This is a genomic window from Gordonia terrae, assembly GCF_051789125.1.
Lineage (GTDB): Bacteria > Actinomycetota > Actinomycetes > Mycobacteriales > Mycobacteriaceae > Gordonia > Gordonia terrae_A.
Window position 1 is genome coordinate 3,893,342 of the sequence record NZ_CP196526.1, and the last position, 115,343, is coordinate 4,008,684.

The window sequence follows — 115,343 nt, forward strand, 5'->3', positions numbered from 1 at the left end:
TCAGCACCGCGGCGTGCGACAACGTCACGCCCTTGGGGCGGCCCGTCGAGCCCGAGGTGAACAGCGTGTACGCGGCGTCGTCGGGGCGCAGCGGCGAGAGTCGCTCCGCATCGGACACCGGCGCGGCGGCCGACGAGTCGACATCCACCAGAGCCGAGGCGTCGACCACGACGACCCGCACGCCGGTGTCGTCCGCGGCGGCCACGGCGTCACGGACACCCTCGGCGTCGGCGACGAGCAGCACCCGCACACTGGCGGTCTCGTACATGTAGCGGACGCGGTCCGCGGGCGCGGCCACGTCGACCGGCACGTACTGTCCACCCGCGGCGATGACGGCGTGGATCGCGACCATCATCTCGACCGAGCGTGGGATACACAGGGCGACAGCCACATCCGGTCCGACGCCGCCCTCGATGAGATCGCGGGCCAGCGTGTTGACCCGCGCGACGAACTCGGCGTAGGACACCTCGCGGTCGCCGAAGACGAGTGCGGTGGCGTCCGGGGTGCGCTGAGCCTGAGCCGAGACGGCGTCGCTGACGGTCTGCACGGCGGGCAGTTCTCTGCGCTCGCCCCACTCGGCCGACTCGATGGCGGCCGTCGTCTCCGCGGCGACGAACGGCGCATCCCCCACCGCCCGGTCCGGAACCGAGGTCAGGGCATCGAGGAGACGGATGAAGCGCTGGCCGAACTCGAGCACGGTCGGCTCGTCGAACAGGTCGGTCGAGTAGTCGAGGTTGACCGGCCAGGTCTGCCCGGCGGGCCGGGAGGACACCGTGATCCAGAGATCTATCTGCGACGAGACCATCACGTCCGCGTACGGCGTCACCGTGATACCCGCGGCATCGCCGAGTGCCTCCGCGGCCGTCGCCGACGGACTGAACGAGAACATGACCTGGGCCAGCGGCGCGAAAGCCTCCGAGCGTACGGGACTCAGCCTGTCGACCACCGTCTCGAACGGGACGTCGGCGTGGGCGAACGCGTTCAGATCGACGTCGCGAACCGCCGACAGGAGCTGTTCGAACGACTGCGCGCCGTCGACCAGCGTCCGCAGCACCAGCGTGTTGACGAACATGCCGACGAGCGGATCGAGCTCTGCCTGACCCCGGCCGGCGATCGGCGTGCTGACGACGATGTCGTCGGTGGCCGACAGCCGTGCCAGCAGGACCGCGACGGCGCCGTGCAGCACCATGAACGGCGTCACGTCGGCTCCGCGCGCGACCTCGGTGACGCGCTCGCCGATCTCGGCCGGGATCTCGACCCGGGCGCGGGCGCCTCGCCCGGAGGCGACCGGCGGACGCGGACGGTCCGACGGCAGTTCGAGTACGTCGGGTACACCGGCGAGTTGACCGGCCCAGTAGGCCAATTGACGCCCGACGACCGAATCCGGGTCGTCGACCGAGCCGAGGACGGTGTGCTGCCAGATCGCATAATCAGCGAATTGCACTGCGAACGGCGGGAACTGCGGTTCGTTCCCGGCGACGCGGGCGCTGTAGGCGGAGACCAGGTCGGAGACGAGCGGGGCCATGGACTCGCCGTCGGCACCGATGTGGTGGAACACGACGGCGAGCACGAACTCACCGGGTTCGACCGCCCACAGGCGCGTCCGGAACGGCCACTCCTCGGTGACGTCGAATCCCCGTGTCACCGCGGCGAAGATCTCGTCCTCCGAGCCGACGATCTCCCAGTCGAGGCGGTCGGCAACCGATTCCGGCGGATGCACGAGCTGGAAGGGCACGCCTTCGGCATCCGGGAACGTCGTGCGCAGGACCTCGTGCCTGCGGACGACGTCGCCCAGAGCGGTGTGCAGTGCCTCGACGTCGAGGTCACCCGACAGTCGCAGCACGATCGTCATGTTGTGCGTGGGCGCAGCGGGGTGGAGTCGGTTGAGGAACCACATCCGGGTCTGCGCGAACGACAGCGGAATCCGTTCCGGCCGCGGCGACACCGCCACCACGGGCGCGATCCGGGAGCCGCGACCGGTCAGCGCCGCAACCAGCTCGCGCACCGACGGTGCCTCGAAGACGTCGCGGACCGAGACCTCGACGCCGAGGGCGTCACCGACGCGGGCACTGACCCGCATCGCCGACAGCGAGTTGCCGCCCAGCTCGAAGAAGCTGTCGGTGGCACCCACTCGTTCCACCTGGAGGAGCTCCGCGAAGACCTCGGCGACCGCGGTCTCCTCCGGCGTCTCGGGGGCCACGTAGTCGCCCGTGGCGAACTCGGGCCGCGGCAGCGCCCGTCGGTCCACCTTGCCCGACGTGGTCCGGGGCATCTCGGGAAGCGCCATCCAGACCGTCGGACGCATGAACTCCGGCAGACCGCGCACCGCTGCGCCGCGCACCAGGTCGAGATCGACGTCCTCGCCGGGCCGGCCCGCGACGTAGGCGACGAGTTGCTCGCCCCCGCTCGGGGCGGTGGCAACGACGACGGCCACATGCACGACACCGGGCGCCGAGGACAGCACGGACTCGATCTCGCCGAGCTCGATGCGTTGTCCCCGCAGCTTTACCTGGAAGTCGGCACGGCCCAGGTATTCCAGCACGCCGTCGGTGTTCCACCGGGCGCGGTCGCCGGTGCGGTACAACCGGCCGCCGCGCGGGTCGAAGGGATCGGCGACGAAGGTCTCGGCGGTGAGCCCCGGCCGCGAGGCGTAGCCCCGGGCCAGCTGTGGCCCGCCGAGGTACATCTCGCCCGGGACGCCCGGCGGGACCGGGCGCAGCCGGTCATCGAGGACGCGGACCGTCGAGTTCCACACCGGTGCCCCGATGGGGATGTTCGGCGTCGGCCGGTCCACGCGTCCGTAGGTGATGTCGACGGTCGCCTCGGTGGGACCGTACTGGTTGTAGAGCCCGAGTTCGGGGAGCAGCCGGAGCAGACCACCGGCGAGGGCGGGACTCAGAGCCTCACCGCCGGAGAAGATCCGGCGCATCGACCCGAGATCGGCATCCCCGGCACCGGTGGCGCCGTCGAGGAACGCCGCGAGCATCGAGGGCACGAACTTGGCGGTCGTGATCCGATGACGCTCGATGAGGCGTGCGAGGTAGACCGGGTCCCGATGTCCGCCGGGTTCGGCGACGACGACCGGCGACGCGGCGAAGATGCCGCCGAAGTAGTCCCACACGGATGCGTCGAATGTGTAGGGCGTCTTCAGGAAGAAGACGTGCTCGCCCGGGCCGTTCGACTCGGTGAACCATTCGAGGGTGTTGCGCAGCGCGCCGTGGGTGACGGTCACGCCCTTGGGGCGTCCCGTCGATCCGGACGTGAAGATCGTGTAGACGGCATGATCCGGCAGCACGCGGACGGGTCGGTCGGCGTCGGAGACCGATGCGACCGCGGTGTCGACCGGCGCGGAGGCGTCGACGACGACCACCGGGAGATCCACGCCGGCAAGCGCTTCCGGACGCTCGGCACCGGTGAGCACCATGGCGACGTCCGCGGTGTCGATCATGTATTGCGTGCGCTCGACCGGGGATTCGGTGTCGATCGGCACGTACTGACCGCCGGCCGCCACGATGGCGTGCACGGCGACCATCACCTCGACCGAACGGTCGATGCAGACACCCACGGCGACATCGGGTCCCACACCCAGCGCGATCAGTTCTCGCGCAAGAATGCTCACCCGGGCCGCGAACTCGTCGTAGTTCACGACGCGGTCGTCGAAGAGAACGGCGGGGCGATCGGCCGCACGTGCCCGCGCATCGGCGACGAGGTCGACGACGGTGTGCTCGCCGGCGATCCGGACCTCGTGTCCGTGAGACCACGCGGAGACGTCGAGACCGTCCACTGCGGACACCAGCGGGATGTCGGACGTCCGCTCGTGGGGACGGCGGGCAACCGTCTCCAGGATGTGTACCAGGATCTCCCCGAAGACCCGGATCTGGTCGTCGCCGAAGGCTGCGGGCAGGTACTTCAGCTGCAACGAGACCCGTCCACCCGCGGCCGCGGTGATCAGGTTGATCGGGTAGTGGGTGGTGCTCCTCGAGTCGACGTCGGCGACGACGAGACCGTCGGCCATCCCTTCGGTGTCCTGCGACGACAGCGCATCGGTGTCGATCGGGAACGACTCGTGGACCGTCAGCGTGTCGAACAGCTGGGCCGACCCGGCCAGGGCCGTCAGCTCGGACAGACCCAGGTGCTGGTGGTCCATGACCGTGACCTTCGCGGCCTGTAGCTTGCGGAGCACCTCGACGATGGTCGCGGCCGGGTCGACGTCGACGACGCTGGGCAGCGTGTTGATGAAGAGCCCGACCATCGTCTCCACGCCCGGCAGATCCGCGGGCCGGCCCGAGACGGTCTCGCCGAACACGACGACCCGGTTACCGGTCATCCGCGACAGGAGGACCGACCACGCGAACTGCATGACCGTGGCGACGGTGACGCCCTCGGTTCGGGTGAGCTCCTCCAGACCGGCTGTCGTCTCCTCGTCGAGCATGACCCGGTGCTGCCGGGGCAGTTCGTCGTCGGTCGCCTCGAGTCCGGGCGCCACGAGAGTCGGCCCCTCGATCGGCGCGAGCACCTTGCGCCACGCCTGGAGACCGGCGGCGCGGTCGGAGGCGGCGAGCCGCTGTACGTGATCCGCGAAATCCAGGGTGGTCCCAGACCTCAGACCTCCAGACCCCAGACCTCCAGAACCCAGCCGCCCGGAACCCTGACCCCCGGCGCTCTGGCCGGTGTAGGTCTCGCCGGTGGCGTACAGGGCGAGCAGGTCGGCCAGGACCAGTGGACCGGACCAGCCGTCCATCAGGATGTGGTGGTTGGTCACCACGAGGTGCGCCTGTTCGTCGTGCCACACGAGCACGAAACGCACCAGGGGCGGCCGTCCGAGATCGAACCGGGCGAGCCGCTCGCCCTCGACGATCCGCCGGATCTCGGCGTCCGCGTCGTCGGCGGTCACACCGGAGTCCAGATGAACCACGCGCCATGGGATCTCGACGCGCTCGGGGATCACCGCGACGACCGCGCCGCTGGCGGTTCGCAGATAGGCCGACCGCATCACACGGTGTCGGGCGAACAACTGTTCGGCCGACGAGCGCAGCCGGTCGCCGTCGACACGTCCGCCCAGCGTGAGGACCACCTGGGTGACGTAGACGTCCACGGCGCCGGACGCCTCACCGGACGCCGCGAGCTGTGCCTGGAAGTACAGGCCCTGCTGCAGCGGCGTCAGCGGCCACACCGCCGCGCCCGGATACGTGCGGGCCAGATCGTCCAGGTCGCGCTGGGTGACGCCCGTACCCGGGACGTCCGACGGAGACAGACCGACGCGGGTCCCGGAGCCGATCTCCTGGGTCAACGCGGAGAGTTCGGCCGCCCACATGTCGAGGAGATCGGTGACCTCGTCGTCGGCGAACAGTGCACCCGGGAAGCTGGCACCCGCGACGAGCTTGCGGTTGCCCTTCTCGTCGTGGGACGTCGTCACGCTGACGCCCAGGATGCTCAGTGCCACCATCCGGCCCGATGCGGACGATCCCAGGATCGGCGCGTCCGGCGCGTGGGTGAACGGGAGGACCTCGGCGTCCGGCGCGCCTGCGCCGCCTCCGGCACCGAAGTAGTTGAAGGAGATGCTCGGCAGCGGCCGCGCGGCCAGTTCCCCGGTGCCCACGTCGGCGGACCCGGAGCCGTAGCGCAGCCACCCGAACCCGATGCCGTTGTCCGGCTGGGCGAGACGAGCTTCCTTCGCAGCCTTCACCGCGTGCACCACGTCGGTGCCGGGATCGAGGCGCACCGGGACGATGGTGGTGAACCAGCCCACCGACCGGGACAGGTCCGCCCGACGCGGCGACTCGCCTGCGGCGAGAACCTCCTCGTACCGGCCGTGACCCTCGGTGAGGACGGTGACGGGTGCGCTGTCGGTGATCTCGCGACGCGACTGCCAGGACCGGACCGCACGGGCGAACGCGCCGAGCAGGACGTCGTTGACGTTGCCGCCGAAGGCCTCGGGCACCGCGGTCAGCACGGACCGGGTCACCGAGGTGTCGATCTCGAGGGAGACGTGACGCTCGGTGGACATCAGGTCGTGGGTGCGGTCGAGCGTGACACCGAGCGGGGTGGGTCGCGGCGGCAACTGACCGAGCCAGTAGTCGCGCTGCTCGTTCCACGAATCAGTCCGTGCCGCAAGGGCATCCGTCCACGCTCGGGCGCTCGTCTGTTCGGCACGAAGCTCGATGTCCCGGCCGTCGGACAGCTGCGCCCATCCGGTGATCAGGTCTTCGATGAGGATCGGCCAGGACACGGCATCCACGCCGAGGTGGTGGATGACCAGGAGCACCCGTCCCGCGCCGTCGCGGTCGCGGATCAGCGCCGCCCGCACCAGCTGCCCGGATTCGGGGGCCAGGGTCGCCGACACCGCACCGAACGCGGCACGGATGTCGGAGTCGAACTCGTCGGTCCCGACCGCGGCGGAACTCGCCACCTCGATGACCGCGGACGCGCCGTCGAATCCGTTTCCGACGGTCGACCGCCAGCCGTCCGCGGTCTGCGCGAGGGTCGCACTCAGCATGGGATGGGCGTCGACGACGGCCGCGAGGAGTTCGATCAGACGCTCGACGTCGAGTCCATCCGGCGCCCGGAGCACCGCGGCTTGCACGAAGTCGGCGAAATCCGATGCCGCTGCGGCGTGTTCGATCATCCAGTGCACGACCGGCGACACCGCGACCGGCCCGGTGCCGGCCGAGGGCTCCTCGAGCATCGGCAGGCGGGCGGCGTCGTCATCGGCCGCGGCAGCCATGCCGCGAATCGTGCGGTGCTCGAAGATCTCGCGCGGCGACAGGTCGACGCCCGCGGCGCGCGCCGCGGAGGCGAGCTGGATCGACATGATCGAGTCTCCGCCGAGGGCGAAGAACGACTCGGTGACCGACACCCGCGGGATGCCGATGAGGTGCGCGACGATCGAGGCGAGTATCTCCTCGGTGGTCGTGGCCGGCGCCACGAACATCTCGGTGTGTACCCCGAACTCCGGCTCCGGCAGGGCCTTTCGATCGATCTTGCCGGCGCTGTTGAGGGTGATGAACGGCAGCGTCACCCACACGGTCGGACGCATGTACTCCGGCAGCTCGGCGGCCACCGTCGATTTCACGAGGTCGAGATCGACCCCTTCGGGTGCGACGTAGCCGACGAGGTGGTCGGCTCCCGTCGGCGCCTTGGCCACCGTGACGGCGGTGTGCACGACACCCTCGACGGTCGCGATCACGGACTCGATCTCGCCGAGCTCGATGCGCTGCCCACGCAGCTTCACCTGGAAGTCGGTGCGGCCCAGGTACTCCAGGGTCCCATCCGCCTGCCAGCGCACCAGGTCGCCGGTGCGGTAGAGACGCGAACCGGGCGCGCCGTACGGATCGGCGACGAACCGCTCCGCGGACAGGTCGGCACGTGCGGCATAGCCGCGTGCGAGCTGGACGCCCCCGAGATACAGCTCACCCGGCACACCGACCGGCACCGGTCGCAGACGCGCGTCGAGAACCCATGTGGAGGTGTTGGCGACGGGTACACCGATCGGGATGATCGCCGGGGCGGCGGACACGTCGGCGACGGCGACCTCCACGGCCGCCTCCGTGGGTCCGAAGAGGTTGACGATCGAGACCTGTGGCAGCAGGGCGTGCAGCTTGGCCACGACGGCCGGCGGCAACGCCTCGCCGGAGGCGAAGACCCAGCGCAGCTCGGACAGCTCCGCGAATCGACCGGCTGGGACGAGGTCGAGGAAGATCGACATCATCGACGGGACGAAGTGCACGGACGTGGCCCGTGTCGCCGAGATCAGGTCCACCAGATAGTCCGGGTCGGTGTGACCACCGGGGCGGGCGACGATCATCGTCGCCCCGGAGATCAACGGACCGAACAACTCCGGCACGGAGACGTCGAAGGTGTAGGGCGTCTTCTGCACGATGCGGTCGCCGACGGACCACGGGAACTCCCCGAGTCCCCACCACAACCGGTTCATCACGGCCGCGTGCGACACCGTCACACCCTTGGGGCGGCCGGTGGAGCCGGAGGTGAACAGCGTGTATGCGGCGTGATCGCCCCGCAGCGGAGCCAGTCGGTCCGCGTCGGTGACGGGCGCGGAGTCGGCGACGGCGCTCGTCGCGTCCACCTGGACCACCGTGATCCGGTCGTCGAGTCCGTCGATCGCCTCCGGGCGTGCGTCCCTGGCCGACAGCACGACGTCCACCCGGGCGGTCTCGATCATGTACTGGACACGGTCGGCCGGGGCGGCGGTGTCGATCGGTACGTACTGACCACCCGCGGCGAGCACGGCGTGCACGGCGACGACCATCTCGACCGAACGGTCGATGCAGATGCCGACGGCGACCTCGGGACCGACCCCCAGCCCGATCAGCGTGCGAGCGAGATCTGCCACGCGCGAACCGAATTCACCGTAGGTCAGCTGGCGGCCCTCGAAGTCGATCGCCACCTGCGTCGGATCCTGGGCGATACGGGCGGCGACCGCGTCGGCGATCACCGCACTTCCGAAGACCCGGGTCTCACCGACCGACCAGCCGTTGACGCGGGCACGGTCGTCGGCCGAGACGAGCGCGAGATCGCCCACCGCGACAGCGTCGCGGCCGGTACCGGTCATGTCCCGCAGGAGCGAGACCAGACGATCGGCGAACCCGGCCACGGTGTCGGCCTCGAACAGGTCGTGTGCGTAGATCATGCTGCCCGACCACGCCTGTCCGGCCTCCCCGACCGAGACGGCCACGGCGAGGTCGAGTTGAGCAGAGACCTCCGGCGGTTCGACGGGCGTGATCGCCAGTCCGGGCAGCTCAGCCGCGTCGGCGTCGGCGTCCTCGCCGAGCACGCCGGGACCGGCGGGCAGCGCCTCACCCAGGGTGAGCAGGACCTGCGCAAGGGGTGCGAACGCTTCGGAGCGGATGGGATCGAGGTGTTCGACGAGCGTCTCGAACGGGATGTCGGCGTTGGTGAACGCGTCGAGGTCGGTACCGCGAACCTGTGCGAGCAGCTCGCCCACGCTCATCTCGGGCGCGATACGCGACCGCAGGACGAGGGTGTTCACGAACATGCCGACCAACGGATCGAGGACGCGTGAACCACGTCCGGCGACCGGGGTCGCGATCGCGATGTCGTCGGTGGCCGACAACCGCGCGAGCAGCACCGCGAGCGCGGCGTGGACGACCATGAAGGGGGTGACACCGTGCGTGCGCGCGGTGGCGGCCACGGAATCGGCGACCTCGGCCGGGATCTCGAAAGCGAGTCGTCCGCCACGGGCGGAGGCGACCGCGGGCCGGGCGTGATCGGTCGGCAGCTCGAGGACGTCGGGCAGTCCGGCCAGACGTTCGGTCCAGTGCGCGAGCTGACCGCCGAGGACCGACTCGGGATCGTCGGCGGAACCGAGCACGTCGTGCTGCCAGATCGCGAAGTCGGCGAACTGGACGTCGAGCGGGGCGAGCGACGGGACCTCGCCGGCGCTGCGTGCGACGTACGCCGCCACCAGGTCGGCGACAAGCGGCTTGCGCGACTCACCGTCGAAGGCGATGTGGTGGGCGATCAGACCCAGGATGTGGGTGTCGTCCTCGGCCCGCCACAGGCAGGCTCGCACCGGCCATTCCGTGGACACGTCGAAGCCGCGGGTGACCGTCCGCTCGAAGTCCTCGGCCGTCGAGACGATCGAGAAGTCGAGGCGGGACCCGACCTCCGCCGCGTCCGAGATCAGTTGGTACGGGCCGTGTTCGTCCTGCGGGAACGTCGTGTGCAGCACGTCGTGCCGCGCCACCACGTCGGCGATCGCCGCCTGCAGCGCCGCCACGTCGAGGTCCCCGGCCAACCGCACGACAGTCGGGATGTTGTAGGTCGGCAGCGTCGGGTCGAACTGGTTGATGAACCACATCCGCTGTTGCGCGAACGACAACGGGATACGTTGCGGGCGTGGCGACACCGCGACGACCGGCGGCAACGCCCGGCCGCGTTCGGTGGTGCCGGCCACGAGGTCCCGAACCGTCGGGGAGTCGAAGATGTCGCGGACCGACACCTCGACCCCGAGGACGTCGGAGACGCGGGCCGCGAGGCGCATCGCCGAAAGAGACGTTCCTCCGATGTCGAAGAAGCTCTCGGTGACACCGATGTCGTCTACGCCGAGCAGGCCCGAGAACGCCTCGGCCACCGCGGCTTCGGCGTCGTTCGCGGGTGCGACCACCTCGCGCTGGCTGACATCGGGTGCGGGCAGCGCGCGACGATCGACCTTCCCCGACGTGGTCAGCGGCATCTGGTCGAGGACCATCCAGGTCGTCGGCACCATGAACTGCGGAAGGCCGCGACGCGCGAGGTCCTTGACCGCGTCGAGGTCGGGCGTCACGCCCGGACCGCCGGCGAGGTAGGCGACCAGCTGTTCGCCTCCGCCCGCCGGGGCGGAGACGACGACGGCGGTGTGCACGACGCCGGGCGCCGAGCCCAGGATCGACTCGATCTCGCCGAGTTCGATGCGCTGGCCACGCAGCTTCACCTGGAAGTCGTTGCGCCCCAAGTATTCCAGTTCACCGTTGGCGTTCCATCGGCCCCGGTCACCGGTGCGGTACAACCGGGCACCGGCCGGTCCGAACGGATCGGCCACGAAGGTCTCGGCGGTCAGCCCGGAACGCGAGGCGTAACCGCGGGCCAACTGCACGCCGCCCAGATACAGCTCTCCCGCGACACCCACGGGCACCGGCCGCAGGCGGGCGTCGAGGACATGCACGGACGAGTTCCAGACCGGCGTGCCGATCGGGATGTTCTGCGCCGACGGGTCGGTGACCGCGCCGTAGGTGATGTCGACCACGGCCTCGGTGGGACCGTACTGGTTCACCAGAAGCGCGTCGGGCAGTTCGGCGGCCAGGCCGGTGGCCAGACCGGGCAGCAGGGCCTCGCCGCCGGAGAAGATGCGGCGCAGGGTCGCGAGCTTCTCGATGCCCGCCCCGGTCGCACCGTCCAGGAAGGCGGCCAGCATCGAGGGGACGAACTTGACCGACGTCACGCCGTGACGCTCGATGAGTCCCGCCAGGTAGCGGGGATCGCGGTGTCCGCCGGGCTCGGCCACGACGACCGCGCTCCGGTTGAAGACCGGTCCGAAGAATTCCCAGACCGAGGCGTCGAAGGTGTACGGCGTCTTCATCAGGAAGCGATGTGCGCCTTCGCCGTTGGAGTCACTGAACCAGGCCAGCGTGTTCCGCAGGGCGCCGTGGGTGACGGTCACGCCCTTGGGACGGCCCGTGGAGCCGGACGTGAAGATCGTGTACACGGCGTTGTCCGGATGGACGACCCCGAGACGTTCCGCGGCGGTCACCGGCGGCACCGGTGCGTCGGGCAGCGGCGCCGAGCTGTCGGCGCGCACGAGAAGGCCCGCGAATCCGGCGAGGGCCGCCGGCGGTGCACCCGGTCCGGTCACGACGGTCGAGACCCGCGCCGTCTCCAGGATGTAGCGGCTCCGCTCGACGGGACTCTCCGGGTCGATCGGCACGTACTGACCGCCGGCCGCGACGATCGCGTGCACCGCGACCATGATCTCGACCGACCGGTCGAGGCAGACCCCGACCGCCGCATCCGGTCCGACGCCGGCATCGATGAGTTCGCGCGCGAGCAGCGACACGCGCGCGGCGAACTCCGCCGCGTCGACGACCCGGTCGTCGTAGATGACCGCGGGTACATCGGGTGTGGCGGCGGCCCACGTCGACACCAGGTCGGCGACCGTGTCCGGCGCACCCACCTCGGCTCGGGGCCCCACCTCGAAGTTCTGCAGGCGGGTCGCCTCGGCGGGCAGCACGAGATCGGCATCGCCGACCGGCCGCGCCGGTGCCGCCAGGACGGACTGCAGCACGGCGACCAGCCGCTGCGTCAGCGCGTCGATCGTCGACTCGTCGAAGAGATCGGTCGCGTAGATGACCGAACCGGCCCATCGCCGACCGTCGTCTCCCCTGTCGATGGCGAAGTTCAGGTCGACCTTGGCGCCCGGGGCCGCCGGCGGAAGAGGCTCGAACCCGAGATCACCGATCGACCCGCTCTGTTCGGCGTCGATGGCGAAGTCCGCGGACGCGGACTGGTCGAAGGTGAGGTTGACCTGTGCCAGTGGAGCGAAGGATTCCGTCCGCACCGGATTGAGGGTCTCCACGAGCGTCTCGAACGGGACGTCGGAGTTGGCGAACGCATCCAGATCGGTGGTGCGCACCCGGTCCAGCAGCGCCTCGAAGGTCTCGTCACCTGCCACCGGCACGCGCAGCACGAGAGTGTTCACGAACATGCCGACCAGCGCGTCGAGTGCGGCCTTTCCACGCCCCGCGATGGGGGTGCCGACGACGATGTCGTCGGTTGCCGAGAGACGCGCGAGCAGCACTGTGAGCGCGGCGTGCACGACCATGAACGGGGTCACCCCGCGTTCGGATGCGACCCGTTCGATCGCATCGCCGACCGGGGCCGGGATGTCGAAGTCGAATCGGGCGCCGCGCTGCGACGCCACCGGCGGGCGCGGGCGATCGGTGGGCAGTTCGAGAACGTCCGGCGTGCCGGCGAGCTGGCTCGTCCAGTAGTCCAGCTGGGCGGCGATGAGCGAGTCCGGGTCGCCGGCCGAGCCGAAGACGTCATGCTGCCACAGTGCGTAGTCGGCGAACTCGACCTCGAGCTCGGTGTACGCGGGCGCCTGACCCGACACGCGCGCACCGTAGGCGGTGATCAGGTCCGCGAGCATGGGTTTCATCGACTCGCCGTCGGCGGCGATGTGGTGCACGACCACGACGAAGACGAATTCGTCGGCGGCGACCGGCCACAGCCGCGCACGGATGGGCCAGTCGGTCGTGACGTCGAAGCCCGAGGTGATGGCGGCTTCGAGCTGCTCCTGTGAGTCCACGATCGCCCAGTCGAGGCGGTCGATCTCGTCGCGGCCGTGGATCCGCTGATACGGGACACCGTCGACGTCGGGGAACGTCGTCCGCAGAACGGCCTGGCGCACGACGAGGTCCTCGACCGCGGCGTGCAGGGCGTCGGCGTCGACCGGCCCGCGCAGGCGCAATCCGATCGGGATGTTGTAGGTCGACGATGCGGGTTCGAACCGGTTGATGAACCAGAGGCGTTGCTGCGCGAAGGACAGCGGGATCCGGTCCGGACGCGGCGTGACCGCGACCACGGGTGGCAGGTTCGCGCCCCGCGTCGTGTTCCCGGCGGACTGCGCGTCGTCGCCGGACACCGCGGCGACGAGGTCGCGCACCGACGGCGCCTCGAAGACGTCGCGGACCGAGACGTCGACGCCGAGCGCATCGGCGACCCGGGAGGCCAGACGCGTTGCCGACAGCGAGTTTCCGCCGAGGTCGAAGAAGCTCGTCGTCACGCCGAGCTCGTCGAGACCGAGAACGTCGGCGAACACCTCGGCGACCGCCGTCTCCGCGGCGGTCGCCGGGGCGACCACCTCGTCGGAGGTCACACCGGAATCGGGCACCGGCAGCGCGTCGCGGTCGAGTTTGCCGTTGGCGGTCAGCGGCAGGGTGTCGAGGACCGCGATCTGGTCGGGCACCATGTACGCGGGTACCGCGCGCGCGGCGATCCGCCGCACCTGCGCGGCATCGACGTCGGCACCACCGCTGTCGATCACCAGGTAACCGACGAGTTGCTCACCGCGACCGGGGATCTCGACGACCCGGGCGGCCGCGGCGGTCACTCCGGGCACCGCGAGCAGCGCGGCCTCGATCTCACCGAACTCGATGCGGTAGCCGCGCAACTGCACCTGTGCGTCGCCGCGGCCGAGGTACTCGATGTCGTCGGCCACCCGGCGGGCCAGGTCGCCGGTGCGGTACATCCGGGAGCCGGGCTCGCCGTAGGGAGAGGCCACGAAACGTGTCGCGGACAGGCCGGCGCGTTCGAGATAGCCCTGCGCCAGTTGCCCACCGGTGACATACATCTCGCCGACGACACCCTCGGGAACCGGGCGGAGCCGGTCGTCGAGCACGTGGATGGCCAGCGACGACAGCGGACGCCCGATGAAGCTCGCGTCGTCGGCTGCCACCGACGCCGGATCGAGCGGACGGAAGCTGACGTGCACGGTCGTCTCGGTGATGCCGTACATGTTGACCAGCACCGTGCTCTCGCCGGGATGGTCGTCGAACCAGCGGCGGACCTGCTCGAAGCTGAGGGCCTCGCCACCGAACACGATGTAGCGCAACGAGAGCGCGGCGTCGTTGCGTCGCCGGGCCTCGGCGAGCTGATAGAACGCCGATGGTGTCTGGCTGAGGACCGTGACCCCCTCACGCGCGAGGAGGTCGACGAATTCCTCCGGCGCGCGGGCCAGGTCGCGGTCGACCAGGACCAGGCGGGCACCGGTGAGCAGCGGACCCCAGAGCTCCCAGACCGAGAAGTCGAAGGCGTAGGAGTGGAACATGGTCCACACGTCCGTCGCGTCGAACTCGAAATCGCCTGCGGCGGTGTCCATCAGCGTGATGACGTCGCGATGGGTCACCTCGACGCCCTTGGGGCGGCCGGTGGAACCCGACGTGTAGATGACGTAGGCGCGCGAGTCCGGGTGGATCGAGACCGGTTCCGTCGCGGCGTCGGCACCCTCGCCGGCCAGCTCGTCGACCGTCACCACCGGAACCGAACCGAGCTGCGACCACAGGTCGAAGCCGGCGGTGGTCTCGTCGATGATCACCGCGCTCGGTGCGGCGTCACCGACGATGAAGGCGAGTCGCTCGACCGGGTTGGTCGTGTCGAGAGGGAGATATCCGGCACCGGAACGCAACACGCCCAGGATGGAGGCGACGAGGTCGACGGTGCGTGATGGCGCGACCGCCACCAGGTCGCCCGCCCGGACACCCCGGGCCCGCAGAGCCGCGGCGATCGCGGCCGACCGCTCGTCGAGATCGCGATAGGTCACCGTCGTGGCGGTGTCGGTGACCGCGGGACGGTCCGCATGCGCCGAGACCGCACGGTCGAACAGTGCCACCAGCGACGAATCGGTGTTGGGGGTGCGGGTGACCGGTGCGACGAGCCCACGGCGGTAGTCGGCGTCGTCGAGCAACGAGATCGCGCCGACCTCGATGGCCGGATCGGTCACCAGAGTCGTCAGGATGCGTACCAGCGCATCCGAGTACACCTGCACCTGACGCTCGTCGAACGCCGCGGGCAGGTACTTCAGCTTCAACTCGATACGGTCGCCGATCACGCCGGTGACCATGTTGAGCGGATAGTGGGTCGAGTCGGACGCCTCGAGGTCGGCGATGCCGATACCGCCCGCGTCGGCGCCCTGCTTCAGCGACTGTGCATCGACCGGGTACGACTCGTGCACGGTCAGGGTGTCGAACAACTGGCCGCGGCCCACCAGCGCGGTGAGTTCGGGCAGGCCGAGGTGCTGGTGATCGAGGACGGCCACCTTCGACGCCTGCAGGGCGTCGAGGACGTCGGCGGCGCTGCTGTTCGGGTCGACGTCGGCGACCGCGGGCAACGTGTTGATGAACAGGCCCACCATCGTCTCGACGCCGTCGAGGTCGGCGGGCCGGCCGGAGACGGTCTCGCCGAAGACGACCACCCGCTGACCGGTGATCCGGGACAGCAACACCGACCACGCGAACTGCATCACCGTCGAGACGGTGACACCCCGTGTACGCGTGAGATCTTCGATGGCCGAGGTGATCTCGGGCGGCAACAGCACGCTGTGGTCCCGGGGCAACTGGTCGCTGGTGGCCTCACGGCCGGCGCCCACCAGGGTCGGCTCGTCCACGATCGACAGCACCGAACGCCAGGCGGCGATGCCCGCCTCGGTGTCGGAATCGGCGATGTAGCGCAGGTAGTCGTGGTAGTCACCGGGAGCGTTCGAGCCGGGGGCACCGGAGCCGGACGCGGCGTCGGCCACGGTGCCGGTGTAGGTCTGTCCGGTTGCGTACAGCGCGAACAGGTCCGCCATGATCAGCGGGCTCGACCAACCGTCGATCAGGATGTGGTGGCTGGTGACCACGAGGGTCGACGACGCGCCGCTGCGCACCAGGACGAACCGCATCAGCGGCCCGGACTCGAGATCGAACGAGGTGGCCCGCTCGAGCGCCGCAACGTCTGCCACGCCTCCCGAGGCGTCGCGCCCGGAATCCGGGTCGGTGTCGAGATCGACGACCCGCCAGGGGATGTCGACGGTGTCCGGTACCACCGCGACGACCTCGCCGCTCGGTACGCGGATGAAGCTGGAGCGCAGTACCCGATGCTTGTCGAACACCTCGCGCACCGCTTCGGCGAGGCGGTCGGCGTCGATCTCTCCCTTGAGGGTCAGCACCGCCTGCGCCGTGTACACGTCGACGGCGCCCTGATCCCGGCGGGCCGCGGCGAGCTCGGCCTGGAACTGCAGGCCGCGCTGGAGCGGCGAGAGCGGCCACACGTCGGCGCCCGGATGGGTGTGCGCCAGGTGGTCGAGGTCGTCCTGGGTGATGCGGGCGCCCACGACGTCCGAGGGCGACAGGCCCGGATCGCCGACCCGGCCGATCTCGTCGACGACGAGCGCGAGTTCGGTATCCCAGCGCCGCGCGAGATCCTCGACGTCTGCGGGATCGAGGACCCCGCGGGGGAAGGTGAACCCGGCGACGAATTCGCGGCCGTCGTCGCCGATGGCGGTTCCGGCGTTGATGCTCAACAGATTCGGTACCACCATGGCACCGGTGACCGTGCCCGGGAGGCGGGGCGCCGACGGATCGGGCAGGAACGCCATCGCGGCGTCGGTCTCGGTCGCGGCGGCACCGCCGGCCCCGGTCACGTTGCCGAGATAGTTGAATCCGATGTTCGGCAGCGGGCGACGCGAGAGTTCGGTGCCGGCGTAGCGGAGCAGGCCGTATCCGATCCCGTTGTCCGGCTGGCCCGCCCGTTCTTCCTTGGCCGCCTTGACGGTCCGGATGGCGTCCCCGCGGACGTCGACGGCCATCGGAGCGATGGTCGTGAACCACCCCACGGTGCGCGACAGGTCGACGGTCCGCGGATCGTCGCCGCGCAGCAACGCCTCTTCGTACCGGCCGTGGCCCTCGAGCAGCAGGGTGACGGGGGCGTCGTCGGCGATGCCGCGGGATTGCTGCCACGAGCGGACCGCGCGCGCGAGCGCCGCGACGAGGGCGTCGTTCACATTGCCCCGGAACGCGGTGGGCACGGTCGTGAGCAACGCCTCGGTGACCGCCGAGCCGACGGTGTGCACCACGGTCTCGGTGGTGGACATGCGGTCGCGCCCGCGATCGAGGCGTCCCCCGAGATCGGTGACCTGTTCCGGCGATCGATCGAGCCAGTAGCGCAGCTCGTGGTCGCGGTCGGGACGCCGGGCGTCGAGCGCCGCGGCGAAACCGCGCGCAGAGGTGACCTCCGGGCGCAGCGAGTACGGCCGGCCCGCTTCGTGTTGCGCCCACGCGGTCAGCAGGTCCTCGATGATCACGCGCCACGACACGGCATCGACGCCGAGGTGGTGGATGACGACGACCAGCCGCGCGTCACCGGCGGGATCGGTCAGGAGGACAGCCGCGACGAGCTGTCCGGTGGTCGGGTCGAGGCGCCGTGACGCCTCTTCGAAGGCGGCGACGACGGCATCGTCGAAGCCCTGCTCGCCGGCGGGTGCGGTACTCGTCAGCGTGGTCACCGCTCCGGGTTGCAACGGCGCGACCCCGGTGCGCATCCGCCATTCACCCGGGTTCTCGCCGGGTTCGACAGCGGCACCGAGCATCGGGTGGACGTCGACCACCTGCGCGAGGAGTGCCTGCGCGACCTCGACGGTGAGCCCGGTCGGTGCGGTGAGCACCATCGACTGAGAGAAGTCGGCGAAGTCCGAGATGTCGTCGGTCTGTTCCAGGACCCAGGACACCACCGGCGGAACGGTCATCGGACCGACCCCACCTCCGGCGAGCTCCTCGAGCGCCGGGACCCGTTCGCCACGGGAGCCGATCGCACGAGCGATCCCGCGCACGGTCTTGTGCTCGAAGATGTCGCGCGGCGAGACGTCGATACCGGCGGCCCGCGAGGCCGACGCGACCTGGATGGACATGATCGAATCGCCGCCGAGGGCGAAGAACGAGTCGGTGACGCTGACCCGTTCGAGCCCCAGCAGGCCGGCGATGATCGAGGCGAGCTGCTGCTCGACCGCGTTCTCGGGTTCCACGTGGTCGGATTCGACCTCGATCGTGGGTGCGGGCAGCGCGCGGCGATCCAGCTTGCCCACCGGGGTCAGCGGGAGCGCGTCGAGGACGGTGATACTCGCCGGCACCATGAACAGGGGCAGCCGATCCGCGAGATGATCGCGCAGCGAAGCGATCTCGACGGTGTCGCGTGGAACCACGTACGCGGCGAGTGCGGTCACCACCGACTGCCCGCTCGCTGCGAGTCCGCCATCGGCGTCGACCCCGACGACAACCGCGGAGGCGACGGACGGGTGATCGGTCAGCGCGTTCTCGATCTCGCCGAGTTCGATGCGCAGACCGCGGAGCTTGATCTGGTCGTCGGAGCGACCGACGTAGTCGACCGTCAACGCGCCGTTGCGGTCGCGAGCCCACCGGACGACGTCTCCCGTCCGATAGATCCGCGTGCCGGGTGCACCGTACGGATCGGCGACGAAACGTTCGGCGGTCAGACCGGGCCGGTCCAGATAGCCGCGCGCGAGAGCCGGTCCGCTGACATAGAGTTCGCCCGCCACCCCGACCGGCACCGGACGGAGTCGGCCGTCGAGCACCAGCAGGTCGATGCCGTCGATGGGCGGCCCGATGTACAGCGGTTCGCCCGCATGCGTCGGCGGGGCGACGGTGATGACGATGGTGGTCTCGGTGGGACCGTAGACGTTCCGGAAGGCCACGAACCGGCTCCAGCGGTCGCGCAGTCCCTCGGGCACGGCCTCTCCGCCCGCCCAGACGGTTTCCAGCGAGGGCAGCTCGGCCGGATCCAGCGACGCCAGCACGGTCGGGGTGAGGAACGTGTGGGTGATCCGCTGCTCGCGCATGAAGTCGGCGAGCGGCGCGCCCGCGACCGCGTCGCGGTGCCGGTAGACGACTGCGGCGCCCGCGGTGAACGCGAGCAGGTACTCGAGTACGAAGGCGTCGAAACTCGGTGAGGCGAACCCGAGTACGCGGGAGTCCCCGGTGATCCCGGACCGCTCGACCGCTTCGATGCCGAAGTTCCGGAGTCCGCCGTGGGTGACGGCGACACCCTTGGGGAGTCCCGTCGAACCCGACGTGTAGATCACGTAGGCGGTGTCGTCGGTGCGCACCGGGACGCCACGATCCAGGTCGGTGACCGGGGCGTCGTGGTGTGCCGACACCGCGGCGGTCACGGCGTCGGAGTCGAGGGCGATCCATCGTCCGCCGAAGGCATCGACGTCGGCGACCCCGGCCAGCGTGAGACCGATGGCCGCGCCGGAGTCGGTGATCATGTGTGCGACGCGGTCGGCCGGGTAGTCGGGGTCGATCGGCACATATCCGGCGCCGGTCTTCGCGACCGCCCAGATCGCGACCATGAGGTCGACCGAGCGCGGGATGACCAGCGCCACCAGTGTTCCGCGGCCGATGCCCTGCGCGAGCAGATGGCGCGCGAGTCGGTTCGACTGCGCGTCGAGTTCCCGATACGTCAGGGACCGACCGGGGTCGGCGACCGCGACGCGATCGGCGCCGCGGGTGGCCGCGTCGGCGAACAGATCTGCCAGTGGCTCAGCGGGTTTCGCCGGCTTCCGGCCCACGGGGGTGAGTTCCGCACGTTCTGCGGGGTCGAGCAGTTCGGCGTCACCGACCACCGCGTCGGCATCGGCGGCGAGGTCGTGCAACAACCGGGCGAAGCGGCGCATCATGCCCGCCACGGTCGCCTCGTCGAACAGATCGGTGGCGTAGTTGACGCGGCCGATCCAGGACCCGCCGCGGCCGCCGCGGAGCCCCACGGTCAGGTCGACCTTGGCCGAGTTCTCTTCGGTCTCCACCACTTCGACCGCGAGATCGTCGATGTCGGCGACGAGCGTCGAGGGGTCCGCGGGCGTCGGATCCACGGTGAGCAGGATCTGCGTGAGCGGTGCGAACGCCTCGGAACGGGACGGTGAGAGCGCATCGACGACCGCTTCGAACGGGGCGTCGGCGTGTGCGAACGCGTCGAGGTCGGTGACCCGCACCGAGTCGAGGAGGTCGGCGAACCGCTGTCCCGGGTCGACGACGGTACGGAGCACCAGGGTGTTGACGAACATGCCGACGAGCGGATCGAGGGCGGCGTCGCCACGGCCGGCGATCGGGGTGCCGATCGCGATGTCGTCGGTGGCCGACAGACGTGACAGGAGCACCGCGAGCGCGGCGTGGATGACCATGAACTCGGTGACGCCGCGTTCGGCGGCCAACCTGCGGACGACATCTGCTGTCGCCGAGTCGATCTCGAAGTCCACCTCCGCACCCTGCATCGAGGCGACGCGGGGGCGGGGACGGTCGGCGGGCAGCTCGAGCACCTCGGGCAGCCCACCCAGCCGCGACCGCCAGTAGTCGACCTGCGCGGACACGCGCGACGTCGGATCGTCGATCGAGCCCAGCTCACGCCGCTGCCACAGCGCGACATCGGCGAACTGCACCTCGAGGTCGGCGAATTCCGGTGCCCGACCCTGCGACCGTGCGACATACGCGGTCACCACATCGGTGACCAGCGGGCGCATCGACTCACCATCGCCCGCGATGTGGTGGATCACGATGAGGACGATGTGTTCGAGGTCGTCGACACGGTGGACGCGGATCCGGATGGGACGCTGCGTGGTCACGTCGAACCCGGCACCGGCCGCGGCGTAGAGATCGGACTCGTCGTCGACGACGTCCCAGTCGAGTTCGGCTCCCACACCCGCGGCGTCGCCGATGATCTGGCGCGGGGCCCCGTCGATCGACGGGAAGACGGTGCGAAGGACTTCCTGGCGTTCCACCACGTCGACCATCGCGGCGCGCAGGGCGGCGATGTCGAGTTTGCCGCGCAGCCGCAGCGCGATCGGGATGTTGTAGGCGGCCGACGCGGTGTCGAACTGGTTGATGAACCAGATCCGTTGCTGCGCATAGGACAGCGGGATCTCGTCGGGACGCGGGGAGACCGCGGTCACCGGCGGCAGGCCGGGTACGCGGTCGGCGACACGGAGGGCCAGTTCGCGCACACTCGGGGCGTCGAAGAGGTCGCGCACGCTCACCTCGACGCCGAGTGCCGCACCGGCGCGGGCGGCCACGCGCATGGCGGCCAGCGAGTTGCCGCCGAGGTCGAAGAAGGAGTCCACGACCGACACCCGCTCCACGCCGAGTACCTCGGCAACCACATCGGCGAGCGCCTGCTCGGCCGGGGTCGCCGGCTCGACGATCTCCGACTCGGTCAGCGTGGGGGCCGGCAATGCGCGCCGGTCCACCTTGCCCGATGCGTTGCGGGGCATCTCGTCGAGCACGACCCACAGTGTCGGACGCAGGTGTGCGAGCAACCGATCGGCCGCGAAGGCACGGACCGCGTCGACGTCGATCGTGTCGCCCGGATGTCCGGTGAGGTAGGCGACGAGGGCGTCACCCGCCGCGGTCCTGGTGACCGCCGCCGCGACCGAGACCACTCCCGGTGCCGCCGCCAAGACCGCTTCGGTCTCGCCGAGTTCGATGCGCTGACCGTGGATCTTGACCTGGAAGTCGCTGCGGCCGAGGTATTCGATCTCTCCGTCGGCACGCCACCGCGCCAGGTCGCCCGTCCGGTACAGGCGGGCACCGGGATCGCCTGCGGGATCGGCGATGAAGGACGCGGCGGTGAGCGCCGGGGCGGCGGCGTAACCGCGCGCCATCTGCGCACCACCCAGATACAACTCACCCGGCACGCCGGGTGCGACCGGACGTAGTCGCGCGTCGAGAATGCGTGCGGTCAGACCCGGGGCGGGACGACCGACCGGGACGACGTCGACCGGCTCGGCCAGTGTCGCGATCGTCGCGTCGACGGTCATCTCGGTCGGACCGTACTGGTTGACGATGACCGTGTGCGGGGCCGCCGCGAGGGTCTGCTGGGTCACCGCGGGAGTGAGTGCCTCACCGCCGGTGAAGATCTGGCGCACCGACGACAGACCGGTGGCGGGATCGAAGGTCTCGTCGAGGAACACGGCGAGCAGCGACGGGACGAACTGCACCGAGGTGACCTGTTCGTCGGCGATCATCCGGGCGAGGTGCGCGGGGTCGCGATGACCGTCGGGCGCGGCCACTACCGCGGTCGCGCCACTGACGAACGGCCAGAACAGTTCCCACACCGAGGCATCGAAGGTGTACGGCGTCTTGACCAGTACGCGCTCGTCGGCCGGGTCACCGGTGTAGGCGCCGAACCAGGCCAGCATGTCGCGCAGTCCGCGGTGGGTGACCGTCACACCCTTGGGTTGTCCGGTCGAGCCGGAGGTGAACAGCGTGTACGCCGGGTGCTCGACGCGCAGCGGTGCGCGGCGGGCGGCGGCGGTGAGCGGCTCCGACGGCGCCGTCGAGAGCTCTGGCAGATCCACGTACAGCACGGTGATCGTGTCCCCGGCATCCCGCGCCCAGGCCGGGGTGTCACCGGCGACCACGAGCACGGCTGTCCCGGACATGGCCAGTTGCCTGCGCACGACGTCCTCGGGCGCCGCCGGATCCAGTGGTACGTAATGCCCGCCCGCGAGGACGACGCCGTGCACGGCGACGAGCATCTCCACCGAGCGCGGGACGGCGACGGCCACCGCGACCTCGGGTCCGACGCCCGCGTCGACGAGACGGCGAGCGAACGCATTGACGAGTGCGCCGTATCCGGCGTAGTCCAGCGCACCTCCATCGGCGCGGACGGCGGTCCGGGATGCGTTGCGCGCGAACGACTCCGACAACGCGTCGGCGACCGTTCCCGGTGGTGTGGGCGCGCCTGCGCGGGCACCCCTCCCCCACCGGTCGATCAGTTCGAGCTCGGCCTCGGTCACCAGGTCGGTGTCACCGATGACCGCATCGGGGTCAGCGGTGAGGGCGTCGAGAACGCGGACGAACCGATCGGCGAGGACACGCACGGTGTCGGCGTCGTACAGATCGGTCGCGTAGACCACCGACCCCTGCCAGTTGTCGCCGTTGTCGGCGATTCCCAGCGTCAGGTCCACCTTCGCGGACATGTCCTGCGGTTCGACCGGGGTGACCGCGAGGCCTCCCGCGTCGCGGTCCTCGGTGGCGATGGTCAGCGTCTGCGACGCCAGGTCGGCGATCGCCGACTGATCGAAGGCGAGCCACACCTGAGCCAGCGGCGCATAGGCCTCCGAACGCAGGGGATTGACCCGTTCGACAACCGCCTCGAAGGGGATGTCCGCATTCGCGAAGGCCTCGAGGTCGGTGCGCCGGACGTCGTCGAGCAGTTCGCCGAACGTGCGATGGGCGTCGACACCGGTCCGCAGGACGAGCGTGTTGACGAACATGCCCACCATCGGATCGAGGATCGACTGCCCGCGGCCGGCGATGGGCGTGCCGACGGCGATGTCCTCGGTGGCCGAGAGACGGGACAGCAGTACCGACAGCGCGGCGTGCGCGACCATGAACGGGGTCAGCCCACGTTCCCGGGCGATCCCGGCGACTCGTTCGGAGATCTCCTGCGGCACAGCGAACTCCACGCGTGCGCCACGCTGTGAGGCGACGGCGGGCCGTGGACGGTCGGTGGGGAGCTCCAGGACATCGGGGACGCCGTCGAGTTGCCGCGCCCAGTACTGCAGCTGCGCACCGATGAGCGATGACTCGTCGGTCGCCGCACCGAGCACCCGGCGCTGCCACAGCGCGACGTCGGCCATCTGCACCGGCAGTGGGTCGAAGGACGGCGCGTCACCGGCCACCCGGGCGGTGTACGCCGTGATCAGGTCGCCGACCAGCGGCGCGAGCGACTCTCCGTCGCAGGAGATGTGGTGCACGACCAGGCCGAGCACGGCCTCTGTCTCCGAGGTGCGGGAGACGCCCACGCGCACAGGGAGTTCGGTGGTGACATCGAAACCGCGCAACAGCAGGGCCGGGAGCTCGGATTCGGCGACCGTATGCCAGTCGAGCATCTCCGCGGCGGCGGACGGAGCGTGCACCATCTGGTAGGGCTCGCCGTCGGCTTCGGGATAGGTGGTGCGCAGGACCTCGTGCCGCTCCATCACGTCGAGCAGTGCGGTCCGCAGGGCATCGGCGTCGAGCGCTCCCGACAGTCGCAGCACCATCGGGATGTTGTAGGCCGGCGACGCGGGGTCGAACCGGTTGATGAACCACATCCGCTGCTGCGCGAGGGACAGCGGGATCCGCTCGGGACGGGCGGCGGCGGGTTCGATCGGGGGCAGGCCGGGGCGCTTCGAGGCGGCGGCGAGGGCGAGATCGCGCACCGTCGGCGCGTCGAACAGATCGCGGACGGTGAGATCGACGCCCAGCGTCTCGGCGGCGCGGCCGACGATCCGCGCGGCGAGCAACGAGTTGCCGCCGACGTCGAACACCGACTCGACCACACTGATGTCCTCGAGACCGAGGACCTCGGCGAAGATGTCGCGCAGAGCGGTCTCGGTGTCGTTCTGCGGGGCGACGAACTCGGTCGTCGTCGCGAGTACCGGCCGCGGCAGCGCACCGCGGTCGAGTTTGCCGTTCTGCGTCAGCGGGAGGCGCTCGACCGACATGACCACGTCGGGGACCATGTACTCCGGCACCTCGGTCGCGACGCGGCGGCGGACGAGTTGCTCGTCGACGACGGCACCGGGCTCGGAAACGACGTAGGCGGCGAGGATCTCGCCGCGGTCCGGGAGCTCGACCACGTTCGCGGCGCCGGCGGCGATTCCCTCGACACCGATCAGGGCGGCCTCGATCTCGCCGTATTCGATGCGGAATCCGCGGAGCTGCACCTGCGCATCGCCGCGACCGAGGTACTCGATGTCGTCGCCGACCCGACGCGCAAGATCTCCGGTGCGGTACATGCGGTCGCCCGCGGCGAGTCCGCCGCCGAACGGATTGGCGACGAACCGGGTCGCGCTCAGCCCGGCGCGCCTGCGGTAACCCTGCGCGAGCTGGGTTCCCGTCACGTACATCTCGCCGATCACGCCCTCGGGCACCGGCCGCAGGCGCGAGTCCAGGATGTGGATGTTCAGCGACGACAGCGGCCGGCCGATGAACGACGCGTCGCCCGCGGACACCGAATCCCGCTCCAGCGCACGGTGACTGACGTGCACGGTCGTCTCGGTGATGCCGTACATGTTGACCAGCTGCGCGCGATCGTCCGGGTTGTCGTCGAACCAGCGCCGTACCTGCTCGAAGCTCAGTGCCTCACCGCCGAAGACGATGTAGCGCAACGCCAGTGCGGCCTTGCGACGGCGCTGTGCGGCGACGAGCTGGTAGAAGGCCGACGGCGTCTGGCTGAGCACGGTGACGCGCTCGGCGGCCAGGAGTTCGACGAACGCGTCCGGGTCGCGGGTCGTGTCCTGGTCGACGACGACCACACGACCGCCCGTCACCAGCGGACCCCAGATCTCCCAGACGGAGAAGTCGAAGGCATAGGAGTGGAACAGCGTCCACACGTCGTCGGCGCCGAAGGAGAACTCCTCGGCTGCCGACTTCATCAGCGCGACGACCTCGCGATGGGAGACGACGACGCCCTTGGGCTTGCCGGTCGAGCCCGAGGTGTAGATCAGATAGGCGGGCAGCCGGTCGTCGAGAGCAGGCATCTCGTCGGTACCGGCAGCCGGGACGTCCGCATCGTCGGGAGCGACGAACCTGACGTCGATCTCGGCCCAGTCGGCCGCGAGTTCGGCATCGGCGAGGACGAGCAGCGGCTCGGCGTCCTCGACGATCGACCGGGCACGGGCCACCGGTTGCGAGCGGTCGAGCGGCAGGTACGCCGCGCCGGTCTTCATCACGGCGAGCAGCGCCACGATCAGGTCGGTGCGGCGCGGGAGGGCCACGCCGATGAGCAGGCCGGGTCCCGCACCGGCGGCACGGAGTCCGCGCGCGAGGGCATCGGAGCGCTCGTCGAGTTCGCCGTAGGTGGTGAGGGTTCCGGTCGAGTCGCTGACCGCGGGTCGGTCGGCGTGCCGGGCGACCGCGGAACGGAACAGGCCGGGCAGCGAACCGAGGTCGGTGCTGCCGATGAGCTCGAAGGCGCGGTCGCGGACGAGCGCGATCGCACGTCGGGTGGCATCGGCGATCTCGGCGGGCGAGCGACCGGGCGCGGCCTCGGTCTGGGTGATTCCCGCGCCGACCGCGGCCTCGGTGTCGAGGCCCTGGGCGATGAACACGCCGGCGGTCGCCGACACGCGTGTGTACAGCTCGCCGAAGGTGACCGGACCCGTTGCCGCCTCGTAGGCGGTCTCGGTCGGCGCGATCCCGGCCGAGTAGGCGATCAGGTGAAGTGTCGAAGGCCGCGAGCCCCAGGTGAGCGAGAGGTTGGAAGCCGTTGAATCGACATCGGTCACGTCTGAGTCATTCCTTCGGTCGACTGCACTGCATCGTCTGCGCGGGACTCCTCACCCGATCCGGCCTGGAGTACGCGCAGCGCGTTGGTCCGGAGCTCACCCAGCACCTCACCGAGCGCGTCGGGCCCCGACACCGCGAGCCCCGGGAGCAGACTCATCAAGGCGGTGGTGAGCGCCGAATCCGGATCCGGGAGCGCGGCAGCCATCGCATCACTGATCGACGACAGCGCCGCGAACGTTACCTCGGCACCACCGTGCACGGCTGCAAGGGCGTCCGGTCGCGCGGCGGCGGCGCGGGCGACGAGTTCGGGCAGCGCGACCGCGAGTTCGACACCGGCGTCCTCGACGGCGACGGCGTGCTCGGCGGCCGTCGCGATGTCGATGTCGCCCACCAGGACCTGCGGGTTCTCCGAGACCTCCTCGAGCACGCGCAGATAGCGCTGCGCGTAGGTCTCGACGGTTCCCTTGGTGAAGACATCGGCGGCGTAGATCAACTGGCCCGTCATTGAATCAGAGTCCTTTGCTGCCGGTGCACCGAAATCGACCGGGAACAGGGTGAGCTGCAGGTCCACCTTGGCCGGGGTCAGCTGCTCGGAGATCGGTGCGATCGTCATGGAGTCCATGTCGAGCGTCGGAATGGTGAAGTTCTGGTAGGCGAACATCACCTGATAGATCGGGTTGTAACTGGTGGGTGGAGAGTGAAGAACAGATGACACGATCGTATCGAACGCGATTTCGGCGTTCGCCATGTCGGCCAGATCTTCGTCGCGGACCCGCTGCAGGAGCTCGGCGAACTTCTCCTCGTCCTGCAGCTGGGAGCGCAGCGCGAGCGTGTTGACGAACATGCCGACGACACCGTCGAGTTCGGGCTGACCGCGTCCGGCGAACGGCGTGCCGATCACGATGTCGCGCTGGGTGGTCAGACGGCTCAGCAACACCACCAGAGCGGTCTGCATGACCATGAACAGTGTGGCGTTGTGCTGCCGGGCGACGGCCTCGAGCTTGCGCACGAGGCCACCCTCGATGTCGAAGACGACCTCCCCGCCGACGAACGACGGCGTGCGCGGCCGCGGGCGGTCGGTGGGCAGTTCGAGCCGGGCGGGCGCGTTCCGTAGGCGCTCCACCCAGTACGCCAGTTGCCGGTCGGCCTCGGTCGTGCCGTCGGGTCCGGTCACCGCGAGGGATTCCAGCTGCCACAGGGTGTAGTCGAGGTACTGGACGGCGAGCGGCTCCCAGTCCGGCCGGTTGCCCGCGACCCGAGCGGAGTACGCCGTCATCACGTCGGTGGCCAGCGGCAGCATCGAGGCACCGTCGGCGGTGATGTGGTGCACCACGAACACCAGGATGTGCTCGGTCGCGTCGAGCCGGAGCAGCATCATCCGCAGCGGAGGCGCAACGGTCACGTCGAAACCGCGGCCGGTGAACTCGGCGATCACCGGCACCGGATCGCCGTCGACGTCGACGACACTGCGCTCCAGCAGCTCCAGCGCCGACTCCCGGTCGAGAACGACCTGGGTGGGCTCGCCGTCGACGAGCGGGTAGCGGGTTCGCATCGACTCGTGCCGGTCGATGAGGTCCTCGATGGCCGCGCCGATCGCGTCGGTGTCGAGCCGCCCCGACAGGCGCAGCGCCATCGCGACGTTGTAGGCGGGCGACGCGGGATCGGCCCGGTTGATGAGCCACATCCCGCGCTGGACCGCCGACAGCGGGGCGCTGGTGCCGCGTGCCCGGGCCGCCAGGCGGGGACGACGTGACGGGGTCCCGTTCTCCGTGGCGAACACGGCCATCGCACGCACCGACGGCGCGTCGAACACCGCCGCGACCGGGATGTCGACCTCCAGATCGGAGGAGAGCCGGGCCGCGACCTTCGTCGCACTCAGCGAGTTGCCGCCGAGGTCGAAGAACGACTCGGCGACACTGATCCGGTCCACGCCCAGGACGTCGGCGAAGACGCGGGCGATGACACGCTCGGTCTCGGTGCTCGCGGGTACGAACTCGCTCGTCTCGATGACCGGTGCGGGCAGTGCCTTGCGATCCACCTTGCCCGCCGAGTTCAGCGGCATGGCCGACAGCGGCATCCAGATGGTCGGGACCATGAACTCAGGGACCGTGCCGTGCAGGTGCGCCTGGGCGTCCTCGGCGGTCACGGTGTCCGGCGAGTAGTAGGCCACCAGGCTCTGGCCCGTGACGAGATCGGCGACCGTGACCGACGCGTGCACGATGCCGGGAACCGACATCAGGGCCGCCTCGATCTCCCCCAGTTCGAGGCGCTGGCCGCGCAACTTGACCTGGAAGTCGTTGCGGCCCAGGTACTCGATCTCGCCCGACGGCCCCCACTTGCCGAGGTCGCCGGTGCGGTACAGGCGCGCGCCGGGCGGGCCGTACGGGTCGGCGACGAACCGTTCGGCGCTGAGCCTGCCCTGCGAGACGTAGCCGCGGGCGAGCTGCACGCCGCCGAGATAGATCTCGCCGGGCACGCCGGCGGGCAGCGGGCGCAGGCGGTGATCGAGGACGTGGGTACTCGTGTTCGGGACGGGCCGGCCGATCGGCACCACGGATTCGGTGCCGCGCACGTTGTGCTCGGTGACGTCGACGGCGGCCTCGGTGGGGCCGTACAGGTTGTGCAGGCCGACCGCGGGCAGAGCCGTCCGCAGCCCACCGGCGGTCGCGGCGGTCAGTGCCTCGCCGGAGGTGAACACCTGCCGCAGGGAACTGAGCTCGGCCAGGCGGGCGGCGCCGACGACGTCGAGGAATGTCGCGAGCATCGACGGCACGAAGTGCAGGGTCGTGACGTTCTCGTGCTGGATGACGTCGACGAGGTAGGACGGATCACCGTGGCCGCCGGGGATGGCGACGACCAGGCGGGAGCCGGTCAGGAACGGCCAGAACAATTCCCACACCGACACGTCGAAGGTGACCGGCGTCTTCTGCAGCACCACGTCCCGTCCGGTCAGCGTGTAGTGGTCCTGCATCCAGTCGAGCCGGTTGATGATCGCACGATGGGACACGACGACGCCCTTGGGACGTCCCGTCGACCCCGAGGTGAAGATCGTGTACGCGGCGTGGTCGGGGCGCAACGACCCGAGTCGTTCCGGGTCCGTGATCGGGTCCCCGCCTCGCTCCGGCAGGGCGGCAACGGGATTCGACGCATCGACGACGGTGACCGTCACCCGGTCTCCGAGTTCGTCGATGACGGCCGGCGCTTCGCCCGGTCCGACGAGTACCCGCTCGGCCCCTGCGGTCGCGAGCATGTAGCCGGCCCGTTCGGCGGGCGCCTCGGTGTCGATCGGCACGTACTGGGCGCCTGCCGCCACGATCGCATGGACCGCGACGAGCAGCTCCACCGAGCGCGGGATGCAGACCGCCACAGCGACATCCGGTCCGACGCCGTCGGCGATGAGCGTGCGGGCGAGTACGTTCACCCGGGCGGCGAACTCCGCATAGGTCACTTCACGGTCGCCGAAGACCAGCGCGACCGCGGCGGGATCCGTCGTGTAACCGACGGCGAGCGCCGTCGCCAGGTCCGGAGCCGACAGCTCGCGACGGCTGCCCTGCGACCACCCACGAACGGTCTCCAGCTCCGCCTCGGGGAACGCGAACAGATCGTCCACCCGCAGCGTGCGGTCGGTCCCGGCGTCTGACGACGACGCGATCGCGCCCAGGACATCGTGCAGGTAGCGCGCGAACCGTTCGATGGTGGCCTCGTCGAACAGGTCCCGCGCATAACCGAAGGCCAGGGAGATCTGGTTCGCGTGGTCTCCGGTGTCGGAGTACTCGACCACGCTGAGCGAGAGATCGTACTTGGCGAACGGGGCACGCGCGTCCAGGACGCTGATGCCGGTCTCCTCCTCGAACAGGTGCATGACCTGGTCGTGCTGCATCACGAGTTCGACCTGGAACAGCGGCGAGTGCGCCGTTGAACGGCGGGCCCCGACCGCGTCGACGACCTGCTCGAACGGCACGTCGGCGTTGCTGAGTGCCTGCGCCCGAGTGTGATTGGCGTCGTTGAGCAACGAGGTCAGGTCGGTGTCGGGATGCACCCGGGTCCGCAGGACCAGGGTGTTGACGAACATGCCGATCAGATCGGTCAGCTCGGGCTCGTCGCGGCCCGCGATGGCGGTGCCGATGGCGACGTCGTCGCTCCCGCTCAACCGCGAGAGCATCACCGCCAGTGCGGCGTGGAAGATCGCGAACACCGTCACGCCGTGATGGGCGGCCACGGCGTGCAGGCGGGCCACCGTCTCCGCGTCGAGCATGGTGTCGACGTAGCCACCCGCGCCGGAGGGCCGGATCGGCCGCGGGCGGTCGGTCGGCAGCGAGATCAGTTCGGGCATGCCCGCGAGCTCGGTGCGCCAGAAGTCGATCTGCGCCGCCATGAGCGAGGTCTCGTCGGACGCGTCGCCGAGCACGTCCTGCTGCCACAGCGCGTAGTCGGCGTACTGCACCGGAAGGGGACGCCATGCGGGCACCCGCCGTTCGAGGCGGCTCGCGTAGGCCGTCAGGACGTCGGTGATGAGCGGACCCAGGGACGCGCCGTCGCCGACGATGTGGTGCATGACCACGACGAGGACGTGGTCGAGCGTGCCATCGCGGCCGACGGAGCGGAAAAGCCGTGCCCGGACCGGATATTCGTAGTTCAGATCGAAGCCGGTCACCGCGAAGTCGGCGAGCCTGCGGTCGGTGTCCACGGGATCGACGTCGACGACGTCGAACAGCCGTGCCGCGGCGGCCGCCTCGGCCGAGTGGATGAACTGGTAGGTCTCACCGTCCTCGTCCGGGAAGGTCGTGCGCAGCGGTTCGTGACGCTCGATGACGTCGTCGATGGCCGCGGCCAGCGCCGTCGCATCGACGTCGGGACCGAGTCGGACGGCGCCGGGGATGTTGTACGCGGCCGACGTCGGGTCCAACCGGTTGATGAACCAGAGGCGGCGCTGACTGAACGCCAGCGGAATCCGCTCGGGACGCGGTCGCGGCCGCAGTTCCGGACGACGCGCTCCGTCGTCCTCGGTCACCGGGGTCGCCACCCGGATGATGTCGCCGAGGCTCTGGCTCTCGAAGATGTTGGCGAGCTTGATGTCCAGGCCCGCGACCGTGCGCAGCCGGGACGCCAGCCGAGCCGCGGTCAACGAGTCCGCGCCGAGCGCGAAGATGTTGTCCTGCAACCCGATCGGCTCGATGTCGAGCAACTCCTCGACGATCGAGACCACCTCGCGCTCCCGCGGCGACGACGGCGCGACATAGGCGACGCGCTCGTCGCGCGCGAACACCGGGGCCGGTAGGGCGTGTCGGTTGAGCTTGCCGTTGGAGGTCAGCGGCAGCTCGTCGATCAGCATCACGACATCGGGGACCATGTACGCCGGGACATGGGCGCGCACCTGCTCGCGGATGCTCGCCTCGTCGACCCGGCCCGATTCGCCGGATTCGACGACCGCATATCCGATCAGCTTGGCGCCGCCCACGGTGGCCGCGTCGGTCACCACGGCGGCCGCCGCGCTGACACCGTCGACGGCGCGGAGGGCCGACTCGACCTCCCCGAGTTCGACGCGGAAGCCGCGCAGCTGGACCTGGGTGTCGGCGCGACCGAGATACTGGATGTCGGCACCGATGCGGCGACCGAGATCGCCTGTGCGGTACATCCTCTCACCGCTGCCGTGCAGGTCGGCGACGAACCGGGTGGCGGTGAGCCCGAACCGGTTGCGATACCCGCGTGCGAGTTGTCCTCCCACGACGTAGATCTCGCCGACGGCCCCCTCGGGCACCGGACGCAGGCGGTTGTCGAGCACTCGCAGGCCCAGGGAGTTCAGCGGACGGCCGATGAGGCTGGCGCTCTCGCCGCGGACGAGATCGGGATCCAGCGGCCGGTACGTGACGTGCACGGTCGTCTCGGTGATGCCGTACATGTTGACGAGTGCGATCTCGTCACCGAAGGACTCGTACCAGTTGTGGACCTCGTCGAAGCGGAGTTCTTCGCCACCGAAGACGATGTAGCGCAACGACAACGGGGTCGCCGTGCGACGCCGCACATCGGCGACGATGCTGAACGCCGACGGCGTCAGCGACGCCACCGTGATCTGCTCGTCGGCCAGCAGCTGCAGGAACTCCGCCGGTGCCCGCGCGATCATCCGGTCCACGATCACCGCACGCCCGCCGGTCAGCAGGGGCGCGAAGATCTCCCAGACCGAGAAGTCGAAGGCGTAGGAGTGGAAGACCGACCACACGTCCTCGGGTGAGAAGTCGAAGTCGGCGGACGCGGCCTCCAGCAGGGTCGCGACGTTGCGGTGGACGATCTCCACGCCCTTGGGCGCGCCGGTGGAACCGGAGGTGTAGATGACGTAGGCGGTGGCCTCGGCGGTCGACGGTCCCCGCGGGGGTCTGGCGTCCGCACCGAGCGACTCCGCCTCGTCCATCAGGCTGCCGGTCTCGATCACCGGGCAGTCCCCCGCCCACCCGGGGCGGTCGCCGTCGGAGACGATCAGGCACGCCGGTGCCGCGTCGTCGATGATGTAGCGCAGGCGCTCTTCGGGATTGCCGGTGTCCAGGGGGAGGTACCCCGCGCCGGCCTTGAGCACGCCCAGCATCACGACCACCAGGCCCGTGTCGCGCGCGGTGGCGATACCCACCAGGTCGCCGGCACCGATCCCCCGGGCCCGCAGCGCACTCGCCACCGCGTCGGAACGGCTCGCGAGTTCGGCGTAACTCAGGGTGACACCGTCGGCGTCGGACACCGCACCCCGGTGACGATGATTCGCCACGACCTCGTCGAACATCTCGACGAGGGTGGGTGCGGGCGCGGCCGGAAGGGGTTCGGGCAGCGTGTCGAACAGTCGGCGGTCGTCGTCGACGAGGAGGTCGACATCGGCGACCGGGGTGTCGAGTCCGTCGTCGGAGAGGAACCGGTCCAGGAACGTCAGGAAGCGACCGTGGAGCGCGTCGAGCTCATCCGGGGTGTAGAGGTGGGGATTGCCGTGCAGGTCGACGACCAGCGGCGCCGCGGGAGACGACTGGTACAGGTTGATGAGCAGGTCTTCGAGGATGCCGGAGGTCAGGATCCGGTATTCCATGTCCGTGCCGTCGATCGCGACCTGCTCGTCGAAGAACACCATGTTGATGGTGGGGCCGAAGGAGACCGAACTCTGGTCCAGGCCCGCGTCGCGGCGGATGTCGTCGGAGCGGTAGCGCTGGTGACGGAGCGCACCGGTCAGCTCGAGTTGCGCGGTCTGGATCAGATCACGGACCGACTTCGAGAACACGTCGCGCAGGCGGATCGGCAGGATGTTGGACACCATGCCGCCGGAGATCTTGATCTTGGCCGTCGCTCGGCCGGTCACCGGCAGGCTCATGACGATGTCGTCGTGGCCGCTCATGCGTGCGAGGAATGCGCCGAAGGCCGAGGTCATGAGCACTGCCAGCGAACTGTTCAGCTCGCCCGCCAGGGCCTCGTACCGTCGCTGGCGTCCCGGATCGAGAGCGGCGCTGGAGACGACGTTGTCGAAGGAGAGCGACCCCGTGGTCCCGGCCCGTGACAGGGTGACCCGCTCGGGGAGGTCGGCGACGCGTTCGAGCCAGTGGGCGCGGTCGGTCTCGCGCCGCGTGCTGGTCTGGTACGTCTCCTCGTAGGCGACGATGTCGGCCATGGTGGCCGGCGCCTTGTCGCGCGACTCCTCGCCCCGACGCAGCGCGTTGTACCGATCGACGGTACGGCGCATGATCGACAGCGCGGCGTACCCGTCGATGATGATGTGGTGGGCGCGGTTGTACCAGAAGGTGCGATCGTCGGCGACCTGCAGGATCGCGATGACGATGAACTGATCATGGAGCAGGTCGACCGGACTGCGGTACTCCGCCTGCATCCACTCCACGGCGGCGGCGATCGGGTCGTCCTCGCCGCGGAAGTCGATGACGTCGACGGTCTGGTCGAAGTCGACGTCGACGTACTGCATGGGGATGCCGTCGATCTCGGTGAGGCGGACGAACGGCGACTCGACGAGCTTGCCGACCTCGACGCAGCAGCGGGCGAAGAGTTCGACGTCCAGACCACCCGGCTCGTGCCGGATGTCCACGTACTGAGCGATGTTGACCGAGTACTCGGACGACAGCGACTCGGCAAACCACATGCCACGCTGCGCCGCGGTGAGAGGGAGCACCTGAATGGTCTCGTCCACCTCACCCGGCGTGTCAGCACGGTAATCGGCGATTGCCACGTCCTTTGACCACTCCCTCGCTAGTCCTGCAGTCGATTAGACCTCACGACACTGCCGTTGGTAATCGTTCAGACCCTCCACATCGGACGCCGGCACAGAATCTCCATGCTATTTCACGCGAGGGGTTCTCATGAAACCGGGAGGCAGGGACAGCCTCATGCTTTGCCATCGCTGCACCTGCCTTCCTTGTTACGCCCTTCGGGGCGCCGACGCGGTGCGCCGACTCCCGGCACGCCACCCAGGCGGCGTCGCCACCGAACCGGTGACCTGCGGGAATGCTGCCGCGGATGCGTCGACGGCCCACCGGCCTCCGCTGCGCCGCGACCATATCGAGTGTCATTCGTTACCACGACTCCCTGGGATCGGGTGGGCGTCATCGATCCCTCGCCGCTTTGCGATAACCACGCATAGCCGGATAAATGGAAATGACCAGAATCACCACGGTCCAAACCGCCACTTTCACCAGATACTCGGTGAGAGGACCTCCGGCCGCGAGTCCGCGCATTGCCTCGATCGCCGGTGTCATGGGCTGATTCGCGACAATCGGCTGCAACCAGGTCGGATAGGCACTGACCGGAGAGAATCCCGAGTTGAAGAACATCAACAGGCTCGAGGCCAATCCGAGATAGGGCACGATCGGCGCACCCGGGCGCGCACTCACCGCGAGCGCGAGGGTGAGGGTGGCGAAGGCCGCCCCGTATGTGAGGGCCACGAGCACGAGCCCGATCGCGGGTCCCAGCCCCTGCGTGAACCGGAACCCGATGAGGTGACCGGCGGCGAGCAGGATGAACGTCGTCACCAGGATGCGGGCGAGCTCGGAGATCACCCGCGACGTCAGGTCCGCCGCCCGATGGATCGGCAGCACGTACAGGCGGGCGAGCAGCCCGGTCGCCCGTTCTCGGTTCAGCCGGGTCGCCGACGCGATCGACCCGAACATCGCCCCGACGAGGATCACCAGCGGCACCGTGCCGTACGCGCTGTTCTGGCCGGTGGCCGAACCTATCGCGTCGCCGAGCACGACCTTGAACATCAGCATGCTCAGCGCCGGGAACACCAGCGCCTGGATCAGGGTCGGGGCGTCGCGGACGAACACCAGGATCTGACGTCCCGCGAGTGGGAGACTCTGGCGCCACAGCGCGCGGAACGACGACTCCGTCGGCACGTCGGTGGGCGCCGTCGTGAGAAAGTGCCGCGACGACACCCGGTCGGCGGTCGATGTCCCGGCGTCGATGTCGGTCATCAGCGTGTCCTCCGCGTGCTGATGGCCAGCAGGGTCAGCGCGACCGTCGCCAGTCCGGCACACCACCACATCGACGGAACGAGCTGATGCCACGTCGCCGTCCCGGCATCGAGTGCGCGCATCGAATCGGCGAACTGGGAGATCGGCTGATTGCGGACGAAAGGCTGTATCCACTCCGGGAACTGGGTCAGCGGCACGAACCCGGTGGACATCATCCCGAGGATCAGGGTCGGCAACGCCAAGGCCTGACTGGTCGCCTCGGGACTGCCCGCGACCAGACCGATGCCGTCGGCCGCCCAGGAGAACAACGACCCGATGAGGAGTGCGAGACCGAACAGGCCGACGGTGCCCCACAATCCGCCGCCGGGACGCCAGTCGATGATCAGACAGGCCACGGCGGCACAGATGAGCGAGATGATCAGCAGTACGCCGTTGGTCGCGGTCCGCGCCAGCATCGGGATCACCGGCGACATGGGCATCACCCGAAAGCGCGTGTTGATGCCCTGCACACCGTCGAAGGCGGCTCGCATCGCCGCCGAGGACGCGGCGAAGTTCACCGACTGCAGCACGATGATCGGCATCAGGAACTGTCCGTAGTTGACCCCGGGGGCAACCTCCACGATGCTGCGCAGCGGCAGATAGAAGCAGATCGCGAGGAATGCCGGCGAGATGAAGGCGAAGATCACCTCGCCGCCGCGGAAGACCTTGGAGATACCCCGCCCGGACAGCGCCCACCACTGCTGGAAGGGTCGGACGCGGGGTTCGATCAGCGTGGTGGGTCCCGCTGACGTCGCTCCCGATGGCAATACGTCAGAAGTCGTCATCTCAGCGGGAACTCCGGTCGCGTCGCGGGTCGGTCAGCGCCAGGAACACCTCATCGAGCGACGGACGTCGCATGGCGACGTCGGAGAGCGGGATACCGGCGTCGGCGGTCCGGCGGATCACCTCGACGAGGGTCTCCGGACCGTCCGGCGCGGGTACCGCGACGAAATGGTCGTCGTCCTCCTGCGTGTGGTCGCCGATGAGGTCGGCGAGGGTCGCGCGCAGCCGTGTCCGGTCGGCGGGATCCGCGGGGGTGACCTCGCAGTATGCCGCTCCCGTCGAGGCCTTCAGTTCGTCGGAGGTCCCCTCGGCGATCACCCGCCCCTTGTCGATGACGACGATGTTGTCCGACAGGACGTCGGCCTCCTCGAGATACTGGGTGGTCAGCAGGATGGTCACCCCGGAGTCGCGGAGTTTCTCGACCAGCGCCCACACCTCCAGCCTGCTGCGCGGATCGAGACCGGTCGTCGGCTCGTCGAGGAACACGATCTTGGGTGCGGTGACGAGCCCGCAGGCGATGTCGATCCGGCGACGCATACCGCCCGAGTACTCACGGACGCGCTTGCCGCCGACGTCGGTCAGCGAGAACGCGTCGAGCAGCTCGTCGGCACGCACGCGGGCAGCCGCCTTGTCCAGACCGAGCAACCGGCCGAACAGCACGAGGTTCTCGCGACCGGTCAGCGCTTCGTCGAGCGCGGCGAACTGGCCGGTCAGCATGATCGACTTGCGCACCGACGCCGACTCGGCCGCGACGTCGTGTCCGTTCACCGTGGCCGCTCCGCCGTCGGGTTTGAGCAGCGTGCACAGCATGTTGACGGTCGTCGTCTTGCCTGCGCCGTTGGGTCCGAGCAGCGCGACGATGCTGCCCGCCGGGACGGTGAAGCTCACGTCCTCGACGGCGACCATGTCCTTGAAGCGCTTGTGCAGGTTCCGGGCCTCGATCGCGATCGGTCCCCCGACCGTCGGGGCGGCGGCGGCGGCCGGCGCCTGGGCCTGCGCGCGCAGGGACACCGTCTGCGATTCGGATCCGTCGATCGGGGTCTGCCATCCGGGCACCACCCCGGCGCCGGGAGCGGCCTCGGCGATTGCGCCGTTGCGGTCGATGGTTTCGCCCGGCGCAGGGGGAACGAACGGCGCGGCGGGGTTCGCGAACTCGGCCGGCGGACGCGGGAAGTCGGTGTGCGGACGGGGATGGTCGGTCTGCGGTCCGAAGTCCACCGGCGTCGGCGGAGCAAAGGCGTTCGGATGCGTGGACGGCGCCGACGCGAAGCCGGCAGGCTCCGTGATGTCGGGCCCCGGGGCGACCTGCTCAGCGATCTCGGCCTCGGCGACATCGGGCTCGACGATCTCGGCCTCGGCGATGTCGGGCTCGACGATGTCGGCCTCGGCGATGTCGGGCTCGGGGGTGACCGGGTCCGACGGGTGCGCGCCCGGCTCGGTGTCGGCGTCCGGGCTGCCGTTCGTGGCCGGGTCCGCCGGAGTCGCCCGCTCGGCACGCCAGCGCCGCAACTGCTCCTCGACCGGGTCGGGGAGAACGAACGGATCTTCGGGCAGAGGGGGAAGAGGGGGGTCCTGCCGTTGATGACGGGGCGCGTACGAGGCGACGGAGGGTCGCTGACCGTTGGCCTCGGACATGTCTTCCTCTACGCATCGGGAACAGGACAGTGTGGATGACCAGGTCGTCGGCCGCGGACGTCCGTGCGGACGGCAACACGAACCATTCGACGCTAGGCATCCACGACAACAAACTTACGCACGAATCGAAGTAACGGCCGAATTTGACCCGGTCTGTCTTCCACGAATATGTCGCCACCCCGCCGGGAATGGTTACCGATGCCGGGGAATGCTCACCATTACCGTCGAATGACCGACCGCGCACCGCCGCACAGACGGCCGAGCCCGCACGCGGCCGGCGCGCGGTGGCCCGCCATGCTCTGGAAGAGTGTTCCCATGACCACTTCATCTCCCGAACGCGAGATCCTGACCTGGGAACTCAACGGTGTCGCGTGTCGTGAACTCGCCCAGCAGGTCGCCGACGACAACTTCGTCCCCGACATCATCCTCGGTATCGCGCGCGGCGGGTTGATCCCCGCGGGCTCGCTCGCCTACGCGCTCGACTGCAAGTTGATGATCTCGCTCAACGTCGAGTTCTACACAGGTGTCGGGGAGACCCTGTCGGAGCCGGTCATGCTGCCCTCGCTCCTGGAGTCGAGCGGATTGACCGACCAGCGCGTCCTGGTCGTCGACGACGTCGCCGACACCGGTAAGACCCTCAAGTTGGTCAACGACTTCTGTGAGGAGCAGGGCCGGGTCGCCGAGGTGCGCAACGCGGTGCTCTACACCAAACCCCACACCATCACATCGCCTGACTACACATGGCGCACGACCGACAGGTGGATCGACTTCCCGTGGTCCGTGCAGGGTCCGATCGTGGCGGTCCAGCGATGACCGCCGACAAGACCGGCGCCCAGACGACGGTGAGCGACAACCCCGGCGCACAGCGGTACGACATCGTGGTCGAGGACAACGACGGTGTGGTCGGGTCCGCCGACAGGAACATCACGGTCGGCTTCGCCGAATATCGCGACCGGGTCACGGGTTCCGAGGATTCCCCGGCGACCTCGCGGGTCTTCTTCCACACCGAGGTCGACGAGGCCTTCGGAGGGCGCGGTCTGGCGACGATCCTCGTGCGGGAAGCCCTCGACGACGCCCGGTCGCGCGGATTGACGATCGTGGGGGTGTGCCCGCTGGTGGCCGCCTTCTTGAAGAAGCACCCGGAGTACGCGGACGCGACCGCACCGGTGACACCCGCGATCCTGGAGTGGCTGCGCTCCTCGTCGTGAGATCTACGGCCGGTTGACGGCCGGGGGCCTGGGCTACCGGTCGCCGGCCGTCGAGGCGCGCACGACACCGGCGCCCGACAACGACCGCGAATCGAACACGAGGCGGTCCGATCGCTCCCCGGCGTCGACGCCGACGGTGGCCAGCGAGTCCCGGCCGGGCGGTTGGATGCGCACGGTCACCCGTCCGCTGTCGGTCGCGTCGAGCACGGCGGCCACGGCGGCGGCGAGCCGGGTGCGGACCGTCGTGGCCTGCGGCTCGTCGAGACCCGCGAGCCCGCCGTCGTCGAGCAACACCACCCGGACACCCCGTTGCCGGGCCCGCCACGCGGCCTCACGCACCACCGGCAGATCGAGACCGGCGGCCCGGATGCCATCACGCAGTTGCGCTTCGAGCAACCGGGCGACGACCACCTCCTCGGCGGAGAAGACGGCACGCCCGGCGATCCGTGTCAGGACCGGACGCGCACGTTCGTCGAGAGCCGCCAGGCGTCGGTCACGTACCTCCGTGGCAGCCGCCGCGGCGGCATCGAGTGCGGCCCGGCGTTCGTTCGCCTCGCGGAGCGCGTAGATCTGGCGGGCCATCGGACGCAGCATGAGCGAGAACAGCGACCCCATGATCATGACCGCGTAACCGGGCAGAGTCACCGACAGTCCCCACAGAATCCCGGCGGTCGAGAAGTATCCCCAGGCCATCGCGATCGCCGAGATGCATCCACTCGCCAGCCAGGCCGCCAGCGGGCGCCCCCGGACGGCGAGAAACGCGAGGAGGACGACCGAAGCTCCCATCGCCGGTCCGGTCTGCATCACCCGATCCGGCGGGAACGGCAGGGAGAACAGGGTCGCGGCCACCCCGGCGACGGCCAGCGACGCCACCCCGACGGTCACCGGCATGGGGAGCGGATCGCCCGGGGCGTCGAGCACCAGGAGCCCGCCGACGACGAACAGCACGAACCCCGATGCGAGCCCGAACCACGGCCACCACCCGGACACGCCGACGTCGGCGTACAACGAGACCGCGACGTATCCACAGGCGAACACCGCCATCATCGACCACAGGGGTCGTGAACCGATGCCGAACGCGTTGACGACCTCGCCGCGGTCGACGCCGCGCGCAACACGCGAGCGGTCCCGGATCACGGTCGCTCCCACATGATCTGGACCGTCGTTCCCCGGCCCGCACGACTGCGCACCTCGGCGTGACCGCCCGGTACACGCGCGAGGCGGCCACGAATGCTGACCTCGATGCCCAGTCGACCCGCAGCGACCGTCCCGGGATCGAATCCGACTCCGTTGTCCACGACCGCCATGCTCAGCGCATCCGGCGCCAGCCGGACGATGACCGCGCAGTCGGCGCCGGCGCCCGCGTGGCGGACCACGTTGCGCAGGGACTCCGTCATCGCCTCCACGACTGCGTCGAGGACCTCCGCGGGATAGTCGCCGTCCGCGGCTTCGCCGACCGCGAAGTCCGCGGTCCGTGCGTCCCGGTTCGCATCGTCCCGGTTCGCATCGTCCTGGTTGGCATCGTCTCGGTCCGCAGCGTCTGGTCCGGCCTCGACTGCGTCCTCTGCGGCGTCCGCCACGATCTCGACGTCGGCACGTTCGGACATCTCGGCCGCGGCCGACCGGATTCGCCGGATCGCGTCGGTCCGCGACACGACACCCGCGGGCCCCTGACCGGGTACGCGCGCCAGTTCGTCGAGCGCCGACGAGGCCTGCGCCGCCAGCCGCGGGTCCGGTCGACCCGGCTCCACGGCCAGCAGCGACGCGATGACGCGGTCGTGCACGATGGCATCGAAGCGCGCCATCTCCACTTCGCGGGCCGACGCCGCCGCCACACTCGCGCCCGCTCGGTACGTCTCTTCACGCGTCTCGTCGAGCTCCCGGCCGGTTCGGATGGCCACCAGCACGACGGCCAGGAACACACCCGTGAACACCAGCGACCACAGGATCTCGATCGAGAGGTCGGCGGTCACGGCATCGAACCGCCCCAACTGCTGCGAGATGTGGGCCAGCACCGACGCGACCACGAGTCCGACAGCAGCCAGCCGGGCATGCACCAGCATCAGGACCATGCTGGGCATGCCGCAGAACGCGACCATCCACTGCGCTGTGTCGTCCGGATTTGCAAGGGGTGCACCGTTCCACGCCACGAACCACAGCGCGACGCCGAGGACGTAACCCGTCCAGGTCGTCACGGCGAGTGGGGTCAGCCAGCGGGTTCCGGGCCGGAAACTGGCCACGAACAGCAGGATTCCCGGTCCGACCGACAGCAGGACGCTGATCGGGGCCCACCATGAGGCGGTCAGGGCGGCCGAGGCGAGGATCGCGGGAACGGACACGACGGGGTATCCGATGAAACCCAATCCGAGGAAGCGTGCTCCGATGCGCCGGACACGATCCAGATCCGGTTCGGCCGAGCCGGATTCGAACGCGCGTCGCAATACTGCGAACGGCGCGCGGGGTTCGTCGCTCGCGGCGACATCGGTCGAGGGCATCGCAGTCACCCTCACATCAACCGAATCGGCGGGTCAATCCCCCGTTGAGACCACAGTCAAACGCCGAACGGCCCGCTCCCCCAGGGGGAACGGGCCGTTCGCGGTAGATCTCGTCGGCGGGAGGCCTACTTGGCCTTCTCCAGCACCTCGACGAGACGCCAGTGCTTGGTCGCCGACAGCGGGCGGGTCTCCATGATCCGCACACGGTCACCGACGCCGGCATCGCCGTTCTCGTCGTGGGCCTTGACCTTGCTCGTGGTCCGGATGATCTTGCCGTAGAGCTTGTGGCTCTTACGATCTTCCAGCTCGACCACGATGGTCTTCTGCATCTTGTCGCTGACGACGTAGCCGATCCGCTCCTTGCGGCTCGCACGCACCTCAGTCGTTTCCGTCACCTTCTGGTCCTCACTCATGCGTCATCACCGTCCGGTCCCGACGCCAAGCCCAGCTCACGCTCGCGCATCACGGTGTAGATACGTGCGATCTCGCGACGCACGGTCCGCAGGCGACGGTTGTTGTCGAGCTGGCCGGTGGCCATCTGGAACCGAAGGTTGAACAGTTCTTCCTTCGACTCTTTCAGGCGATCGACCAGATCGGCGTCGTTGAGCTCGCGGAGCTCGTTCGCAGCAACTCCGAGTGCCATCAGAACTGCTCCTCTCTGGTCACGATCCTGGTCTTGATGGGGAGCTTGTGCTGCGCGCGACGCAGGGCCTCACGAGCGATCTCCTCACTCGGGTAGGTCATCTCGAACAGCACGCGACCCGGCTTGACCGGGGCGACCCACCACTCGGGCGAACCCTTACCCGAACCCATGCGGGTCTCGGCAGGCTTCTTGGTCAGCGGACGGTCCGGGAAGATGTTGATCCAGACCTTGCCGCCACGCTTGATGTGCCGGTTGATCGCGATACGAGCGGACTCGATCTGACGGTTGGTGATGTACGCACTCTCCAGAGCCTGGATGCCGTAATCACCGAACGTCACCTTGGTGCCGCCCTTGGCCTGCCCCTTGAGGCTGGGGTGGTGCTGCTTGCGGTGCTTGACCCGACGTGGGATCAACATGGCCTAGCCCTCCTGCTTCTCAGCCGCACCAGCAGTGGCCTCGGCGGGAGCGGCCTCGGCCGCGCGAGCGGCGTCGGTGCTCGTCGCAGTGGTGCCCGAGGCACCGCTACGCCGGGGCCGGCTGGGCCGGCGCGGACGGCGGTCGTCGGCTGCCGGAGCGGCCGCGGCCAGCTCACGACGTCCACCGACGATGTCGCCCTTGTAGATCCACACCTTCACGCCGATGCGGCCGAAGGTGGTCTTGGCTTCGTAGAGTCCGTAGTCGATGTCGGCGCGCAGCGTGTGCAGCGGCACGCGACCCTCGCGGTAGAACTCACTGCGGCTCATCTCTGCGCCGCCCAGACGACCCGAGCACTGGACCCGGATGCCCTTCACGTTCGGCTGACGCATCGCCGACTGGATCGCCTTGCGCATCGCGCGGCGGAACGCCACACGGTTGCTCAGCTGCTCGGCGACGCCCTGAGCCACCAGCTGGGCCTCGGACTCGGCGTTCTTGACCTCGAGGATGTTCAGCTGGACCTGCTTGCCGGTCAGCTTCTCCAGGTCACCGCGGATGCGATCGGCCTCGGCGCCACGGCGTCCGATGACGATGCCCGGACGCGCGGTGTGGATGTCGACGCGAACCCGGTCACGGGTGCGCTCGATCTCGACCTTCGCGATGCCGGCCCGCTCGAGCCCCGTGGAGAGGAGCTTGCGGATGGCGACATCCTCTTTGACGTAGTCCGCGTACTGCTTGTCGGCGTACCACCGCGACTTCCAGTCGGTGGTGATGCCCAGACGGAAGCCGTGCGGGTTGATTTTCTGGCCCACTGTTTCAGGCTCCCTTCTTCTTCGGCTGACGCGAACGACCCCGGCCCGCGGTGGCCTTCTCCGGCAAGCTCTCCACGACCACGGTGATGTGGCTGGTGCGCTTGCGGATACGGAACGCACGACCCTGCGCGCGCGGCTGGAAGCGCTTGAGGGTGGGTCCCTCGTCGGCGAACGCGGTGGCGACGACCAGGCTCCGGCGATCCAGATCCAGGTTGTTCTCCGCGTTTGCGACCGCACTTGCGAGCACCTTGTACACGGGCTCGGATGCCGCCTGCGGAGCGAACCGCAGGATGTCGAGGGCCTCGTCCACGTTCTTGCCGCGAACCAGGTCCAGGACTCGACGAGCCTTCATCGGGGTGACGCGCACGAAGCGTGCGGTCGCCTTTGCTGTCGGATTATCGGTCTGCGTAGTCATTACCGGCGCTTCGCTTTCCGGTCATCCTTGATGTGACCCTTGAAGGTGCGGGTGGGGGCGAACTCGCCCAGCTTGTGCCCGACCATCGAATCCGAGATGAACACCGGCACGTGCTTGCGTCCGTCGTGGACGGCAAAGGTGTGTCCGATGAAATCGGGAATGATGGTCGAACGACGGGACCAGGTCTTGATGACCTGCTTGGTTCCCTTTTCGTTCTGCACGTCCACCTTCTTCAGGAGGTGGTCGTCGACGAACGGGCCCTTCTTGAGGCTGCGTGGCATTCTCTTACCTCCTCCTGTTATCGCTTGTTCTTGCCGGTGCGCCGGCGGCGGACGATCAGCTTGTCGCTGGCCTTGTTCTTGCGGGTGCGGCCCTCGGGCTTGCCCCACGGGCTGACCGGGTGGCGACCACCGGAGGTCTTGCCCTCACCACCACCGTGCGGGTGGTCGACGGGGTTCATCACGACACCACGGACGGTCGGGCGCTTGCCCTTCCAGCGCATACGGCCGGCCTTGCCCCAGTTGATGTTGCTCTGCTCGGCGTTGCCCACCTCGCCGACGGTGGCGCGGCAGCGCACGTCGACGCGACGGATCTCACCGGAGGGCATGCGCAGCGTGGCGTAGGTGCCTTCCTTGCCGAGCAACTGGATCGAAGCTCCCGCGCTGCGGGCCATCTTCGCGCCACCGCCCGGACGCAGCTCCACGGCGTGGATCTGGGTACCGGTCGGGATGTTGCGCAGGGGCAGGTTGTTGCCGGGCTTGATGTCGGCGGTCGAACCGCTCTCGACGATGTCGCCCTGCTTCAGGCCCTTCGGCGCGATGATGTAACGCTTCTCGCCGTCGACGTAGTGCAGCAACGCGATCCGCGCAGTGCGGTTCGGGTCGTACTCGATGTGAGCGACCTTGGCGTTGATGCCGTCCTTGTCGTTGCGACGGAAGTCGATCAGGCGGTAGGCACGCTTGTGGCCGCCACCCTTGTGGCGAGTGGTGATTCGGCCGTGAGCGTTACGGCCACCACGCCCGTGCAGCGGACGCACCAGCGACTTCTCCGGATGGTCACGGGTGACCTCCGCGAAATCGGAGCCGCTGGCCCCACGACGACCCGGGGTCGTCGGCTTGTACTTACGAATAGCCATGAGTCTCTAGTCCTTCTCGAAGGCCCCGGTCAGCTGACCGAGCCTCCGAAGATCTCGATGGGCTTGCTGTCTGCGGTCAGCGACACGATGGCGCGCTTGGTGGACTTGCGCTGGCCGTAGCCGGAGCGGGTCCGCTTGCGCTTGCCCTGTCGGTTCGCGGTGTTGACGCTGGCAACACTGACACCGAAGATCTTCTCGATCGCGATCTTGATCTCGGTCTTGTTGGACTCCGGGTGCACCAGGAAGGTGTACACGTTGTCCTCCATGAGCCCGTAGGACTTCTCCGAGATCACGGGCGCCAGGATGATGTCGCGCGGATCGGCAACGGTCGTCATGTCAGGCCTCCTCTGCTGTCTTCTCGACGGCAGCCTTGGCATCCGCCGTGTTCTGCTCGATGAAGGCGTTGAGCGTCTCGACGCTGAACACCACCTCGTCCGAATCCAGGACGTCGTAGGTGTTGAGCTGATCCGGCGCGATCGGCAACACGTTGTCGAGGTTCCCCACGCTCAGCCACGCCGTCAGGTCCTCGCGGCCGAGAACGACCAGGAACTTGCGGCGATCGGAGAGGCTCTCCAAGAACTGACGTGCCGACTTGGTCGAGGGCTTCTGCCCCGCCACCAGCTCGGTGATCACGTGGATGCGCTCGTTGCGTGCGCGGTCGCTCAGCGCACCGCGCAGGGCGGCGGCCTTCATCTTCTTGGGGGTGCGCTGGCTGTAGTCGCGCGGCTTCGGGCCGTGGACGATGCCACCGCCGGCGAACTGCGGCGCGCGGGTCGAGCCCTGGCGGGCGCGGCCGGTGCCCTTCTGGCGGTACGGCTTGGCTCCACCACCGCGAACCTCGGCGCGGGTCTTGGTGGAGTGCGTCCCCTGGCGTGCCGCGGCCTGCTGGGCCACGACGACCTGGTGCATCAGCGCGATGTTGGCCGGTGCGTCGAACAGCGCGGCGGGCAGGTCAACGGTTCCGTTGGTCTTGCCGTCGGCGGTCTTGACGTCCAGCGTCAGCTTGGTAGTGGTCTCGGTGCTCATTTCGCACCACCCTTCACTGCGTCGCGAACCATCACGATGCCGCCCTTGCGACCCGGGATCGCTCCCTTGATCAGCAGGAGGCCGGCCTCGGCGTCCACCTTGTGGACGGTGAGGTTCTGCGTGGTCACCTTGTCGTTACCCATGCGGCCTGCCATGCGCATGCCCTTGAACACGCGGCCCGGGGTGGCGCAGCCACCGATCGAGCCCGGTGCGCGGTGCACGCGGTGGACACCGTGGCTGGCGCCCAGACCGGCGAAGCCGTGACGCTTCATGACGCCGGCGAAGCCCTTGCCCTTGGAGGTGCCCGTGACGTCGACCAGCGCGCCGTCGGCGAAGATCTCGGCGGTCAGTTCCTGACCGATCTCGAACTCGGCGACGTCGTTGACGCGGATCTCGGCCAGGTGCCGACGCGGGGTGACCCCGGCCTTGCTGAACTGGCCGGCGACCGGCTTGGTCACCTTGCGGGGATCCACGGCACCGTAGGCGATCTGGACGGCGGTGTAGCCGTCACGGTCCGCGGTACGGAGCTGGGTGATCACGTTCGGGCCGGCCTGGATGACAGTCACCGGGACGACTCGATTGTTCTCGTCGAATACCTGGGTCATGCCGAGCTTGGTGCCCAGGATGCCCTTGGTCGAACTCTGATTGCTCATGATGTATCTCGCCCCCGTCCTACTGGATGTTGACGTCGACGCTGGCCGGCAGGTCGATGCGCATCAGCGCGTCAACCGTCTTCGGTGTCGGGTCGAGGATGTCGATGAGTCGCTTGTGGGTACGCATCTCGAAGTGTTCGCGGCTGTCCTTGTACTTGTGCGGCGAACGGATGACGCAGTACACGTTCTTCTCGGTGGGCAACGGCACCGGGCCGACGACCCGTGCCCCGGTACGGGTCACGGTTTCCACGATCTTGCGCGCCGAAGCGTCGATCGCCTCATGGTCGTAGGCCTTGAGCCTGATGCGGATCTTCTGTCCCGCCACGCTGTGTCCTCTTCCGTCAGTTGTTCTCGACAGACAAACACCGCGTGACCTGAACCGATCTCTGCCGGCTGAGCACATGACCACCGTGTGAATTCGGCAATCGACGCTGTTCATCTGTCGTTGTACGTTGGCTCGTAGCTGATACGAGCCGGTTCGCTCCGGCACCCGCGGTCGGGCGTGTCGTGACCGTGAGCCGATATCAGCGCACGCGTTACACGCCCATTCCCCGTAAACCGGGCCTGGGAGTCATTCACCTGATCGCGACCGCTGGTCTGGCACATGGCACAACCTGCGTCCGCCGGTCAAGGCAACCCGAACAGTATGCATCAGGTCGGGAGCACGATCAAATCGGCCTCGAGGGCGGCCGCTGCGGAAACGGCCCGGGCTCGCGCTCACGACTTCCGTTCGCGCTCACCCCTGACCCCGGAGCGGGAACGCCAGGGAGTGAGCGGGACGACCGCCGCGCCCGAACTGACCCATGAGTAAGATTCCGCCATGGCATCGACGTCACCCACCTTCGCCCTACGTAAGAGGCTGCCCGCCAATCCGCTCGGCAACGTCCTCTTCTCCCTCGGCATGGTCGCGAAGGTCCCCTACTTCGGCACCGTCCTCCCGCTCGTCCAGGAGATGGAACCCGGGTACTGCAAGGTCACCGCGCCCAACTGGTTCGGCGTGCACAACCACATCGGCACGTTCCACGCGATCGCCGCCTGCAATCTCGCCGAGGCCGCGATGGGCATGCTCATGGAGGCGAGCACCCCCACCTCTCACCGATGGATCCCCAAGGCGATGCAGACGAGCTATCTCGCCAAGGCGACGACGCGGTTGACTGCGGAGGCGCGGCTCGCCGAGCCCGTCGACTTCGACTCCATCACTGCTGGAACCGACGTCACCGTGTCCGTGCGCATCACCGACACCAAGGGTGCGGAGGTCGTGCACTGCGACATCACGACGTGGGTGACCCCGAAGTAGTCGGCCCCCCGGGAGAGCCGTCTGCGTGCGCCCACCTCGGCGTGCCGCGCTCTGTCGGTACTCCTAGGGTGGGGTGATGTCTGCGCCCGGATCGTTTCCCGGAAGCAACGAGCAGGAGGACTGAGACCCATGTGCGGAATCTGCGGTGAGATCCGGTTCGACGGGACGGCGCCCGATGTCTCGGCCGTCGACGCGATGACCTGCGAGATGACCCGACGCGGACCGGACGGCTCCGGGGTGTTCGCGAAAGGGTCTGTCGCGCTTGGTCACCGCCGTCTGAAGATCATCGACCTGTCCGAGCGCGGAAGCCAGCCGATGGTCGATCCGGCGCTCGGTCTGGCGCTGGTCTTCAACGGGTGCATCTACAACCACCACGAGTTGCGCGCCGAGCTGGAGGGGAAGGGCTACACGTTCTTCTCCCACGCCGACAGTGAGGTCATCCTCAAGGCGTTCCACGCCTGGGGTCCCGATTGCGTCGACCACTTCCTGGGCATGTTCGCGTTCGCGATCGTCGACACCGACTCCGGCGTGGTCACTCTCGGGCGAGACCGGCTCGGCATCAAACCGCTGTATCTCGCCGACACCCCGGGGCGGCTGCGCTTCGCGTCGTCGGTGCAGGCGCTGCTGCGCGCGGGTGACGTCGACACCTCCATCGATCGCGTCGCGCTGCACCACTACTTCAGCTTCCACGCCGTCGTCCCGGCACCGCACACCATCTACAACGGCATCCGCAAGGTCCCGCCGGCGACCGTCGTCACCATCCAGCCCGACGGCCGTCGCACCGAACGCAAGTATTGGGAGCCGGCCTTCGAACCGCACCCCGACCGCCGGGACTGGGACGACAAGCGCTGGCAGGAAGCGCTTCTCGACTCGCTGCGCACGTCGGTGCGCCGGCGCATGGTCGCCGACGTCCCGGTCGGCGTGCTGCTCTCCGGCGGCGTCGACTCCTCGCTCGTGGTCGCGCTGCTCGCCGAGCAGGGTCAAACCGATCTCGCGACCTTCAGCATCGGGTTCGACTCGGCGGCAGGAGAATCCGGCGACGAGTACGCCTACTCCGATCTGATCGCGGACACCTTCGGCACCGATCACCACAAGATCCACATCGGCACCGACCGCCTGCTGCCCGCCATCCCCGACACCGTCGCGGCGATGGGCGAACCGATGGTCAGCCACGACTGCGTGGCTTTCTATCTCCTGTCGCAGGAGGTGAGCAAGTCCATCAAGGTGGTCCAGTCGGGCCAGGGCGCCGACGAGATCCTGGGCGGTTACAGCTGGTACCCGCCGCTGCGTGACGTACCTCGGAAGAACACCACCCGGGCCTACGCGAACGTCTTCTTCGACCGCGACGACGCCGACATCCGGGCCATCCTCGCCGACGACCATCTCACCGAAGCGGGATACGACCCCAGCTTCGAATTCGTCTCGGCGCACCAGTCCGCGCCCGGCGCACACACTTCCGTCGACGCGGCGCTGCGCCTCGACACCACGGTCATGCTCGTCGACGACCCGGTCAAGCGCGTCGACACGATGACGATGGCCTGGGGACTGGAGGCACGCGTCCCGTTCCTCGACCACGAGTTCGTCGAACTCGCCGCCACCTGCCCGCCCGATCTCAAGCTCGCCCACGGTGGCAAGGGGGTGCTGAAGGAGGCGAGCCGCGCACTCCTGCCGTCGGCCGTGATCGACCGCACGAAGGGATATTTCCCGGTGCCGGGTATCCGCCATCTCACCGGCGGCGTCCTCGACCTCGTCGCGGACACCCTGCGTTCGCAGGCCGCGATCGACCGCGGCCTGTACCGCCCCGAAGCGCTCGAGAAGCTCTTCGCCGATCCCAACGGAGTGCGCACCCGACTCGACGGCAACGAGCTGTGGCAGGTAGCACTGCTGGAGATGTGGTTGCAGACGATGGAAGGCAACGCCCGCCGGTGAGCACCCTCCGCTTCGACGACCGTGGCTGGAAGACCTACGGCGCGTCGCTCTCCCCCGACGGCAGCGCGTTCGCCTACATCGTCGACGACGGCACCGGGTATCCGCGTGCGGCGCAGCGTTCGCTGTCGCGGAACGGCGTCGGCGAGTTGAGGTGGGTGCAGTTGCTGTCCACCGGTCCGGTGCGCAAGGTGGTCCATTCCTCCGACGGCCGGTGGCTGGCGGTGGAGATCGCGCCGAGCGGCGGTGAACACCACCAGGTCTGGGTGGTGACCACCGAACCCGACGACGACACCGCTCATCGGATCGCGGCCACCCGCCCGGACGGTCGGTCGTTCGGCACGGTCGGACTCGTCGGCTGGGACACGGACTGGGTTCTGATCACGGCCATCGACCACGACGGCACGTCGTACGCCCTGCGGGCCCACCCCGGTACGGGCACCACCCAGATCCTCGACCAGCGCGTCGGCGGTGTCCTGATCGACTCCTGGAAGGGCGCGACGCTCGTCCGCGTCGGACCGCGCGGCTACCACGACATGCTCCTGCTCCGGCGGCGTCCCGAAGCGGCCGACGACGACATCACGATGACTCCGCTACTGCCGCAGGACCCCGGCGCGGTGACCGATCAGGGCTATGTGCTCGATCAGGGTTTCGATCACTCCTCCCTGGTGTTCGTGCCTGCACCGCACGAACCGATCCGCGACCTCGACAGCGTCCAGGCGCTGGTGCGCAGTGACTTCGACGCCAAGTTCGCACGCCTCCTCGGTGTCGAGGTGAGCAAGTTCGGCGTTCGGTTCCGGGTGATGGCACAGCGGGTCGACATCGGACTCGACGAGTTCGCCGTCAGCCACGACCAGTCGACCGTCGCGCTGCTGTGGAATGTGAAAGGCCGCAGCGAACTGCAGATCATGACCCTGCCCGATCAGACGCTGCATCCCCCGATCGAACTCCCGGGCGAGGTCGCCTCCGACCTGTCGATCAGTGCGGCGGGGTCGGTGGTGGCGGTGACGGTGTCGAGTCCGCAGCACTCACCCCTGGTCCATCTCATCGATGTCCCCAACCGTGCGGTGTACCCGGTGCGCGACGACGTGGTGACGGGCGAAGGACCGTCGGACCAGCTCCGGCCGGAACTGCTGGAGTTCTCCGCACGCGACGGGATGCCCCTGTCGGGCTTCCTGTTCCGCGCTTCGAAGAAGCCCGGACCCACATTGCTGTACTTCCACGGCGGCCCCGAGGGGCAGACCCGACCGGACTACCAGTTCCTGTTCGGCCCGCTCGTCGACGCCGGGATCACCGTCTTCGCACCCAATGTGCGCGGATCGTCGGGCTACGGACGCCTGTTCGCGCACGCCGACGATCGGTACGGGCGGTATGCCGGCATAGACGACGCCGCCGACTGCGCCGAGTTCCTGTGCCGGCAGGGGATCGCCGACCCCGACGCGGTGTACTGCTCGGGCCGTTCCTACGGCGGCTACCTCACCCTGGCCTGCCTGACCTTCCACCCCGAGGTGTTCGCCGCCGGCATCGCGATCTGCGGCATGAGTGATCTCGAGTCGTTCTTCCGCAACACCGAACCGTGGATCGCGGTGGCCGCCTACACCAAATACGGCCATCCGGAGTCCGACCGCGAACTGCTCGCCGACCTCTCCCCCATCCACCGCATCGACGACGTCCGGGCGCCGTTACTCGTCGTCCACGGAGCGCACGACACCAACGTGCCGGTGAGCGAATCCCAGCAGATGGTCGCCGAACTACAGGCTCGGGGGGCGGTGGCCGAGATGCTGTTGTTCGACGACGAGGGGCACGAGATCGTCAAGCGCTCCAACCAGCATCGGCTCACCGAGGCCGTCGCCGACTGGCTCGCACGTTTCCCGTCCCGACACTCGCGGCCCTGACACGCCGGGACACCGACAGCCCGTGAGGCACGGATATTTCCGTGCGTTCATCGCGGGGTAACAAACCGTTCTTACATTTCTCCCATCAACGCTGTCCTCCGACAGACGACCACTGTCGCCGACACGAAAACGGGAGCACAATGTCCACACCACCATCGGGGACCCCACACCCCGACACGACGGGACCTGCGGCACAGTCTCATTCCGGGGCCGCAGGCGAGAGCGTCATCAAGGCGACCTACGACGACCGGCTCACCAACACCGACCTCGCGCCACTGAAGGAACAGAAGTGGACGTGGTACAACATCTTCGCCTTCTGGATGTCCGATGTGCACAGCGTCGGGGGATATGTCTTCGCGGGCAGCCTGTTCGCGCTCGGGATCGCCGCCTGGCAGGTGCTCGTCGCGCTGCTCGTCGGCATCGTCGCGGTCAACATCCTGTGCAACCTCGTGGCCAAGCCGTCCCAGCTCGCCGGCGTTCCCTACCCGGTCACCACGCGGGTCTCGTTCGGCGTCAAGGGCGCCAACATCCCGGCCATCATCCGCGGTGTGATCGCGGTGGTCTGGTACGGGATCCAGACCTACCTGGCGTCGGTAGCTTTCGGTCTTCTGGCGCTGAAGTTCTGGCCCGGACTCGAGCCGTGGGGCGACGTCGAGCAACACGGCTTCCTCGGATTGTCCGCACTCGGCTGGGCCGGCTTCATCCTCATGTGGACCTTGCAGGCGTTCGTGTTCTGGAACGGCATGGACACCATCCGCAAGTTCATCGACTTCTGCGGTCCCGCAGTCTATGTCGTGATGATCGCGCTGGCGGCCTACCTCGTCGTCGAGGCCGGCTGGGACAACGTGAGCCTCGACCTCTCGGCAGGCGAGGGCCTCACCGGATGGTCGTCGGTCACCGCCATGATCAGCGCGTTCGCTCTCGTGGTGTCGTACTTCTCCGGGCCGATGCTGAACTTCGGCGACTTCTCCCGCTATGGACGCACGTTCGGCGAGGTCAAGAAGGGCAACTTCTGGGGGTTGCCGGTCAACTTCCTGTTCTTCTCGCTGCTGGTGGTGTGCACCGTGTCGGCCGCGGTGACGGTCATCGGCACCGACGAGGACGGCAACATCATCACCGATCCGGTACACATCGTGGATCGGATCGACAACACGACCGCCGCAGTGCTGGGTGTGCTCACCTTCGCCATCGCGACCATCGGCATCAACATCGTCGCCAACTTCGTGTCGCCCGCCTTCGACTTCTCCAATGTCGCTCCCACCAAGATCAGCTGGCGCACCGGCGGCATGATCGCGGCGGTCGGGTCGGTCCTGATCACACCCTGGAATCTGTTCAACAATCCGACGGCCATCCACTACACGATGGACACCCTCGGGGCGGTGATCGGTCCGCTGTTCGGCATCCTGATCGCGGACTTCTACCTGGTCAAGAAGCAGAAGATCGTCGTCGACGACCTCTTCACCATGAAGCCCGAGGGCACCTACTGGTACCGCAACGGGTGGAACCCGGTTGCCGTGGGCGCCACCGTGATCGCGTCGATCCTGCCGATCGGTGTCGTGATCTTCGGGACCGCCTATCAGGCCAGTTTCACCTGGTTCATGGGGGCGGCGGCCGGTCTCATCCTGTACTGGCTCGGCATGCGACTGCTGCCCACCCACCTGATCCACGGATCCGGGCCGGTCGCCCGGACGACAAGCGACATCGAGATCGCCTCGGGTTCCGACGCAGCGCCGACCGCGGGAGCTCCCGCACAGGAGCAGGAGCCCGCGATCATCGACTGACCAGCCATGCGATCGCCATCAGGAACCGTGCCATTGACAAATGGCACGGTTGCTGATGGTGTGAAGTCATGCACACCGCACCTGCTCCACCGCCGACACCGCTGCCGACCCGCGCGACCGTCCGCGCGATCGTCACGGCCCACGCCACCCGCTGGGGCTTCGGCGCATTCACCGGCCTGATCCCGCTCAACCCCACCGGAATCCGGCTGTCGCGCGGTCTCATCGCCACCGTCATGCGCGTCCTCGGCACCACTCCGGCCGGCACCACGGTGACGCCTGTCCGGGACGAGGGTGTGACCGGCGAATGGGTGCTCGGCCCCGGCGTCGCCCACTCCGGCCGCGCGATCTACTACCTCCACGGCAGCGCCTACGCGATCTGCTCGGCACGGACACATCGCGGGCTGGCCGCACGGCTGTCCCTCGCGACCGGCCTGCCCGTTTTCGTCGTCGACTATCGCCTGGCGCCCGAGCATCGCTTCCCCTGCGCCGCCGATGATGCGGCCGCCGGTTTCGACTGGTTGGTCCGCCAGGGCTACTCGCCATCCGACATCGTGGTCGCAGGTGACTCGGCCGGCGGACACCTCGCCTGTGACCTCACGATCCGCCGCGCACTGGCCGAGGCGGAGCAACCGTCGGCGGTCATCGTGTTCTCACCGCTGATCGACCTCACCTTCGACCTGGCCCGCGCCCAGGAGCGCGTCCGCCGGGACCCGGCGATCACGGCGGCCGCGGCCGCACGGCTCGTCGCCCTCTACACCCGCGACGTCCCCGCCGACGACCCCCGGCTCCGTCTCGATTTCACTGCGGCACGACGACTTCCGCCGTTCCTCATCCAGGCCGGTGGCGCCGAGATGCTCAGCGCCGACGCGCGCCATCTGCACGAGCAGCTCGGCTCCCACGGCGGTCACAGCCGCCTGGAGATCTGGCCGGGCATGATGCACGTCTTCCAGGCACTCCCCCGCCTCGGCCCGGAGGCCGACGCCGCCCTCGGACGGGTCCGCGACTTCCTCGCCGATCTCCGATCGACGCAGATCGTCTCGGAGGTGTCATGACCCCCGTCGTCGACGGCGTCCGACGCCGACTGCTCCGCAACCCGCTGTCCACCGGCGCCAAGGCCGTCGTCACCGGCGCCGGGAGCGGCATCGGACAGGCCTTCGCCCTCGAACTCGCCCGTCGCGGCGGCGAGGTCATCTGCGCCGACATCGATGCCGAACGCGCGAAGCAGACGGTCGCGCTCATCACCGACGAGACCGGCCGCCCCGCCCACGCGTTCGTCTGCGACGTCGCCGACCGCACGGCGGTGGAGTCCCTCGCCGCCTTCGCCACCGACATGTTCGGCGCCGCACCCACCCTCGTCGTCAACAATGCGGGTGTGGGCGGCGGAGGCCGGCCGGTCGGGGACATCGGTTTTGACGACTGGACGTGGACCCTCGGGATCAATCTGTGGGGTGTCATCCACGGCTGCGAGATCTTCGCGCCCGTACTCCGCGAGGCCGGCCGCGGCGGGATCATCAACGTCGCCTCGGCGGCCGGGTTCGCCGCCGCACCCGTCATGGCCCCGTACAACGTCTCGAAGGCCGCGGTCGTCTCGCTCAGCGAGACACTCGCCGCGGAGCTGGCCGGTTCCGGCGTCGCGGTGACCGTCCTCTGCCCGACCTTCGTCAAGACCAACGTCGCCCGGGACGGCCGGATCACCTCCGATGCACAGAATCTCGCCGGATCACTGATGCGGTGGACCGGGGTCTCACCCACCGGGGTCGCCACGTCGACACTCGACGCGCACGATCTCGGGCGCCTCTACGTCCTGCCGCAGCTGGACGCACGGGTGATCTGGCACCTCAAACGCCACTTCCCGGCGTCCTACGCCCGCGGTCTCGGACTCCTCAACCGGTTCCTGCCGTCGTCCTGACACGGCACACCGCAGCCCACCCACACTCTTTCGAAAGGACTTGTCATGGCCATCGACCTCGACACCATGCTGCAGAAGATCAAGGACCGTCAATGGGCCCTCGCCGACATCGACTGGGAGGCACCGGGGGCCGACCTGATCGACCCCGACCTCCACGCCAAGCTCAAGCCGTTCCTGAGTGACCTGATGTGGATCGAGAACGTCGGCGCCAGGGGATTCGCGGCGATGGCGAAGAAGGCGCCCACCCCCACGCTCAAGAGCATCTACGAGCACTTCCACGCCGAGGAACAAAAGCACGCCAACGCCGAACTCGCGCTGATGCGACGGTGGGGCATGCTCGACGGCGACGAGATCCCGTCGCCGAATGTGAACGTGCAACTGGTGATCAACTGGCTCGACCGGTACTCCGACGACATGTCGCTGTCCTTTCTCGGCACCGTGATCCCGATGCTCGAGGTCGCGCTCGACGGCGCCCTCATCAAGTTCATCACCGACGAGGTGAAGGACCCAGTCGCGCAAGAGGTCTTCAAGCGGATCAACGCCGATGAATCACGCCATCTGGCAGTCGATTTCGAGGTGATGGAACTCCTCGGACATGCCGGACTCCGCAAGCGGACGATCGACTTCGTCGGCGGCTGGGTCAAGCCGACATTCCTGATCGGCGTCCTGAGCTATGTCCCGCTGCTGAACAAGATGCGGGACAACATCGTCGCCATGGGCGTCGACGAGGAACGTCTCTACAGCGCGATGAAGCGGTACCGCGCGGTCGGCGACCGCAGCGAGTACGTCCGCCGCCTCCCGATGTTCCAGGTCGTCTCCTATCACGGCGCCGCGATGGTCAACCGCGGCAACGTGCCGTATCACCTGTTCGCCGACTCGATGGTGAAGATCACCGATCGCATCCCGTTCCGGCTCGTCCACCGAACACCCACGTGGTCACAGGAACTCACCTATGAGCCGACCGCATGAGCGGGCCGGCGATGGACATCTCGGTGGCGATCATCGGTGCCGGTTTCGCCGGCATCGGCGCGGCGATCCGGCTCGCGGAACGAGGGATCGACGACTTCGTGATCTTCGAGCGCGACGACCGCGTCGGCGGGACGTGGCGCGACAACACGTATCCGGGCGCGGCGTGTGACATCCCGTCCCGCCTGTACTCCTACAGTTTCGCGCCCAACCCGGACTGGTCGCACACCTACTCGGGCAGTGCCGAGATCCTCGACTACATCCGCTCGATGGTCGACGACTCGGGGATCGAACCGCACATCCGGTTCGGCCACGCGGTGTCCGGGCTGGAGTACGACGCCGAGGACGGGATGTGGACGATCACCTTCGACGGGGATCACGAGTCGGTGCGCGCCAAGGCGGTCGTCCTTGCTTCGGGACCACTGGCCAACGTGTCGTTTCCCGACATCCCCGGCCTCGAGGACTACCAGGGACACAAGATCCACAGTGCGCGTTGGGATCACGACTACGACTTCAACGGCAAGAAGGTCGCCGTCGTGGGCACCGGGGCCAGCGCCGTGCAGATCGTGCCCGAGTTGGTGGAACAGGCCGCCTCGGTGAAGGTCTTCCAGCGCACGCCCGGTTGGGTCCTGCCCCGGGCCAACGTCCGGACCGGCGAGTTCACCAAACAGATCTACCGATCGGTGCCGGGCGCGCAGCGGCTGTCACGCGCGCTCTGGTTCTGGGGTCACGAGACCGTCGCACTCGGCGTCGTCTGGAACACTCCCCTCACACGGGTCGTCGAGGCGATCAGCAAACTCCATCTGCGGTCGCAGGTGGACGACCCGTGGCTGCGACGTCAGCTCACACCGGATTTCGCCGCGGGCTGTAAACGGCTGCTCATGACCAGCGACTACTACCCGGCGCTGCAACGGGCGAACTGCAAGCTGGTGACCTGGCCGATCGCCCGGATCGCCGAGCGCGGCATCCGGACCGTCGAAGGTGTGGAGCACCAGTTCGATTGCATCGTGTTCGCGACGGGGTTCGACGTGGCCAAGAGCGGGACACCGATCCCGATCACCGGCCTCGACGGACGGGATCTGGCGGCCGAGTGGGGTCGGGGCGCCTTCGCCTATCGCAGCGTCGCCGTGTCCGGCTATCCCAACCTGTTCTTCACGTTCGGGCCCAACTCCGGCCCGGGTCACAGCTCGGCGCTGGTCTACATGGAGGCGCAGATCGACTACATCACCGACGCGGTGGCCCGACTGCTCGACAACGGGTGGAAGGCGCTCGACGTACGCGCCGACGCCCAGCAGGACTACAACCGGGACATCCAGCGCCGGCTCACCTCGACGACCTGGAACTCGGGGTGCCAGAGTTGGTATCTGACCGACGACGGCTTCAACGCGACCATGTTCCCCGGCTTCGCCACGCAGTACGTCGGCCAGTTGCGTCGCGTCGACCTGCGCGACTATCGCATCCTGGTCCACCAGACGACTCGGACTCCGGCCGTCGCAGCGATACAGTGAGGGGATGACCGAGTACCGGATCGACGACCTGGCCCGCGTGTCCGGGACCACGACCCGGAACATCCGTGGTTACCAGGAACGCGGACTCCTCCCCCAGCCACTCCGCCGGGGCCGGGTCGCGATCTACACCGAGAAGCATCTGCGCAATCTCCGGGCCATCAACAAGCTGCTCGGTAGCGGCTTCACCCTGAAGCACATCGCCACGTTCATGACCAACCCCGGTGCCCGCATCGGGGATGCTTTGGAGCTCAACGAGATCCTGGACGAGCACTGGTCGAGCACCACACACCCCGAGATCACGAGGGAAGAGCTCGCCGACCGTTTCGGATCGCTCGACGACGACGAGGTGGCGGCGCTGCTGCGGGCCGGGGTGATCACCGAGACCGAACGCGACGGCGTCTACAAGGCGGTCGACCGTCGGATCATCGGCAATCTGGCCCGCCTCGTCCGACGCGGTATGGAACTGTCCACACTCGCCGACGTCCACGAGCGCTTCACCGGCAAGATCAACGAGGCCGCCGAGATCCTGATGACCGCTGCGCACGACGAGGTGGACCGGCGCAAGGGGCCGGGATGGCTGCCGGCCGACGATGACGACGTGGCGTGGGCGGTGAACCTGCTGGGCATGATGCGCCGGGTCGGCACGGAGAACGCCCACGCGGCACTCGATCGCGCGCTCGACACCGCGCTGGACCGGGAACTGTTCGCCCACCAGACCGCTGTCGACCTCCGCGAGGACGCCGACCCAGCCTCCACCGCGGACTGACCGCGGCCGGGGCTGCGCCGGTCTCAGGGTCGTGACGCCTGCGCCGGCAACACGATCATGGATGCGAGGAAAAAGCAGATCGCGCCGACGAACGTGCCGGTGGTGGCCAGGACCGCGTCGGCGGTCACCCCGCCCGGGGTGACGAAGGCCCCCACCGCCGAGACGCCGAAGGCCACGCAACCGATCCAGTTGATCATCACCGACCACCAGTCCCGGTCCCGGATGTCCCGACGTCGCCCCGAGGAACGCGCGTAGCCGACGAAGGCGAGCGCACCGCTGACGAGGAAGGCGATCGAGCCGCCCGCATCGGGAGTCCACACCAGATGGCGGTCACCCCAGATCGTGTGGGCGACGAGCGCACCCGTCGTCGACACGTTGAACAGGATCGTCCCGACTGATTGCGTTGCCGCGCTGAGCCACTCGGCGCGGATCGCCGACCCCGGCGCCGAGGAGCGCAGGTCCGCGATCGACCCACTCCGGACGAGCTGGACGAAGCCGGCACCGGTGAAGAACCACGCACCGACGAAGTAGCACAGGTTGGGCAAGCCCGCACCGGTCAGCGAGGCGAGTCCGGGAGCCGAGCCGACAGCGAAGAGCGACGACCCGACCATGAAACCCCAGCACTGCTTCGCCAGGCTCGGTGTCAGCAGACCGGCACGCCGGTCAGGCCGTGACATCGAGGCTCGCGATGACCTTGCGCGGCTCGATCCAGATCCCCAGTTCGCCGGGGACGCCGTTGCGTGCGCCGAACTCCTCGGCGCGATCGGCACCCATGTACCGGGCGCCACACGAGGACGCGATGCGGCGCACCTCGTCGAGATCCTCGGTGATGCGCGCGATGCCCTGCACCTGGACGAACGCGAACGGCGGCTCGGGGAGGTCGACGGACAGCACGACCCGCGGATCGCGGAGCAGGGCACGGCCTTTCGCAGTGGTCGCGCCGGTGTTGAAGGCGATGCGGTCACCGTCGAGGACGAACCAGATCGGGACGGCGAGCGGCCGCCCGTCGGCGGCGAGGCACCCGAGGTGCCCGGTCTTCGTTCCGGAGGTCAGGAACTCACGGATGGCCGGGTCGGACAGCGACGGTGCAGTCATGTCCTCAGACTAGATATCGCCGTGCCGGCCCGCGACCCCGGACGCGCGCCTCCGTGGGTCACCGCGCGGCCAGCAGGTCGCCGATCCGGCACGCCACCATCATGATCGTGGCGTGCGGTCCGCTGCGCCCACCGCTCGGCAGGATTGACCCGTCGACGATGCGGAGGCCGTGGGTTCCGTAGACGCCGCCGAGCCAGTCGGTCCGGGTACCCATCGGCATGGAACCCCAGGCGTGCTGCGAGAAGCCCGGCCGGGAGGCCGCGGTGACGCTGCCGGGAACCACGATGTCGGCGAACTCCGGGGCCCGCAACATCTCCACCACGCGCTGCACACCCACGCCCATCGTCGCGGCCGTGGCCGGGTCCGGGTCCTCGAACTCCAGCCGGACGCCGGACGGTGTCGCCACGATCCGCACCGGTGCGTGTCGCATGGCCGTCACCTCGACCATCGGCCCGGACGACGACACCCCGTCGATGAACGATGCGAAATCGTCTCGGTAACACCTGATCTCGAGATCGTCGTCGGTGTGCAGCACGGTCGGGAGCACCATGCCCGGTTCCGCCGGCGACCGGCGGCGGTAGGAGACGGCGAGCCCACGATGCTCGCCTGCCGTCAGATGGCCGGTGCGGGCGGGGTCGATCGTCTCCAGCTCAGAGCGCAGCAGGATTCCGGCCGTGCCGAGAGTGCCCGCCGCGAGGATCACCTCGCCGGCGGTCACCGTGAGGGGGCCGGCACGCACACCGGTCACCGTCCGACCGCGCACCACCTCGAGACGTTCCACCAGACAACCGGGTACCACCCTCAGGTTGGGCCGGGCCAGCGCGACCGTGAGGTAGGCGTCGGCGGCGGATCGGCGGGACCGGCCCGTGCGGTTCATCAGCACCCGGTTGACCCCCACGACGGGCCACCTGTCCTCGACCGCGCGAATGTCGGTCCTCGACGACCAGTAGCGCTCGAAAGCGATTCCGGCGTCGCCCAGTTCGCCGTCGGGCACCGGTTCGACGCCCATCGTCCCGCCCGGGCCGTCCATCTCCTCGTAGGCGGCAGCGACCGTCTCGAGGTCCCACCCGGTGGGCCACGATGCGAAGTCACCGGGATGCCACCGCAGGAAGTAGCCGCCGTTCACCGCCGAGGAGCCGCCCATCGCCGCGCCGCGCGGCGCCGCGAGTCCGAGATCGGTGTCGTGCCGCACCGCGTAGGGGGCGCCGTCGTGGATCGGGAGGCGCCGCAGATCGCGATCGGCGGGTCCGGGCAGCGTCGCCGGGCCACGCTCGAGCAGCACGACATCACGCGAGGCATCGCGGGACAGCTTCTCGGCGAGGACACACCCGGCACTGCCCGCCCCGACGATCACGACGTCGGCGCGCAGCGATCCGCTCGACGACGTCATCGAGAGATGACCGGGCGCAACGCCTCCGGGTCGCGGTGCGAGATGACGCCCTGCCAGAGACCCGCTCCGTAGGCGAGGTCGTCGAGACGGTGCATCAGGATGTACCGCAACGGACCGAGGGCAGGCGGCCGGGTCGGGTCGGCCAGAAGGTCCCGGACCCACGAGACGATCCCCTCGGCGATGGCCACCTGCACTGCCAGGACGCGGAACCTCCGCGACACCAGTGCCAGCACCACCGCGACGGGCCAGTAGTGCCGGCAGATCGCGTCCGCGGCCTGCAGCAGACCGAATCCGGCCGCCCGTCCGGTCATCTGGGCGGAGACGAGCGGAGCCGACGGGAGGTCGCCCAGACGCCGGCGCATCCGGACGGCGAGATGGGTGAGGATGATCATCGCGAGGGCGGCGCCGAATCGGGTGCGGGACAGCAGGGCGGCCACGGCGGCGGCCATGGGCACCGACATCACCATCGGCGCGGCGCGGTCGCCGTGACGCGAGGCCAGGTGGGCTGCACCCGTCCCGTAGAAACAACGGCGCGACAGCACCGAGCGCAGGTCGGACCGATGCTCATGTGCCACACGCGCGACCGGGTCGTAGCGGATTCGCCATCCGTCGGCGTGCATCCGCCAGCAGGCGTCGACGTCCTCGGCCACCCGGAGAGACTCGTCGAAACCGCAAAATGCGTTGCGCCGCACCACCATTGCCGCACTCGGGACATACGGGGTGCGCGTGGAGGGCGCCACCGCGGACTCTTCGGGCCCCATGTCCAGCGACGACCAGCCGTTCTCGTACCGTGCCGCCAGCGAGGACGCCGGCGTCCCGTCGGCGCGTAGTCCGACGATGCGCGGGGCCACCACCCCGACGGTCGGGTCGGAGAAGTGCGTGAGGAGCACCGTCAGCCAGTCGGCGTCGGGCACCACGTCGGAGTCGAGGAAGGCGACGAAGTCGGTCGTCGCGGCGGCGGCACCGGCGTTGCGCGCCGCGGACGGACCGCGGTTGTCGTCGAATCGGAGCACCTGCGCACCGGGACGCTCGGCGGCAATGGGGGTCGCCGACCCGTCGTCGACGACGATCACGGAGAGTCCGTCGAGGGCCTGCAGCAGGCGATCCACACCTGCCTGGTTGTCCCGGACCGGAATCACCACGGTCACATCCGACGGCTGGGGCCCGAACATCGGCCGCGGGTTCGCGATCCCGGCGTCGAGCAGTGCCCGGGCGAGACGCCGGGTCACGTTGTCGCACACCTCGATCCGTCCGTCTTCGGAGGTCATCCCGAGCGCGGTGTCGGACATCCGCAGCAGACGTGTGGGGGATCCACCCACCAGGTAACGGAAATCACCGGCCTTCGCGCATCGCAGATCGATCTGCACCTGGAAGCCGTCGGGGAGGTCGGCGCCCGGTCCTCCGACCTCGGCCCGGGTCGAGTCCCCTTCGTCGGTTCCGGACGGGTCCGACTGCGTCGCACTGGTTTCCGTGGCAGTGCCGTCGGCCACGGCGTCGTCCACGGAGGAGTCCTGACCCGAGCCCCAGCGGCGGGGGGCCGAATCGTCGAGTGCGGTCATACCAGTCGCCCCTGGGCGTCGACACGCCACGAGGACAGCGCCGCACGCAGTCGCTCGGACACCTCGGACATCAGGCGGACCCCCTCGTCCGCGGTCGCACCTTCCGGGTCGCCGAGGACACCGTTGGGGCTCACCGCGGCGACACCACCGGAGCGCATCGCACCGAGCAGCGCACCCACGGGCTCGCGATTACCCGCCATCGCCCTGGACGTGTCGACCACCGACGGCGAAACATGGAGCAGCACTGAGGTTTCGGTGAAACCGGCATGGGCATCGGCGCCGTCGAAGGCGCACGGGAACCATGCGACGTCCCGGCCCTCGTAACGCAACAGGCCCACCGCGTCGACCAGGGTCCGGGTGTTGCCGCCGTGACCGTTGACGAACACCACGCGGGTGGCCCAGCGGCACGCACTGCGTCCGTACTCGACGAGGAGGCCGCGCAGCGCCTCGTGTCCGATCGAGATCGTCCCGGCGAAACCCTCGTGCTCGCCGCTGGCGCCGTAGTTGAGGTCGGGCGCACGCATGAGGCCCGCGTCGGCGTCGGAGTGTGAGCAGACGACGTCGGCGACCGCGGCGGCGATGCGGGTGTCGGTGTCGAGCGGTAGATGAGGGCCGTGCTGCTCGACCGAGCCCAGCGGGACCAGGAGCGTGATCACCTGCCCATCGACGTCTGGCCAGCTGCACTGCCCCAACACCGACGGACCTGTCATTCGACCAATGCTAGCCATCGTGCTCCGCGGTATCTCGGCGTCGGGCCAAAACGGCGTGAAAACCGTGCCGGATAGGCCCCCGACCACCCTGACGAGCGTTCGATCGGTTATGGAATGCTGGGAGCCGACCAGTGATGCCTGACACAGTGGGCAGTACAACGAGCGGGAGGACCACACCCCATGAGCAGTGCCACACCGACGAGTTCGACACACAACAGCGGCAAGGCCGGCCCCCTCAGTTCGATCCGGGTCATCGAGTTCGCCGGCATCGGACCCGGCCCGCATGCCGCCATGCTGCTCGCCGATCTCGGCGCCGACGTCGTGCGGGTGCAGCGGCCAGGATCGCTGCCCACTCCCGGGCGCAACGCCGACGCACTGCTCCGCGGTCGACGCGTCGTCGAGGCGAACCTCAAGGACGCCAACGATCGCGACACCATCCTGGGTCTCGTCGCCAAGGCCGATGTGATCCTCGAGGGTTTCCGTCCGGGTGTCATGGAACGACTCGGTCTGGGCCCCGACGATCTCGCGAAGGTGAACCCCGGACTCGTCTACGGCCGGATGACCGGTTGGGGTCAGGACGGACCGCGCGCCGACCTCGCCGGGCACGACATCAACTACATCTCGCTCACCGGTCTGCTGCACGCGATCGGCCGCAAGGACGACCGTCCGGTGCCGCCGCTGAACCTCGCCGGCGACTTCGGCGGCGGTTCGATGTTCTTGGTCGTGGGCGTCCTCTCGGCCCTGATCGAGCGTGGTATCTCCGGACAGGGCCAGGTCGTCGACGCCGCCATGGTCGACGGCGCTTCCGTTCTGGGACAGATGATGTGGGCCTTCCGCGGCACCGGACTGTGGAGCGACACCCGCGGTGTCAACCTGCTCGACACAGGCGCCCCGTACTACGAGGTGTACGAGACCTCCGACGGCAAGTACATGGCGGTCGGCGCGATCGAGCCGCAGTTCTACGCCGAACTGCTCAAGGGGCTCGAGCTGACCGATGCCGATCTGCCGGACCAGAACGACATCCCGAACTGGGGCAGGCTCCGACAGGTCTTCACCGACACCTTCAAGACGCGCACGCGCGACGAGTGGGCCGCGGTCTTCGACGGCACCGATGCCTGCACGTCGCCGGTCCTCACCTTCGCCGAGGCCCCCGCCGACGCGCACATGGCGGCGCGGGCCAACCTCGTCGACATCGACGGCGTGACCCAGGCGCAGGTGGCACCCCGCTTCTCGCGCACCAAGCCGGAGACCCCGGCCGGCCCGACCACCGAGGCCACCGACCCGTCGACCCTCTGGACCGACTGACACGTCTGCTCTCCGAGGTGCGGGGCGCGCATCCCCCCGCTCCCCGAGGTGCGAGGAGCGCAAGCGACGAGCCACGAAGGGCTTCGCGAGGAACACTCGCAAGCCGCTTCGTGGCTCGCTTCGCTCGCAGCTCGGGGAGCAAAGGGTGGCCCCGCGCGTCAGACCTTCGAATGCCCCATGTCGATCTGGAACTCGGCAGCCGTGATGCCCTTGGCGCTGTCGGAGGCCAGGTACAGCACCGCATCGGAGATCTCGTCGAGCGCGGCGACCGGGTGGTAGTCCAGGATCGACGTGAAATGCGGGTTGACCCACGGGATTCCGAAGATCCGATGTGCTTCGGTGTCGGCAACGCCCATCGGGGTGTCCACGGCGTAGGGATGCACGCTGTTGACCCGGATGCGATGGTGCCCGAGCTCCTTGGCCGTCGTCTGGGTCAGGCCGACGAGTCCGTACTTGGAGGCCGAGTACGACGCCTGGAGCGGCATCGCCTTGAGTCCGGCGACCGAGCTGATGACGGTGATCGATCCCCCGTTGCCCGCCTCGAGCATCGCGGGAATGGTCGCCCGCAACGTCTTCCACGCGCCGATCAGGTTGATGTCGATGACGTCGGTGAACTGATCCTCGGTCAGTTCCCACACCTTGCCCCAGGTGAGCACACCCGCGTTGGCCACGACGTGGTCGAGCCGCCCGAACTGTTCGACGGCATCGGCGACGAGCTGCTGCTGGAACGCCAGGTCGCGGGTATCCCCCTGGCGCGCAAGGATCTTCCCGCCGACGCCCTCGACGAGACGAATGGTCTCGGCGAGGTCGTCGGCGGTCGCCGCCGGGTAGGTCGCATGGTCGATGATCGGACCCGCGATGTCGAGGCCCACGATCGAGGCTCCCTCACGGGCGAACCGGACCGCATGATTACGGCCTTGACCTCGGGCTATGCCGGTGATGTAGACGACTTTGCCGTCGAACTGTCCCATGAGCAGAACTGTAACACGTTCTAGTTCTGCTCCCCCAGTGTTCCGGCGGCGAAAATGCCCGGCGTCAGGCCTGCCCGAACGACCGGGTGAAACCGTCGGGGACGACGAGGTCGGCAGCCGAGAGTTCGTGCACGCTCTTGTGTCCCAGGCCCATGAGTACGCCGTCGAGTCCCATGCGCATCAGGTCGAGTACGTTCTCCACTCCGGCCTGGCCGTTGGCGGCGAGACCCCAGAGGTAGGCACGTCCGATCATGACGGCACGGGCGCCGAGCGCGAGCGCCTTGGCGACGTCGCTGCCGCGGCGGATTCCGCCGTCGAGGAGGACCTCGATGTCGTTGCCGACCGCGGCCGCGATGTCGGGCAGCAGACGGATCGTCGCGGGAGTGCCGTCGAGGTTGTTGCCGCCGTGGTTGGACACCGACAGTGCCGAGGCACCGATGTCCACGGCCCGCTTGGCGTCGTCGAGGCGCGTGATGCCCTTGACCATGAACGGCCCGCCCCACTGCTCCCGAAGCCACTGCAGGTCTTCCCACGTGGGCGGGGGCGTGTTCATCCACGAACCGTAGGCCCCGAAGAACGTGGGACCGGTGACACCCTGCGGGGTGAGGTTCGGAGCGGTCAGGTCGGGGATGTTGATCTTGCCGCCCTTGACCCAGTCGAGCGCGTAGCGCGGCTTGACCGCGATCTCCGGCCCGAGGCGCAGCAGCGCCTTGAAATCGACCTTCTCCGGGATCTCGGGGCTTCCCCAGTCGCGGCCCACGTTGAACACCCAGTCGGTGGTGACGATCAGCCCCTTGGCGCCGGCCGCCCTGGCGCGCTCCGCCCGGGCCAGGATGTCGTCGCGGCTCCCGAGCCAGTAGATCTGGAAGAACACCTTGTCGTTGACCGCGGTGACCTCTTCGACGGCGTGCGAGGCGAAACTCGACAGTCCCATGGCGGTGCCACGGGCCGCCGCGGCGCGCGCCACGGCCACCTCGCCTTCGGGGTCGACAGCCTGCACGCCGGTGGGCGAGATCATCACCGGGAACGAGATCTCCTGTCCCATCACACTTGTCGTCATCTCGCGTTCGGCCTGCGCACCGACGACGTGCGGTGCCCAGCCGAGCTCGGAAAACGCGCGGACGTTGTCGTCGACGGTCACACCGGCCTGGGTGCCGGCGACCAGCGACGAGTACACCGACTTCGGCAGCCGCTTGCGTGCCCGGCGCTGTGCCTCGGTGACGGTCTCGAACCAGGGATTTCTCGCCCAGGGGTTGGCAGCCATGTTCTTCCTACTCATTCATCTGGCATGAGCACCCGCCGGGCGCTCATGAGGCCGGGCGCAGGGTCCCGCCGGGACCCGCTGCACCCGAGACGTACCGCGGGTGGATCTACCGCGCGGCGGGGGTGAACCCGGCGAGCGGGTTCTCGTCACAGGTCTTGGTGGGACGCGACGCCACCGGCGTCAGGTCACCGTCGGGTCGACGGGTCATCAGCGTCAACGGCGTCCCGCGCGAATGGTCCTTGTTCGCAGTGGGTTTGCTGCGCTCACCGGCGAGTAGCTCCTCGCCGTAGCCCTGCACGCACTCCGGGTCGGGACCGGCCAGCGGGAGGCCGGTGAAGAACTTCGCCGCCATGCACCCGCCGCGGCAGGCGTCGAAGTGGGCGCACTTGGTGCACGCACCGGCGTTCTGCGGCTCACGCAGCTCGGTGAAGAGGTCCGAGCGCTGCCAGATCTCCTGAAATCCGCCGTCGGCGAGGATGTTCCCGGCGAGGAAGTTCTCGTGGATCGCGAACGGGCATGCGTAGACGTCGCCGACCGGGTCGATGAGGCAGACCACGCGGCCGGCACCGCAGAGGTTGAGACCGGGCAGTCCGCCACCGGAATCGGAACCGAACGCCGACAGATGGAAGAACGAGTCGCCGGTCAGCACCCGATCACCGTGTGCGACAAGCCAGTCGTAGAGCTCACGCTGCTGTTCGGGCAGTGGGTGCAGGTCGTCCCAGACGTCGGCGCCTCGACCGGAGGGACGCAGGCGCGTAATGCGCAGGGTGGCGTTGTAGCGGTCGGCGAGTGCCTTGAACTCATCGAGCTGGGCGACGTTCTGCCGCGTCATGACCACGCTGATCTTCGCGTCGGCGAATCCGGCTTCCGCCAGGTTCTCCAGCGCCCGCACGGCCATGTCGAACGACCCTGGGCCCCGCACCGCGTCGTTGACCTCCGCGGTGGCGCCGTCGAGCGAGATCTGCACGTCGACGTAGTCCGACGCCGCCAGGCGGGCAGCCACCTTCTTGTCGATGCGTAATCCGTTGGTGGAGAACTTGACACCGACCTGATGATTGGTCGCGTAGTCGACCAGCTCCCAGAAGTCGGGACGGACGGTGGGCTCACCGCCGCCGATGTTGACGTAGAAGACCTGCATGCGCTGCAGCTCGTCGATGATCGCCTTGCACTGTTCGGTCGACAGCTCGCGGGGATCCCGCTTGCCCGATGACGACAGACAGTGGACGCATGCGAGGTTGCACGCGTAGGTCAGTTCCCAGGTGAGGCAGATGGGCGCGTCGAGGCCCTTCTCGAACTGGTCGACGAGCCGGCCCACCTTCGGCACCTCCCCGGCGGTCGGCGCGGGCGTACGGAGCGAACTGGCGAGTTCGGCTGCGGTGGGCGGCATCTCGATGGTCGTCATCGTTGGTCCTAGCGTTCGGGGCTGGGCTGGGCTGGGCTGGGGTTGCCGGGCGGGCTGTGCCGAGCAACGGGGTGCAGGGGCCGGCCGACCGGGCCGGATCGATCGCGGCGAGAATCGGCAGGCAGCGGTCAGGCCGCGCGCTGCACGATCATGCCGCTGTCGGCGAGCGCGGTCAGCGCCTGCAGGTAGAGCGGACGCTGGGCGGGGGTGATCCCGGCGGCCAGCAACGCGGCTTCGGCCGAGTCGTGGTCGGCGAGGGATTTCACGATCCCCACCACGGTCAGGTTCTTCAGGAACGAGAGTTTGCGGGTACCGAAGTGGTACAGCAGTGCTCCGAATGGTTCCGGGCGCAGCGCCACCTTCGGGTTGAGCTGCCAGGCCTCGAGGGTGTCGAAACCGGGAGCGTCGGGACCGGGGGTGTCGAACCGGACCCCGGCGGCCGCGGAACGGCCGCCGGAGATCGGATTCGATGTCGGGGCTGACATCAGTAGACCCCGCACATCCCGTCGATCGAGACCTCTTCGACGAGCGATTCGGCGAGGAGATCGGTGTTGTTCGAGCTCTGCGCGGTCGCGGCGGACTGATCTGCCATGATCCATACCTCCTTGTATTCCGGTAGTGATGCGGATCACGACAGACTATAGTGGCACTCGGTGCAGAAATCCAGAGATGCGTCGACAACTGTCCGAAAGGGCAGGCACACGGATTCCCGCGCCTCCCGACAACGGCGGTCCTCTACGCTGAGGACGCGATGACCGAGGTTCCGATGTCGACCACACCACGAAACGCGGGCCCGACCCGCACTCCCCCGGGCCGGCGCCCGATCACGTCGAGGGCCGAGATCAGCGCGCTCGCCATCGGACTGTTCACCAGTCGCGGTTTCGAGGAGACCAGCGTCGACGACATCGCCGAGGCCGCGGGCATCGCACGGCGCACCCTCTTCCGGTACTACTCGTCGAAGAACGAGATCCCCTGGGGCGAATTCGACGACCATCTCGGCGAACTGCGCGCCCTGCTCGCGCGCATACCGCCCGAGACGCCGATGGCACAGGCGCTGATCGAAGCCCTGGTCTCCTTCAACCGCGTTCCTCCCGAGGAGCTCGAAAACCATCGACGCCGGATGTCGCTGTTGCTGGGAGTGCCGGCGTTGCAAGCACATTCGATGATCATGTACGCCGACTGGCGGCAGGTCATCGCGGAGTTCTGCGCAGGTCGGCTCGGCGTCGACGTGCAGGACCACCTCCCGCAGACGCTCGGCTGGCTGTGCCTCGGGGCCGCCCTGGCCGGCTACGAACGATGGCTCGCCGACCCCGGTGCCGACCTCGAGGCCCTCATCGAGGCGGGGGCACGCACGGTGGCCGACGGCGTGGCGGCCCTGGCGTGACTAACCTGATCGAGAACAGCCCGGACGACCGGCACGAGACCCTCGTGGGACGACCGCCGGTTAGGCTAGGCTGAAGTAGAACGTGTTCTAATTTGGGCCGGTCTCCCGGCCCTCGACGGCGGAGACTGCTCACATGTCTGACCTGACCCCTCACCGCTCGCGCAGCGTGATCCTCACGGTGTCCGAGGTGATCGACGAGACGGCCGATGCCAAGTCCATCGCCTTCGAGGTGCCCGAGGCGTCGTCGAAGGCCTTCACCGACTACAAGCCGGGTCAGTTCCTGACGCTGCGCATCCCCAGCGAGCGGACCGGTTCGGTCGCACGCTGCTATTCGCTGGCGTCGTCGCCGTTCTCCGATCCACGTCCCAAGGTGACCGTCAAGCGGACCGTCGAGGGCTACGGCTCCAACTGGGTGTGTGACAATCTCTCCCCCGGTGCGCAGGTCGAGGTGCTGCCCCCCTCGGGGGTCTTCACGCCCAAGTCGTACGCCGACCCGCTCCTGCTGATCGCGGCGGGAAGCGGGGTGACTCCCGTGATGTCGATTCTCAAGGCGGCGTTGACAAAGGGGGACGCACCGGTCGTCTTCTTCTACGCCAATCGCGACGTCGCGGACGTGATCTTCGCGCGCGAGCTCCGCGAACTGCTCGAGACCCACGCCGACCGCCTGACGGTGATCCACTGGCTCGAAGCCCTCCAGGGACTCCCCAGCGCGGCGGCACTGGCGTCGACCTTCGCACCGTACGCGAGCTCCCACGTCGCCTACATGTGCGGACCCGGCCCGTTCATGGACGCCGTCCACAAGGGGCTCGCCCAGGCGAACTTCCCCCACCACAACGTGCACACCGAGGTCTACAACTCGCTGTCGGGCGATCCGTTCGCCGACGTCGAACTCGACGAGGTCAGCGACGAGGAACAGGCGAGCGCGGCGACCGTCGAGGTGGAACTCGACGGGGAGACCCACACCCTCACATGGCCGCGGTCGCGGACACTGATCGACATCATGCTCGCCGCCGGACTCGATGCGCCGTATTCCTGCCAGGAAGGCGAATGCGGTTCGTGTGCCTGCACTCTCACCGAGGGTACTGTCGACATGGACAATTCCGGAGCGCTCGACCCCGAGGACATCGAAGATGGGTACATCCTGGGGTGCCAGGCACATCCGACGTCGGATTCTCTGAAGATCGAGTTCTGACACGGCCGAGTTCGAATCGAAGGAGCACGACGACGTGAACACCATCCGCGGTTCTCGACTGAACCCCGTCCAGTTGGCACGCGGCCTCGCCGTGATGCTGCTCAGCATCGGCGTGCTGCACTTCGTGGCTCCCAAACCGTTCGACGAGATCATCCCGGAAGAGATCCCGGGCGATCCGCGCACCTTGACATATCTCTCCGGCGTGGCCGAGATCGGCTTGGGAGCAGGGCTTCTCGTACCCCGGACGCGGCGCGCCTCGGCGGCCCTGTCGGTGCTGCTGTTCCTCGCGGTCTACCCCGCGAACATCAACATGGTTCGGCTCTGGTGGGACAAGCCCCTGCCGTACAAGGTCATCGCGCTCGCGCGCCTGCCCTTCCAGCTGCCGATGATCTGGGCGGCGGCGAAGGTCGCTCGCGAGAGCTGAGTCGCCGAACCCGGTGTGCGCCACCGGGGAGTCCTCGGTGAGTCAGCGCAACGACCGGAAGTACGCGCGCTCCTGCGGCGAACGGTGCTCGAGGGCGTAGCTCAGGGCGGTGCGGCCCATCCGGGCGGCATTCGCCTCGAGGTAGTCCAGGAGTGTCGCCGCGTCGACTCGTTTGCCGACTTCGCGCCACATCCATCCGAACGCCTTCTGGACCAGGTCGCGCCGATCGTCTCGGACAAGCGGCGCCACGGCCAGGAGTGCCTGCGCATCACCGTGTTTGATGTAGGCGAAGGTCGCCATGACGCCCACTCGCCGTATCCACAGGTCCTCGTTGTGCGCGTGCCTCAGTACCACGTCGAGTTCGCCGTGCCGGTAGCAGTGTTCGCCGAGCACCGGGTCCGCAGAGGAATCGACGAGGTCCCAGTTGTTCACGCGCCCGCGCCGGACGGCGTCGAGATAGAGGTCCACCCACCGGCGGGCGGCGACCTCCCCGTCGACTGTCCGCGACGCCCGCTCGAACTCGGCGCGGAGGAGGAACAAGGCGATGAGACGGTGCTCGTGTACCGGTGAATCGAGGAGCTCCACAACCGGTTCGGGACCGATGCCCGCGAATCGCCGGGCGATCGCACGCTGTTGGGGTACCCGCAGGCCGATGAACTCGTCTCCCTCGCCATAACCGCCTGGGCGCGCCTGGAAGAACTTCGCCTGTCCCACCGCGAGTTCCGGGTCGGCGACCTCGGCCGCTGCCGTGCGCACCGCGTCCGCGGTCGGTTCCGGGTTCGTGCCGGCGCGGACCGTGCGGGCCCCGGCCATTCTTACAGCAGGTCCGCGACGGGTGTGGGCGTCTGCAGCTTCGGCCGGGTCTTCATCACGGCGCCCACCTTTCCGGCGCCGACGACACCGGTGAGGATGCCGTCCCGGCTGTAGTAGGCCACGAACTTCTTACCGTCGTCGTCGACCACGTGAACCTCGTCGTCGGCGCGCGGCGCACCGAGGACCTGGATCTTGAGGTCGAACTGGTCACTCCAGAAGTAGGCGACCGAGGCGGTCACCGCATCGCCGCCGGCGATCTGGTGAGCGACGACCGACGCCTGGTCGACCGTGTGATTCCAGTGCTCGACACGGTGGGGAACACCGGACTCGTCGAGCCAATTGGCGACGTCGCCGAGTGCATAGACGTTCTCGGCACTGGTGTGCCCGGTTGCGTCGCAGGCGATTCCACCGCCGACCTCCCGAGGTGCGAGTTCGATTCCCGACCCGTCGAGGTATCCGGTCACCGGAGTGGACCCGATGCCCACCACCACGATGTCGGCGGGCAACTCCGTGCCGTCGGTGAGTTCGACCGCCCGCACCCGCCCGTCGGACACCACGATCGTGTTCACCCCGACGCCGGTGCGCAGATCGACGCCGTTGTCCACGTGCAGGCGGGAGACCAGTGTGCCGATCTGTTCACCGAGGGCCACCGCGAGGGGCGTCGGTGCCGGTTCGACGAGACTCACCCGCAGGCCGCGCGACAGCAGGCTCGCGGCCACCTCACACCCGATGAAGCCGGCGCCGATGACGACTGCCGAACGGGCGGAATCGATCTCGCCACGCAGTGCGACGGCGTCGTCGTAGGTCCGGATCATGTGCACACCCGCGACCCGTTCGGTGAGCCCGGGGAACGGGCGCGGATCGAGGCCGGTGGCGAGGACGAGCGTGTCGTAGGCGACGGTCGTACCCGACGCGAGCGTGACCGTCCGGTCCCCCGGGGACACGGCTGTCACCGCGTCGCCGAGCCGCAGGGTGATGTCTGCCTCGGCGTAGAACCCGTCGGGTTTGAGGTCGACGCGATCGTCCTTGCCCAGCAGCACCGACTTCGACAGGGGCGGACGATCGTACGGCGGATGCGTTTCGGCGCCGATCAGCGTGACGGGCCCGGTGAAACCGTTGTTCCGGAGGTTCTCCGCGACCCGGACAGCGCCGAGCCCCGCTCCCACGATCACCACACCCGCGACCGATCCACTCATGCTCATCCCCTTTGTCGTCTCTCCGTGGGCAGCGGCCTCACCTGGGAGTCTCTGGGACATCCCGGGGAGATCACGGGCCTCAACGGGTCACGTCTCCGACCGGTTGCAGGTCGGACAGCAGCCAATTCCCGTCGACCTTACGCATAAGTGCCCACTTCGCGGTAGAGGTCGTCTCCGCGGGCGGGCCGGCCGGGGCGCCCGTTCCCGGGGTCTGCGGCGTGCCCGGACCGGTCACGGTCTGGTCGACGAAGACCAGGACCTTCGCCCGGTCGGGGGAACTCTCGTGCAGTCCGGCGCCGATGACCCTGCCCATCATCGTGATTCCCGCCGCTCGCGCACCCGGCAGGACGACGTCGGAGCCGCGGTTCCGATACTCGAGTCGGAGCGGGTCGGCAAGGTGCGCGTCGGTCGAGCGGCGTCGCTCGGCGGGATCGTCGGGCGCGAAGGTCGTGAGCGCACCCACCGCATCCGCGGCGGCGGTGAGGATCTCGGTCCGTTCCGCTTCGCTGGGGTCGCTGCCGGGCCCGATGGCGGCGAATCCCGCGACCGCCGCGACGACGAGGGCGAGCGCGGTCACCACGACGACGAGGGCGAGTCGCCTGCGGTGGGCGCGCCCCATGCGGGGCGGCAGGAGGGGCGGCCCGGGGCGGGCGTCGGATGTCGTCACGGCCGTCTCGCCCCGGCGATCTTCCACCCGGCTTCGGTCCGCTCCATCGTGACGAGGGCGGTGATGCGTTCGGCGGTCGTGTCGACGTCGGACTCCCCCTCGGGGGTCGGGGCCTGGCCCAGCAGCAGCGGATCGGTGGCGTCGGCCACGACGAGGACGTCGGCGCCCGAGCCCACGTCGTCGGACTCGGGGTCGGTCACCAACCCAGCCGAGACGACCTGACCGACGCTGGCGTCCTGCTGGCGCGACACCTCGGCAATCAGATCGGCACGCGCCCCGTCGATGCGGGCGCGTTGTGCACCGGTGCTCACCTCGGCCAGCGCGGTCACGTAGGCGTCGGCGTCGGCCGGGTCGGCACTGAGCATCACGGTCACCGCGGCGCGTGCGGACGCCAACACCTCGTTCTGGAGATCGTGCGCGTGGCGCTGCCCACGGATTCCCCACGCCAGCACCCCCGCCACCACGACGAGGAGCACCGCCACGACGGCGGACACGACCATGCCCTGACGCACCCGGCGAGTCCGTTGCGACGCCCGCTCGCGGAGGGCGGGCGCGGCGGCGAGTCGCGCCGTGCGTGCGGCCCTGGTCGCCGCATCGACGCGTGCACGCGCGAGTTCCACTCGCGCGGTGGCGGTGTGGTCCCGCGGCGGCGCCGACCTGTCCCGGCCCGTCATCCGATCACATCCGCCGCGGCGAGCAGCCAGGTGTCGTCGGCGCGCACGAATCGCGCGCGGACCGACCGGTACGCCGTCGTCGGCGGCTCGGCCGCGGGGCGAACGGTCACCGCGACCCGCAGCAGGGCCTCGCCCTCATCGGCGTCCGCTTCGACGATGCTCACGACCTCGGGCCGCCATGTCACCGCGACCGTGCCGGCCGCGGGCGGTCGGTCGAGCTGGGCCCCGAAAGTCTCTGCGAACTCCTCGGCGATCAGCTGACGCGCCCGAGCCCGATCCTGTTGCCATCGAGCCGTATCCACGGAGAACACCTCGGCGACGATACCGCCGGCCGAGTTGCGCAACTCGGCTCGTGCGTCGGCCGCGTCCGCTCCGGCCTCGCGTTCGCGCCACAACCCGAGCACGACGACCACCAGTGCCAGCACCACCACGGCCGCGGCGGCGACCCGGACCACACCGGCCCTTACGGACAGAGGCCGGCCGGCCGGCCGTCGCGGCGGTGTCCCGGCGCGACGGGACGCCGTGCGTCCTGCCCCGGCGTGTGGTTCACCAACGTCTCGCGTCATGGAAGGTATTGCACCGCCCCGAGTTTCAGGGTGCCCGCGTCCGGCGTCACCAGCACGCGCAGCCGGAACCGGCGAACGTCGCCGGACACGTTCCCCGTGGACCGTTCCACTGCGCGAGGGTCCGTGGTGGGAGGGTCCGTGGGGGCGAAGACCACGGTCGCCGCGACGAGAACGGTTGCGGTGTCGCCGTTCCGCGAGGAGACCCCGGTGGCGTCGACAGACGACTCGGCGACGGCGCCATTCGCGTCGACGAACCGGCTGTAACTGTCCGCCGACTGGGCGAACTCGTCGTAGAAGGCTCCGGTGGCACCGGCCAGGATCTTCTGCGCGCGACGCGTGTCGCGGCTGTCCGGTGCGACGAGGACCGCCACGCGCTCGGCCGCGGCCGCCTCGAGTTCGGCGTCGGTGTACCGGTCACCTGCCTTCGACCACAGGGTGAGAGTCGTCCCCGCGAGGACGAGTGCGACCACCATGGCGACGATCGCGAGTACCGACCATCGCCGCGGTGGCCGGCGCCTCAACCCGGCGTCGACCTCGACCGCGTGCAAGTCGTCGAGGGCGTCGCGCAGGTCACGACGCGCCTGACGTTCCGCGCCGACCTCCGCGCCACGAGACGAACCGGTCATCGCCGTCAGCGGTTGCTGTCCGCTCCGGTGTTCTCGCCACGGATCCGGCTCGAGTAGGCGGCCCGCGCCTGCTGGTCGGGACTCAGGAAGATCGAGTCCAGCTTGGTCAACTTGCGCGAGAAGCGCTTCATCGCCTGCGGGAAGAGCGGGCTCGACTCGGCCCAACGCATCGACCGCGGCGCGTACACGCGCGTCACCGGCCGAGCGATGGTCTCCACGACGATCGACGCCACCTCGCCCGGCTCGACGGTCTGGACGAACTTGTTGGTCTGCAGTCCGGAGATCAGCGCGGTGCGTGTGAACGTCGGCAGCACGGCGCTGACCGTGATGCCCTCGGGCTCGAGCTCGGCGCCCAACGCCTCGGAGAACTCGATCACGGCGGCTTTGGCACCGTTGTAGATGGTCAGGCCGGGGGTCGGGATGCGGCCCGCGGTCGAGGCGATGTTGACGATGTGACCGGTGCGGCGTGGTGCCATGCGGCGCGCCGCCTCCTGGCAGCCGAGGATGACGCCCAGCACGTCGATGTCGTAGGTCCGGCGGATGATCGTGTCGTCGTAGGACAGGAACGGCCCGACCGGCATGATCCCGGCGTTGTTCACGAGCACGTCGATCGGCCCGAGGCGCGATTCGACCTCGGTGAGGAAGGAGTCGAAGGACTCCCGCCTGGTCACATCCACTTCGATGCCCTCGATGCCCAGTTCGGCCGCGGCCTTGCCGACGGCCTCACCGTCGACGTCGCCGATCGCGACCTTCGCGCCCGCGTCGAACAGCTGCGTGGCGGTCTCGAACCCGATTCCGCGCGCACCGCCGGTGATGACCACGACCTTGTCCTGCAGCGCGGCACGGATGGCGTCGTGATCGGGTTTGCGGGACAGCTTGTCGCGCAGGCTCATTGATTCTCCTCTGAAGGGTTACGGAACACACGTGGGCGGGCCGCCCGGACGGACGCGCGTCGGATGGTCACCGACCGTCGGTCACCAGATCATCGGCGCGAGGAATTTCGACGCGAAGTCCCGAACACGCTGCGGCTCGTTGCGCGCCGGGTCCGACGGTGGCGTCTCCAGAAGTGAGATGACCAGGCGCACATGGATCTCGACGGCCTCGAGAAGGTCCTCCACGGGCATCTGCGCACCTTCGTCGCGCAGGGTGGCCGCGACGCGGTCAGTGACCATGTCGATGAACAACGACGTCATCTTCGCGGTGACGCTCTTGATCTCGGAGTCGGTGAGGACGATCCGGCTCAGCAGCGGGTCGGAGTTGATCCACTCGGCGCCGACCGCGAACGCTTCCACCAGCGCAGCCTTGGGACCGAGACCCTTCACCGACGCCTCGAGCTTCTTCATACCCGTCTCGTAGGCGTCGTTGGCGACCGCGTACAGGAGCGCGTCCTTGTTCGGGAACCGCCGGTAGAGGGTGCTGCGGCTCACCCCGGCGCGAGCGGCCACCTCGTCGATGTTGGCGCGGCGCACGCCGACCTCGGCGAACTCCGCCGCCGCGGCGGCGAGGATCGCCGCTTCCTGGTCGGCCGGGCTGGCGGTGTTTCGGACCTTGCGCGTCGAGGTTCGGGTCCTGTTGTCGGTACTGGTCCTGTTGTCGGTACTGGTCCTGTTGTCGGTACTGGTCCTGCTGTCGGTACGGGTGTCGGCCATGACGTCATCGCCGCCGCAAGGTGACGGGCAACTTGTCCTTGGGGACCGGCAGCGAGCTGTAGTCCACGGGCAGGTCGTAGTCGGCGGGCACCGACCACTCGTACCCGCGCAGCAGGTGATGCATGATCGTCTTGATCTCCATCTGGCCAAAATACAACCCGATGCATTTGTGGACGCCGCCGCCGAAGGGCATCCACGCCATCCGGTGGCTCTTGTCCTCCGCCCGCCCGGGGGTGAACCGTTCCGGGTCGAACATCTCGGGGTTGGTGAAGAACTCCGGATCGCGGTGCCCGGTCAGCGACGACACGGTGACGATGGTCCCGCGGGGGACGAAGAACCCCTCGACCGAGGTGTCCTTGACGGCCATCCTCGGCTGCGCAGGCACCGGCGGGCACAATCGCAGCGATTCCTTCATCACCAGGTCGAGGGACGTCATCGTCGGCAGGTGGTCGTAGGACAGTTCCGGCCCGATCTCCAGCGACCGCTCGCGTGCGCGCTCCTGCCATTCGGGCGCCTTCGCCATGTGGTAGGCCATCTGGGTCATCGTGATGGTCGATGTGTCGTGCGCGGCCATCAGCACGAAGATCATGTGGTTGACGACGTCCTCGTCGGAGAACCGATGTCCCTCTTCGCTTTCGGCGTGACACAGGACCGAGAACAGGTCGGGTGTCTCACGAGCCCGCTTGGACTCGATGTGGGCGTGGAAGAACTGCTCGAGCACCTTGCGCGCCCGCAGGCCCTTCCACCAGCGGCCGCCCGGCACGGGTTTACGCACATACGCGACCCCCGCGCGGACGGTGTCGATGAACGCCTCGTTGATCCGGTCGGCGTCGTCCCGGGGCAGTTCCACACCGAGGAAGACCTCGAGCGCCACGTCGAGGGTCAGAGCCTTGAACTCGTTGAACAACCGCACCCGCCCGGCAGGCCAGCGGCCGATGCGCTCGGCGATCATCGGCTGCATCTCCTGCATATAACCCTTGAGCGCGGTGGTGGCGAACGCCTGCTGCAGGATCTGCCGGTGATGGCGGTGCTCGTCGAAGTCGAGCAGCATGATGCCCCGGTTGAAGAACGGGCCGATGAAGTAGCTCCACGCCGGGCCGTTGGCGAACGCGCGGTCTTTGTTCATCAAGATCTCGTCGGCGGCGCGCGGGTTGCCCGTCACCACGAGTTTCAGGCCCAGCGCATTGAGTCCCGACACATTGCCGAACTCGGCACGGCGCCGGTCGGCGTAGGTGAACGGATCGCGCCGCATCGACATCATCTCGACGATGCCGGGGCGATCCGAACACGGTACGTCGAGCAGCCCACTCCCTGCGGGCGCCTTCGCCAGCACAGATGTCATGACCGTCTCCTCCCGCCAGGGCCGATCGCGTTGTGACCCACATCGCATACTAGACCATGTTGGAACAGATCGGAAAAAGCGTTCCTAACGCCCGCGACCGCGGCCGGTTCGGTTCTGGATCAGCAGCCGATGACACCGGCGCAACCGGTCCCGCCACCACTCCTGGCGGTCGTGTCCGACGGCGAGCCCCGAGGCGCCGACCTCGGCGCCGGGTCCGAACCATCGGGGTTCAACGGCACCGTCGCGCATCAGGAACGGTTCCGCGACATCCTCGATGAATAGCGACCCGGTGCCGAGACCGCAGGCGAGTTCGAGTCGGGGCAGGGCCGCCGCCGTCGCGACGCCGGCCGAGACGCCCACCGCACTGTCCAGAGCGCTCGACACCACGATGTCGAGACCGAGCGAGTCGGCGAGTTCGAGCGTCCGGCGCATGCCGCCGAGCGGAGCCACCTTGACGACGGCCACATCGGCAGCCTCGGCAGCGATCACCCGGTACGGATCGTCGGCTTTCCGGATCGATTCATCGGCGGCGATCGGTACGGCGACGGCGCGCCGCACCGCGGCCAGCTCCTCGACCGTGCGGCAGGGTTGCTCGGCGTACTCGAGGTCGCCGATCGCGCGCAGGGCGGTGATGGCCTCGTCGACGGTCCAGCCGCCGTTGGCATCGACCCGAACCCTCCCGATCACATCCCTGGTCGCGGCGACCCGCGCCACGTCGTCGTCGAGAGTCTGGCCGGGTTCGGCGACCTTGACCTTCGCGGTCCCGGCGCCGGGGTACCGCCGCAACAGTTGCGCCACGTCGTCGGCCGGGATCGCCGGCACCGTCGCATTGAGCGGCACGGCGTCGCGGACGGCCGGCGGCGGGCCCAGGTAGGCCGCCTCGATCCCGGCCCGCAACCACGACGACGACTCGATGTCGTCGTACTCGACGAAGGGTCCGAACTCCCCCCAGCCGGCGGGACCGGAGAAGATCATCGTCTCGCGGTCGGTGAGACCCCGGAACCGCGTGCGCATCGGCAACCGCACCGCGACAGCGGTGGCGAGGAGTTCTTCGACATCGGGAATCGCTGCGCCGGTCTGCTCGTCGCCGATCATCTGCTCTCCGCTCTCGTCACCCGACTCGCGTTCGCCATCGCGAGACGACAACGACATTCTGTCCCACAGATCGTTGGAACAACCTTCCACCTTTGTTCCAAGTGCGATACTCTCGCCCCCATGTCAGTCAACCAGGGATTCGATACCGGCATCCGCGAGGCGGAGCCGATGGTCGTCGACGACACCCCGGACACCGCAGCCGACGTCCCGACCCCCCGCCTCGGCGCCGACTCGCTCGTCTGGAAGTTCTACGGCGACACCCGAGGTCTGCTCGGGTTCCAGCGTCTCGCCGGTACCGAGAACTGCATCGAGCAGCTCGGGCAGGCCGTCCTCGACCACTCCGTCATCTTCAGCGACTTCCTCGGCCGCGCGAAGCGCACCGGGCCACCGGTCATGCGCACGGTCTACAGCACCGAACCCCAGAAATGGGGTCGCACCGTGCGCGACTTCCACAAGGACATCAAGGGCACCATCAGCGATGGATCGCGGTACCACGCGCTCAATCCCGAGCTCTTCTACTGGGCGCACGCGACATTCGTCGACCAGGTCCTCTACATCACCGACACGTTCATCCGCCGGCTGAGCTATGCCGAGAAGGTCCAGATCTTCGAGGAGAGCAAGATCTGGTACCAGCTCTACGGCGTGAGCGACCGCGGCCAGCCGCAGACCTACGACGAATTCGTCCAGTACTGGGACGACATGCTCGACCGGTTCGTCCCGCACAAGACGATCGTCTACGCGACGGGATACATCCGGCAGGGACTCCCCCGGCCCGAGAAGATCCCCGCCCCGGTGTGGAAGGTCCTCTCGGCGCCGCTGAACGCCTTCATCCGCACCGTGGTGGTCGGCACACTCCCCCAGCAGATGCGCGACGTCTGCGGCCTGGAGTGGAATGATCGGCGCGAGAAGAACTTCCAGCGCTTCGCGGCTCTCATGCGCGCGGCGAACCCGCTCATCAACCGACTCCCGCTGAAGTACCTCTACGTCCCATGGGCCTACGACGCGTGGCAGGAGATCGGCATCGACCCCCGGCCGTTGCACAACAAGCCCGGGCGATAGATCGCAACCTCCGCAGATCTGGGAGGTGGCGCTGATGGCCGTGTCTCCCCGGATCGGGGAGCAGGCGACGGCGCGAGGATCAGTGTCCGAGGAAACCGTCGACCTGGCTGACGAACTCCGCCGCCCGGTCACGGTGGACACTGTGCCCCGCCTCGATGGTCACGAACCGTGAGTCGGGCAGGGCGTCGCTGAGAGTCCGCAGGTGGTGCGGGGGCAGGAAGCTCTTCTCCCCACCGGATATGACCATGGTCGCAGCCCGCACATCCGGCAGATCACTCCACCAGTGCGGCGCACAGACATCGAACTCGGCGACGATCTGATCACCCATCCGTCCGTCGAATCGGATGACCGGGAAGGGGTTGCGCACCAGAGCGATCAGCCCACGAACCTGTTCGCCCAGCGTGGCCCGCATGGCGATGCCCTCGGAGAGGTCGGCCTCGTCGCGGGGCATGGGCGGCACCTCCTCGAGGACCAGACGCCGTATCCGGGCCGGCTCGAGCATCGCGAAGCGCAGCGCGGTGTGGGCGCCGAGCGAGTGACCGACCACGTCGGCGACAGCGACGCCGAGGGTGTCGAGAACGTAGACGAGATCGTCGCGGAAGTCATCGAGCCGGTAGACATCTCGGGCCCGTCCGCTGCGTCCGTGTCCGCGGAGGTCCACGCTGATCACCGCGCGCCCCCGGGCGCGTAACGCCGCCGCCAGGCGACGCCAGGTGGAATGGTCCGACGCCATGCCGTGCACGAGGACGACGGGCACGCCGCGATCGGCCTCGCCGGCGACCCTGACCGCGAGATCGGGATCGCCGCTCCGACGCAGAACACGCATGCCCGTCAGCTTACGAGCGTCCGGAGTGCGGTCGACATCACACTCGACTCGGATGCGTCGATCGCCCGCGGATCGATCGTCATCGGTCGCGGAACCAGCCGCTGTGCTTGGCACGCCACACCATGTCTTCCCAGTACCCCCACGCGTGGGTGCCCACGTTCGGGAAGTCGGTGGTGACCGGGATGCCCTGGAGGGCGGCGGCCACCTCGAACGACCGGGTCTGGGCCAGCGACACGACCTCGAGCGGTGTGCCCTTGACCGACGCGACGGCGTCGGCGTTGTGTGGACCCCACGTCGCCGACCCGGCGCCGATCCGGATCTTCATGCCTCGCATCCTGGGCAGCTGGACCAGCGCATCGTTGCGCGCCCACCGATCACTCCACGGCGGCCCCCACATCGCGTCCGCGCTGAACGGGCCGACCCCGGCACCGATTCCCGCGTCGATCAGGGCGAGCCGAACGGCCTCGCGCATCGTCGGGGCGGAGAGGTTCAGATATCCCGACATCGAGAACACATGGGAGATCCGCCGGCGGTGGTATGCGCCGTAGACCATCGCGGCGTTGCCGCCCATCGAGATCCCCATCATCGCGTACTTGCCCTGCGGCCCCACCGCGAGGCCTCGGGCGTCGAGCTCGCGGACGATCGTGTCGAGACGACAGGTCCATCGGTAGCGATACCCGATCTTGTTCGCCGGACTCGCCGCCTCCCAGTCGGTGTAGAAGCTCGCCAGGCCGCCGACCGGCTGGACCACGTTCACTCCGGAGTCGGCGATACGCTGGACGCGCGTGTCCCGGCGCCAGCCACTGATGTCACCGGTCGCCCGCAACCCGTCGAGCGCGATGACGGTCTTGTAGTTGCCCCACCTCGTCCACATGTCCACCGGCGTGCTGGGCATACCGCACCCGCTGACGGTGAACCTGTCGAAGGACGCCGCAGCTTCGGCCCGGCCCGAGCCGGCCGTGACGACTCCGATGACCGCGAGGAGCGCGAGAACGAGGGCAATGGCGCGTCGTCGGCGCGCGAGCCGACGAGGCCGTAGTGAGAACTGCACCGACGAACAGTAATTCGGCGGGGATCAACGATGCCACGGCTGTGACCACAGGGCATCGACATCGAGACCTCACGGTGATCAGAGTGACGACAGCGACTTTAGTTGCTGATGTGACAGATGGTTCGCCAGACTTCAGAACTTGCGCCGTCGTTCAGAGATCGTCGACGATGCGTTGCCGCGCCCGCGCGTACTCCTCACCGGTGATCGTCCCGCTGCGATGCAACTCGTCCAGAGAGGCAAGCCGTTCCGCGGGCGACCGATCCGCTCCTGCCGGCTGCGCGGAGGCATCGCCGGCCTTGACGAACGACGGTGCGCCCACATGCGGCCGGTTCGATGGGTTCTGCTGCACTCCAGCCGAATTACGCACGATGTCCATGACCTCGGCGCGGGCGGCCGGGTGCGCACGCAGGTCGATGGTCCCGCTGCCCGCCACTCCGTACTTGCCGAGGATCTGCAGGATCTCGCTGAGCGGTTCGGCCTGCCCGGTCAGGTCGTACGTGCGGCCGTCCTCCTCGGAGGTGAACCGCGCCGGCACCGATCCGGCGAGCAAAGCGGTTGATTGCCAGTCGATCTCGAAATCCTGCGTCTCCGGGTCGACCATCACGGCGAGCCGGCGGGCGTGCAGCAACGGCTGCTGATACATCGGGACGACCTTGCGGGTGGCCACTTCGAAGGGCACCAACCCTTCACCCTGGATTCGCAGGCCCAGCTTCATCAGCGGCTGGTCGTTGATCTCGACTCCGGTCTGCCCGATGGAGGTGATCTCCGCGATGCCCAGCACCCCGGCCCGGCGCAGGCGGTCGAGTTTCGCACCACCGCGGTAGTTGAAATACGCGATCCCCACGCCGAGAACCACATCGAGCAGCGTCACCCCGATCCCCGTCCAGAGCATCCACTCCGTGTCCGGGGCGTCGATGAGGAAATAGGCGACGAGGAATATCGGCCCGACGATTCCGCACAGCATGACGAACGCGAAAGTGCCGATCGCACTCCACACATGGGTGGGGACCCGCGGGCCGGTCCCCGACTCTCCGAACATGGTCATGCGCGAACTCTATTCGGGGGCCACCGGCGGGGGAAGTCCCGACGACGCCGCGTCCGATCATGGAACGACAAGAGCGCCCGGTCACTCTCGTGACCGGGCGCTCTTCGACTCAGGGAGTCAGGGTGTCATCGTCACTTGGTGATCTTGGTGACTCGACCCGCACCGACGGTGCGGCCACCCTCGCGGATGGCGAAACGCAGGCCCTCGTCCATGGCGACCGGCTGGATGAGCTTGACGCTCATCTCGGTGTTGTCGCCCGGCATGACCATCTCGGTGCCCTCGGGGAGGGTCACGACGCCGGTCACGTCCGTGGTACGGAAGTAGAACTGCGGACGGTAGTTGTTGAAGAACGGGGTGTGACGGCCGCCCTCGTCCTTGGACAGGATGTAGGCCTGGCCCTCGAACTCGGTGTGCGGGGTCGTGGTGCCCGGCTTCACGATGACCTGACCGCGCTCGACGTCCTCGCGCTTGAGGCCGCGGAGCAGCAGACCGGCGTTGTCGCCCGCCTGTGCGGAATCGAGGAGCTTGTGGAACATCTCGATACCGGTGACGGTGGTCTTGGTGCTCTTCTCGCGGATGCCGACGATCTCGACTTCCTCGTTCACGTTGACCTCGCCGCGCTCCACACGACCGGTGACCACGGTGCCGCGGCCGGTGATCGTGAAGACGTCCTCGACGGGCATGAGGAACGGCTTCTCGGTCTCACGGACCGGGTCCGGGATCGACTCGTCGACGGCAGCCATGAGCTCTTCGACCGACTTGGTCCACTCGGGGTCACCCTCGAGGGCCTTGAGAGCCGAGACCTTGACGACCGGGGCTTCCTCGTCGAACTCCTGGGCGGCCAGCAGTTCGCGGACCTCCATCTCGACGAGCTCGATGATCTCGTCGTCGTCGACCATGTCGGCCTTGTTCAGGGCGACGAGGATGTAGGGCACACCGACCTGGCGGGCCAGCAGCACGTGCTCGCGGGTCTGCGGCATCGGGCCGTCGGTGGCGGCGACCACGAGGATGGCGCCGTCCATCTGAGCCGCACCGGTGATCATGTTCTTGATGTAGTCGGCGTGACCGGGGGCGTCCACGTGGGCGTAGTGACGCTTCTCGGTCTCGTACTCGACGTGCGAGATGTTGATCGTGATACCACGGGCTTTTTCTTCAGGAGCCTTGTCGATCTGATCGAACGCGAAGCTCTTGTTGAGGTCCGGGTACTTGTCGTGCAGCACCTTGGTGATGGCAGCCGTCAGGGTGGTCTTGCCGTGGTCGACGTGACCGATGGTGCCGATGTTCACGTGCGGCTTGGTCCGCTCGAACTTCGCCTTCGCCACTTGATTGTCCTCCTGGACTGTTGTTGCTCTACCGGGCGGATCCCAGCAGGGGTTTTCTTCTTACGTTGGTGCGCAGATCTGGTCGGCGCATGTCGCTAGGACCGGATTTACTCGCCGGTGGCCTTCGCGATGATTTCCTTCGACACGTTCGCGGGAACCTCCGCGTACGAGTCGAACACCATGGAGTAGTTTGCCCGGCCCTGGGTCTTCGACCGAAGGTCTCCGATGTAGCCGAACATCTCCGACAGCGGCACCTGTGCCTTGACGACACGCGCACCACTGCGCTCCTCCATGGCCTGGATCTGGCCACGGCGGGAGTTCAGGTCGCCGATGACGTCACCCATGTAATCCTCGGGAGTCGTGACCTCGACGGCCATGATCGGCTCCAGGATGACCGGGCCGGCCATCCTCGCAGCTTCCTTGAGGGCCTGCGAGCCGGCGATCTTGAAGGCCATCTCCGAGGAGTCGACGTCGTGGTACTGACCGTCGAGGAGGGTGACCTTCAGATTGACCAGCGGGTATCCGGCGAGGACACCGTACTGCATGGCGTCCTGTGCACCGGCATCCACCGACGGGATGTACTCGCGAGGCACGCGTCCGCCGGTGACCGCATTGGCGAACTCGTAGGTGGCGCCGTCCTCGGCGTCCACCAGCGGCTCGAGCTTGATGATGACCTTCGCGAACTGACCCGAGCCACCGGTCTGCTTCTTGTGGGTGAACTCGTGCTTGTCGACCGTCTTGCGAATGGTCTCGCGGTAGGCCACCTGCGGCTTGCCGACGTTGGCCTCGACCTTGAACTCGCGCTTCATGCGGTCGACCAGGATGTCGAGGTGGAGCTCGCCCATACCGCCGATGACGGTCTGGCCGGTCTCCTCGTCGAGCTTCACCGAGAAGGTCGGGTCCTCTTCGGCGAGCTTCTGGATCGCGGTGCCCAGCTTCTCCTGGTCGGACTTGGTCTTCGGCTCGATCGAGACGTTGATGACCGGGTCCGGGAAGCTCATGGACTCGAGCACGATCGGCGCGGCCGAATCGCACAGGGTGTCACCGGTGGTGGTGTCCTTGAGTCCGATCATCGCGTAGATGTGACCCGCGGTGGCGTCCTCGACCGGCATCTCCTTGTTGGCGTGCATCTGGAAGAGCTTGCCGATGCGCTCTTTCTTGCCCTTGGTCGCGTTGAGCACCTGGGTGCCCGCCGTGATGTGACCCGAGTAGACGCGCACGAAGGTCAGCTTGCCGAAGAACGGGTGAGCCGCGATCTTGAACGCCAGAGCCGAGAACGGCTCGTCTGCGGACGGCTTGCGCGAGAGGATCTCCTCCTCGTCGCCCACGGCGTGGCCCTCGACCGACGGCACGTCCAGCGGGGACGGCAGGTAGGCGATGATGGCGTCGAGCATGGGCTGGACACCCTTGTTCTTGAACGCCGAGCCACAGATCACCGGGTAGTACTCGCGGGCGATCGTGAGCTTGCGGATCGCCGCCTTGATCTCCTCGATGGTCAGCTCTTCGCCGCCGAAGTACTTCTCGAGCAGTGCCTCGTCGGTCTCGGCGACCGTCTCGAGGAGCTTCTCGCGGTACTCCGCAGCCTGGTCGGCCAGGTCGGCGGGGATCTCCTCGATGGTCGGCTCGGCACCGATCTCGACGGTTCCGCGCCAGGTGATGGCCTTCTGCTCGATGAGGTCGACGACGCCGTCGAAGTTGTCCTCGGCACCGATCGGCAGCTGCAGGACCAGCGGCTTGGCGCCGAGGCGCTCCTCGATGGTGCGCACGGTGAAGAAGAAATCCGCACCGAGCTTGTCCATCTTGTTGACGAAGCAGATACGCGGGACGTCGTACTTCTCCGCCTGACGCCAGACCTGCTCGGACTGCGGCTCGACGCCTTCCTTGCCGTCGAACACGGCGACTGCGCCGTCGAGGACGCGGAGGCTGCGCTCCACCTCGACGGTGAAGTCGACGTGACCGGGGGTGTCGATGATGTTGATCTGGTTCTTGTTCCAGAAACACGTCACCGCGGCGGAGGTGATGGTGATCCCCCGCTCCTTCTCCTGCTCCATCCAGTCGGTGGTCGAGGCACCGTCGTGGGTTTCACCGATCTTGTAGTTCACACCGGTGTAGAAGAGGATTCGCTCGGTGGCGGTGGTCTTGCCGGCATCGATGTGGGCCATGATGCCGATGTTGCGCACCTTGTTCAGGTCGCTGAGCACTTCCTGTGCCACTTAATCGCCTCGCATTTTCGCTAGAGCTGTTGGGTCTGGGGTGTGTCCGGCCGCGGCGACCCCACAAGGGCCGCCGCGACCGGCAGGTGTCACCAGCGGTAGTGCGCGAACGCCCGGTTGGCCTCGGCCATCTTGTGGGTGTCCTCGCGGCGCTTCACCGAAGCACCGAGGCCGTTGGAGGCGTCGAGCAGCTCGTTGGCGAGACGCTCCACCATGGTCTTCTCGCGACGCTGCCGGCTGAAGCTGACCAGCCAGCGGAGCGCGAGGGTGTTGGCACGGTTGGGCTTGACCTCGATCGGCACCTGGTAGGTGGCGCCACCGACGCGGCGGCTCTTCACCTCGAGGGTGGGCTTGACGTTGTCGAGTGCACGCTTGAGGGTGACGACCGGATCGGTGCCGGTCTTCTCGCGGGCCTGCTCGAGGGCGCCGTAGACGATGCGCTCGGCGGTCGACTTCTTGCCGTCCAGCAGGATCTTGTTGACCAGCTGGGTGACCAGCGGGGAACCGTAGACCGGGTCGTTGATCAGGGGGCGCTTGGGCGCGGGTCCTTTACGTGGCATGACTTATCAGTTCCCCTTCTTCGCGCCGTAGCGGCTGCGCGCCTGCTTGCGATCCTTGACACCCTGGGTGTCGAGCGAGCCGCGGATGATCTTGTAACGCACACCCGGGAGGTCCTTCACACGACCGCCGCGGACGAGCACCATCGAGTGCTCCTGCAGGTTGTGGCCTTCGCCGGGGATGTAGGCGGTGACCTCGACAGAGCTGGTCAGGCGGACACGCGCGACCTTGCGAAGCGCCGAGTTCGGCTTCTTGGGGGTGGTGGTGTAGACGCGGGTGCACACGCCACGACGCTGCGGGCTGCCCTTGAGGGCAGCGGTCTTGGTCTTGGCAGCCTTGTCGTGACGACCCTTGCGGACCAGCTGATTGATTGTTGGCACTAGGTGTTCATTCCTCTTTGTTGTCCGTCGTGGTTGGTGCTCCGGGCAAGCTCGCAGAACTGGCTCTCACCGGTTCTACGCTGCTTCCACAACTCGCCCCACCAGCATGTCGATGCTGGTCAGTACATTTTCGCTACCCCGAGGTCGGGCGTGTCATACACTCGACAGCGGATTCGCTTGTCAGTCCTGCCGCCCCGACCCGAAGCACTCGGGCGGCTCGAAGCCATGGGGCGGGCATGCGGACTGGCCCAGCATGGGCCGGGCACCGACGATCCACTCTACCGATCGTGTTTACACAGGTCAAAAAACGGATCCTCCACGCGACCTGCAGGTGAACGGGCCGTGCGTGTTCGGTTCCGTCGACGCTCTGTGCTCGGCTTTTACCTTCTCCACTTGTACACCGCGCCGTCCGGTGCGTCGAGGGTCCGCCCGACCCGGTGAACCGATCGCGCCGTCTACTCCGGCGTCTGTGGGAGCGTCACCTTCGCGCCACCGGGTTTCGCCGGATTCGACGGCGGCGGGACGACGGGTCCGATGTCGCCGTCGGGTGCCTCGTCGAAGTCCACGACGACCGGAGCGTGATCACTCGGCTTGCTCCCCTTGCGTGCCTTGCGGTCGATCCAGGCGGCCGCGACCCGCGCAGCGGCCGACTCGCCCGCGAGGATCAGGTCGATCCGCATCCCGAGGTCCTTGTGGAACATCCCCGCGCGGTAGTCCCAGTAGCTGTAGATCCGCTCATCCGGCCACCGGTCGCGCACCACGTCGCGCAGACCCAGGGACTCGAAGGTCGCGAGCGCGGCTCGCTCGGGTGGGGTCACGTGGGTGTGTCCGACGTAGGCGTCGGGATCGAAGACGTCGGCATCGGCCGGCGCGATGTTCATGTCGCCGCAGAGAAGCGTCGTGGCCGGGTCGTCGACGGACCGGGCGAGCGCCGCCAGCCATTCGAGCTTGTAGGGGTAGTGGTCGGAGTCGGGGGACCGCCCGTTGGGCACGTACAGGGAGTGCACGCGCAGACCGCCGCACACCGCGGAGACCGCTCGCGCCTCGAGCGTCCCGGGGTCGGGATAGCCGGGCATCCCCTCGAAGCCGACCCGGACATCGTCGAGTCCGACGCGGGACAGGAGTGCGACCCCGTTCCACTGACCCTGACCGGCATGCGCGATCTCATAGCCGCGTTCGGCGAGGTCCGGGCCGAGGGCGTCGTGGAACGCGTCGTCGGAGAGCTTGGTCTCCTGCAGGCACACCACATCGGGACGGCGTTCGTCCAGCCAGGGCAGGAGGCGCGGAATCCGCTGCTTCACCGAGTTCACGTTCCAGGTCGCCACGCGCATGCGGCCCACGGTAGTACGCCGACTCCGGGGCACCGGGGCCGCCGGACGGGGACCCGGGGTTTCCTTCCCCGGTGATCTGTGTCACGTTGGGGACATCGACACCCTGCACCGCGCATCCGATTCGACGCCCCGACGTCCCGTCATCGAACACTCGTGGCGGCGGTCGGTGCTGTCCGGGGTCCGGCCCGGCGACTCCACCCCCACCCGCGCGGAGGACATCACCGCCGCCGACCCGCTGCTCGATGCCGCCCGCCCGGTGCTCGACGACGCGGCAGCCCGTCTGGCCGGCACCGATGTCTCGCTCCTGCTCGTCGATCACGAGTGTCGGATGGTGACGCGGGTGGCCTTCGGCTCGACGGTCGAACGCCGGCTCGACGCCATCGGGGCGACGCCGGGGATTCCCTTCGCCGAGGACGTCGTGGGGACCACCGCGCTCGGGACGCCCGCCGAGACACGCGGCGGCATCGTCGTCAACAGCTCCGAGCACTATCTCGAGCAGTTCAAGTCGATCAGCTGCTTCGGGCAGCCGATCATCCATCCGGCGACCCGGCGCCTGGCCGGGATCATCTGTATGTCCGAGATCGCCGAGCGCATCAACCCGCTGGCGATACCGGTGGTGAACGGGATCGTCGCCGACATCGCCGACCGGTTGCTCGACCGGTCCCGCGCGCACCAGCGATGCGTTCTCGACGCCTTCCAGCGCGCCGCGCCACGCCGCGACCTCGCCGTGGCGGCGATCGGCGACGACCTCCAGCTGACCAACGCCCTTGCCGCCGAACTGCTCTCCCCCACCGACATCGGCGCCCTGCGGATCGTCGCGACCGACCCGGCGCTGCGCGCCACCGTGTTGCCGCTGACGCTGGTGTCGGGTGCCGAGGTCGAGATCGCCGTCGAGCCCGTACCCGGCGCCCCCGGTGCCGCACTGTTCCGGTTCCGGCCGGTCGTCGAAACACCGCCGTCGCGCTCCGCGCCGCCGGCCGCCCCGGCGAGCACCAGCATCGCGGTCACCGGCGAACCCGGCACCGGTCGCAGCACCCACGCGGCCGCCCTCACCGCGGACTCCGCGGTGCCTGCCGTCGTCGTCGACGTCGCCGACGAACTCATCGGGGGCAGCCCGCCCGACATCCCCGCCTACGTCGGCCGCGCCCGATCGCTGGGCGCCCCGCTGGTCATCGACGGCGTCGACCTGCTCGACACCCGGTCGGTCGCACTCCTCGGCAGGGTGGCCGTGTCGAGCTCGACGGACTCGCCGCTGATCATCGTCGGAGGTCCGCGAGACCAGGCGGGTCCCGGCGTGGCCGCACTGCTGGCACGGTGTGCGAGGCGGGTCGACCTGCCGCCGCTACGGCACCGGACCTCGGAGTTGGCGGCGATCGCCAGCGGCGTGCTCACCCACCTCGACCCGGACCTCTCGCTGTCCGGTCCGGCGACCGATGCGCTGCTCTGCGACGACTGGCCGGGCAACCTCACCGAACTCGACTCGGTCCTCCGGCAGGCCGTATCGGCGTGCCGGGCGCGTGCGTCACGCGTCGTCGAGGTCGCCGATCTCCCACCGGCCTATCGCACGACCAGCCGGGCCGCGCACCTCTCCGGACGCGAGCAGGCCGAGCGCACAGCGATCGTCGAGGCCCTCGACCGGGCCCGGGGCAACAAGGTCCACGCGGCGAAGGACCTCGGCATCAGTCGCACCACGCTGTACGCGCGGATGCGCGCACTCGGAGTCTGACCTTCGGATCCGACCGTCGCGGCCGTCAGTCCGCGTTCGCCGGCGCGCCGGAGGGGTCCCGCAGCGTCTGGCGCGCCAGCGCAGCGATGAGGTCGGTCCGGGCCACGATGCCGACCAGGGTCTGTCCCTCCAGCACCGGGACCGCGTCGCATCCGCTCTCGGCCAGCAGCGGCAGCAGGGCGCCGACCGGCGTGCTCCGGGTCGCCACCGCAGGATCGGTCGACATCACGTCCGCTGCGCTCAGCTCGGTGTCGCCGGAGCGCATGAGCCGGCGCACGAGATGGATCTGGAACACCACCCCGACGAACGTGCCCTCGCCCGTGATCACCGGCAGAGAGGTGAAACCGTACTCGTCGAAGAGGGCCGCGACGTCCCGCAGCGGCGTCTCGGGTCCGACGGTCACCAGCTCGTGCGACATCACATCCGTCGCGGCGAGCGGACCCGTACGGTGCCCGGCGGCTCGGAGCTCGGCCGCACCGATCAGACGTGCGAGGTCGGCGACGCCGAGATTGAGCGACTGCTCGTAGCGATCCAGGATCCCGGTCAGTTCGTCTTCGTCGAGACCCAGCCGCGCGGCCGGCGGCGGCGCGGCGTCGAACCGGCGGTAGGGATAACGTCGCCCGGTCAGCCGCGCGTAGCCGGCGGCGAGTATCACCAGCAAGAGGGTGCCGGCGAGAACGGGCGCGAGGACGAACCGGAAGCCAAGCGAGTGGATCGTCTCCGGACTGAGCGCGGCCGTCATCGCCACCGCACCGGCGGGCGGGTGGACCGCGTGGCATCCGATCATCAGCGCCACGGACAGTCCCACCGCCAGCGCCACCCGGACCGCGGGGTGCGACACCGTCAGGGTCGCGGCCACTCCGACGACGGCCGAGACCGCGTTGCCGACAGTCGCGGGCCACGGTTGGGCCAGCGGACTGTTCGGCGCCGCGAAGACGAGCACGGCCGTCGCCCCGAACGGCGCGATCAGGAAGAGCCCGGTCCTCAGGTCCACGCCGGACGCGGCAAGCACCAGGCCGACGAGTCCGAGCGCGATCCCCGCCCCTGCCCCGGCCCGGATCGCCTCGCGGAGCGAGATGCCCCCGGCCACCGGTCCGAGACCACGCAACGCGCCACGGATCCGGCCCGACGGGCGCACGTTCACTCTGGTCCTCCGTAAGTCGTCGCTGACAGGTCGGCGTCTCACGGTAGCCACGGCGTCGGCGGCGATCGCCGGGACCCCTGTACAGCGCAGGTGTTCAGTTTCTGGACACGGCGCGAGGCCGGAACGGTGGGAGAAATAAGTCAGGTCGCATCTATGACCCAGATCACTTCGACCCACCGCCGACTTCGTCCCGACCAGGAGGCCCCATGACCGCCGTCGCACCCGACACCGCCCAGCACACCGCCCTGCACCCGCGTGTTCGCGACTTCATCTCCGCCGACCGCCCGATGCTGATCGGCGGTGAATGGGTCTGGTCGGCGTCGGGCCGCACCTTCGAGACCCTCGATCCCGCCACGGCACGGCCGATCACCTCGGTCGCGCACGGCGACGCGGCCGACATCGACCGCGCGGTCCGCGCGGCACGGCAGGCCTTCGACGACGGGCCGTGGACCCGGATGAAGCCGAACGAACGCGAACGCCTGCTCTGGCGGGTCGGTGACATCCTCACCGAGCGCGCCGAGGAGTTCGGTCAGCTGGAGGCGCTCGACAACGGCAAGGCGGCCACCATCGCCGCTGCGGTCGACACCAACTGGTCGGCCGACATCTTCCGCTACAACGCGGGTCTCGCGACCAAGATCACCGGCTCCACGGTCGACGTCTCGATGCCGTTCGTGCCCGGCGGCGAGTTCCACGCCTACACGCTCCGCGAACCCGTGGGCGTCTGCGGCCTGATCGTGCCGTGGAACTTCCCGCTGCTGATGGCCGCGTTCAAGCTGGCGCCCGCACTCGCCGCCGGCAACACCGTCATCCTCAAACCGGCCGAGCAGACCCCGCTGACGGCTCTGCTCCTCGGTGAGGTGTTCACCGAGGCCGGCTTCCCACCGGGCGTGGTCAACATCGTCACCGGTTACGGCGAGGCCGGTGCGGCGCTGGCCGCCCACGACGACGTCGACAAGATCGCTTTCACCGGTTCCACCGAGGTCGGTAAGAAGATCGTCGACGCCGCGAAGGGCAACCTCAAGAAGGTCTCGCTCGAACTCGGCGGCAAGAGCCCCAACATCGTCTTCGCCGACGCGGACTTCGAGAAGGCGGTCGCGGGATCGGTGGCGGCCTGGATGTTCAACCACGGGCAGTGCTGCGTCGCCGGCACACGACTCTTCGTCGAACGACCCATCTTCGACGACTTCACCGCAGCAGTCGCCGAGGCCGCATCCCAGGCGAAGATCGGTCCGGGATTGGATCCGACCACCGAGCTCGGCCCCCTCGTCAGCCAGGAACAGTTCGATCGTGTCTCCGGGTATCTCTCCGCAGGTCTCGCCGACGGTGCACGCGCCCTGACCGGCGGAAAGCGTTGGGGCGATGAGGGTTTCTTCATCGAACCGACCGTGTTCGTCGACGTCGAGCCGAGCTTCTCGATCGTGCAGGAGGAGATCTTCGGACCCGTCGTCGCCGCCATGCCGTTCGATGCGGACAGCGGTGTGGCCGCCGCGGCCAACGACTCCATCTACGGTCTGGCAGCCGGCATCTGGACCACCGACCTGTCCAAGGCGCACCGGACTGCCCGCCAGATCAAGGCCGGATCGGTGTGGGTGAACCAGTACAACGGCTTCGACACGGCCATGCCGTTCGGTGGATACAAGCAGTCGGGCTGGGGCCGCGAACTCGGCTCGTCGGCCATCGAGCTCTACACCCAGACCAAGGCCGTCAACATCTCGCTCTGACCGCATCGAATTCCCACCCTCCCGTACACGTAAGGAGCACAACCCCATGTCTCTCACCACCAAGGCCGCCGTCCTCACCGGACCCGGAAAGCCGTTCGAGATCGTCGAACTCGACCTCGACGAGCCCCGCGAGGGCGAGGTGCTGATCAAGTACACCGCCGCCGGCCTGTGCCACTCCGACCTGCATCTCACCGACGGTGATCTCCCGCCCCGCTATCCGATCGTCGGCGGCCACGAGGGTTCGGGAATCATCGAGGCCGTAGGCCCCGGGGTCACCAAGGTCAAGCCCGGGGACCACGTGGTCTGCAGCTTCATCCCGAACTGCGGCACCTGCCGCTACTGCTCCACCGGCCGGCAGAACCTCTGCGACATGGGTGCCACCATCCTCGAGGGATCGATGCCCGACGGCACGTTCCGATTCCACGGCGGCGGTGACGATTTCGGCGCCATGTGCATGCTCGGCACCTTCGCCGAGCGAGCGACGATCTCGCAGCACTCGGTGGTCAAGGTCGACGAATGGCTTCCGCTCGACAAGGCGGTTCTCGTCGGTTGCGGCGTGCCTTCCGGTTGGGGCACGTCGGTGTACGCGGGCGGCGTCCGTGCCGGTGACACGGTGGTCATCTACGGCATCGGCGGCCTGGGTATCAACGCGGTACAGGGCGCGGTGTCGGCGGGGGCCAAGTACGTCGTGGTCGTCGACCCGGTCGCCCTCAAGCGGGACACGGCGCTGAAATTCGGTGCGACACACGCCTTCGCCGATGCCGCCGAAGCCGCGGAGAAGGTCAACGAGCTGACCTGGGGACAGGGCGCCGACCAGGCCCTGATCCTCGTCGGCACGGTCGACGCCGAGGTGGTGGCGAATGCGACCGCCGTGGTCGGCAAGGGCGGCACGGTCGTGATCACCGGTCTCGCCGACCCGACGAAGCTGACCGTGCAGGTCTCCGGAACCGACCTGACCCTGAACCAGAAGACGATCAAGGGCAGCCTGTTCGGCTCGGCCAACCCGCAGTACGACATCGTCAAACTGCTGCGCCTGTACGACGCCGGGCAGCTCAAGCTCGACGAACTCATCACGCAGACCTACACCCTCGACCAGGTCAACGACGGATACCAGGATCTGCGGGACGGCAAGAACATCCGCGGGGTCATCATCCACGCGGAGTGATACCCGGCCGGTTCGCCTGAGGTGTGTTCTCCCTCGGGCGAACCGGCCACCCACGTCGGCGGTCTCGCAGCACCCACGACGCCGTTGTGGGAGTGGCTGCGTGGCGCGGCCGCAGGGTTGTCCGTCGATGACGATCTCACTCGTCGCCGTCGTCGGTATGTCGTTCGGCGTGGCCCGGGCAGGCACCCGGGGCCGACGATCCGAGCGGGACCGGGCCGAAAACGGCCTAGTCCGCCGGTTCCTCGCTCCCTAGCGCCGCGACGAGTTGCGCCGACCAGGTGTCGACGACCAGCGCGCGCCGGGCCGAGTCGTCGGACAGTGTGTCCGCCAGACCCAGCCCGCGCGCCATGTCGAGTGTCGCCTGTACGAGCCGATGCCCGGTCTCGTCATCCGCGGGCACCCCCATCGCCGCCATGGTGCGCTGGTGGGCCTCCCGCGCGAACTTCGCCTCCAGCGGCAGGATGAGCCGCCGCAGCGCGGGATCGGATGCGGCGGCCGCCCACACCTGCAGTGCGGCCTTGAATTCGGTACCGGTGTAGACGGCCACGGCCCGTTGGACGGCCCGGATGATCCGGGCGGGCGTGACCCGGTTCGCGGTCGTCCCGTCCGTCGGCTCCGACGAGGTGGTCGGGTCCACACCGGCAGCCCGGGTCAGATCCTCGAAGACCTGCTCGAGCGTCGCCGTGATCAGGGCCTCCCTGGTCGGGAAGTGATGTTGCGCCGCCCCGCGCGACACGCCGGCGCGTTCGGCGACCGCAGCCACCGTCGCGGCCGCCCAGCCCTCGACGGCCAGCACGTCCACAGTCGACCGCAACAGCCGCTCGCGCGTCAAGCGCGACCGTTCCTGTTGCGGCGAGCGGACATTCGCCGACGTCGTACTCAACTCAGGCCTCAGTAGGACTTCGGCAGTCCGAGGCTGGTCTGCGCCACGAAGTTGAGGATCATCTCTCGGCTCACCGGCGCGATGCGGGCGATCCGGGCGAGGCTCAGCATCGGCGCCAACCCGTACTCGGTGGTGAGCCCGTTGCCGCCGAGCGAATGCACCGCCTGGTCGACGACCTTCACACAGGCTTCTGCGGCAGCGTATTTCGCCATGTTGGCCGGTTCGGCGGCGCCCCAGTCGTCGCCCGCGTCGTAGAGCGTCGCGGCCTTCTGCATCATCAGCTTGGCCATCTCGAGTTCGACCTTGCCCTGCGCGAGCGGGTGCGCGATCGCCTGGTGTGCGCCGATCGGCGTCTTCCACACCGTGCGTTCCTTCACGTACGACACCGCCTTGTCGAGCGCGAAGCGGCCCATCCCGACGGCCGATGCCGCGGCCATGATCCGTTCCGGGTTGAGTCCCGCGAAGAGCTGACTGAGTGCGGCGTCCTCGGACCCGACGAGCGCGTCGGCCGGCAGCCGCACGTCGTCGAGGAAGAGCTGGAACTGCTTCTCGGGGTTCTGCAATTCCATGTCGATCATGGTGTACGAGAAGTTCTCGGAGTCGGTGGGGACGATGAAGAGCGCGGGCTTGAGGTTGCCGGTCTTGGCGTCCTCGGTGCGCGCGACGATGAGCACCGCCTGCGCCTGATCGACGCCGGAGATGTAGACCTTCTGTCCGGTGAGCAGCCAGTCGGAACCGTCACGACGGGCCGTCGTGGTGATCTGGTGAGAATTGGAGCCGGCGTCGGGTTCGGTGATGCCGAAAGCCATCGTGATCGACCCGTCGGCGAGACCCGGCAGCCAGCGCTGCTTCTGGTCGTCGGTACCGAAACGGGCGATCACGTTCCCGCAGATGGCCGGTGAGACGACGAGCATCAGCAGCCCGGTGCCCGATGCGGCGATCTCCTCCATCACGATCGCCAGCTCGTACATCCCGGCGCCGCCGCCGCCGTACTCCTCGGGGAGATTGACCCCGATGAAGCCGAGCTTGCCCGCCTCCGCCCACAGTTCGTCGGTCTTGCGTCCGGTGCGGGCGCATTCGCGGAAGTACTCCTGGCCGTATTTGGCCGCGAGTCCGGCCACCGCGGCGCGCAGCTCGGCACGCTCGGTGGTCTCCACGAAGGGGTTGGTGTCCACGGTCATCTCGATGCTCCCTGTTTCAGTCGTCGATGTGGTTCGTCTGCGGACGTGCGGCCACTCAGGCCTGGTAGCCGAGGCGTTTGGCGGCGAGGCCGTTCAAGATCTCGGTGGTGCCTCCGCCGATCCCGATGATGCGCATGTCGCGGTACTGTCGCTCGACCTCGGTACCGGTCATGTACCCGAGGCCGCCGTGGAGCTGGACTGCCTTGTCGGCCACCCACTCCCCCACCTCGACCGCGGTGTTCTTGGCGAAACACACCTCGGCGATCAGGTCATCGGCGGAACCGACCTTCCGTTCGACGAGTGCGCGCGTGTACGTGCGCGCGATGTCGATGCGCCGCGCCATGTCCACGAGCGTGTCCTGCACCGACTGCCGAGCGATGAGGGGTTTTCCGAAGGTCTGCCGGTCACGCGCCCACTGGAGGGTCAGATCGAGGCAGCGCTGCGCGCTGGCGTACGCCTGCACCGCGAGGCCGGACCGCTCGGTGACGAAAGCTGTTGCGATCTGGGCGAAGCCGGAGTTCTCCGAGCCGACGAGGTTGCTGACGGGCACGCGCGCGTCGACGAAGGACAACTCCGCGGTGTCCGAACTCCGCCAGCCCATCTTGTCCAGCTTCCGGGTGACGGTGAACCCCGGAGTGTCCTTCTCGACCACGAGGAGGGAGACGCCGCCGGCGCCGGGGCCGCCGGTGCGGACCGCCACGACCACGAAGTCCGCGCGGACCGCCGAGGTGATGTAGGTCTTGGAGCCGTTGACGACGTAATGGTCACCGTCGCGGTCGGCTCTGGTCGTGAGGTGGCCGACGTCGCTGCCGCCACCGGGTTCGGTGATCGCGAGACTGCCGATCTTCTCCCCGGCGAGCGTCGGTCGGACCCACCGGTCGATCTGGTCCGGGTCACGCGCCGCGATCAGGTGCGGCAATGCGATGCCATGGGTGAACAGCGACGCGAACACACCTCCCGCCGCGCCCGCGTAATGCAGCTCCTCGCCGAGGATCGTGGTGTCGATCAGGTCGCCACCGGACCCGCCGACCTCCTCCGGGACACCGAGGCCGAACAGCCCGAGCTTCGCGGCCTCCACGTGCAGTTCGCGCGGGATGAGGCCGTCCCGCTCCCAGTCATCTTGATGCGGGAGGATGTGCTTGTCGACGAATCGGCGCACGGTGGAACGCAATTCGAGACGCTCGGGGGTCTCCCAGATCGGGTTGGCGATGGGCACAGGCGTTCTCCAGTCGGTTGGGGTGCGGCGGGTGGATGGGGGTGGGTCCGAGCGGTGTCAGGTCGATCGGGGCTCGCGCCCGCGGCCGGGCGGACCCGCGAAACACTGTGCGATCCCGGACCATTCGACGGCGTCGGGTCCGGTCAGTTCGAGCTGGAGATCGGCGAGCGCGCGGCGCTGCGTCACGAGGTGACAGAAGTCGAGTGCGGGTCCGCGGACCGAGTTGGCTGCGTCGGCCGGACCCCACGTCCACATCTCACCCGAGGGAGCGGTGAGGGCGTAGTGGAACGGCTCGGCCGGCGGGGTCCGACCGTTGACCATGTACGCGAAGTCCCGGGTTCGCACGCCGATGTGGGCGACACTGCGAATCCGGTCCGTCGGCAAGACGGTGACACCGAGGGCGTCGGCGATGTCGAGACCGTGCGCCCAGGTCTCCATGAGGCGCGCGGTGGCCATCGAGGCCGCCGACATCGGCGGGCCGAACCACGGGATCCTGGTGCCGGACGGGACCTCCCGCAGCGCATCGGCCAGCCGCCCGCGCGCCGATCGCCACCTGGCCAGGATCTCGTCGGCCGGCGCCGCCGCCCCGCTCTCGGCCGCGTCGTCGACGTAGGTCTCGGGGTTGTTCGACGCGGCCTCGGTGAGCAACCGGGCGAATTCGTCGGGATCGGTGGCGGCGATGGTCGCGACCTCGTCGGTCCATGCGAGATGGGCGATCTGGTGGGCGATGCTCCACCCCGGCGCAGGTGTCAGGGTGGCCCACCCCGCATCGTCGAGCTCCGCCACCAGCGCGTCGAGCTGAGCGGATTCGGCCTCGAGGTCGGCCACGACACCGAGCACCGCCGCTTGTCCATCGGAAGGCATGCGCTCAGCCTCACACAGGCCATCAGAAGAATCAAGCACGCTTGATTGTTTTTGCGTTCCGGTCCACCCGGCCGTTGCGGTGGCGGCCGGAAGGCCGCTCAGTGATAGAGGACGTCGACCGTGGCGCGACTGAGCAGCACGTCGTCGTACGACGTCATCGTGGCCTCGAAGGAGGAGATCCGGCGGCCGGTCTTGATCGGCGTGACCTCCACGACGACCTCGCTGCCGTCCACCGCGGGCGACCGGTAGAAGCCGATCGACATGTCGCCGATGGCATAGCCCTGACCGGCGCCGGCGTGGAGATGTCCGGCATACGAGGCGGCCTGACCGACGATCGTGGCGATCACGCCGCCGTGCATCGTGCCGAACATGTTGCCCATCCACAGTTCGGTCGCGCTGCGGAACCGGATACCGGAGTCGCGCTCGCCGGGCGCGTCGAGGACCTCCACCCGGCCGTTGAGCAGCGACGCCAGCGGCCCGGGCTCGCGCACCTTGTTCGCGATCTCGTCGATCACCAGGCGTCCGGACAGGGAGCCGGGGATCGCCTCCGGCAGCGCCGCATCGTGCTCGCCCGCGCAGGTGGACGGCGTGGCACCGGGTTTCGTCGACGGCGGGTCCCCGGCGAGTGCACGCCCCACGCGCACGTTGCGGGCGGTACCCATGCAGCAGAGGCCATCGCCGCCGCGGATCTCCACCGTCGTGGAACCCCAGCTGTCGTCGTGCATCGCCACCTCTGCCGACGCGGTGAGGGTCTCCCCTACCCGGGGTCGCCCATGCGCCGACATCGACAGCCGCGCCTGCAGCGTCGCGGCTGCCGGGTCGTCGTGGACGCGGTGGAAGGGGATGCCGCCGCAGTGGTCGAACAGGACCGCGAGCGCGGGTAGCTCGATGAGGCCGCGGTGATCGGCGAACTGCGCGCACAGCTCCTGGGAAGCACGCACCCCGGTTTCCGACACGGAGATGTCGCCGATGTGAAATGCGGACAGTGGGTCGTGCGGCTCGCTCATGAATTCCCTTCTATCAGCGATGAGCCGCCGATCTCACATTGGAGAGTCGAACATCACTCCCGTACTCTGACCGGGTACGTGTGTCCGAAGTGACGGGAGAGACAGATGCGACGCAAGGCTGTGGCAACACTCGGGGCGATTGCGGCAGTGGGAGCGCTCGGCATGGGAGCGGCGGACGCGCAGGCCGTTCCCGCGGAACGAGCCCTCAGCGTGGAGCAGGTCCCCAATGCCGGGGTCACCATCGACTCGAACAAGGTCACCGGCGGATTCGTGGCCGGCATCCTGGCATCGGCGACCGAGCCGGGTGTCACCCGGATCACGCTCAACACGACGCCGACCGAGGCGTGCGCGACCAACCTCGCCGGCGCACGCGTGGGCATCTCGTGGAGCAACACCACCAACGGGACCTCCGGTGACGAGGTGTTCGCCGCATGCACCGACGGCCGGCCCTCCGACGGCGTCGACGTCGCGACCGGAACGGGTTCCATCGAGTTCACGACGACGATCCTCGGAAAGGGCGATCAGACCTTCACGGTCGTCCCGGGCAGCGGTTCCTTCACCCGCTGATCAGTGCGGCCGGGGGCGCGTCATCGCCCCCGGCCGACCCGGCAGTAGACAATTCTGCAAATCTGTACACACGCCGGGTGAACACGTTCTAGATTTGGCCGCATGGCCGAGACAGTCACCCAACTCCTGCACGAGCGCGCCGAGGACGACAACCTCGCGATCACATATGAGGGTCGTCAATGGACGTGGCGTGAATACATCCACGACGCCGGCCGGTGCGCATCGGCGATCCTCGGGGTGGCCGACCCCAACCGGCCGATGCATGTGGGGGTCCTTCTCGGGAACACGCCCGACATGCTGTTCGCGCTGGCGGCCGGCGCACTCGGCGGTTATGTGACGGCCGGGATCAACAACACCCGCCGCGGCGACGGACTCGCCGCCGACATCCTGCGTGCCGACTGTCAGATCCTCGTCACCGACGCCGAACACCGGCCCCTTCTCGAGGGACTGGATCTGCCCGGCGTGACCGTGCTCGACACCTCCACTCCGCAGTGGTCGGACATGCTCTCCGGCGCAGGCGAATTGGTCCCGCACTCGGTGCCGGGTGCGATGGACACCTTCATGCTGATCTTCACCTCCGGCACCAGCGGTAACCCGAAACCGGTCCAGTTCGCGCACATGATGATGCCCTTTGCGGGCCCCGTGCTCGCCGACAAGTACGACATCGGCCCGGGGGACGTCTGCTACCTGTCGATGCCCCTGTTCCACAGCGCCGCCCTCATGGGCGGGTACTGCGTCGCTCTCTGCGGAGGCGCCGCGATCGCTCCGGCCAAGTTCTCCGCGTCGACATTCCTCGATGACATCCGCCGGTACAACGCGACCTACATGAACTACGTCGGTAAACCGCTCGCCTACATCCTCGCGACCGAACCGAAGCCCGACGACGCCGACAACCCGCTCCGTGTGGCCTTCGGCAACGAGGCCACCGACCGCGACATCGACGATTTCTCCGAACGCTTCGGCTGCACGGTCTGGGACGGATTCGGCTCCACCGAGCTGGCCATCATCATCACCCGCGAGCCGGGCACCCCGCACGGATCGATCGGCAAGGGCTTCCCCAATGTGGCCGTGTACAACTCGGCGACGATGACCGAATGCCCGCGAGCCGAATTCGACGCCAACGGAGCGCTGTCCAATTCCGACGAGGCCATCGGCGAACTCGTGAACATCGAGGGCGGCGGCATGTTCATGGGTTACTACAACGATTCCGAGGCGACCAGCGAACGACTCCGCAACGGGATGTACTGGTCCGGCGACCTCGCCTACAAGGATGCCGACGGTTGGATCTATCTGGCCGGCCGAACCGGCGACTGGATGCGTGTCGACGGCGAGAACATCGCCGCGGGACCGATCGAGCGCATCCTGCTGCGTATCCCGGAGATCAATCGCGTAGCCGTCTACGCCGTTCCCGACGAGCACGTCGGCGACGCGGTGATGGCCGCCGTGGTGCTCCAGGACGACACCGAACTCACTCCGGAATCCTTCGCCGAGCAGCTCGCCGCGCAGGCGGACCTGTCCCCCAAGGCCTGGCCGTCCTTCGTGCGCATCGCCGAGGACCTGCCCTCGACCGCGACCAACAAGATCCTCAAACGCGCACTGAAGGCGGAGGGGGCCACCGCCGGCGCGGGCACCCTGTGGGTCCGGGAGCCGCGAACCCGCGTCTATCGAGAAGCGGTGGGCGCCAGCGCATGACCGACACCCAGACGTCCCCCAACGCCCCACCCGCGGCCGAGGCGTCACTGTTGCCCGAGCTCGGGTACTACGCGCTCTCCCGCCACCCGGTCGACCCGGCCGAGCTCGCCGAGGAGGCCCGGCTCGCCGACCGCGCGGGGTTCGGAGCGGCGTTCGTCTCCGAACGCTTCAACGTCAAGGACGCCGCCGTACTCGCCGGCGGCCTCGGCGCGGTGACCACGCGCATGGGGGTCGCCACCGCCGCCACCAATCACAACACGCGGCATCCCATCATCACCGCATCCATGGGCGCGACCCTCTCGACGATGACCGGCGGCAGGTTCGCCCTCGGTCTGGGGCGCGGGTTCGCGGCGCAGTGGCAGGTGCTCGGCGTACCCGACGTGACCAGTGCCCAGCTCACCGACGCAATCACCGTCCTACGGACACTGTGGCGTGGAGAGATGATCCTCGGGCACGACGGCGCCCTCGGCAAGTACGACTACCTCAATCTGGGTGTCGCCGTGCCCCCGGTCCCGATCATGCTGGTGACCATGTCCCCCAACACATTACGGTTGGCGGGTCGAATCGCGGACGGCGTCGTGCTCCACACCTTCTTCTCCGACGAGGCGACCAGCGCCGCGGTCCGGACCGTCCGGAACGCGGCCGAACAAGCCGGGCGAGATCCGGGGGAGGTACGGATCTGGTCCGTGATCGCCACGGTTCCCGACCATTTCGACGACGCCGACCGTCTACGCCGCCTGTACGGCCGTCTCGCCACCTATCTGCAGGGATACCCGGACGTGCTGGTGAAGGCCAACGGATGGGATGCCGGAGACCTTGACCGTGTCCGTGCCAGTGCGGCTTTCGCCGGTGCGCGCGGGCCGATCGATGCCACCGCGACGGTCGAGGAGCTGACCGAGCTCGCCGGGATCATCCCGGCGTCCTGGATCGCCGACAGCGCGGTCGGCAGCGCGAGGGACTGCGCCGCCGCGGTCGCCCGGCAGTTCGAGCTCGGCGTCGACTCGGTCATCATGCACGGCGCGGCCCCCTCGGAACTCCTACCCGTGGTCGACGCCTACCGGTCGCTGCGACCCGGGTTGCCGGGGCTGCCCGCGAATCCGGGTGCGGCGCGAGCCTCGTAGTGGTGCGCGGTGCCGCTCAGTCCGGGACGCCGGGCGGCACCGAGTTCAGAAGCGCGCCTGCCTCCACGCGCAGCTGCTGCCCGGTGACGTATCGGGCGGCGTCCGACGCCAGATACAGGACCGCTTCCGTGACGTCCTCCGGTGCGAGCAGATCGACCGGCATCGCGTGCAGCGACGCGAAGACGTCTTTCACATCGTCATACGCCGGCTTGTCCAGGTCCGGCCGGAACAGACGGTAGATCTCGTCGTGGTGGACCATCGCGGTGTCGACGTTGCCCGGATGGATCGCGTTGACCCGGATGCCTTTTGGTGCGAGATGACGCGCCAGGTCGTTGACGAGCCGGGCGACCGCGCGTTTGGAATGACCGTAACCACCCGCCCCCGGCCCCGCCTGCGCGGACTCGAACGACGGCATGAACGCAGCCATCGATCCGATGCAGATGATCGACGCCCCCGACTCCAGATGCGGCAGCGACAACTCGAGCGTGTTGATGATGCCACCGAGATTGACCGCGACGGTGTTCATCCAAGTCACAGAGGGACTTTCGGGCCCGAGCGGGCTGATACCGGCATTGGCGACGACGATGTCGAGTCGACCGAACTCCGACACCGCCTCGTCGATCGCGGCCTGGAGGGCATCGCGACTGCGCACGTCGGCGATCTTGGCGATGACCCTGCGGTCCGTCGCGTCAACCATCTTGGCGGTCTGCTGGAGATCATCCGGGGTGCTCATCGCGTAGTTGACGGTGGTGATCTGGTCACAGATGTCGACGGCGATGATGTCGGCACCCTGCTCGGCCAACCGCACGGCGTGGCTGCGTCCCTGACCTCGTGCCGCACCGGTGATCAGTGCAACCTTGCCGTCGAGTCTGGTGGTCACTCGGTTCTCCTCGATCTCGGGCCGTTCGCGATCCGGGCGACAGGCTCGGCGCACCGTGGGTGCATCCTAATCCGGAACGACCGGCCATGTGGCCGAATGGATTTCCCGGCGCGACGGCCGGTCCGCGCACCACCGACGACCCGCACGGCCCGGTACGGGCGACTCTCTGGACACCAGTCCACCGACTCGGTAGTGTCGCCTCCACCGGCCGGAGGTGAGCGCCATCACACCTACTGCCATCTTCCGCCGGCCGAAAGGATGCCTGCGTGCCCGAGATCGCCGAGATCCCCACCTGCGTCGAGGATCTGACTCCCACATGGCTGACAGATCTGCTCACGAGCAACGGTCACCCGGCCGCCATCGATTCCATCTCCGCCGAACCGGTGGGAACCGGACAGATGGCCGGGTCGTACCGATTGACGCTGAATCACGCTGTCAGCTCCGATATCCCGGGGACGATCGTCGCCAAACTCGCCACCGGGGACACCGCACAACGGCAACTCGGTTCGGGCGTGTTCCGCAACGAGGTGCGCTTCTATCGGGATCTGGCCGCGGGTTTCACGGTGCCGACGCCCACCTGCTTCGCCACGACGATCTCCGATGCCGGCACCGAGTTCGTGCTGCTCCTAGAGGACATGGGTGACGCGGTCCAGGGCGACCAGATCTCCGGATGTTCGGCCGCACAGGCCGAGTCGGTCGCCATCGCGGCGGCGGGCCTGCACGCGCCCCGCTGGAACGACCCGACCCTCTTGGCAGAGATCCCGCTGCCCACCGCCTCCGATCGTGAGGTGATGGACTCGATACTCGGCCCCATGGCCGACCTGTATCGCGAACGTTTCGACCCCGACGGTCTGTCGTCGGCAGCCATCGACTGGTTGGTCCGGGAGGCCGGTGACTGGCTCGTCGCACCACTGACGAACACCGCTCTCATCCACGGCGATCTGCGCGTCGACAACGTCCTCTTCGGGCCGGTGGGAGAGGTCACGATCATCGACTGGCAGACCATCACCACCGGTAACCCTCTCCGCGACATCGCGTTCTTGCTGAGCACCAGCCTTACGACCGAGGACCGTCGCCGACACGAACGCGGGATCGTCGCGTCGTATCATCGCGCGCTGGTCACCGCGGGGATCGACGACTACACGCTCGACGATTGCTGGGACGACTACGTCGGCAACCTGATCCAGGCACCGCTGATCACCGTCTTCGGCTCCGCCGCTGCGCAACCCACCGAGCGCGGCACGGCGATGTTCGACGCGATGCTGTCGCGCAGCGCCGCCGCCATCGACGATCTCGTCCCCGGCGGACTCTGACCCGTGACGTCACTCGTCATCGGCGGCAACGGGTTCCTCGGCTCACGCCTCGTGCGGCGGCTCGTCGAGTCCGGTGAGGACGTCCGCGTCCTGACCCGCTCGACGAGTGACCTCCGATCGTTGACCGGACTCGATGTCGAACACGTCACCGGTGATCTGTTCGACGCGGCATCCCTCGAGCGAGCCATGCGCGGTTGCGAGGTGGTGTACCACTGCGCCGTGGACACCCGCGCGTGGTTACGCGACCCCGCACCGCTGTACCGCACGAACGTCGACGCACTGAGATCGGTGCTCGACGTCGCCGCCCGGCAGTCGCTGCGCAGATTCGTCTTCACGAGCAGTGTCGCCACCATCGGTCGAGTCCGGGGCCGTCCGGCGACCGAAGCCGATCGGTTCAACTGGTCGCGACAGGCACCCGACTATGTGAAGAGCCGCGTGGCGGCCGAGGACCTGGTGCTCCGGCGCGCCCGGGACGGTGCCGTGCCCGCGGTCGCCATGTGTGTCGCCAACACCTACGGCCCGGGCGACTGGCAACCCACGCCGCACGGCGCGTTCGTCGCCGGCGCCGCGCTCGGCAGGCTGCCGTTCACCATCCGTGGCTGTCGTGCCGAGTCCGTCGGCATCGACGACGCCGCTCGCGCCCTCCACCTCGCCGCGGATCGGGGGGTGGTCGGCGATCGGTACATCGTGGCCGACCGGTCCATCGACATCGGGGAGATCGTGTCCGTCGCAGCAGCGGCCGCTGGTCGCCGACCCCCACGAGTGGTCCTCCGCCGGCCCGCCCTGTATGTCTGCGGTGCAGCAGGTTCCGCACGTGCCGCGGTGACCGGGCGCCCCGTGCAGCTGACGATCCCCGCGGTCCGATTGATGCACTTCATGTCCGAGATGGATCACGGCAAGGCCGAACGCGACCTCGACTGGCACCCCGAACCGGTCACCGACGCCATCGCCGACGGCGCCCGCTTCTGGCTCGAACGCCGCGCCGCGCGCGCAGCCGCCGAACGATCCCGCGACCGGTGAACGGCGACGGTCACACGCGGCGGCCTGACGGACCGGCCAGGATGTCGGCGAGTTCGTCGAGGCTGTACGGCGAGGTGTCCTTGTGATCGCGATAGGCGACGAAGCTCGCCTGCTGCGTCTCGAACCGACCGATGAAACCACCGGCCGCACTGAAGATGTCACCGGAGATGTGTTCGGCGGCGTCGCCGGCGAGGAAGACATACAGCGGGGCGACGTACTCCGGCGGCGCGGGATCGAGTGCGGCGTCGCGGGTGAGGTCGTCGAGAATACCCCGGCGATGCAGACCTTCGATGTGCGCGACGTAGTCGTCGCCGGATGACAGGCGCGACTTGGCTCCGGGCATGACCACGTTCACCCGGACGCGGTGATCGCGGAGATCGGCGGCAGCGGCCAGCGCGAGTGCGTTGACACCGCCTTTGGCTGCGGGATAGCCACTCCCGCCGAACATGCCGAGAGAAGCCGCCGATCCGGTGAGGACGATCGAGCCCGACTCCTGCTCGACGAAGACCCGCCCCGCGGCCTGTACGAGGTGGAATGCGCTCATCAGATGGGCGTCGAGCTGCTCGCGGAACTCGGCGGGGGTGATCGTCAAGACCGTGGACGCCGGCGGTTCCGCGATCCCGGCGCAGTTGATGGCGATGTCGAGCGCGCCGAACTCCTCGAGCGCCACCTCGACCATCGCCTGCGCCACGCCGTCGTCACCGGCGGACCCGCTGACCCCCACGGCATAACCTCCGCCCCCGCGGATCTCGGCGACCGTGGCGTCGACGGCGTCCGGGTCGCGTCCGTTGACCACCACCGAGACGCCCTGACCCGACAGGGCATACGCGACCGCCAGACCGATACCGCGGGTCGCACCCGCGACGACGGCGACCCGGCCGCCGAGTCCGGCGGAGCCGGGTGACCGGCCCCCGCCGGAGGTCACGCCGAGCTGCCGACCGGCGTGATCGGGATCGACCGTCCGCGGTCGGTGAACTCGAAACTCGCGCCGCCGCTGAACCGCGCGACGGACACCTCACCGAACTCCTTGCGGGCGGTGTCGGAGACGCCGACGCGCACCCGCAGCTCGCCGTCGACGACTTCTGCGTCGACGACGGCCAGATACGGGTCGACCGCGGTCGCCGCGGCCTGCAGGGGTTCGAGATGGTCCACGTCGATGATCGACATCCAGCCGCCGTCGGTCATCGCGTGTGACTCCTGGGGTATCCGTACCAGGGCCGTCTCGCCGTCGACCTCGGTGGTCACCCCCGTGTACTGGATCGGTCCGAAGCACGGATGCAGCGCCAGCACCTCGGCGAAACCCGCCACGCCGGTGGGCAGATCGAGCGCGGCGCGGATCCGGTCGGCGGCGAGCCCGGCGATACCGATCAACTGTTTGCGGAAGATCTCGATGGTCTGCGCGGCACTGTCGGCGGACCTGCGCAGGCTCACGAGAAAACCCAGCGACAGCAACTGGTGTTGCAGCGCAACCTCTTCGGCGACCCGCACCAGCGCCGATGTCGACCACTCCGCGAATTGCAGGTCCTCGACGAGAGGCCCCCGGTAATCGACCCAGCCGTCGGCCTCCGAGGTGTCGATCGGCGACAGGACGAGTTGGCCGGCCCGGGTGGCGAACATGTCGACCGAGTCGGGCGGCAGTGGGAGCTCGTCGCGATCGGGCTCGATGGTGACCGTCCACTCGCAGTGCGGAGTCCGCCCGGCCGGCCGCCGGGGCGGACGATGAACGGGCCGGATCCGGGCACGACGGTTGGTGGCGATGGCCGTCGCGTCGAACGTGGGGTCCTCGATGTCGTGGCACATGGTCGTCACGTAGTCGTCGCCGAGGGGTTCGACGTCGAGCAGGGCGCCGCAGTGATCGAGGACGAACGAACCGTGGTATTCGTCGTCGATCCGGTAGCGGAAGTCCATGAACTGCGGTGGGGCGCCGATGTCGAGCTGCAGACACTTGAACATGTCCTCGACGCCGTCGCCGTCGATACCCAGCGCGCTCCTCATCCGGTGCGTGTAGACGGGGCTGGCTGCCATCCATTCCTCGATGGCGATCTTGCCCATGACGTCTCGCCCGAACGCGCTGATGAGGTGCGCCATCCCGCTGCGGTCGATCATCTGACCCGAGAGCAACAGTTCGGGGACGAGCACGGCGAGCTGATCCTGACTCAGACCTTGGTAGGTCGGGGCTGTGGAAGTCACGTCAGATCACCAGAACGCGACCGGCGCCTTGCCGAAGTCGTACCACCCCGGCAGGTTTCCGGGCGCCGACTTCTCGACCCGCTTGAGCATCGGTTCGCTCATCGCGTTGTCCTTCATCATCTCGATGAAGAGGGCGGAGACGTTGCCGTAGTCGAAGAAGTCTCGCTGCCAAGAGAACTGGAAGTTCCCGCCGTACTTGAACCAACTGCCCTGGATGCCCTCGAGGGCGTAATGGCTACCGTCGGCGCGGGTGCCCTCGTAGATCTGCTTCCACAACCCGATCATGTCGCCGGTGCGATCGTCGATCACCCACGCCTGGTAGGGGTACTCCCAGCCCTGCAGGCCTTCCATCTCCTGCCCCAGTGCGAGCTCGCGGATCTCCTCACGGCCGACGGCCATGAAGTCCTTCTTGGGACCGTAGTTCCACCCGTAGGTGGCGTCCTCGGTGTAGAAGTCGGCGAGGGGCTTCCAGTCCCCCGCCTTCTCGGCCTCGATGTTGGCGGCGAGCCACCGCTCCTTCATCTCGTCCAGTTCGGCGCGATCAAAAGACATGTGTTACACCTTCATTCGTCGTCGTGGGTGACGTCTTGACTGGTTTGGTCCTCGATGATCCGAAGAGCCTGCGTCGGGCAGAAGTGCACACCCGCCTCGACCTCGGCACGTTTGGATTCGTCGGGGTCGGCGTCGAGGATCTCGACATGATCCGTGTGCGCGGCGAAGACGTCGGGCGCCTCCATCTCGCACATGCCGTGCCCCTGGCACAGATCCAGATCGACCTCGACGCGCATCAGGAGGCCTGGCGCTTCCGGTACGCGACCCGGCACGGCTGCTGCAGCTGGACGACCATCTTGGAGTGGTCGTTGCGGTAGCTCTCCGGGGGTTGCAGCATCTCGAACTCGTAGTTCTGGAAGAGCACGGAGAAGATGGCCTTCAGCTGCATGATCGCGAATTGTGCTCCGACACAGCGGTGCCGGCCGGCACCGAAGGGGATCCACGTCCACCGGTTGACCAGGTCCTCCTGGCGGGGCTTGTCATACCGGTCGGGGTCGAAGGTGTCCGCGTCGGGGAAGTCCTCGGGCAGACGGTTGGAGATCGCCGGCGAGACGGCGATCGACTGACCGGCCTTCACCTCGACATCCTCGACGTGGAAGTCGTTCTGTACCACGCGCATCAGGATGATCAGCGGCGGGTGGAGCCGCAACGCCTCCTTGAGGGCGTTCTCCAGCTGCGGCATCTGCCGGGTGTGGGCGAAGGTGTACTCCGGGCGCTCACCGGGCGGGGTCTCGCCGTAGATCTCGTCGAGCTCGGTATACACCCGCGCCATGTATTCCGGGTTGCGCAGCAGCTCGATGAGTGTCCAGGCCGCGGTCCCCGATGTGGTGTGGTGTCCGGCGAACATCATCGAGATGAACATGCCGGTGATGGTGTTCGCGTCGAATCCGACCTGGACGAGCACGTCCATCAGGTCGCGATCCTCCTTGTCCTCGGTGGGATTCGCGATCCGCTCGTCCATGACGCCCTGGATGAACTCGACCAGCTCGGCGCGCGCCTCGTCGCGCTTGTGGAAGCTCTCGATGTCGGCGTTGTAGTCCACGTAGGCGATCGGGTCGGTGCCCTTCTCCAGGTCGTGGAAGAGGTGGGCGATGTGTCCGCTGAGCCGCTCGCGGAACTTGCGGCCGATGAGGCACGCCGACGAGGTGTACAGCGTCAGTTCGGAGAAGAAGTCGAGCAGGTCGATCTCGCCCTCGTCGCCCCACTCGGCGATGATCCGCTCGACCTCGTTGGGGATCGTCACCGCGTGCTGCTTCATGTGGGCGCCCTTGAGCGCCGAATTGTGGATGGCCTTGGACCGCTCCTCGGGGCTCGCGTCGAACACGACGCCCTCCCCGAACACCGGGGTCATGAACGGATAGGCCGCGGCCTGATCCAGGTCCTCCTCCGGGGCGCGGAAGAACTCCTCGCTCGCGGCCGCACCCGAGACGAGCACCACCTCCCGGTCGGCGAGCTGGAACATGCCGACGTCCCCGCATTCCTCGCGGACGCGCCAGAAGAGCGAGATCGGGTCGGTGGCGAGTTCGTCGAGGTGCCCGTGCTCGCCGTCGCCCCCCGAGACACGATTCGGTTGTTTCAGGCCTGATTCGGTGATGGCGGTCATCGATCCGTCCCCTTCTCCTGTGTTGCCTGTCGTTTGTTGTCGCTCACCGCGCCCTCGGCCTCCACGTCGACCGATCGCATGTGCGCACCGCGCGGCATGGTCACCATGGCCGCAACGGCCTGCGCGATGTGCTCGGGTGAGAGGAAGTTGCCGTGCCGGGCCAGACCGTGGGCGATCCAGTCGTTGAGCATGTTCTCCGTGGCCGTCGCGTCGAGGTTCATCCCCATCCCGGTGATGGTCTGCCCGGGACGCACCACTCCCGCGCGCACGCCCGTGCCCTCGAGTTCGAGCTGGATGGTCGCCACGAGACCGTCGATCCCCGACTTCGCGGCGACATATGCCGACGACCAGGGACGCGGGTGGGCGGCGACGTCCGAGCCGATGAACACGAAATCGCCTCGGGCACGGTCGATCATGCCGCGGATGGCGGCCCGGTAGATCCGATAGGCACCGGTGAGGTGGATGTTGACCTGATCGGCGAAGTGCTGGGTACTGGTCTCGTAGGAGAGGCCGATCGCGAGATCCCCGGCTCCGGCGACGACGATCTCGAGATCGCCGAGCGCCGCCTGCGCCTTGGCCACGCAGTCGACGACGGATTGTTCGTCGGTGACGTCGAGCGGCACGGCCACCGCCTCGCCTCCGGCGGTGGTGATCTTGTCGGCGAGCTCTTGCAGCTTCTCCACGCGTCGTGCCGCGAGAGCCACGGGATAACCTGCGGCCGCGAGGTATTCGGCGGTCGCCGCACCGATGCCCGACGAGGCGCCGGCGACGAGTACGGGACGACGCTGGGGGTGGGGACGGAATGCCATCAGCGCACCGTCACCTTCACCGGCAGATCGGCGAAGCCGCGCACGTTGACCGAGTGCACCCGCACCGCGTTGTCGATGTCGATGTCGACCGATCGGATCGACTTCACGACCTCGCCGAGTCCGATGTTCGCCTCGAGGCGCGCGAGGTGCGCGCCGAGGCAGAAGTGTGCGCCCAGTCCGAAGCTCATCAGCGCCTGACTGCAGTCCCGTCCGATCTGGTACTGATCGGCGTCGGCCCCGAACACCTCGGTGTCGCGGTTGGCCGAGCCCACGAGCAGCAGGACGCGATCGCCCGCGGGGATCACGAAGTCGCCGTAGGGCGCGTCCTCGACCACCCGTCGCACCACGATCTGTGTCGAGTTGTCGTAACGCAGTGTCTCCTCGGTCCACTCCGGGACGACGACCTCCGGGTCGGCGAAGACCTTGGCCAGTTCGTCGGGATTGCGCCAGCCCCAATAGAGGGCGTTGGCGAGGAGTTTGGTGGTGGTCTCGTTGCCTGCGACCACCATCAGCACCATGAAGCCGACGATCTCGTCCTCGGTGAGCTTTGTCTTCGTGCCTGATTCGTCGTCGATCTCGGCCTCGATGAGTGCCGACACCAGATCCTCGCCGGGGTTCTTGCGGCGATCGGCGATGAGCTCCGAATAGTACTTGTGCAGTTCGATGTACGCGTATATCGCCGCCTCCGGGAGGTCGAGATCCCCGTCCTCGCGGTGCAGCAGTAGATCCGACTGGTGACGCAGCTGGGTGCGGTCGGCCTCGGGGACGCCGAGCAGCTCGGAGACAACATCCATCGGCAGTAGCGCGGCGAAGTCGTGCACGAAGTCGAATTCGCCCTTGTCGAGGCACCTGCTCCAGTGCTGATGTGTCAGAGCGGTGATCCGACCCGTGAGTTCGTTGACCCGTCGCGGCGTGAACCCTTTCGACACCAGCTTGCGGATCCGCATGTGCTTGGGATCGTCCATCGCGAGGAACGACATCGACTTGTGGGCGTCGGGGCCGTAGGCCGAGGGGTCCATCGACACACCCCAGCTGTTCGAGAGTCGTTGCGTGTCACGGAATCCAGCCCGAACATCGGCGTGACCCGCCAGCGCCCAGAAGTCCATCCCGGCGTTGTAGTAGACCGGCGCCTCCGCGCGGAGACGGGAGTAGGTCGGATAGGGATCCTCGTGGAAACCATAGGCATACGGGTCGAAGGGGAGTTCATGCTCCATCCCCGACACCGCCGTCGTTTCGGTCATCACTTCTCCATCAGTAGATGTGCGGCTGCGACAAGACGTTCGGAGGTCTGCTCGTAGGTCATGTGACCCATACCGGCGTAGACGAGGCCGCCGGAGTAGATCATCTCGAGGGCGTCGAGCAGAGGTCCGGGATTCTCCGGGTCCTCCTCGAGCGCGGCGGCGAGGCGTCGGCGGATGAACGCGCCGATGCGGACCCGGAGGTGCTCGACGTCGGGATCGGTGCCCAGCAGCGCCACGGTGACCGCGCCGCCGAGCTGGCCCTCACCGGCCACCACCAGCGCGACCTCGCGCAACACCTGGGCGACCCGCTCGGTGGGCGACGCGGTGGGATCCGGTTCCAGCACCCCTGCGGAGAGCCGACGCCAGAACACCTCCGCGACGAGGTGACTCTTCGACGAGAAGTAGGTGTAGGCCGTTGCGGGCGCGACGCCGGCGATCTTGGCGACCGTCCGCACGGTCAGGCCGTCGAAGCCCTCGGCATTCAACACGTCGACCGCGGCGTCAGTGAGGCGTGTGACCGTCTCCGCCTGCTGCTGCGTCAGCCTGCGACGAGTGGATTCCTGGGATACGGGGCTGGACATGTGAGCCACGCTACACTAGCTTTGAACGCGAGTCCAGACACCTGTCCAGATGGAGTTCCAGCTGATGCCTCTTCGCCCCGAAACCTCGTCGGATCTGTTGATCGACGGCAAACTCACCCCTGGTAGCGGCGGTGTCTTCGACGTCGTCAATCCCGCGACCGAGGAGGTCATCGGACAGGCCGCCGATGGCACCTCCCAAGACATGGACGCGGCGATCGCCGCCGCGCGCACCGCCTTCGACACCACCGACTGGTCGCGCGACCACGCACTGCGCGCCCGATGCCTCCGTCAGCTGCGCGATGCACTGCTCGCCCACGGCGACGAGTTCCGCAAGCTGACCATCGCCGAGGTCGGCTGCCCCGCATTCTTGACCCACGGCCCGCAATTCGACGGCCCCGTCACCGATCTCGGCTACTTCGCCGACCTCGCCGAGAGCTACGAGTGGACCCGCGACCTCGGCACCGCGAAGCCGATGGGCCTGAAAAACCACCGCGAACTGCGGTCGGAGGCCGTCGGTGTCGTCGGCGCGATCACCCCGTGGAACTTCCCGCACCAGATCAACTTCGCCAAGATCGGGCCCGCGCTCGCCGCCGGGTGCACCGTGGTGCTCAAGCCCGCGCCCGACACCCCGTGGTGCGCGGCGCTCGTCGGCAAGATCGTCGCCGAGGAGACGGACTTC

General features: G+C 68.4%; 86 protein-coding genes (2 of these 86 running past the window's edge). 25 read left to right on the forward strand and 61 right to left on the reverse strand.

Going from position 1 to position 115,343, the window contains the following annotated elements:
• The 5 genes from ACSUZC_RS17645 to ACSUZC_RS17665 form a co-directional block, all read right to left on the reverse strand.
• Positions 1-26,332, reverse strand: partial view of a non-ribosomal peptide synthase/polyketide synthase gene (locus tag ACSUZC_RS17645; RefSeq protein ID WP_439029775.1) — the 5' portion only. Its footprint begins 13,922 nt before the window's first position; only the first 26,332 of its 40,254 coding nucleotides appear in the window; it begins with the start codon at positions 26,330-26,332; the stop codon falls past the left edge of the window.
• Positions 26,329-34,533, reverse strand: a complete 8,205-nt coding sequence (locus ACSUZC_RS17650; RefSeq protein ID WP_439029776.1) for an amino acid adenylation domain-containing protein — start codon at positions 34,531-34,533, stop codon at positions 26,329-26,331. The genes ACSUZC_RS17645 and ACSUZC_RS17650 overlap by 4 nt, the downstream gene beginning before the upstream one ends.
• A 373-nt stretch (positions 34,534-34,906) precedes the next feature.
• On the reverse strand, positions 34,907-35,773 hold the full coding sequence (locus tag ACSUZC_RS17655) for an ABC transporter permease (RefSeq protein ID WP_439029777.1): 867 nt from the start codon (positions 35,771-35,773) through the stop codon (positions 34,907-34,909).
• A complete protein-coding gene (locus tag ACSUZC_RS17660; RefSeq protein WP_439029778.1) occupies positions 35,773-36,597 on the reverse strand; it encodes an ABC transporter permease in 825 nt (274 codons plus the stop codon). Before ACSUZC_RS17660 ends, ACSUZC_RS17655 begins: the two co-directional genes overlap by 1 nt.
• Position 36,598: 1 nt before the next feature.
• Positions 36,599-38,230, reverse strand: coding sequence for an ATP-binding cassette domain-containing protein (locus ACSUZC_RS17665; RefSeq protein WP_439029779.1), 1,632 nt, complete (start codon positions 38,228-38,230; stop codon positions 36,599-36,601).
• 315 nt (positions 38,231-38,545) lie between these two features.
• Here ACSUZC_RS17665 and ACSUZC_RS17670 point away from each other — a divergent pair, with 315 nt between their 5' ends.
• Both ACSUZC_RS17670 and ACSUZC_RS17675 read left to right on the forward strand, forming a co-directional pair.
• Complete coding sequence (locus ACSUZC_RS17670) at positions 38,546-39,043, forward strand: phosphoribosyltransferase (RefSeq protein ID WP_439029780.1); 498 nt, start codon at positions 38,546-38,548, stop codon at positions 39,041-39,043.
• A complete protein-coding gene (locus tag ACSUZC_RS17675; RefSeq protein WP_439029781.1) occupies positions 39,040-39,438 on the forward strand; it encodes a GNAT family N-acetyltransferase in 399 nt (132 codons plus the stop codon). The genes ACSUZC_RS17670 and ACSUZC_RS17675 overlap by 4 nt, the downstream gene beginning before the upstream one ends.
• 33 nt (positions 39,439-39,471) lie before the next feature.
• Here the strand turns inward: ACSUZC_RS17675 and ACSUZC_RS17680 are convergent, their stop codons facing one another.
• From ACSUZC_RS17680 to rpsJ, 13 genes are all read right to left on the reverse strand, one after another.
• A complete protein-coding gene (locus ACSUZC_RS17680) occupies positions 39,472-40,575 on the reverse strand; it encodes a hypothetical protein (protein WP_439029782.1) in 1,104 nt (367 codons plus the stop codon).
• The gene (locus ACSUZC_RS17685; RefSeq protein ID WP_439029783.1) at positions 40,572-41,933 is read right to left on the reverse strand and encodes a sensor histidine kinase; all 1,362 of its coding nucleotides are present in this window, start codon (positions 41,931-41,933) and stop codon (positions 40,572-40,574) included. The genes ACSUZC_RS17680 and ACSUZC_RS17685 overlap by 4 nt, the downstream gene beginning before the upstream one ends.
• A 125-nt stretch (positions 41,934-42,058) precedes the next feature.
• Positions 42,059-42,346, reverse strand: coding sequence for a 30S ribosomal protein S17 (rpsQ, locus tag ACSUZC_RS17690; protein WP_238421318.1), 288 nt, complete (start codon positions 42,344-42,346; stop codon positions 42,059-42,061).
• Positions 42,343-42,576, reverse strand: coding sequence for a 50S ribosomal protein L29 (rpmC, locus tag ACSUZC_RS17695; RefSeq protein WP_004020547.1), 234 nt, complete (start codon positions 42,574-42,576; stop codon positions 42,343-42,345). Before rpmC ends, rpsQ begins: the two co-directional genes overlap by 4 nt.
• Positions 42,576-42,992 (reverse strand): 50S ribosomal protein L16, encoded by a 417-nt coding sequence (rplP, locus tag ACSUZC_RS17700; RefSeq protein WP_439029784.1) that lies wholly within the window; start codon positions 42,990-42,992, stop codon positions 42,576-42,578. The genes rpmC and rplP overlap by 1 nt, the downstream gene beginning before the upstream one ends.
• Before the next feature lie 3 nt (positions 42,993-42,995).
• Entirely contained in the window at positions 42,996-43,802 is an 807-nt protein-coding gene (gene rpsC / locus ACSUZC_RS17705; RefSeq protein ID WP_439029785.1) for a 30S ribosomal protein S3, read from the reverse strand.
• Between the two features lie 4 nt (positions 43,803-43,806).
• The gene (rplV, locus tag ACSUZC_RS17710; protein WP_439029786.1) at positions 43,807-44,217 is read right to left on the reverse strand and encodes a 50S ribosomal protein L22; all 411 of its coding nucleotides are present in this window, start codon (positions 44,215-44,217) and stop codon (positions 43,807-43,809) included.
• The gene (gene rpsS / locus ACSUZC_RS17715) at positions 44,217-44,498 is read right to left on the reverse strand and encodes a 30S ribosomal protein S19 (RefSeq protein WP_004020551.1); all 282 of its coding nucleotides are present in this window, start codon (positions 44,496-44,498) and stop codon (positions 44,217-44,219) included. Before rpsS ends, rplV begins: the two co-directional genes overlap by 1 nt.
• Before the next feature lie 17 nt (positions 44,499-44,515).
• On the reverse strand, positions 44,516-45,352 hold the full coding sequence (gene rplB, locus ACSUZC_RS17720) for a 50S ribosomal protein L2 (protein ID WP_439029787.1): 837 nt from the start codon (positions 45,350-45,352) through the stop codon (positions 44,516-44,518).
• A gap of 29 nt (positions 45,353-45,381) precedes the next feature.
• Positions 45,382-45,687: a 50S ribosomal protein L23 gene (rplW, locus tag ACSUZC_RS17725; protein ID WP_188328732.1), complete on the reverse strand. Its 306-nt coding sequence runs from the start codon at positions 45,685-45,687 to the stop codon at positions 45,382-45,384.
• 1 nt (position 45,688) lies between these two features.
• Positions 45,689-46,378 (reverse strand): 50S ribosomal protein L4, encoded by a 690-nt coding sequence (gene rplD / locus ACSUZC_RS17730; RefSeq protein ID WP_439029788.1) that lies wholly within the window; start codon positions 46,376-46,378, stop codon positions 45,689-45,691.
• Positions 46,375-47,031 (reverse strand): 50S ribosomal protein L3, encoded by a 657-nt coding sequence (gene rplC / locus ACSUZC_RS17735; protein WP_439029789.1) that lies wholly within the window; start codon positions 47,029-47,031, stop codon positions 46,375-46,377. The genes rplD and rplC overlap by 4 nt, the downstream gene beginning before the upstream one ends.
• 19 nt (positions 47,032-47,050) lie before the next feature.
• Positions 47,051-47,356, reverse strand: coding sequence for a 30S ribosomal protein S10 (gene rpsJ / locus ACSUZC_RS17740; RefSeq protein ID WP_003938093.1), 306 nt, complete (start codon positions 47,354-47,356; stop codon positions 47,051-47,053).
• Positions 47,357-47,851: 495 nt separating this feature from the next.
• On the opposite strand from rpsJ, the gene ACSUZC_RS17745 reads away from it, so the two are divergent.
• The 9 genes from ACSUZC_RS17745 (at position 47,852) to ACSUZC_RS17785 (ending at position 59,079) form a co-directional block, all read left to right on the forward strand.
• Positions 47,852-48,328 (forward strand): hotdog fold domain-containing protein, encoded by a 477-nt coding sequence (locus tag ACSUZC_RS17745; protein WP_439029790.1) that lies wholly within the window; start codon positions 47,852-47,854, stop codon positions 48,326-48,328.
• A 129-nt stretch (positions 48,329-48,457) separates the two neighbouring features.
• Positions 48,458-50,257: an N-acetylglutaminylglutamine amidotransferase gene (locus ACSUZC_RS17750; RefSeq protein ID WP_439029791.1), complete on the forward strand. Its 1,800-nt coding sequence runs from the start codon at positions 48,458-48,460 to the stop codon at positions 50,255-50,257.
• Positions 50,254-52,149 (forward strand): alpha/beta hydrolase family protein, encoded by a 1,896-nt coding sequence (locus tag ACSUZC_RS17755; protein ID WP_439029792.1) that lies wholly within the window; start codon positions 50,254-50,256, stop codon positions 52,147-52,149. The genes ACSUZC_RS17750 and ACSUZC_RS17755 overlap by 4 nt, the downstream gene beginning before the upstream one ends.
• Positions 52,150-52,289: 140 nt before the next feature.
• Entirely contained in the window at positions 52,290-53,930 is a 1,641-nt protein-coding gene (locus tag ACSUZC_RS17760) for an NCS1 family nucleobase:cation symporter-1 (RefSeq protein WP_439029793.1), read from the forward strand.
• 68 nt (positions 53,931-53,998) lie between these two features.
• Positions 53,999-54,982, forward strand: a complete 984-nt coding sequence (locus ACSUZC_RS17765; RefSeq protein ID WP_439029794.1) for an alpha/beta hydrolase — start codon at positions 53,999-54,001, stop codon at positions 54,980-54,982.
• Positions 54,979-55,839 (forward strand): SDR family NAD(P)-dependent oxidoreductase, encoded by an 861-nt coding sequence (locus ACSUZC_RS17770; RefSeq protein ID WP_439029795.1) that lies wholly within the window; start codon positions 54,979-54,981, stop codon positions 55,837-55,839. Before ACSUZC_RS17765 ends, ACSUZC_RS17770 begins: the two co-directional genes overlap by 4 nt.
• A 45-nt stretch (positions 55,840-55,884) precedes the next feature.
• Positions 55,885-56,808 (forward strand): ferritin-like domain-containing protein, encoded by a 924-nt coding sequence (locus ACSUZC_RS17775; protein WP_439029796.1) that lies wholly within the window; start codon positions 55,885-55,887, stop codon positions 56,806-56,808.
• An 11-nt stretch (positions 56,809-56,819) separates the two neighbouring features.
• Positions 56,820-58,313 (forward strand): flavin-containing monooxygenase, encoded by a 1,494-nt coding sequence (locus ACSUZC_RS17780; RefSeq protein WP_439033165.1) that lies wholly within the window; start codon positions 56,820-56,822, stop codon positions 58,311-58,313.
• 4 nt (positions 58,314-58,317) lie between these two features.
• Positions 58,318-59,079: a MerR family transcriptional regulator gene (locus tag ACSUZC_RS17785; protein WP_439029797.1), complete on the forward strand. Its 762-nt coding sequence runs from the start codon at positions 58,318-58,320 to the stop codon at positions 59,077-59,079.
• Positions 59,080-59,102: 23 nt separating this feature from the next.
• Here ACSUZC_RS17785 and ACSUZC_RS17790 read toward each other — a convergent pair whose 3' ends face one another.
• The 5 genes from ACSUZC_RS17790 to mftE are packed head-to-tail and all read right to left on the reverse strand — an operon-like array spanning position 59,103 to position 63,833.
• On the reverse strand, positions 59,103-59,756 hold the full coding sequence (locus ACSUZC_RS17790) for a hypothetical protein (RefSeq protein ID WP_439029798.1): 654 nt from the start codon (positions 59,754-59,756) through the stop codon (positions 59,103-59,105).
• Entirely contained in the window at positions 59,743-60,174 is a 432-nt protein-coding gene (locus ACSUZC_RS17795) for a PPOX class F420-dependent oxidoreductase (protein WP_439029799.1), read from the reverse strand. Before ACSUZC_RS17795 ends, ACSUZC_RS17790 begins: the two co-directional genes overlap by 14 nt.
• 58 nt (positions 60,175-60,232) lie before the next feature.
• A complete protein-coding gene (gene mftG, locus ACSUZC_RS17800; RefSeq protein ID WP_439029800.1) occupies positions 60,233-61,564 on the reverse strand; it encodes a mycofactocin system GMC family oxidoreductase MftG in 1,332 nt (443 codons plus the stop codon).
• Positions 61,561-63,123: a mycofactocin biosynthesis glycosyltransferase MftF gene (mftF, locus tag ACSUZC_RS17805; RefSeq protein WP_439029801.1), complete on the reverse strand. Its 1,563-nt coding sequence runs from the start codon at positions 63,121-63,123 to the stop codon at positions 61,561-61,563. Before mftF ends, mftG begins: the two co-directional genes overlap by 4 nt.
• Positions 63,120-63,833, reverse strand: a complete 714-nt coding sequence (gene mftE / locus ACSUZC_RS17810; RefSeq protein ID WP_439029802.1) for a mycofactocin biosynthesis peptidyl-dipeptidase MftE — start codon at positions 63,831-63,833, stop codon at positions 63,120-63,122. The genes mftF and mftE overlap by 4 nt, the downstream gene beginning before the upstream one ends.
• A 180-nt stretch (positions 63,834-64,013) precedes the next feature.
• Here mftE and ACSUZC_RS17815 point away from each other — a divergent pair, with 180 nt between their 5' ends.
• A complete protein-coding gene (locus ACSUZC_RS17815) occupies positions 64,014-65,138 on the forward strand; it encodes a CaiB/BaiF CoA transferase family protein (protein WP_439029803.1) in 1,125 nt (374 codons plus the stop codon).
• A 158-nt stretch (positions 65,139-65,296) separates the two neighbouring features.
• Here the strand turns inward: ACSUZC_RS17815 and ACSUZC_RS17820 are convergent, their stop codons facing one another.
• From ACSUZC_RS17820 to mftA, 5 genes are all read right to left on the reverse strand, one after another.
• The gene (locus tag ACSUZC_RS17820; protein WP_439029804.1) at positions 65,297-66,109 is read right to left on the reverse strand and encodes a mycofactocin-coupled SDR family oxidoreductase; all 813 of its coding nucleotides are present in this window, start codon (positions 66,107-66,109) and stop codon (positions 65,297-65,299) included.
• Positions 66,110-66,173: 64 nt separating this feature from the next.
• The gene (gene mftD, locus ACSUZC_RS17825; RefSeq protein WP_439029805.1) at positions 66,174-67,373 is read right to left on the reverse strand and encodes a pre-mycofactocin synthase MftD; all 1,200 of its coding nucleotides are present in this window, start codon (positions 67,371-67,373) and stop codon (positions 66,174-66,176) included.
• 106 nt (positions 67,374-67,479) lie between these two features.
• The gene (gene mftC, locus ACSUZC_RS17830; RefSeq protein WP_439029806.1) at positions 67,480-68,775 is read right to left on the reverse strand and encodes a mycofactocin radical SAM maturase; all 1,296 of its coding nucleotides are present in this window, start codon (positions 68,773-68,775) and stop codon (positions 67,480-67,482) included.
• 128 nt (positions 68,776-68,903) lie between these two features.
• Positions 68,904-69,260, reverse strand: coding sequence for a mycofactocin biosynthesis chaperone MftB (mftB, locus tag ACSUZC_RS17835; RefSeq protein ID WP_439029807.1), 357 nt, complete (start codon positions 69,258-69,260; stop codon positions 68,904-68,906).
• Positions 69,260-69,367: a mycofactocin precursor MftA gene (mftA, locus tag ACSUZC_RS17840; RefSeq protein WP_439029808.1), complete on the reverse strand. Its 108-nt coding sequence runs from the start codon at positions 69,365-69,367 to the stop codon at positions 69,260-69,262. Before mftA ends, mftB begins: the two co-directional genes overlap by 1 nt.
• A 174-nt stretch (positions 69,368-69,541) precedes the next feature.
• Between mftA and mftR the strand changes: the two genes are divergently transcribed.
• From mftR to ACSUZC_RS17855, 3 genes are all read left to right on the forward strand, one after another.
• Positions 69,542-70,159, forward strand: a complete 618-nt coding sequence (mftR, locus tag ACSUZC_RS17845; protein ID WP_439033166.1) for a mycofactocin system transcriptional regulator — start codon at positions 69,542-69,544, stop codon at positions 70,157-70,159.
• A 133-nt stretch (positions 70,160-70,292) separates the two neighbouring features.
• Positions 70,293-71,351, forward strand: a complete 1,059-nt coding sequence (locus tag ACSUZC_RS17850; RefSeq protein WP_439029809.1) for a 2Fe-2S iron-sulfur cluster-binding protein — start codon at positions 70,293-70,295, stop codon at positions 71,349-71,351.
• Between the two features lie 94 nt (positions 71,352-71,445).
• Entirely contained in the window at positions 71,446-71,775 is a 330-nt protein-coding gene (locus ACSUZC_RS17855; RefSeq protein WP_439033167.1) for a DoxX family protein, read from the forward strand.
• A 42-nt stretch (positions 71,776-71,817) separates the two neighbouring features.
• Here the strand turns inward: ACSUZC_RS17855 and ACSUZC_RS17860 are convergent, their stop codons facing one another.
• The 10 genes from ACSUZC_RS17860 to ACSUZC_RS17905 form a co-directional block, all read right to left on the reverse strand.
• A complete protein-coding gene (locus ACSUZC_RS17860) occupies positions 71,818-72,588 on the reverse strand; it encodes a DNA alkylation repair protein (protein ID WP_439029810.1) in 771 nt (256 codons plus the stop codon).
• A 2-nt stretch (positions 72,589-72,590) separates the two neighbouring features.
• Positions 72,591-73,784 carry an NAD(P)/FAD-dependent oxidoreductase gene (locus ACSUZC_RS17865; protein ID WP_439029811.1) on the reverse strand — a complete coding sequence of 398 codons (1,194 nt, stop codon included), beginning with the start codon at positions 73,782-73,784 and terminating at the stop codon, positions 72,591-72,593.
• Positions 73,785-73,863: 79 nt separating this feature from the next.
• The gene (locus tag ACSUZC_RS17870; protein WP_439029812.1) at positions 73,864-74,451 is read right to left on the reverse strand and encodes a hypothetical protein; all 588 of its coding nucleotides are present in this window, start codon (positions 74,449-74,451) and stop codon (positions 73,864-73,866) included.
• A complete protein-coding gene (locus ACSUZC_RS17875; RefSeq protein WP_439029813.1) occupies positions 74,448-75,125 on the reverse strand; it encodes a hypothetical protein in 678 nt (225 codons plus the stop codon). Before ACSUZC_RS17875 ends, ACSUZC_RS17870 begins: the two co-directional genes overlap by 4 nt.
• The gene (locus ACSUZC_RS17880) at positions 75,122-75,691 is read right to left on the reverse strand and encodes a hypothetical protein (RefSeq protein WP_439029814.1); all 570 of its coding nucleotides are present in this window, start codon (positions 75,689-75,691) and stop codon (positions 75,122-75,124) included. The genes ACSUZC_RS17875 and ACSUZC_RS17880 overlap by 4 nt, the downstream gene beginning before the upstream one ends.
• Positions 75,688-76,317: a hypothetical protein gene (locus ACSUZC_RS17885; RefSeq protein WP_439029815.1), complete on the reverse strand. Its 630-nt coding sequence runs from the start codon at positions 76,315-76,317 to the stop codon at positions 75,688-75,690. The genes ACSUZC_RS17880 and ACSUZC_RS17885 overlap by 4 nt, the downstream gene beginning before the upstream one ends.
• Positions 76,318-76,322: 5 nt before the next feature.
• Positions 76,323-77,210, reverse strand: coding sequence for an SDR family oxidoreductase (locus ACSUZC_RS17890; protein ID WP_439029816.1), 888 nt, complete (start codon positions 77,208-77,210; stop codon positions 76,323-76,325).
• A gap of 81 nt (positions 77,211-77,291) precedes the next feature.
• Complete coding sequence (locus ACSUZC_RS17895; RefSeq protein WP_439029817.1) at positions 77,292-77,966, reverse strand: TetR/AcrR family transcriptional regulator; 675 nt, start codon at positions 77,964-77,966, stop codon at positions 77,292-77,294.
• A gap of 4 nt (positions 77,967-77,970) precedes the next feature.
• Complete coding sequence (locus ACSUZC_RS17900; RefSeq protein WP_439029818.1) at positions 77,971-79,308, reverse strand: cytochrome P450; 1,338 nt, start codon at positions 79,306-79,308, stop codon at positions 77,971-77,973.
• A gap of 84 nt (positions 79,309-79,392) precedes the next feature.
• Positions 79,393-80,403, reverse strand: coding sequence for an o-succinylbenzoate synthase (locus ACSUZC_RS17905; protein WP_439033168.1), 1,011 nt, complete (start codon positions 80,401-80,403; stop codon positions 79,393-79,395).
• Between the two features lie 120 nt (positions 80,404-80,523).
• Here ACSUZC_RS17905 and ACSUZC_RS17910 point away from each other — a divergent pair, with 120 nt between their 5' ends.
• Positions 80,524-81,462: an oxygenase MpaB family protein gene (locus tag ACSUZC_RS17910; protein WP_439029819.1), complete on the forward strand. Its 939-nt coding sequence runs from the start codon at positions 80,524-80,526 to the stop codon at positions 81,460-81,462.
• Positions 81,463-81,541: 79 nt separating this feature from the next.
• On the opposite strand, the gene ACSUZC_RS17915 is transcribed toward ACSUZC_RS17910, so the two are convergent.
• The 8 genes from ACSUZC_RS17915 to ACSUZC_RS17950 form a co-directional block, all read right to left on the reverse strand.
• Positions 81,542-82,288 carry an alpha/beta fold hydrolase gene (locus tag ACSUZC_RS17915; RefSeq protein ID WP_439029820.1) on the reverse strand — a complete coding sequence of 249 codons (747 nt, stop codon included), beginning with the start codon at positions 82,286-82,288 and terminating at the stop codon, positions 81,542-81,544.
• A 79-nt stretch (positions 82,289-82,367) separates the two neighbouring features.
• Positions 82,368-83,291, reverse strand: coding sequence for an alpha/beta hydrolase (locus ACSUZC_RS17920; RefSeq protein WP_439033169.1), 924 nt, complete (start codon positions 83,289-83,291; stop codon positions 82,368-82,370).
• Positions 83,292-83,490: 199 nt separating this feature from the next.
• Positions 83,491-84,384, reverse strand: a complete 894-nt coding sequence (locus tag ACSUZC_RS17925; RefSeq protein ID WP_439029821.1) for an SHOCT domain-containing protein — start codon at positions 84,382-84,384, stop codon at positions 83,491-83,493.
• A 131-nt stretch (positions 84,385-84,515) separates the two neighbouring features.
• Positions 84,516-85,706 (reverse strand): elongation factor Tu, encoded by a 1,191-nt coding sequence (tuf, locus tag ACSUZC_RS17930; RefSeq protein ID WP_004020593.1) that lies wholly within the window; start codon positions 85,704-85,706, stop codon positions 84,516-84,518.
• Positions 85,707-85,813: 107 nt separating this feature from the next.
• Positions 85,814-87,919 carry an elongation factor G gene (gene fusA / locus ACSUZC_RS17935; protein ID WP_439029822.1) on the reverse strand — a complete coding sequence of 702 codons (2,106 nt, stop codon included), beginning with the start codon at positions 87,917-87,919 and terminating at the stop codon, positions 85,814-85,816.
• A gap of 89 nt (positions 87,920-88,008) precedes the next feature.
• Complete coding sequence (rpsG, locus tag ACSUZC_RS17940) at positions 88,009-88,479, reverse strand: 30S ribosomal protein S7 (protein WP_439029823.1); 471 nt, start codon at positions 88,477-88,479, stop codon at positions 88,009-88,011.
• 6 nt (positions 88,480-88,485) lie between these two features.
• Positions 88,486-88,857, reverse strand: a complete 372-nt coding sequence (gene rpsL, locus ACSUZC_RS17945) for a 30S ribosomal protein S12 (RefSeq protein ID WP_004020596.1) — start codon at positions 88,855-88,857, stop codon at positions 88,486-88,488.
• Between the two features lie 455 nt (positions 88,858-89,312).
• Positions 89,313-90,188: an exodeoxyribonuclease III gene (locus tag ACSUZC_RS17950; RefSeq protein ID WP_439029824.1), complete on the reverse strand. Its 876-nt coding sequence runs from the start codon at positions 90,186-90,188 to the stop codon at positions 89,313-89,315.
• A 76-nt stretch (positions 90,189-90,264) separates the two neighbouring features.
• Between ACSUZC_RS17950 and ACSUZC_RS17955 the strand changes: the two genes are divergently transcribed.
• Positions 90,265-91,914 carry a sigma-54-dependent Fis family transcriptional regulator gene (locus tag ACSUZC_RS17955; protein ID WP_439033170.1) on the forward strand — a complete coding sequence of 550 codons (1,650 nt, stop codon included), beginning with the start codon at positions 90,265-90,267 and terminating at the stop codon, positions 91,912-91,914.
• Between the two features lie 25 nt (positions 91,915-91,939).
• Here ACSUZC_RS17955 and ACSUZC_RS17960 read toward each other — a convergent pair whose 3' ends face one another.
• Positions 91,940-93,058, reverse strand: coding sequence for an HPP family protein (locus ACSUZC_RS17960; RefSeq protein WP_439029825.1), 1,119 nt, complete (start codon positions 93,056-93,058; stop codon positions 91,940-91,942).
• 206 nt (positions 93,059-93,264) lie between these two features.
• On the opposite strand from ACSUZC_RS17960, the gene ACSUZC_RS17965 reads away from it, so the two are divergent.
• Both ACSUZC_RS17965 and ACSUZC_RS17970 read left to right on the forward strand, forming a co-directional pair.
• Entirely contained in the window at positions 93,265-94,779 is a 1,515-nt protein-coding gene (locus ACSUZC_RS17965; protein ID WP_439029826.1) for an aldehyde dehydrogenase family protein, read from the forward strand.
• Between the two features lie 46 nt (positions 94,780-94,825).
• Positions 94,826-95,944 carry an NDMA-dependent alcohol dehydrogenase gene (locus tag ACSUZC_RS17970; protein ID WP_439029827.1) on the forward strand — a complete coding sequence of 373 codons (1,119 nt, stop codon included), beginning with the start codon at positions 94,826-94,828 and terminating at the stop codon, positions 95,942-95,944.
• Positions 95,945-96,170: 226 nt separating this feature from the next.
• On the opposite strand, the gene ACSUZC_RS17975 is transcribed toward ACSUZC_RS17970, so the two are convergent.
• The 5 genes from ACSUZC_RS17975 to ACSUZC_RS17995 all read right to left on the reverse strand — a co-directional run bounded on the left by ACSUZC_RS17975 (position 96,171) and on the right by ACSUZC_RS17995 (position 101,095).
• Entirely contained in the window at positions 96,171-96,827 is a 657-nt protein-coding gene (locus ACSUZC_RS17975) for a TetR/AcrR family transcriptional regulator (protein ID WP_439029828.1), read from the reverse strand.
• Positions 96,828-96,835: 8 nt separating this feature from the next.
• Complete coding sequence (locus tag ACSUZC_RS17980) at positions 96,836-98,008, reverse strand: acyl-CoA dehydrogenase family protein (RefSeq protein WP_439029829.1); 1,173 nt, start codon at positions 98,006-98,008, stop codon at positions 96,836-96,838.
• A 55-nt stretch (positions 98,009-98,063) separates the two neighbouring features.
• On the reverse strand, positions 98,064-99,224 hold the full coding sequence (locus tag ACSUZC_RS17985) for an acyl-CoA dehydrogenase family protein (RefSeq protein WP_439029830.1): 1,161 nt from the start codon (positions 99,222-99,224) through the stop codon (positions 98,064-98,066).
• 57 nt (positions 99,225-99,281) lie between these two features.
• The gene (locus ACSUZC_RS17990; protein ID WP_439029831.1) at positions 99,282-100,088 is read right to left on the reverse strand and encodes a TIGR03084 family metal-binding protein; all 807 of its coding nucleotides are present in this window, start codon (positions 100,086-100,088) and stop codon (positions 99,282-99,284) included.
• 98 nt (positions 100,089-100,186) lie between these two features.
• Complete coding sequence (locus ACSUZC_RS17995) at positions 100,187-101,095, reverse strand: PaaI family thioesterase (RefSeq protein WP_439029832.1); 909 nt, start codon at positions 101,093-101,095, stop codon at positions 100,187-100,189.
• A gap of 105 nt (positions 101,096-101,200) precedes the next feature.
• Here ACSUZC_RS17995 and ACSUZC_RS18000 point away from each other — a divergent pair, with 105 nt between their 5' ends.
• The 3 genes from ACSUZC_RS18000 to ACSUZC_RS18010 all read left to right on the forward strand — a co-directional run bounded on the left by ACSUZC_RS18000 (position 101,201) and on the right by ACSUZC_RS18010 (position 104,475).
• Complete coding sequence (locus ACSUZC_RS18000; RefSeq protein ID WP_439029833.1) at positions 101,201-101,662, forward strand: hypothetical protein; 462 nt, start codon at positions 101,201-101,203, stop codon at positions 101,660-101,662.
• Positions 101,663-101,764: 102 nt separating this feature from the next.
• Complete coding sequence (gene fadD1 / locus ACSUZC_RS18005) at positions 101,765-103,354, forward strand: fatty-acid--CoA ligase FadD1 (protein WP_439029834.1); 1,590 nt, start codon at positions 101,765-101,767, stop codon at positions 103,352-103,354.
• Positions 103,351-104,475 (forward strand): TIGR03857 family LLM class F420-dependent oxidoreductase, encoded by a 1,125-nt coding sequence (locus ACSUZC_RS18010; protein ID WP_439029835.1) that lies wholly within the window; start codon positions 103,351-103,353, stop codon positions 104,473-104,475. Before fadD1 ends, ACSUZC_RS18010 begins: the two co-directional genes overlap by 4 nt.
• Before the next feature lie 16 nt (positions 104,476-104,491).
• Here ACSUZC_RS18010 and ACSUZC_RS18015 read toward each other — a convergent pair whose 3' ends face one another.
• Complete coding sequence (locus ACSUZC_RS18015) at positions 104,492-105,355, reverse strand: mycofactocin-coupled SDR family oxidoreductase (RefSeq protein ID WP_439029836.1); 864 nt, start codon at positions 105,353-105,355, stop codon at positions 104,492-104,494.
• Between the two features lie 266 nt (positions 105,356-105,621).
• Between ACSUZC_RS18015 and ACSUZC_RS18020 the strand changes: the two genes are divergently transcribed.
• Positions 105,622-106,668 carry a phosphotransferase family protein gene (locus ACSUZC_RS18020; protein WP_439029837.1) on the forward strand — a complete coding sequence of 349 codons (1,047 nt, stop codon included), beginning with the start codon at positions 105,622-105,624 and terminating at the stop codon, positions 106,666-106,668.
• Positions 106,669-106,671: 3 nt separating this feature from the next.
• Positions 106,672-107,688, forward strand: coding sequence for an NAD-dependent epimerase/dehydratase family protein (locus ACSUZC_RS18025; protein ID WP_439029838.1), 1,017 nt, complete (start codon positions 106,672-106,674; stop codon positions 107,686-107,688).
• A 10-nt stretch (positions 107,689-107,698) separates the two neighbouring features.
• Here the strand turns inward: ACSUZC_RS18025 and ACSUZC_RS18030 are convergent, their stop codons facing one another.
• Genes ACSUZC_RS18030 through ACSUZC_RS18065 form a run of 8 tightly spaced genes read right to left on the reverse strand, consistent with a single transcriptional unit; the run spans position 107,699 to position 114,664 of the window.
• Positions 107,699-108,613, reverse strand: coding sequence for an SDR family NAD(P)-dependent oxidoreductase (locus tag ACSUZC_RS18030; RefSeq protein WP_439029839.1), 915 nt, complete (start codon positions 108,611-108,613; stop codon positions 107,699-107,701).
• Positions 108,610-109,878: a hypothetical protein gene (locus ACSUZC_RS18035; protein WP_439029840.1), complete on the reverse strand. Its 1,269-nt coding sequence runs from the start codon at positions 109,876-109,878 to the stop codon at positions 108,610-108,612. Before ACSUZC_RS18035 ends, ACSUZC_RS18030 begins: the two co-directional genes overlap by 4 nt.
• 6 nt (positions 109,879-109,884) lie before the next feature.
• Positions 109,885-110,430: a nuclear transport factor 2 family protein gene (locus tag ACSUZC_RS18040; protein WP_439029841.1), complete on the reverse strand. Its 546-nt coding sequence runs from the start codon at positions 110,428-110,430 to the stop codon at positions 109,885-109,887.
• Between the two features lie 11 nt (positions 110,431-110,441).
• The gene (locus tag ACSUZC_RS18045) at positions 110,442-110,666 is read right to left on the reverse strand and encodes a ferredoxin (RefSeq protein WP_439029842.1); all 225 of its coding nucleotides are present in this window, start codon (positions 110,664-110,666) and stop codon (positions 110,442-110,444) included.
• Positions 110,666-112,033, reverse strand: a complete 1,368-nt coding sequence (locus ACSUZC_RS18050) for a cytochrome P450 (protein WP_439029843.1) — start codon at positions 112,031-112,033, stop codon at positions 110,666-110,668. The genes ACSUZC_RS18045 and ACSUZC_RS18050 overlap by 1 nt, the downstream gene beginning before the upstream one ends.
• Complete coding sequence (locus ACSUZC_RS18055; protein WP_439029844.1) at positions 112,030-112,842, reverse strand: SDR family oxidoreductase; 813 nt, start codon at positions 112,840-112,842, stop codon at positions 112,030-112,032. The genes ACSUZC_RS18050 and ACSUZC_RS18055 overlap by 4 nt, the downstream gene beginning before the upstream one ends.
• A complete protein-coding gene (locus ACSUZC_RS18060; protein WP_439029845.1) occupies positions 112,842-114,083 on the reverse strand; it encodes a cytochrome P450 in 1,242 nt (413 codons plus the stop codon). Before ACSUZC_RS18060 ends, ACSUZC_RS18055 begins: the two co-directional genes overlap by 1 nt.
• Positions 114,083-114,664 carry a TetR/AcrR family transcriptional regulator gene (locus ACSUZC_RS18065; RefSeq protein ID WP_439029846.1) on the reverse strand — a complete coding sequence of 194 codons (582 nt, stop codon included), beginning with the start codon at positions 114,662-114,664 and terminating at the stop codon, positions 114,083-114,085. The genes ACSUZC_RS18060 and ACSUZC_RS18065 overlap by 1 nt, the downstream gene beginning before the upstream one ends.
• Before the next feature lie 64 nt (positions 114,665-114,728).
• Here ACSUZC_RS18065 and ACSUZC_RS18070 point away from each other — a divergent pair, with 64 nt between their 5' ends.
• Positions 114,729-115,343, forward strand: partial view of an aldehyde dehydrogenase gene (locus ACSUZC_RS18070; RefSeq protein ID WP_439029847.1) — the 5' portion only. Its footprint extends 852 nt past the window's final position; the window shows 615 of its 1,467 coding nt (coding positions 1-615); its start codon is at positions 114,729-114,731; its stop codon lies off the right edge, out of view.

Coding starts and splice junctions, on each gene's coding strand:
- rplB (WP_439029787.1), bottom strand. CDS start 45,352: ATGGCTATTCGTAAGTACAAGCCGACGACCCCGGGTCGTCGTGGGGCC.
- ACSUZC_RS17875 (WP_439029813.1), bottom strand. CDS start 75,125: ATGACGGGCCGGGACAGGTCGGCGCCGCCGCGGGACCACACCGCCACC.
- mftB (WP_439029807.1), bottom strand. CDS start 69,260: ATGTCAGCCCCGACATCGAATCCGATCTCCGGCGGCCGTTCCGCGGCC.
- ACSUZC_RS17970 (WP_439029827.1), top strand. CDS start 94,826: ATGTCTCTCACCACCAAGGCCGCCGTCCTCACCGGACCCGGAAAGCCG.
- ACSUZC_RS17790 (WP_439029798.1), bottom strand. CDS start 59,756: ATGTCACGGCCTGACCGGCGTGCCGGTCTGCTGACACCGAGCCTGGCG.
- ACSUZC_RS17890 (WP_439029816.1), bottom strand. CDS start 77,210: ATGAGCCTGCGCGACAAGCTGTCCCGCAAACCCGATCACGACGCCATC.
- ACSUZC_RS18010 (WP_439029835.1), top strand. CDS start 103,351: ATGACCGACACCCAGACGTCCCCCAACGCCCCACCCGCGGCCGAGGCG.
- ACSUZC_RS17815 (WP_439029803.1), top strand. CDS start 64,014: ATGAGCAGTGCCACACCGACGAGTTCGACACACAACAGCGGCAAGGCC.
- ACSUZC_RS17885 (WP_439029815.1), bottom strand. CDS start 76,317: ATGACCGGTTCGTCTCGTGGCGCGGAGGTCGGCGCGGAACGTCAGGCG.
- ACSUZC_RS18000 (WP_439029833.1), top strand. CDS start 101,201: ATGCGACGCAAGGCTGTGGCAACACTCGGGGCGATTGCGGCAGTGGGA.
- ACSUZC_RS17915 (WP_439029820.1), bottom strand. CDS start 82,288: ATGCGTGTTCTGCGTCGGAGCGGCGATCCCGATCTCGCGGTCAGGGTC.
- ACSUZC_RS17895 (WP_439029817.1), bottom strand. CDS start 77,966: ATGGCCGACACCCGTACCGACAGCAGGACCAGTACCGACAACAGGACC.
- ACSUZC_RS17660 (WP_439029778.1), bottom strand. CDS start 36,597: ATGACGACTTCTGACGTATTGCCATCGGGAGCGACGTCAGCGGGACCC.
- ACSUZC_RS17750 (WP_439029791.1), top strand. CDS start 48,458: ATGTGCGGAATCTGCGGTGAGATCCGGTTCGACGGGACGGCGCCCGAT.
- ACSUZC_RS17655 (WP_439029777.1), bottom strand. CDS start 35,773: ATGACCGACATCGACGCCGGGACATCGACCGCCGACCGGGTGTCGTCG.
- ACSUZC_RS17765 (WP_439029794.1), top strand. CDS start 53,999: ATGCACACCGCACCTGCTCCACCGCCGACACCGCTGCCGACCCGCGCG.
- ACSUZC_RS17785 (WP_439029797.1), top strand. CDS start 58,318: ATGACCGAGTACCGGATCGACGACCTGGCCCGCGTGTCCGGGACCACG.
- rplW (WP_188328732.1), bottom strand. CDS start 45,687: ATGACGACCGTTGCCGATCCGCGCGACATCATCCTGGCGCCCGTGATC.
- rpmC (WP_004020547.1), bottom strand. CDS start 42,576: ATGGCACTCGGAGTTGCTGCGAACGAGCTCCGCGAGCTCAACGACGCC.
- mftE (WP_439029802.1), bottom strand. CDS start 63,833: ATGACAGGTCCGTCGGTGTTGGGGCAGTGCAGCTGGCCAGACGTCGAT.
- rpsG (WP_439029823.1), bottom strand. CDS start 88,479: ATGCCACGTAAAGGACCCGCGCCCAAGCGCCCCCTGATCAACGACCCG.
- mftA (WP_439029808.1), bottom strand. CDS start 69,367: ATGGCAGATCAGTCCGCCGCGACCGCGCAGAGCTCGAACAACACCGAT.
- mftF (WP_439029801.1), bottom strand. CDS start 63,123: ATGACCGCACTCGACGATTCGGCCCCCCGCCGCTGGGGCTCGGGTCAG.
- mftC (WP_439029806.1), bottom strand. CDS start 68,775: ATGACGACCATCGAGATGCCGCCCACCGCAGCCGAACTCGCCAGTTCG.
- ACSUZC_RS18055 (WP_439029844.1), bottom strand. CDS start 112,842: ATGGCATTCCGTCCCCACCCCCAGCGTCGTCCCGTACTCGTCGCCGGC.
- ACSUZC_RS17995 (WP_439029832.1), bottom strand. CDS start 101,095: ATGAGCGAGCCGCACGACCCACTGTCCGCATTTCACATCGGCGACATC.
- ACSUZC_RS18050 (WP_439029843.1), bottom strand. CDS start 112,033: ATGACCGCCATCACCGAATCAGGCCTGAAACAACCGAATCGTGTCTCG.
- ACSUZC_RS18065 (WP_439029846.1), bottom strand. CDS start 114,664: ATGTCCAGCCCCGTATCCCAGGAATCCACTCGTCGCAGGCTGACGCAG.
- mftG (WP_439029800.1), bottom strand. CDS start 61,564: ATGACGTCGTCGAGCGGATCGCTGCGCGCCGACGTCGTGATCGTCGGG.
- rplV (WP_439029786.1), bottom strand. CDS start 44,217: ATGACTACGCAGACCGATAATCCGACAGCAAAGGCGACCGCACGCTTC.
- ACSUZC_RS17775 (WP_439029796.1), top strand. CDS start 55,885: ATGGCCATCGACCTCGACACCATGCTGCAGAAGATCAAGGACCGTCAA.
- ACSUZC_RS17860 (WP_439029810.1), bottom strand. CDS start 72,588: ATGGCCGGGGCCCGCACGGTCCGCGCCGGCACGAACCCGGAACCGACC.
- ACSUZC_RS17855 (WP_439033167.1), top strand. CDS start 71,446: ATGCTGCTCAGCATCGGCGTGCTGCACTTCGTGGCTCCCAAACCGTTC.
- ACSUZC_RS18060 (WP_439029845.1), bottom strand. CDS start 114,083: ATGACCGAAACGACGGCGGTGTCGGGGATGGAGCATGAACTCCCCTTC.
- ACSUZC_RS17760 (WP_439029793.1), top strand. CDS start 52,290: ATGTCCACACCACCATCGGGGACCCCACACCCCGACACGACGGGACCT.
- ACSUZC_RS17965 (WP_439029826.1), top strand. CDS start 93,265: ATGACCGCCGTCGCACCCGACACCGCCCAGCACACCGCCCTGCACCCG.
- ACSUZC_RS17670 (WP_439029780.1), top strand. CDS start 38,546: ATGACCACTTCATCTCCCGAACGCGAGATCCTGACCTGGGAACTCAAC.
- rpsS (WP_004020551.1), bottom strand. CDS start 44,498: ATGCCACGCAGCCTCAAGAAGGGCCCGTTCGTCGACGACCACCTCCTG.
- ACSUZC_RS17675 (WP_439029781.1), top strand. CDS start 39,040: ATGACCGCCGACAAGACCGGCGCCCAGACGACGGTGAGCGACAACCCC.
- ACSUZC_RS17770 (WP_439029795.1), top strand. CDS start 54,979: ATGACCCCCGTCGTCGACGGCGTCCGACGCCGACTGCTCCGCAACCCG.
- ACSUZC_RS17950 (WP_439029824.1), bottom strand. CDS start 90,188: ATGCGCGTGGCGACCTGGAACGTGAACTCGGTGAAGCAGCGGATTCCG.
- mftR (WP_439033166.1), top strand. CDS start 69,542: ATGTCGACCACACCACGAAACGCGGGCCCGACCCGCACTCCCCCGGGC.
- rpsQ (WP_238421318.1), bottom strand. CDS start 42,346: ATGAGTGAGGACCAGAAGGTGACGGAAACGACTGAGGTGCGTGCGAGC.
- ACSUZC_RS17865 (WP_439029811.1), bottom strand. CDS start 73,784: ATGAGTGGATCGGTCGCGGGTGTGGTGATCGTGGGAGCGGGGCTCGGC.
- ACSUZC_RS17925 (WP_439029821.1), bottom strand. CDS start 84,384: ATGACCATGTTCGGAGAGTCGGGGACCGGCCCGCGGGTCCCCACCCAT.
- ACSUZC_RS18040 (WP_439029841.1), bottom strand. CDS start 110,430: ATGTCTTTTGATCGCGCCGAACTGGACGAGATGAAGGAGCGGTGGCTC.
- ACSUZC_RS17780 (WP_439033165.1), top strand. CDS start 56,820: ATGGACATCTCGGTGGCGATCATCGGTGCCGGTTTCGCCGGCATCGGC.
- ACSUZC_RS17910 (WP_439029819.1), top strand. CDS start 80,524: ATGTCAGTCAACCAGGGATTCGATACCGGCATCCGCGAGGCGGAGCCG.
- ACSUZC_RS17850 (WP_439029809.1), top strand. CDS start 70,293: ATGTCTGACCTGACCCCTCACCGCTCGCGCAGCGTGATCCTCACGGTG.
- ACSUZC_RS17990 (WP_439029831.1), bottom strand. CDS start 100,088: ATGCCTTCCGATGGACAAGCGGCGGTGCTCGGTGTCGTGGCCGACCTC.
- ACSUZC_RS17880 (WP_439029814.1), bottom strand. CDS start 75,691: ATGACGCGAGACGTTGGTGAACCACACGCCGGGGCAGGACGCACGGCG.
- mftD (WP_439029805.1), bottom strand. CDS start 67,373: ATGGCTGCCAACCCCTGGGCGAGAAATCCCTGGTTCGAGACCGTCACC.
- rplD (WP_439029788.1), bottom strand. CDS start 46,378: ATGAGCACCGAGACCACTACCAAGCTGACGCTGGACGTCAAGACCGCC.
- ACSUZC_RS17905 (WP_439033168.1), bottom strand. CDS start 80,403: ATGATCGGCGACGAGCAGACCGGCGCAGCGATTCCCGATGTCGAAGAA.
- rplC (WP_439029789.1), bottom strand. CDS start 47,031: ATGAGCAATCAGAGTTCGACCAAGGGCATCCTGGGCACCAAGCTCGGC.
- ACSUZC_RS17665 (WP_439029779.1), bottom strand. CDS start 38,230: ATGTCCGAGGCCAACGGTCAGCGACCCTCCGTCGCCTCGTACGCGCCC.
- rplP (WP_439029784.1), bottom strand. CDS start 42,992: ATGTTGATCCCACGTCGGGTCAAGCACCGCAAGCAGCACCACCCCAGC.
- ACSUZC_RS17820 (WP_439029804.1), bottom strand. CDS start 66,109: ATGGGACAGTTCGACGGCAAAGTCGTCTACATCACCGGCATAGCCCGA.
- ACSUZC_RS18045 (WP_439029842.1), bottom strand. CDS start 110,666: ATGCGCGTCGAGGTCGATCTGGATCTGTGCCAGGGGCACGGCATGTGC.
- ACSUZC_RS17980 (WP_439029829.1), bottom strand. CDS start 98,008: ATGACCGTGGACACCAACCCCTTCGTGGAGACCACCGAGCGTGCCGAG.
- ACSUZC_RS17795 (WP_439029799.1), bottom strand. CDS start 60,174: ATGACTGCACCGTCGCTGTCCGACCCGGCCATCCGTGAGTTCCTGACC.
- fadD1 (WP_439029834.1), top strand. CDS start 101,765: ATGGCCGAGACAGTCACCCAACTCCTGCACGAGCGCGCCGAGGACGAC.
- ACSUZC_RS17745 (WP_439029790.1), top strand. CDS start 47,852: ATGGCATCGACGTCACCCACCTTCGCCCTACGTAAGAGGCTGCCCGCC.
- ACSUZC_RS17900 (WP_439029818.1), bottom strand. CDS start 79,308: ATGACATCTGTGCTGGCGAAGGCGCCCGCAGGGAGTGGGCTGCTCGAC.
- ACSUZC_RS17685 (WP_439029783.1), bottom strand. CDS start 41,933: ATGCCCTCGACCGATGTCGCCGCGAGCGACGAACCCCGCGCGCCGTTC.